At 37.4% G+C, this 81,423-nt stretch carries 78 protein-coding genes and 2 tRNA genes; 41 read left to right on the top strand and 39 right to left on the bottom strand.

The features are described 5' to 3' along the window. Positions 1 to 533: 533 nt before the first annotated feature. From cyoE to tsaB, 15 genes are all read left to right on the top strand, one after another. Positions 534 to 1,427, top strand: coding sequence for a heme o synthase (gene cyoE / locus VLZ86_RS01700; RefSeq protein WP_325448075.1), 894 nt, complete (start codon positions 534 to 536; stop codon positions 1,425 to 1,427). 1 nt (position 1,428) lies between these two features. Beyond that, a complete protein-coding gene (locus tag VLZ86_RS01695) occupies positions 1,429 to 2,010 on the top strand; it encodes a cytochrome c oxidase subunit 3 (RefSeq protein ID WP_325448073.1) in 582 nt (193 codons plus the stop codon). A gap of 145 nt (positions 2,011 to 2,155) precedes the next feature. Continuing rightward, the gene (locus VLZ86_RS01690; protein ID WP_325448071.1) at positions 2,156 to 3,133 is read left to right on the top strand and encodes a cytochrome c oxidase subunit 3; all 978 of its coding nucleotides are present in this window, start codon (positions 2,156 to 2,158) and stop codon (positions 3,131 to 3,133) included. A gap of 22 nt (positions 3,134 to 3,155) precedes the next feature. Next, complete coding sequence (locus VLZ86_RS01685; protein WP_325448067.1) at positions 3,156 to 3,551, top strand: cytochrome C oxidase subunit IV family protein; 396 nt, start codon at positions 3,156 to 3,158, stop codon at positions 3,549 to 3,551. A 161-nt stretch (positions 3,552 to 3,712) separates the two neighbouring features. Then, positions 3,713 to 4,426, top strand: a complete 714-nt coding sequence (locus tag VLZ86_RS01680; RefSeq protein WP_325448066.1) for a hypothetical protein — start codon at positions 3,713 to 3,715, stop codon at positions 4,424 to 4,426. Next, complete coding sequence (locus tag VLZ86_RS01675) at positions 4,410 to 5,168, top strand: SCO family protein (RefSeq protein ID WP_325448065.1); 759 nt, start codon at positions 4,410 to 4,412, stop codon at positions 5,166 to 5,168. Before VLZ86_RS01680 ends, VLZ86_RS01675 begins: the two co-directional genes overlap by 17 nt. Further along, positions 5,168 to 5,713, top strand: a complete 546-nt coding sequence (locus VLZ86_RS01670; protein ID WP_325448064.1) for a DUF420 domain-containing protein — start codon at positions 5,168 to 5,170, stop codon at positions 5,711 to 5,713. Before VLZ86_RS01675 ends, VLZ86_RS01670 begins: the two co-directional genes overlap by 1 nt. Position 5,714: 1 nt before the next feature. Further along, entirely contained in the window at positions 5,715 to 5,936 is a 222-nt protein-coding gene (locus VLZ86_RS01665; RefSeq protein ID WP_325448062.1) for a hypothetical protein, read from the top strand. A gap of 130 nt (positions 5,937 to 6,066) precedes the next feature. Then, entirely contained in the window at positions 6,067 to 6,768 is a 702-nt protein-coding gene (locus tag VLZ86_RS01660) for an ABC transporter ATP-binding protein (RefSeq protein ID WP_325448060.1), read from the top strand. Further along, the gene (locus tag VLZ86_RS01655; protein WP_129015940.1) at positions 6,761 to 8,005 is read left to right on the top strand and encodes an ABC transporter permease; all 1,245 of its coding nucleotides are present in this window, start codon (positions 6,761 to 6,763) and stop codon (positions 8,003 to 8,005) included. Before VLZ86_RS01660 ends, VLZ86_RS01655 begins: the two co-directional genes overlap by 8 nt. 1 nt (position 8,006) lies before the next feature. Then, entirely contained in the window at positions 8,007 to 9,266 is a 1,260-nt protein-coding gene (locus VLZ86_RS01650) for an ABC transporter permease (protein ID WP_325448056.1), read from the top strand. A gap of 199 nt (positions 9,267 to 9,465) precedes the next feature. After that, positions 9,466 to 10,629, top strand: a complete 1,164-nt coding sequence (locus tag VLZ86_RS01645; RefSeq protein WP_325448054.1) for an efflux RND transporter periplasmic adaptor subunit — start codon at positions 9,466 to 9,468, stop codon at positions 10,627 to 10,629. Positions 10,630 to 10,679: 50 nt separating this feature from the next. Then, entirely contained in the window at positions 10,680 to 12,122 is a 1,443-nt protein-coding gene (locus VLZ86_RS01640) for a TolC family protein (protein WP_325448052.1), read from the top strand. A 49-nt stretch (positions 12,123 to 12,171) separates the two neighbouring features. After that, on the top strand, positions 12,172 to 13,473 hold the full coding sequence (locus VLZ86_RS01635; RefSeq protein ID WP_325448050.1) for an efflux RND transporter periplasmic adaptor subunit: 1,302 nt from the start codon (positions 12,172 to 12,174) through the stop codon (positions 13,471 to 13,473). Positions 13,474 to 13,491: 18 nt separating this feature from the next. After that, the gene (gene tsaB / locus VLZ86_RS01630; protein ID WP_325448048.1) at positions 13,492 to 14,169 is read left to right on the top strand and encodes a tRNA (adenosine(37)-N6)-threonylcarbamoyltransferase complex dimerization subunit type 1 TsaB; all 678 of its coding nucleotides are present in this window, start codon (positions 13,492 to 13,494) and stop codon (positions 14,167 to 14,169) included. On the opposite strand, the gene VLZ86_RS01625 is transcribed toward tsaB, so the two are convergent. Next, the gene (locus tag VLZ86_RS01625) at positions 14,166 to 14,978 is read right to left on the bottom strand and encodes a mechanosensitive ion channel family protein (RefSeq protein WP_325448046.1); all 813 of its coding nucleotides are present in this window, start codon (positions 14,976 to 14,978) and stop codon (positions 14,166 to 14,168) included. The genes tsaB and VLZ86_RS01625 overlap by 4 nt on opposite strands. 72 nt (positions 14,979 to 15,050) lie before the next feature. Continuing rightward, complete coding sequence (locus tag VLZ86_RS01620; protein WP_325448077.1) at positions 15,051 to 15,197, bottom strand: DUF1304 family protein; 147 nt, start codon at positions 15,195 to 15,197, stop codon at positions 15,051 to 15,053. Between VLZ86_RS01620 and VLZ86_RS01615 the strand changes: the two genes are divergently transcribed. After that, a complete protein-coding gene (locus tag VLZ86_RS01615; protein WP_325448079.1) occupies positions 15,136 to 15,339 on the top strand; it encodes a hypothetical protein in 204 nt (67 codons plus the stop codon). The two genes, VLZ86_RS01620 and VLZ86_RS01615, sit on opposite strands and share 62 nt — an antisense overlap. A gap of 91 nt (positions 15,340 to 15,430) precedes the next feature. On the opposite strand, the gene VLZ86_RS01610 is transcribed toward VLZ86_RS01615, so the two are convergent. Further along, the gene (locus VLZ86_RS01610) at positions 15,431 to 15,631 is read right to left on the bottom strand and encodes a dodecin family protein (RefSeq protein ID WP_325448044.1); all 201 of its coding nucleotides are present in this window, start codon (positions 15,629 to 15,631) and stop codon (positions 15,431 to 15,433) included. Positions 15,632 to 15,693: 62 nt separating this feature from the next. Next, entirely contained in the window at positions 15,694 to 16,596 is a 903-nt protein-coding gene (locus tag VLZ86_RS01605; protein ID WP_325448042.1) for a NifU family protein, read from the bottom strand. Between the two features lie 380 nt (positions 16,597 to 16,976). Here VLZ86_RS01605 and VLZ86_RS01600 point away from each other — a divergent pair, with 380 nt between their 5' ends. Further along, the gene (locus tag VLZ86_RS01600) at positions 16,977 to 17,987 is read left to right on the top strand and encodes a type IX secretion system membrane protein PorP/SprF (RefSeq protein ID WP_325448040.1); all 1,011 of its coding nucleotides are present in this window, start codon (positions 16,977 to 16,979) and stop codon (positions 17,985 to 17,987) included. 369 nt (positions 17,988 to 18,356) lie between these two features. Next, positions 18,357 to 18,875, top strand: a complete 519-nt coding sequence (locus VLZ86_RS01595; RefSeq protein WP_325448038.1) for a gamma carbonic anhydrase family protein — start codon at positions 18,357 to 18,359, stop codon at positions 18,873 to 18,875. A 134-nt stretch (positions 18,876 to 19,009) separates the two neighbouring features. Here the strand turns inward: VLZ86_RS01595 and murI are convergent, their stop codons facing one another. The 8 genes from murI to VLZ86_RS01555 form a co-directional block, all read right to left on the bottom strand. Continuing rightward, positions 19,010 to 19,789 carry a glutamate racemase gene (gene murI, locus VLZ86_RS01590; RefSeq protein ID WP_325448036.1) on the bottom strand — a complete coding sequence of 260 codons (780 nt, stop codon included), beginning with the start codon at positions 19,787 to 19,789 and terminating at the stop codon, positions 19,010 to 19,012. Between the two features lie 72 nt (positions 19,790 to 19,861). Next, complete coding sequence (locus VLZ86_RS01585) at positions 19,862 to 20,371, bottom strand: OmpH family outer membrane protein (protein ID WP_325448034.1); 510 nt, start codon at positions 20,369 to 20,371, stop codon at positions 19,862 to 19,864. A gap of 46 nt (positions 20,372 to 20,417) precedes the next feature. Continuing rightward, positions 20,418 to 21,434, bottom strand: a complete 1,017-nt coding sequence (locus VLZ86_RS01580; protein WP_325448032.1) for an OmpH family outer membrane protein — start codon at positions 21,432 to 21,434, stop codon at positions 20,418 to 20,420. A gap of 171 nt (positions 21,435 to 21,605) precedes the next feature. Continuing rightward, entirely contained in the window at positions 21,606 to 24,149 is a 2,544-nt protein-coding gene (locus VLZ86_RS01575; RefSeq protein WP_325448030.1) for a BamA/OMP85 family outer membrane protein, read from the bottom strand. Between the two features lie 10 nt (positions 24,150 to 24,159). Continuing rightward, on the bottom strand, positions 24,160 to 24,900 hold the full coding sequence (locus tag VLZ86_RS01570; protein WP_325448028.1) for an isoprenyl transferase: 741 nt from the start codon (positions 24,898 to 24,900) through the stop codon (positions 24,160 to 24,162). Continuing rightward, on the bottom strand, positions 24,901 to 25,590 hold the full coding sequence (locus VLZ86_RS01565) for a DUF6089 family protein (RefSeq protein ID WP_325448026.1): 690 nt from the start codon (positions 25,588 to 25,590) through the stop codon (positions 24,901 to 24,903). A gap of 99 nt (positions 25,591 to 25,689) precedes the next feature. Beyond that, positions 25,690 to 26,571, bottom strand: coding sequence for an NAD kinase (locus VLZ86_RS01560; protein WP_325448024.1), 882 nt, complete (start codon positions 26,569 to 26,571; stop codon positions 25,690 to 25,692). A 4-nt stretch (positions 26,572 to 26,575) separates the two neighbouring features. Beyond that, entirely contained in the window at positions 26,576 to 27,232 is a 657-nt protein-coding gene (locus VLZ86_RS01555; RefSeq protein WP_325448022.1) for a CBS domain-containing protein, read from the bottom strand. Positions 27,233 to 27,319: 87 nt separating this feature from the next. On the opposite strand from VLZ86_RS01555, the gene VLZ86_RS01550 reads away from it, so the two are divergent. The 6 genes from VLZ86_RS01550 (at position 27,320) to clpX (ending at position 32,944) form a co-directional block, all read left to right on the top strand. Further along, a complete protein-coding gene (locus tag VLZ86_RS01550; protein ID WP_325448020.1) occupies positions 27,320 to 28,033 on the top strand; it encodes a pyridoxine 5'-phosphate synthase in 714 nt (237 codons plus the stop codon). Positions 28,034 to 28,150: 117 nt separating this feature from the next. Continuing rightward, the gene (locus tag VLZ86_RS01545; protein WP_325448018.1) at positions 28,151 to 28,918 is read left to right on the top strand and encodes an alpha/beta fold hydrolase; all 768 of its coding nucleotides are present in this window, start codon (positions 28,151 to 28,153) and stop codon (positions 28,916 to 28,918) included. Between the two features lie 36 nt (positions 28,919 to 28,954). Next, complete coding sequence (locus VLZ86_RS01540) at positions 28,955 to 29,302, top strand: phage holin family protein (protein WP_325448016.1); 348 nt, start codon at positions 28,955 to 28,957, stop codon at positions 29,300 to 29,302. A gap of 207 nt (positions 29,303 to 29,509) precedes the next feature. Further along, positions 29,510 to 30,832 (top strand): trigger factor, encoded by a 1,323-nt coding sequence (gene tig, locus VLZ86_RS01535; RefSeq protein ID WP_325448014.1) that lies wholly within the window; start codon positions 29,510 to 29,512, stop codon positions 30,830 to 30,832. A gap of 131 nt (positions 30,833 to 30,963) precedes the next feature. Continuing rightward, on the top strand, positions 30,964 to 31,647 hold the full coding sequence (locus tag VLZ86_RS01530; RefSeq protein WP_325448012.1) for an ATP-dependent Clp protease proteolytic subunit: 684 nt from the start codon (positions 30,964 to 30,966) through the stop codon (positions 31,645 to 31,647). Between the two features lie 64 nt (positions 31,648 to 31,711). Beyond that, positions 31,712 to 32,944: an ATP-dependent Clp protease ATP-binding subunit ClpX gene (clpX, locus tag VLZ86_RS01525; RefSeq protein WP_129015968.1), complete on the top strand. Its 1,233-nt coding sequence runs from the start codon at positions 31,712 to 31,714 to the stop codon at positions 32,942 to 32,944. A gap of 297 nt (positions 32,945 to 33,241) precedes the next feature. On the opposite strand, the gene VLZ86_RS01520 is transcribed toward clpX, so the two are convergent. After that, positions 33,242 to 34,756 (bottom strand): GH3 auxin-responsive promoter family protein, encoded by a 1,515-nt coding sequence (locus tag VLZ86_RS01520; protein ID WP_325448008.1) that lies wholly within the window; start codon positions 34,754 to 34,756, stop codon positions 33,242 to 33,244. 73 nt (positions 34,757 to 34,829) lie between these two features. Between VLZ86_RS01520 and VLZ86_RS01515 the strand changes: the two genes are divergently transcribed. Together VLZ86_RS01515 and VLZ86_RS01510 are read left to right on the top strand one after the other, a co-directional pair. Beyond that, positions 34,830 to 35,624, top strand: coding sequence for a DUF2797 domain-containing protein (locus VLZ86_RS01515; RefSeq protein WP_325448006.1), 795 nt, complete (start codon positions 34,830 to 34,832; stop codon positions 35,622 to 35,624). 216 nt (positions 35,625 to 35,840) lie between these two features. Continuing rightward, the gene (locus VLZ86_RS01510; RefSeq protein ID WP_325448004.1) at positions 35,841 to 36,077 is read left to right on the top strand and encodes a hypothetical protein; all 237 of its coding nucleotides are present in this window, start codon (positions 35,841 to 35,843) and stop codon (positions 36,075 to 36,077) included. 34 nt (positions 36,078 to 36,111) lie between these two features. Here VLZ86_RS01510 and rpsU read toward each other — a convergent pair whose 3' ends face one another. The 3 genes from rpsU to VLZ86_RS01495 form a co-directional block, all read right to left on the bottom strand. Beyond that, positions 36,112 to 36,306, bottom strand: a complete 195-nt coding sequence (gene rpsU / locus VLZ86_RS01505; protein WP_129015972.1) for a 30S ribosomal protein S21 — start codon at positions 36,304 to 36,306, stop codon at positions 36,112 to 36,114. Between the two features lie 33 nt (positions 36,307 to 36,339). Next, a complete protein-coding gene (locus tag VLZ86_RS01500; RefSeq protein WP_325447999.1) occupies positions 36,340 to 37,203 on the bottom strand; it encodes an RNA polymerase sigma factor RpoD/SigA in 864 nt (287 codons plus the stop codon). 178 nt (positions 37,204 to 37,381) lie between these two features. Beyond that, positions 37,382 to 40,039: an AsmA-like C-terminal region-containing protein gene (locus tag VLZ86_RS01495; RefSeq protein ID WP_325447997.1), complete on the bottom strand. Its 2,658-nt coding sequence runs from the start codon at positions 40,037 to 40,039 to the stop codon at positions 37,382 to 37,384. A gap of 287 nt (positions 40,040 to 40,326) precedes the next feature. Between VLZ86_RS01495 and folK the strand changes: the two genes are divergently transcribed. Then, positions 40,327 to 41,478, top strand: a complete 1,152-nt coding sequence (folK, locus tag VLZ86_RS01490) for a 2-amino-4-hydroxy-6-hydroxymethyldihydropteridine diphosphokinase (RefSeq protein ID WP_325447995.1) — start codon at positions 40,327 to 40,329, stop codon at positions 41,476 to 41,478. A gap of 58 nt (positions 41,479 to 41,536) precedes the next feature. On the opposite strand, the gene VLZ86_RS01485 is transcribed toward folK, so the two are convergent. Next, the gene (locus tag VLZ86_RS01485; protein WP_325447993.1) at positions 41,537 to 41,875 is read right to left on the bottom strand and encodes a hypothetical protein; all 339 of its coding nucleotides are present in this window, start codon (positions 41,873 to 41,875) and stop codon (positions 41,537 to 41,539) included. A 35-nt stretch (positions 41,876 to 41,910) separates the two neighbouring features. Beyond that, complete coding sequence (locus VLZ86_RS01480; protein ID WP_325447991.1) at positions 41,911 to 42,441, bottom strand: RNA methyltransferase; 531 nt, start codon at positions 42,439 to 42,441, stop codon at positions 41,911 to 41,913. Between the two features lie 584 nt (positions 42,442 to 43,025). Between VLZ86_RS01480 and mutS the strand changes: the two genes are divergently transcribed. From mutS to VLZ86_RS01465, 3 genes are all read left to right on the top strand, one after another. Then, on the top strand, positions 43,026 to 45,638 hold the full coding sequence (gene mutS / locus VLZ86_RS01475; protein ID WP_325447989.1) for a DNA mismatch repair protein MutS: 2,613 nt from the start codon (positions 43,026 to 43,028) through the stop codon (positions 45,636 to 45,638). A gap of 111 nt (positions 45,639 to 45,749) precedes the next feature. Beyond that, positions 45,750 to 45,822: transfer RNA gene (locus tag VLZ86_RS01470), tRNA-Gly, on the top strand. Between the two features lie 76 nt (positions 45,823 to 45,898). Next, positions 45,899 to 45,982: transfer RNA gene (locus tag VLZ86_RS01465), tRNA-Leu, on the top strand. A gap of 532 nt (positions 45,983 to 46,514) precedes the next feature. Here VLZ86_RS01465 and VLZ86_RS01460 read toward each other — a convergent pair. The 8 genes from VLZ86_RS01460 to VLZ86_RS01425 form a co-directional block, all read right to left on the bottom strand. Continuing rightward, positions 46,515 to 47,720: a hypothetical protein gene (locus VLZ86_RS01460; RefSeq protein ID WP_325447987.1), complete on the bottom strand. Its 1,206-nt coding sequence runs from the start codon at positions 47,718 to 47,720 to the stop codon at positions 46,515 to 46,517. A gap of 100 nt (positions 47,721 to 47,820) precedes the next feature. Beyond that, positions 47,821 to 48,231, bottom strand: a complete 411-nt coding sequence (locus VLZ86_RS01455) for a hypothetical protein (protein WP_325447985.1) — start codon at positions 48,229 to 48,231, stop codon at positions 47,821 to 47,823. A gap of 2 nt (positions 48,232 to 48,233) precedes the next feature. Continuing rightward, the gene (locus tag VLZ86_RS01450) at positions 48,234 to 48,512 is read right to left on the bottom strand and encodes a helix-turn-helix domain-containing protein (RefSeq protein ID WP_325447983.1); all 279 of its coding nucleotides are present in this window, start codon (positions 48,510 to 48,512) and stop codon (positions 48,234 to 48,236) included. Positions 48,513 to 48,589: 77 nt separating this feature from the next. Next, the gene (locus VLZ86_RS01445; RefSeq protein WP_325447981.1) at positions 48,590 to 49,219 is read right to left on the bottom strand and encodes an RteC domain-containing protein; all 630 of its coding nucleotides are present in this window, start codon (positions 49,217 to 49,219) and stop codon (positions 48,590 to 48,592) included. Positions 49,220 to 49,246: 27 nt separating this feature from the next. Further along, complete coding sequence (locus VLZ86_RS01440; protein ID WP_325447979.1) at positions 49,247 to 49,729, bottom strand: hypothetical protein; 483 nt, start codon at positions 49,727 to 49,729, stop codon at positions 49,247 to 49,249. A 72-nt stretch (positions 49,730 to 49,801) separates the two neighbouring features. Next, positions 49,802 to 51,184: a tyrosine-type recombinase/integrase gene (locus VLZ86_RS01435; protein WP_325447977.1), complete on the bottom strand. Its 1,383-nt coding sequence runs from the start codon at positions 51,182 to 51,184 to the stop codon at positions 49,802 to 49,804. A gap of 341 nt (positions 51,185 to 51,525) precedes the next feature. Next, positions 51,526 to 51,774 carry a hypothetical protein gene (locus tag VLZ86_RS01430; RefSeq protein ID WP_325447975.1) on the bottom strand — a complete coding sequence of 83 codons (249 nt, stop codon included), beginning with the start codon at positions 51,772 to 51,774 and terminating at the stop codon, positions 51,526 to 51,528. Positions 51,775 to 51,849: 75 nt separating this feature from the next. Next, positions 51,850 to 53,085: a 3-deoxy-D-manno-octulosonic acid transferase gene (locus VLZ86_RS01425; RefSeq protein WP_325447973.1), complete on the bottom strand. Its 1,236-nt coding sequence runs from the start codon at positions 53,083 to 53,085 to the stop codon at positions 51,850 to 51,852. Between the two features lie 212 nt (positions 53,086 to 53,297). On the opposite strand from VLZ86_RS01425, the gene VLZ86_RS01420 reads away from it, so the two are divergent. The 4 genes from VLZ86_RS01420 to VLZ86_RS16275 all read left to right on the top strand — a co-directional run bounded on the left by VLZ86_RS01420 (position 53,298) and on the right by VLZ86_RS16275 (position 57,204). Then, positions 53,298 to 54,437, top strand: a complete 1,140-nt coding sequence (locus VLZ86_RS01420; RefSeq protein WP_325447971.1) for a DegT/DnrJ/EryC1/StrS family aminotransferase — start codon at positions 53,298 to 53,300, stop codon at positions 54,435 to 54,437. After that, the gene (galE, locus tag VLZ86_RS01415; RefSeq protein ID WP_325447969.1) at positions 54,438 to 55,460 is read left to right on the top strand and encodes a UDP-glucose 4-epimerase GalE; all 1,023 of its coding nucleotides are present in this window, start codon (positions 54,438 to 54,440) and stop codon (positions 55,458 to 55,460) included. A 10-nt stretch (positions 55,461 to 55,470) separates the two neighbouring features. Beyond that, positions 55,471 to 56,748, top strand: coding sequence for a metal-dependent hydrolase family protein (locus VLZ86_RS01410; RefSeq protein WP_325447967.1), 1,278 nt, complete (start codon positions 55,471 to 55,473; stop codon positions 56,746 to 56,748). A 264-nt stretch (positions 56,749 to 57,012) separates the two neighbouring features. Further along, on the top strand, positions 57,013 to 57,204 hold the full coding sequence (locus tag VLZ86_RS16275; protein WP_414652533.1) for a hypothetical protein: 192 nt from the start codon (positions 57,013 to 57,015) through the stop codon (positions 57,202 to 57,204). Positions 57,205 to 57,250: 46 nt separating this feature from the next. Here the strand turns inward: VLZ86_RS16275 and lspA are convergent, their stop codons facing one another. From lspA to VLZ86_RS01380, 6 genes are all read right to left on the bottom strand, one after another. Continuing rightward, positions 57,251 to 57,751, bottom strand: a complete 501-nt coding sequence (gene lspA, locus VLZ86_RS01405) for a signal peptidase II (protein ID WP_325447965.1) — start codon at positions 57,749 to 57,751, stop codon at positions 57,251 to 57,253. 3 nt (positions 57,752 to 57,754) lie between these two features. After that, positions 57,755 to 58,648 carry an ACP S-malonyltransferase gene (gene fabD / locus VLZ86_RS01400; RefSeq protein WP_325447963.1) on the bottom strand — a complete coding sequence of 298 codons (894 nt, stop codon included), beginning with the start codon at positions 58,646 to 58,648 and terminating at the stop codon, positions 57,755 to 57,757. A gap of 134 nt (positions 58,649 to 58,782) precedes the next feature. Beyond that, the gene (locus VLZ86_RS01395; protein WP_325447961.1) at positions 58,783 to 59,343 is read right to left on the bottom strand and encodes a sugar O-acetyltransferase; all 561 of its coding nucleotides are present in this window, start codon (positions 59,341 to 59,343) and stop codon (positions 58,783 to 58,785) included. A 107-nt stretch (positions 59,344 to 59,450) separates the two neighbouring features. Then, on the bottom strand, positions 59,451 to 61,010 hold the full coding sequence (locus tag VLZ86_RS01390; RefSeq protein WP_325447959.1) for an NAD(P)/FAD-dependent oxidoreductase: 1,560 nt from the start codon (positions 61,008 to 61,010) through the stop codon (positions 59,451 to 59,453). Between the two features lie 65 nt (positions 61,011 to 61,075). Continuing rightward, entirely contained in the window at positions 61,076 to 62,350 is a 1,275-nt protein-coding gene (locus VLZ86_RS01385; RefSeq protein WP_325447957.1) for a chloride channel protein, read from the bottom strand. 10 nt (positions 62,351 to 62,360) lie between these two features. After that, a complete protein-coding gene (locus tag VLZ86_RS01380; protein WP_325447955.1) occupies positions 62,361 to 63,275 on the bottom strand; it encodes a dihydrofolate reductase in 915 nt (304 codons plus the stop codon). Between the two features lie 295 nt (positions 63,276 to 63,570). Between VLZ86_RS01380 and VLZ86_RS01375 the strand changes: the two genes are divergently transcribed. Continuing rightward, positions 63,571 to 63,867, top strand: a complete 297-nt coding sequence (locus VLZ86_RS01375) for an isoamylase early set domain-containing protein (RefSeq protein WP_325447953.1) — start codon at positions 63,571 to 63,573, stop codon at positions 63,865 to 63,867. An 85-nt stretch (positions 63,868 to 63,952) separates the two neighbouring features. Here the strand turns inward: VLZ86_RS01375 and VLZ86_RS01370 are convergent, their stop codons facing one another. The 5 genes from VLZ86_RS01370 to VLZ86_RS01350 all read right to left on the bottom strand — a co-directional run bounded on the left by VLZ86_RS01370 (position 63,953) and on the right by VLZ86_RS01350 (position 69,268). Then, on the bottom strand, positions 63,953 to 64,777 hold the full coding sequence (locus VLZ86_RS01370) for a thymidylate synthase (RefSeq protein WP_325447951.1): 825 nt from the start codon (positions 64,775 to 64,777) through the stop codon (positions 63,953 to 63,955). Between the two features lie 140 nt (positions 64,778 to 64,917). Further along, positions 64,918 to 66,624 (bottom strand): nucleoside transporter C-terminal domain-containing protein, encoded by a 1,707-nt coding sequence (locus VLZ86_RS01365; protein ID WP_325447949.1) that lies wholly within the window; start codon positions 66,622 to 66,624, stop codon positions 64,918 to 64,920. A 12-nt stretch (positions 66,625 to 66,636) separates the two neighbouring features. Then, complete coding sequence (locus VLZ86_RS01360) at positions 66,637 to 67,245, bottom strand: bifunctional nuclease family protein (protein WP_325447947.1); 609 nt, start codon at positions 67,243 to 67,245, stop codon at positions 66,637 to 66,639. Between the two features lie 197 nt (positions 67,246 to 67,442). Then, positions 67,443 to 68,405: an electron transfer flavoprotein subunit alpha/FixB family protein gene (locus tag VLZ86_RS01355; protein ID WP_325447945.1), complete on the bottom strand. Its 963-nt coding sequence runs from the start codon at positions 68,403 to 68,405 to the stop codon at positions 67,443 to 67,445. A gap of 116 nt (positions 68,406 to 68,521) precedes the next feature. Next, entirely contained in the window at positions 68,522 to 69,268 is a 747-nt protein-coding gene (locus VLZ86_RS01350; RefSeq protein ID WP_325447943.1) for an electron transfer flavoprotein subunit beta/FixA family protein, read from the bottom strand. A 615-nt stretch (positions 69,269 to 69,883) separates the two neighbouring features. Here VLZ86_RS01350 and VLZ86_RS01345 point away from each other — a divergent pair. Both VLZ86_RS01345 and VLZ86_RS01340 read left to right on the top strand, forming a co-directional pair. Next, on the top strand, positions 69,884 to 70,861 hold the full coding sequence (locus VLZ86_RS01345; protein ID WP_325447941.1) for a pyruvate dehydrogenase complex E1 component subunit beta: 978 nt from the start codon (positions 69,884 to 69,886) through the stop codon (positions 70,859 to 70,861). Between the two features lie 75 nt (positions 70,862 to 70,936). Beyond that, complete coding sequence (locus VLZ86_RS01340; RefSeq protein ID WP_325447939.1) at positions 70,937 to 73,435, top strand: DUF5686 and carboxypeptidase-like regulatory domain-containing protein; 2,499 nt, start codon at positions 70,937 to 70,939, stop codon at positions 73,433 to 73,435. Positions 73,436 to 73,461: 26 nt separating this feature from the next. Here the strand turns inward: VLZ86_RS01340 and VLZ86_RS01335 are convergent, their stop codons facing one another. Further along, positions 73,462 to 73,950 (bottom strand): hypothetical protein, encoded by a 489-nt coding sequence (locus VLZ86_RS01335; protein ID WP_325447937.1) that lies wholly within the window; start codon positions 73,948 to 73,950, stop codon positions 73,462 to 73,464. A gap of 261 nt (positions 73,951 to 74,211) precedes the next feature. Continuing rightward, positions 74,212 to 75,435, bottom strand: a complete 1,224-nt coding sequence (locus VLZ86_RS01330) for an outer membrane beta-barrel protein (RefSeq protein ID WP_325447935.1) — start codon at positions 75,433 to 75,435, stop codon at positions 74,212 to 74,214. Between the two features lie 333 nt (positions 75,436 to 75,768). On the opposite strand from VLZ86_RS01330, the gene VLZ86_RS01325 reads away from it, so the two are divergent. The 4 genes from VLZ86_RS01325 (at position 75,769) to VLZ86_RS01310 (ending at position 81,216) form a co-directional block, all read left to right on the top strand. After that, the gene (locus VLZ86_RS01325; protein ID WP_325447933.1) at positions 75,769 to 76,296 is read left to right on the top strand and encodes an inorganic diphosphatase; all 528 of its coding nucleotides are present in this window, start codon (positions 75,769 to 75,771) and stop codon (positions 76,294 to 76,296) included. A 115-nt stretch (positions 76,297 to 76,411) separates the two neighbouring features. Then, positions 76,412 to 78,847 carry a sodium-translocating pyrophosphatase gene (locus VLZ86_RS01320; RefSeq protein ID WP_325447931.1) on the top strand — a complete coding sequence of 812 codons (2,436 nt, stop codon included), beginning with the start codon at positions 76,412 to 76,414 and terminating at the stop codon, positions 78,845 to 78,847. Positions 78,848 to 78,923: 76 nt separating this feature from the next. Next, positions 78,924 to 80,189 (top strand): MgtC/SapB family protein, encoded by a 1,266-nt coding sequence (locus tag VLZ86_RS01315; protein ID WP_325447929.1) that lies wholly within the window; start codon positions 78,924 to 78,926, stop codon positions 80,187 to 80,189. A gap of 1 nt (position 80,190) precedes the next feature. After that, complete coding sequence (locus VLZ86_RS01310; RefSeq protein ID WP_325447927.1) at positions 80,191 to 81,216, top strand: App1 family protein; 1,026 nt, start codon at positions 80,191 to 80,193, stop codon at positions 81,214 to 81,216. Positions 81,217 to 81,423: the final 207 nt, after the last annotated feature.

Raw genomic sequence — 81,423 nt, 5'->3', positions numbered from 1 at the left:
TTTACAAACATTAGTTTCAGGAACTTCAATCCCGAAGCCAATACAGAAACAACTTTTAAGAATAGTACCACTTGGTTCAATCTTGGGGTCAAAACTGATTTGTTCAATTGGTATTTCGATAATTAGCCCAAGTTCCTGCGCAGGCAGGAATCTCCTGTACACAGGCTCAACCTTCTCCTTAAATACTTGTTTTATAATAGTATAATAATCCTGATTTAATCCAATTAATCCGAGCTTTGTTCATCAAATACGTCACTAAAAATAAAATTTCTACAAAGCAAGAATCTCAATTGCACTATAAAATTTCCCTAATTTAGTGACCATAAATTTAGATTCTACTGATACCAAAAACTAGTCATGGCATGCGCATCCTAGTCCATTAAATTTCAATATTCTGAAGTCAAAAAATTTGCTTTACGTTTCAAAAATCGAAAAAGGATATTGAAATTTAATTATTCACTAATTGAATTGCTCAAAACCAATTTTCAAAGTATCTTTGCACTCGCATTTAAAAGCGACAAATACAACACCGATTGGCGACAACAAATTCTTCTTTACCAAGGGTCTCAGTTATTTCTGATTTTAAGGAAATAACGAAAATGAGATTATCATTGAGTGTTGTATTTTCAGCAATAGCTGGGTATTTGCTTGGCGCCACAACCATTGAGGTGAGTACCTTGATACTATTGGCGTTTGGAGGGTATTTTATGGTTGGTGCTTCTAACATCTATAATCAAATTATTGAGCGTGATTTGGATGCACTCATGAGCCGCACCAAGGACAGACCCATTCCTGCAGGACGCATATCCGTCAACTCCGCCCTTACATTGGCCATCATCTTTACGGTTCTTGGGATTGCCACACTTTATATAATTAATCCGCGTACTGCCATGTACGGAGCTATATCTATATTTTTATACACTAGTGTTTATACGCCATTAAAAACCAAAACTCCATTATCTGTATTCGCAGGTGCTATTCCCGGCGCTATTCCATTTATGTTGGGTTGGGTTGCCGCAAGAAATGCTTTCGGAATTGAACCGGGAACATTATTTGCCATACAGTTCTTTTGGCAGTTCCCTCATTTTTGGGCCATCGGGTGGTTCTTGTTTGACGATTATAAAAAAGGCGGATTTTTCATGCTTCCAACAGGAAAACGTGATAAAGGTACGGCCACGCAAACGGTCATGTATACCATTTGGACCGTTTTAATATCTGTCATTCCTGTGTTTGGCTTCACTGGAGATTTGAAATTATCTATTGTTGCAGCTATATTGGTCTTTGCAATAGGTTTAGGAATGATCTATTTCGCGTTACAATTATACGCGAAAAGAACAGAGCTGGCGGCAAAACACCTCATCTTGGCGAGTGTGATATATATTACCCTATTACAGATTATTTACGTTGCAGATAAATTTATAAGATAATATGGATTTTACAGAAGGAACCTTTGAGGAGAAAAATAACAGAGCGAAAAAGATGATGCTTTGGTTTGGCATCGTTTCGCTCATCATGTCATTTGCGGGATGGACCAGTGCCTTTGTTGTAAGCAGCACAAGAAAGGATTGGCTTAAGGATTTTCAATTGCCAAATGCATTCATAATCAGCACGGTTATGGTCGTGTTGAGTAGTGTGACATTTATATTGGCGCAAAGAGCTCTCAAAAATCACCAAAGACAAATGACGTCCGTTTGGCTTTTGGCGACCTTGGTATTGGGAATCGCTTTCATTACAAATCAGTTTTTAGGTTTTCAGCAGATCATCAATATGGGCTATAATTTTACTGGACCTACCAGTAATGTGACCATGTCCTATATCTATTTAATTGCGATGGTGCATATCGTTCACGTAATTGTAGGGCTTGTTTGCATTTTGGTCGTAATTTATAATCATTTTAAACAGAAGTATACTGCTACGGATATGCTAGGTTTTGAACTGGCAGGAACATTTTGGCATTTTATTGATATTCTGTGGGTCTATCTCTTTTTATTTTTATATTTTGTAGGCTAATTGATGGTAAATTTTAATACGATTTATTATCCATCTACAACAAACATTAATTATAGTGTTTCAAAATTCAATAAGGATGTTTCTTTAGATGAATAAATTGATTATTTTTGTGCAACTTTTTAAACTAAAAAACTAATCACTACATATGGATTCGACTGTCGTGAACACTAGTGCCGAAAACAAGCGTTGGGGCGGAGGTATAGAACCTTTAAAAGCGAGTTACGGTAAAATGATGATGTGGTTTTTCCTCACTTCAGATTCATTAACTTTTACTGGGTTCTTAGCAGCCTACGGCTTCTCAAGATTTAAATTTGCCGATTCTTGGCCAATAGCAGACGACGTATTTACCCATGTACCTTTTATTCACGGTAACTATCCGATGATTTTCGTGGCTTTCATGACTTTTATTTTGATCATGTCTTCTGTTACAATGGTATTGGCGGTGGATGCCGGTCATCGCATGGACAAAGCCAAGGTTAGTTTATATATGTTCTTGACGGTTTTGGGAGGTTTTGTCTTCTTAAGCTCCCAAGCGTACGAATGGACCACTTTTATTAAAGGTGGTTACGGCGCTGTTGGAACTCACGGTGGTAATATCATCCATTTTGTGGATGCTGAGGGTGAGCGTGTGGCGTTAAAAGATTTCGCTATTGCCCAAGCTTCTGATCGAACCCAACATACAAGAAAAGATGGTCTTTGGTTTACAGGGGAAAAGGCCCTTCCAAGTTTTACGATTGATGAAGTTGTGGCTGGATTTGAAGCCAATCCTGGGGTGTTTGTAAGAACGACATATACAGGCGAGGACGGTCATAAAACGGTTTTATCCCGTAGTGAATCACTCAAAGAATTAAAAACTAAAGGAAAGAATGTTGTAGAAGGTGCCAACTTGGTTCAAAACGAATACGGTCCACCCTTATTTGCAAACTATTTTTTCTTTATCACAGGTTTCCACGGATTTCACGTGTCGATAGGTGTGATGTTAAATATTATTATTTTCTTTAACGTTCTTATAGGAACTTACGAGCGAAGAGGCAGTTACGAAATGGTCGAAAAAGTCGGTTTATATTGGCATTTCGTTGACTTGGTTTGGGTATTCGTATTTACATTCTTCTACCTAGTATAATTTTAGATAATTTATTTTGAACATGGAATCACACGCACAAGCAGAACCACATAAACTCGCAATATTTAGAGGGTATTTAAAGTTTAAATCCAATAAACAAAAAATTTGGGGTGTATTGATCTTTTTGGCTCTAGTTACAGCTGTTGAAGTTCTTTTGGGGATATACAAACCGGAAATGTTTATGGGTCAGGTTTTGGGCATGAAGGCTCTTAACTGGATCTTTATTATTTTGACCATAGTAAAAGCGTATTATATTACTTGGGATTTTATGCACATGAGAGATGAAACCGCAAGTCTAAGACGTATGGTTGTGTGGACAGCAGTCTTTCTAATTTCTTATTTAATCTTTATCCTTTTACAAGAAGGAGACTACATTGAGTCTGTCTTTTCTTCAGGATTTGTAAAGACTGATTTTTAAAGTCTTCCTTTCTAGTATAAGAGGAGGATTTAAGTGTTAAACATACATAAAAAGGCGGTTATATGAACCGTCTTTTTTATTTTTGCACTTGTGTAATTCAGCGTGTATTTATTGAGTAAATATGCATAATTGAAGAGTCTTAATCATGCAAATCATTTTAAATGAATAAAAAACTTGTTAAACGCTATTCAGTTCTAATTGTACTGTTTTTCCTTCCAGTAGCGTTTCTTTTGATGCTTTATCCAGCAAAACACAATTATATCGCGCTTGATGTTGTAAAGGAAAACGTTCTTGATATTGCTTCAAACACCGATTTAGAACTTCAAGACCACATTACCGTATTGGCTTTTTTTGGAAAAACCCCAATGGCGAGGGCCACAGCTGCATCTAATTTAAAGGAACTCATCTATAATAAGTTCAAGGGATTTAAAAGATTTCAGATTGTAACCATCATGTCTCCTGAAGCAAAATCAGATCTTCCTGCACTTAAGAAAGAAATTGAATCTCATGAAGATCTAAAATACTGGCATTTCGTTTTTTTAGAGGAAGATGAAATACAAAAGATTTATGGAAGTCTAAAATCGGAATTTCCATTGGATGAAGACCTTTCAACTTCTCGAGTATTTATTGTTGATGCAGACCTTAACCAACGCGGACGTTTGGACGATAGAACGGATAAGGAAAGAGAGAAGAGCGCTATTGTTTATGATTTGACCTCCTACGACTGTGTGGAAGTTGCGATAATAAAAAATAAAATGAGTGAAGATATACGCGTGTTGTTTACAGAATATAGAGAAAAGCGCAAGGGGAATTTTGACTCCTCAACACGACGTGCTAACGATTTAAAAGGTATTAATAATGAGCAAGAAGACTAGTTATTCTTATGTAGGAGTGTCGTTTATCATTCTTTTATTTGGAATTTACTTTGTTCCAAAAATAATTGATCGGATCAGCAATAAAGATGTTGTAAGAGATGAAAGTAGAAGTGAGGACATTAATCTGAATCCAAAAAAAAGACCAGGAAACCTATCCGATTTACAATTTATTGAAATTAATGGGGTTAAAAAAAAGGTCCCTGAATTCAGTTTTATAGATCAAAATGGAAACACTGTTTCCAATAGAGATTATGAAGGAAAGGTATATGTCCTTGAATTCTTTTTTACAACCTGTCCCAGCATTTGCCCAAAAATGAACGCCAATATGGTGGAAATCCAAAATGCATTTCAAAATGAAAAGAATTTCGGCATTGCATCGTTTTCCATAACACCACATATTGATACGCCAGAAGTTTTGAAAACCTACGCAGATAGCAATGGCATTACTAGCCCTAATTGGCATTTGATGACTGGTGATGTGGATGAAATCTATAAATTGGCCAATGAAGGTTTCTACCTGTATACCGCGAAAGATGAAAGTGCAGAAGGTGGATTTGAGCATTCAGGTAATTTTGCGCTTATTGATAAAAATGGTTTTATAAGATCAAGATCTGACGCTCAAGGAAGCCCAATAATCTATTATAACGGTATCATTTCAGAAGAAGAAAAGGTGGATGAGGTAGGTATGGAGCAGCAGATTACTTGGTTAAAACAAGATATTGCAAAGTTGTTAAAGGAATAATGGAAACGATAAATAGAGCGGCAGAAAAGAAATATAATAAGTGGATTGTCATTCTTTCCATTGCCATCCCATTGATAGTAGGGGCACTATTTGGCGTCAACTTGAGAGACTTAGGTTTTGAGGTGGAACCACTAACGTTCCTGCCACCTATTTATGCGACGATTAATGGATTGACCGCCTTACTATTACTGGTTGCCTTTTGGGCCATTAAAAACAAGAACATTACGCTACATAAAACTTTGATGACTACAGCAATTGGATGTTCAATTGTATTTTTATTAATGTATATAGCGTATCATATGACCAGTGATTCTACCTCATATGGAGGTGAGGGTGTGTTGAGATATGTTTATTTTGCAGTGCTAATTTCACACATTTTATTATCAATCGTAATCATTCCATTTGTCTTGATCACCTATGTACGTGCCATCACCAATAATATTGAACGCCATAAAAAGATAGCACGCATTACATTTCCATTATGGCTATATGTTGCAATTTCTGGAGTGATTGTTTATATTATGATTTCACCTTATTATGTCTAAAATGAAAGTTCGAGTCTTTTTTATATTGTTTTCACTGTTTACCTTTTTCTCAACAAACGCCCAGTGTGCCATGTGCCGTGCGGTTTTGGAAAGTGAAGATGGGCAATCTACTGCAAAGGGTGTCAATGATGGGATCGTGTATTTAATGGTCATCCCTTATGTCTTAGTCGCCGGAATGGGTGTCGTTATGTACACAAAATTTTATAAAAAGAAAAACGTATAAAAAGTACTGTTTCTGTAACAATTGATCTCCTTTTGAGTCTTATTAGTACATATTCAAGATAAGTCTTAACAATTCGTTAATATACTTCATGCCTTGTTTTATGTAACATTGCATAACCAACCGTCTTAATATGATACAAATAAAAGATTTACATAAATCCTATCACATGGGCGCAAATTCACTTCATGTGTTAAAAGGGATCAATTTTGACGTCAAAGAAGGCGAATTAGTTTCCATAATGGGATCTTCAGGGTCAGGTAAATCGACGTTGTTAAATATTTTGGGCATGTTGGACGAAGCTGATGAAGGATCATATACGCTTGATAACGTCCCGATTAAGAATCTTAATGAAAAAATCGCAGCAAACTACAGAAACAAATTTTTAGGTTTCATCTTTCAATCTTTCAATCTCATTAATTATAAGTCGGCTTTAGACAATGTTGCGTTGCCGTTATATTACCAAGGTGTCAACCGTAAAGAACGGGTAGAAAAAGCAATGCATTATCTCGATAAAGTAGGATTGGCGCCATGGTCTCACCATTTGCCCAACGAGCTTTCCGGTGGACAAAAACAACGGGTGGCAATTGCGAGAGCTTTGGCAAGTGATCCAAAAGTATTGCTAGCGGATGAGCCTACTGGTGCTCTAGATACCAAAACCTCCCATGAAGTCATGGAACTTATCCAAGGCATTAATGATGACGGAAAAACCATTTTGATAGTCACACATGAACCTGACATTGCCAATATGACCAAGCGTATTGTCAATTTAAAGGACGGTGTGATCATTGATGATAATTTCGTGGAACAAGTAAGGGCTAATCAGTATGTTTAATATTGAACGTTGGCAGGAAATTTTTGAAAGTTTAAGTAAAAATAAGCTCCGCACCTTCCTAACTGGACTATCTGTTGCGTCTGGTATTTTTATTTTAGTCATTCTTCTCGGTTTTAGTTCTGGAATCCAAAATGGCGTCACCTCCCAATTTGAACGTGATGCTGCCAATAGTATTTCGGTGTGGACAGGGGTCACCACCAAAGAATATAAAGGATTAAATCCCGGACGCCGCATTCAGCTAAAAAATCAAGACTTCACTGCCATTGTTAATAAATACGATGATCACTTAGAATACAAATCGCCATTTTATACCATTTGGGGTGGTTTGGTCAATTATAAAAATGAATCTGGCAATTATAGAATTCAAGGCGTTTTGCCAGACAACCAATTTATTGAAAACGCCGATATTAGCCAAGGACGTTTTTTGAATCACTCAGATGTCATGGGTGCCAAAAAGGTGGCGGTCATCGGAAATAAAGTGAGCCAAGATTTGTTTAAGGGTGAAGATCCAATTAACAAGGATATTTCGCTTTATGGAATAAATTTTAAGGTGATTGGTGTCTTTTACGATCCAGGAGGAGAACGGGACGAAAGTAAAGTAATGATGCCCATTACTACGGCGCAAAAAGCATTTAACGGTGGAAATGACATCAGGAACATGACCTACACCGTAAAGATGTCCGATAATTTTGACGACGCCGTGAAGCTTTCCGAACAAATTTCTTTGGGTATTGAAAATGACCTAAAGCAAACACACATTATTGCTCCGGATGATATTAGTGCAATTAATGTGAATAACACGCTGGAAGAAGCAAGAAAAATCTACTCTTTGGTGGATACCATTAAAGCGGTGTTTTGGTTTGTAGGTATTGGTACCATCATTGCCGGAGTAGTTGGAGTGGGGAATATTATGCTCATTATTGTCAAGGAACGGACCAAGGAAATCGGCATTCGTAAAGCTTTGGGCGCAGTTCCCATGTCTATTGTAGTGATGATTCTACAAGAATCCATTTTTGTAACCATGTTCTCTGGACTCTTTGGACTTATTGCGGGGCTTGGACTACTCGAAATTGTCGGACCGCTTATAGAAAGTGACTTTATAAAATATCCACAAGTTGATTTTAATACTGCATTGACCACTGTTTTTGTGTTGGTGTTTGCAGGAGCCATTGCCGGATTTATCCCAGCGTACCGCGCGGCAAAAATTAAACCTATTGTAGCACTAAGAGACGAATAATATGTTTAGCAGAGACCGTTGGGACGAAATATTGGAAGCTTTAAATGCGAATAAGTTCAGAACTTTTTTGACTGCGTTTGGTGTGTTTTGGGGCATCACCATCTTGGTGCTCTTATTGGCCTTGACCAACGGACTCAAAAATGGGGTGACCGCAGATTTTGGCAATTTTGCTACCAATTCCATGTTTATATGGACTCAACAAACCTCAAAACCTTATAAGGGCTTGCCTAAAGGACGGCGTTTCAATTTTAAATTGGATGATGTTGCTAGTTTGAAAAACGATTTTCCACAACTCAAATATGTATCTCCCCGCAATCAATTAGGAGGCTATAGTGGCGCCAATAATGTCATTAGAGGCACAAAAACCGGAGCTTTTCAAGTCAATGGCGATTATCCGGAATTTATAAAACAACAGCCCATGGATATCATTCAGGGCCGTTTTGTGAGCTATTCTGATATAAATGCCAAGAGAAAGGTATGCGTTATAGGAACAGGTGTGGTAAAAACGATGTATGATAAGGGAGAGGAAGTTTTAGGAACCTATATCAAGATCAACGGCGTCAATTTTATGGTGATAGGTACCTTTAAAGTGAGCAATAGCCAAGGCGATAAAGAGGAAGATGCCAATACTATTTTTTTGCCTTTTACGTCTTTCGGCCAGGCCTTTAATTTTGCCGATAATGTTGGATGGTTGGCCGTAACGGCGCATGATGGTACAAATATTACAACGCTTAAACCGCAAATACTGGAAAGTTTAAAGAACCGACGCAAAGTACATCCTGAAGATGAGCGTGCTATTGGTAATTTTGATCTTTCTGAAGCTTTTGGGCGAGTCAATGGCCTGTTTTCCATTTTGAGCTTTGTGGGTTATTTTGTGGGTGCGCTCGTGTTAATGTCTGGGATAATAGGAATAAGTAATATTATGCTCATCGTAGTAAAGGAGCGTACCAAAGAAATTGGGGTAAGGAGAGCTTTGGGAGCCTCACCATGGACGATCAAATCTCAAGTTTTGCAGGAAAGCTTAATTCTTACCATTTTATCAGGAATGGTAGGTATTTCTTTTGCTGCTGCGGTTATTTGGGGGCTTAATTATGCTTTGGACATGAACGGTCCGGTTGAAAATTTTGCAAATCCGAGTGTAAGTATGTCGGTTGTCTTTATTGCCCTTTTTATACTTGTAGTGTCTGGATTGCTGGCAGGATTGATTCCCGCTAATAGTGCCACTAAAATGAAACCGGTTGACGCATTAAGAATAGAATAAATCCTATAAAAATCACATCAAATGAACCACAGCTTAATTAATAGAGTTTTTATTCCAAGTAATCTTTGAGGTGTACCATTAGACCATTAAATAATAATAACTAATACCAAATGAACCACCTCTGCAATTATAAAGTATTTATGCCATATCATTTTTGAGGTGCACCATTTGACCATTAAATAATAATAACTAATACCAAATGAAAAGAACAACAACAGTCATTATTTTAGGAATTATCGTTGCAGTGTTTGCAATTGCCTTAATTTATTTGTGGAGAAAAAATCAGGAAGATCCTATATCCTACACCACGGAAATCCCGGTGATGAAAACTATTGTGGTAAAAACAGTCGCTACAGGAAATATTGTACCTAAAGATGAAGTGCTTATTAAATCGAATATTTCTGGGGTGATTGAAGAAGTATTTATAGAGGCGGGTGAGTATGTTAACGCAGGTGATTTGATTGCCCAAATTCGTGTGATTCCTAATGTATCCTCGTTAACGAGTGCTAAGAATAATATATCTTCAAACCAGACCGCATTGCAAACTGCTAAAATAAATTTACAGACCCAACAAACTAATTACGATCGCCAAAAGGCATTGTTTGACAAAGGTGTAATTTCAGCAAACGATTTTGAAGGTATTAAAAACACCTATCTGCAAACTAAACAAAGTGTGGAACAAGCGGAAATCAACTTGAATTCTTCACGTCAAAATTATGATATCGTCAAAACAGGTACTACAAGTGGATTGGGCAATATCGCACAGACCCAGGTGAGAGCAACAGTATCAGGGATGGTGTTGGATGTGCCAGTAAAAGAAGGAAATCAGGTCATTGAAGCCAATAATTTTAATGAAGGGACCTCAATTGCCTCCTTGGCGGATGTTAAAAAAATGATTTTTGAAGGTAAGGTTGATGAAAGCGAGGTGGGAAAAATTAAGGAAGGTCTGCCACTTGAAATTACCGTTGGTGCCATTGAAGACAAAAAATTTGATGCGGTATTGGATTATATTGCTCCTAAAGGTGTGGCTGAAAATGGGGCGATTCAATTTGAGATTAAAGGCACTTTAAAATCTATTGATTCGATCTTTATTAGAGCTGGGTTAAGTGCAAATGCGTCCATTATTTTAGAACGAGCGGAAAATGTTTTGGCTATTAACGAAGCTTTGGTGCAATTTGATTCTCAAACCCAAAAACCCTTTGTAGAGGTTATGGTAGGCGATCAAAAATTTGAACGTCGCGATCTTGAATTGGGTATTAGTGATGGCATCTTCGTTCAGGTCAAAAGCGGCATTAATAAATCGGATAAAATAAAGGTTTGGAATCAAGTTCAAGGCATTCCAGATTATGCTAAAAAGAAATAATCCATTTTAGGTGTAACACTTTAAATAATCGATAGACTTATATTTTAATTATGAAAAAATCAATTCTTATAGTTCTTGTCCTAATAGCAGTAACCTCTCAGGCACAAGTTAAAAAATGGACCCTCAAAGAATGTGTGGCCCATGCTTTAGAAAACAATATCTCCGTAAAACAAAGTCTATTGGATTTGGAGCTGACGGATATAGAAAACTTACAGGCTATTGGTAATTTTGTGCCACAGGTGAGTATGGGGGCAAACGTCTCAGAAAACACCGGATTAGGTTTTAATCCATTGACCAACAACGCACAGACTACCACGTTTTTATCGGCTTCAGGAAGGGTGAGCGTTGGTTATACGTTATTTGACGGACTTAGGAATTTTAAAGAGGTACAACGGGCCAAAATATCTAAAATGGCGGCTCAGTTCCGATTGACCAAGATGGAGGATGATATTTCATTGTTTGTGGCAAACAATTACCTGCAAGTGATTCTCAATAAGGCCAACCTTACGGTTTTAACCTCGCAAAACTCAATTACTAAAGATCAATTAAAAAGAACGCAAGAGTTGGTGGATGCAGGGGTTTTGCCAGAAGGTGACATTCTTGAAATTAGAGCCAATGATGCCAGTGAAAGACAGGCAATCGTCAATGCCGAAAATGCGGTGCAGGTATCTTTGATCAGTTTGGCGCAGCTTTTAATGATTAAGGATTATCAAAATTTTGATATCGAAGATGAGGGTTATGATATCGTTGATGAAGGCATCTCCGAGAAAAGCGTTTTTGATGTTATTGAAAGTGCAAAAGAAAATAGAGCTGAGATCAAAATTGCTGAGCAAAATGTCGCGCTTGCTGAAAAGGATGTACAAATTGCAAAAAGTGCTTATTACCCAACGCTACAAGCCTTTTTTGGATATGACACGAGATTCTCCAATTCGGCGTCATTTATTCAGGATATTGATCCAAACAATCCGGTAATTCTAAGAGAAATAGGAGTGGTGGAAGATACAGGACAATCGGTAATTGGTGAATTTCCCAACACCATCACCAGAAAAGTTGGCGCCGATCCATTTATTGATCAGCTGTCGCAAAATGATGGTATTTCTTATGGGTTCTCTTTAAACATCCCTATACTAAATGGTTTTTCTGTCAAAAGTAATGTGAAGAGAAATCAGATTAATCTAGAACGTAGTAAAAATCAATTGGAACAGGCACAATTAGATTTGGAATCTACCGTCTATCAGGCTTATGTGGATGCCAAAGGAGCCTTTAAATCATATGAAGCTGCACAATCGGCTCTGGAATCACAGGAATTGGCCTATAATTACGCTAAAGAGCGCTATGATGTTGGATTTACCAATGCTTTTGAGTTCAGTCAATCCAAAGTAAAATTTGATAATGCCCAAATTGAACTTAATCGCGCTAAATATGACTATATTTTCAAATTAAAAGTACTTGAGCTATATTTTGGAATTCCTGCGATGGAGTTGAAATTTTAATTATCGATGATTTATCAATACATAGAGCACAACCAGTAAACTAACCGTTATGAGCAAAAAAACAGTAATAATATTAATATCCGCAGTAGTACTCCTAATCTTGGTATTGATTGTAGGAAAAAATGCGGGTTGGTTTGGTAATTCCGGGAACTTTAAAGAGGTCGAGACTCAGAAAGTAACGCTAATGGATATTGTGGAGAAAGTTTCTGCAACAGGTAAAATTCAGCCAGAGATTGAAGTGAAAATTTCCAGTGAAGTATCTGGAGAAATCATAGATCTCCCTTTCAAGGAAGGTCAGCAGGTCAATAAAGGTGACTTGTTGGTAAGAGTCAATCCTGACCTCATTCAATCGGCAGTAAACAGAAGTCAGGCCACCTATCAGAATATAAAAGCGGGGTTAGAGCAAGCTGAAGCTTCCCTGAGAGAAGCTAAGCTAAGCTATGATCGGAACAAGCAACTTTTCGAAAAGGGTATTATCTCAAAATCAGAATGGGACAAGGCAGTTTCTGCCTATGAAATTGCGCAGGCCACACGCCAATCAGCATATTATAATGTTCAAAGTGCTAGCGCATCTGTAAGTGAGGCTCGAGATAATTTGAACAGGACCACCATTTATGCCCCTATGAGCGGTACCATTTCTAAATTGGATGTGGAATTGGGAGAACGTGTTGTGGGAACGCAACAAATGGCGGGTACAGAGATTTTAAGGGTGGCCAATTTAAACAATATGGAAGTTGAAATTGATGTCAATGAGAATGATATAGTTAAAGTCCAGGTTGGAGATTCCGCCATTGTTGAAGTAGATGCTTATTTGAGAAAGGAATTCAAAGGTGTTGTTACAGCAATTGCTAATTCTGCGGCTGGAACGCTTACGGCAGATCAAGTCACAAATTTTAAGGTAAAGGTTAGAATACTTGAAGAGTCTTATCAAGATTTAATGGAGGGCAAAGGTGAGAACTTTTCTCCGTTCAGACCTGGGATGACTGCTACCGTCGATATTATTACTAAACAGCGAAAAGGAGTGGTAAGTGTTCCAATAAGTGCCATTGTAATTAAAACAGATACCTCTTCCGTTAAACAACCCGTTGCCAAGGACGAGAGCGATAGTGAAGCTGCATTTCAAAGAGTTGGCAGTGAAGAAAAATTTGAATGTGTGTTTGTCAAAAGTAACGATGAGGCCAAATTAAGAGTTGTAAAAACAGGCATCCAAGATGATGCCAATATTGAAATATTATCGGGATTGCAGGCAGGCGACGTGATCATCACTGGCCCTTATAATGTGGTCTCCAAAACATTGAATCCTGGTGATAAGATAGAAGTGAAAGGTAAAGAAGGAACTGCAAAAAACTAGTGTTTAAAAAGAATTAAAGTGTCATATATACTAAATATTGAAACGGCCACCACCAATTGTTCTGTCTCTCTTTCCAAAGAAGGAGAGATTTTGGTTTTAAAGGAGGATTACAACTCTAATTTCTCCCATGCGGAATCCTTACATCTTTTTATTGATACGGTCTTTAAAGAGGCTAATTTGAAACCTCATGAGGTGGATGCCATAGCCGTCAGTAAAGGGCCTGGTTCTTATACAGGGTTGCGTATTGGAGTTTCAGCCGCCAAGGGACTCTGTTTTTCTTTGGACAAACCTTTAATTTCCGTTGATACTTTAGCAGCTTTGTCGCAGCAAGTAGATGTTGATTCTGGATGTATTGTGCCCATGCTTGATGCCCGAAGACTGGAAGTGTATGCAGCTGTTTACGATAAAGATCACAAACAGATGAGAACTATAGAAGCTCAAATCTTGAATGCGGATAGTTTTAAAGACTTTTTGGATATCGGTAAGGTCTATTTTATTGGAACCGGTGTTGAAAAAACCAAAGAAATCATTTCGCATCCCAACGCGGTCTTTATTGAAAATAAGCTTCCTTCTGCAAATGAAATGGGGAAATTGGCCTATGATAAATACAAAATAGGCGACATTGAGAATGTCGCCTATTTTGAACCTTTTTACTTAAAGGACTTTATCGGAACTAAAGCTAAAGCTAAAGATTAGTCCTCCTTACGGATATGTACTTGATGTGGATAAGGAATTTCAATTCCAGCAGCATCTAAGGCTTGTTTAGTGCTTTCCATAATATCATAATACGTACTCCAATAATCAGAGTTCTTAACCCATGGTCTAACGTTAAAATTCAACGAACTGTCAGCCATTGCGCTTAACCTAACCAGAGGTGCCGGGTCTTTCAATACCAAAGGGTGTGAGGTCAACTGTTCCATTAGGAGGTCTCTTGTCTGTTTAATATCAGAGTCATAGCCTACACCAAAAACGAAATCAATCCGACGTAGATCCATGGCGGAATAATTCACAATATTATCATTTGACAATTTTCCATTAGGAATAATAATTATCTTATTGTCAGGAGAGGTCAATTTAGTAGTGAATATCTGAATTTCTCTCACCGTTCCTGAGGTGCCTTGAGCTTCAATATAATCACCTACTTTAATAGGCTTGAATATCATAAGCAGTATCCCACCAGCAAAATTGGCCAGTGAGCCCTGTAAAGCTAATCCCACAGCTAAACCGGCAGACGCTAGAATAGCGGCAAAGGATGTAGTTTCGATGCCAACGGTGCCTAAAATGACAATAACAAGAACAATTTTAAGCGTCCATTGTAAGATGTTAAGTAGGAACTTTTGAAGGCTTATATCGTAGTTCCCTTTTGCCATTCCTTTTTCAACACCTTTCAAAAGTAATTTAATGACCCATGATCCAATGATCCATATTAAAATAGCCACTAAAACTTTTGGTCCAAAGTCAATGATAAGTTCATAACCTTTGTCAATCCAATGTTGCATTTCCATATAATCTCTAATGTTTTTTGTTAATACGCAAAGTTATAACTTCTCCTAGGATAACACAATGCAATAGAGGATTTATGAAAATATTAGAGAAACTAATGTAATCAGTGCAGGTATGGATTGAATATAAAATTTAATCTTTTTTGTAGAATTAGTGCCAATGATACCGGCAAAAGTAATGTGTATTAAAAAGAAGGATGTAAAAGCGGAAACGTTTAAAATGATTGATAGCAGAAGACCTGCAGCCAAAAAACCATTCTATAAACCTTGGTTGGCAACTAAAATTTTTGTGTCTTCGGCAAATCTCTTTGATTTTAACCCAAAACTTTTAATGTCTTTGAGTGTTTCTAAAATAAAGAAGTAAAAATGCTCGAGAGCAAGAGCGCTAATGAGAACTATAGGTGGGAGACTTATGGATTAAAAAATAGCGCTTTTTTTAAGCGCTAATTTTAATTTTATTGGACTTCAAAGGTTATCTTTAAATTGACTCTATACTGAGACAACTCATCGTTTTTAACGGTAATACTTTGGTCCTTTACATACACAGACTTAATGTTCTTAATAGTTTTAGAAGCGTGATTTACTCCATTTCTTGCAGCGTCTTCCCAACTTTTGTCGGAGCTTGCTAAAATTTCAATAACTTTTAATACTGACATATTTATAGTTTTTAAATTAATAATTTACTTGTATTCTTAAAGATAAGAAAAATAAATCAAATTTAACCATTTAATGCTTCTACGGTCAAGTCCTTATCCTTGAGCATTTCCTTAAGCATATTTTCAATACCATTTTTTAAGGTATAAGTAGAGGAAGGACACCCACTACATGCGCCTTGTAAAATAACGCTTACTTTTTTAGTTTTAGGATCATAAGATTGAAACTCAATATTCCCACCATCGCTAGCAACTGCAGGTTTCACGTATTCTTCAAGAATCGTAATGATTTCTTTTGAGATGTCGTCATAGTTTTCAAATTGGGCTTCAACTTGACTTTCGGTTTTCTTTAAGACTTTAGGAGCGTCTGCCAAAATTATGTCCTTACCGCTTTCAATATAATTTCTGATAAATTCTCTTAATTCTGTAGTGATTTCACTCCACTCGGCAACATCAGATTTAGTGACCGAAATGAAATTTTCATCAAAAAAGACACTTCTTACAAAAGGTAAATGGAATAATTCAGTAGCTAAAGGAGAATACTTGGCGTCTTCCCTAGAAACAAACTCATAAGAAGTGGCTACCAGTTTTTTGTTGGCAACAAATTTTAAAACCGCTGGATTTGGAGTGCTCTCAGCATAGATTGAGATAGGTTTTTGGTTTTGTACATTCTCTTCCGTTACAACTGGCTTTCCATCATTGATGTACTGTTCAATTTGTTGGGCAACTTCTTCTTGTACATCTTCCCATTCCACAATATCGTAACGTTCTAAAGCGATAAAATTGCCTGAGATATATACTTTTTTTATAAAGGGTAGGTAAAATAACTGTTGCGCCAAAGGAGAATTTTGGGCTTCGTCAATATTACTAAATTCGAAACTTTCATGGTTGGTTAAAAACTTATCAGCTTCAAATTTTATTATCGTAGGATTACTGGTTTTATGTATTGAAATAGTTGTCGTTTGCATAGGTTCAATTCTTTATGCAAAAATAAGGAATCTAAAGGGTAAACCCGGTTTTTTTGAGCACGATATTAGTCCATGGGATTTTGACGATATGAAAACCTTTAGACAATTGATTTTGAAGATTTAAGTCGCGTAGGAAGACCAACAGTGTGTTTGTTTACTTGCTGTGAAATTAATAGGTTTTATAAGGACTAGGGATCCTATTAAATTAAGGTATATGGGATATCAAACACAAAAATTTATATATTTGGCGAATAGAAAGCTGCTCAAGTAAACCGACACTTTTAGTCTGTGTTACCAAAAGTAGTATTGGCTTTTCGTCAACAAACTACGAAGATAAACACAAAATTAAAGCCGATTTTGACTTGAAAAGAACAATGAATATGAAGTTTAAAAAGTTTTGTTTACTAGCTTTTGCAGCATTAACAGCACAATTCAGTACAGCACAAGAAGGATTGCCCATATATTCTGATTATTTGACCGATAATTATTATTTGATTCACCCCTCCATGGCGGGTGTTGCCAATTGTGCCAAAATAAGATTAACCGCACGTAAACAATGGTTTGGCCAAGATAATGCTCCTGCATTGCAAACCATGAGTATCAATAGTCGTATTGGAGAATCACAATCTGCCATTGGAGCCATTGTTTATAATGATAAGAATGGCTACCATTCTCAAACGGGCGCTTATTTTACCTATGCACATCATTTAATGTTTTCACGAAATGAAATTGACCTGAATATGCTATCCTTCGGGTTGAGCGCAGGTGCCATTCAGTATAAATTAGATGAAACCACATTTTTAAATGAAGGTTTTGATCCTTTGATTTCAGGAATCGAACAAAGTGCCACCAATTTTAATATCGATTTTGGATTCTCTTATCATTTAATAAACTTTTATGCCCATGCCACGCTAAAAAACGTATTGAATAACGATGGCGTAAATTCTAATGCCAACGGCATTTTTAGATATGATAATTTAAGAACGCTGTTATTCAGTGCAGGAAACGTTTTTAAAAAATTCGGCAGTGAGTGGAGTTATGAACCCTCCATAATGTTTTTATATAGAGATGGTACAAAGGAATCTTCCATTGATGTTAACGCAAAGGTTTATAAAGATATGGATTTCGGAAAATTATGGGGAGGTATTTCCTATCGCCGAAGTTTGGACGGTGCCGAATTTTCAAATGGAGCTGGTGTAAGCAGCCAAAATCTGCAATATTTTACACCTTTTTTAGGTATGGATTATAAGAATTTTGTTTTTGCCTATACCTATTCTTATCAGGCAAATTCTGTTGTTTTTAATAATGGTGGTTTTCATCAGTTGACCTTGGGCTATAATTTTAATTGTAAAAAAGTGAGATATGATTGTGCCTGTCCAGCGGTTAATTAGGTAGGCAGTATTCAATATGCAGTCTCCAGTCTTATAAAAAGGAAGGGATCGAGCATTGGATGGTGTAGTGGGCAGAAATTTTGGTATTTTAAAAATCATAAGTATTATCTTAATTTTATGGAAGTTGAACTGGAATCTGAATTCGAATTCGAACACGAAAATTTAAACTTGAAATTTCCAACATGCCAACTATTAAAACAATAAATGGAAAAGAGCCTCAATTTTTGCGAAGGCAGGAATCTCATTTTAAAACTTCCATTTTTGGAGGATATTAAATTTTCACAGAAAAATACAATCATCAACAAATAACATTAACCCAAAAGGAATCTCAATTATATTTCTGGGATTCCCTTTCTAAAAGGATTTTTCATGCCCATTATAAAATCAGTAAACGGAAAACATCCTCAAATAGCGGACGACTGTTATATTGCAGAGAATGCCACCATTGTAGGCGAGGTCACCATTGGAACAGAATGTAGTGTGTGGTTCAATGCGGTCATCAGAGGCGATGTGCATTATATTAAGATCGGAAATAAGGTCAATATTCAGGATGGTGCGGTCATACATGCTACCTATCAAAAATCGCCTACGACGATTGGCAATAATGTGTCTATTGGCCATAATGCCATTGTGCATGGGTGTACCATTCACGATAATGTCTTGATTGGGATGGGGAGCATTGTTATGGACGATTGCGTTGTAGAAAGCAATAGTATTATTGCCGCAGGTGCTGTAGTCACGAAAAATACCCTAGTTGAATCTGGTAGTATTTACGCCGGTGTGCCTGCAAAAAAGGTTAAAGATATTAGTGCGGAATTGATCTCTGGTGAAATCCATCGGATTGCGGAAAACTATGTGACGTATTCGGGTTGGTTTAAGGATGAATAAAGAAAAGAGAACAAAGAATCAAGAATTAAGAATCAGGACGACTTCTGGCAAATAGAATAGTCAGTAATTATCAAAAATCAGCAGTCCGTCCGTAGGAAAAAGTACGTTCAGCCAAATCCTAAATCATTTAATTCCTAAAACTGCAAATGTTGAACGCTGTATTTACGCTCTAAAATCTCTGTTAAAACCTCAACAGTGCCGTTGGTATAAAATTTATTGTCACCGTGTGTGGATACGGTGTTCATAAGATCATGTTGTTCCAATACGGATTTTGTTTGACGCGCTACAGCTTGCCCTGAATCGATTATTTTAACGCGGCTGGGCAATAGGTCCAACAATAACGGGATGAGGTAAGGATAGTGCGTACAGCCTAAAACCAGATAGTCAATATTTGCATCTAGCATAGGCTTCAAATAGGTGAGGAGTAAGGTTTTCATTTCCTCACTATTGGTCTTCCCCTCCTCAATAAGTGACACAATTCCTTCGCCAACTTGTTCTATTACTTTTATACCATTACTATAGAGGTCTGTTGTTTTATGAAACAACTCACTGCTGAGCGTCCCTTTGGTTGCCAAAATTCCAATCGCTTTTGTTTGTGTACTTAAGGCGGCTGGTTTAATGGCTGGTTCAATACCTATAAACGGAAGGTTGTAGGAATCTCTTAAAGTGGTGATGGCATTGGTTGTTGCAGTATTACAAGCCACGACAATGAGCTTACAGTTTTTCTGAATTAGCAACTCTGTATTCTTAATGCTCAAATCAATGATTTCCTGTTGAGTTTTATTGCCATAGGGGGCGTTAAAACTATCTGCCAAATAAATAGTATGCTCGTTAGGAAGGAGGGCCTTAATCTCCTTAAAAATCGAAGTCCCACCAATACCTGAGTCAAAGATGCCAATTGGTTGCGTGCTCATAATACAAAAATAGGAAAGCCACTCATTAAAAGTGGCTTTCCATATAAAATTTTGTTACGATCTAAAATAGTTTTAGAATCCTAAATCTTTTTTGACATCTGCTGTAAGGTCTTTTCCTTCAGCCAAGATCACACCTGAACCTGGAGATGAATCCAATACGTACTGAAAACCTTGAGCTTTTGCAACTTTTTGGATAGATGCTTCAGCTTTGTCAGTAATTGGTTTTAACAAGTCAAATTCTTTCTTTTGAAGATCTTGTTGAGCTGTATTTTGGTATTCACGAATACTCTGTTGCATACCTTGTACTTCTTGAGATCTTTTAGCATTCTCTTCGTCAGTCTTACTTTCAACTTCAGCTTGGTACTGTTTCATTTTGTTTTGAAGTTCAGTTGCCATTGTTTGAATTTCAGTCTCATACGTTTTTTGCAGTTTCTCTAATTCTGCTTGAGCACTTTTCATTGCTGGCATTGCTTTAATAAGCTCTTGTGTGTTGATATGAGCAATTTTACTTTGAGCATTAGTGAAGCTAGTTGCTCCAATGAAAAGTAGTCCTGCAAATAAAAGGGTCTTAAAATGTTTCATTTTTAAAATAGTATTACGTGTTATAATTATTAATTGTTTTTATTTATTATTTTTCTGGAACGGAATCTTTAGATTTTTTCTGAGCATCACGTTCTTCTTTTGCTTTTCTGCGTTCTTCTAATATTTTATTTCTGCGTTCGTCAAGTTCTTTTTGTCGGGCCTCACGATCAGCAGCTTGTTGTTGTCTCTTTTCCTCGGCCATTTGTGCTGTCGTTTTTTTGGTGCTCTCCACAGCAGTTTTGCTTTTTTCTTCAGCCGTCACTGATGTACTGTCCTGAGGGTTGTTTTTATTTTCTCTTTCAGCCTTGGCTTTTGCTCTGTCTTCCAATATTTTTTGGCGTCTGGCTTCAACATCAGCTTTTATGGAATCTCGTGTTGCTTGCTGCTCCGCTCTTCTCGCTTCTACTGCTTTTACACGCTCACTCTGTTTTTCATCCAAAGCTTGTTCACGGGCATCCAACTCCTTATTGATAACGGGCACAACATCTTCTTCGGCTGCCGCTCTTCGTTCAGATTTAGTTTGTGCTTGCGTACGTTTTGAAGACCGGGTGATGCTTCTCAGCACTAATTCACTAAGGTCAAAACGCTCTGCGGCAAATAACATCACCACGTCAGCTGATCTGTCAAAAATAAAATCATATTCTCTACTTCCTGCAATTTCCTGCACTGCTGCGAAAATCTGATCTTGAATAGGCTGGATCAACTGTGTCTTTTGAATCATCAAATCGCCATTGGGACCGAAACGCTTTTGTTGATAGTCCAAAATTTCCTTTTCCTCAAAACTGATGTCTTCAAAACGCTCTTCATATAACTCCTTGGTTAAAAGCACGCGCTCATTGTTGAGCTGTGATTTTTTTTGCTCCAAGGCGGCTAAACGCTGTTCTACATCAGACTTCCATTGAAGAACCTTTGTGTCCAATTGTGCCGTGGCATCTTGGTATTCAGGCACATTTTGTAAAATATATTCAGTATCTATATACCCAATTCTCACGCCACGCTGTGCATTTGAAGTAAAGCTCAAAAGACTTAAGACTGTCACTAAAAAAAGAACTTTGTGTTTCATCTGTTAATATTTTATCATTTATTGGTCACGCTATAAATTCTAAAACGACAGATTAACTTAACGATTCTGTCTACTCAGCGTAATATTTTTCAAATTAACGAAATAAATTCTAAAAAATTTTAACGCTTGTACTAAATCGTCAAAGTATCATTAGAAAATACCGTGCCAAACTTAAAATTGCTGTCCAATAATAAAGTGGGTCTCCCACCCGTTTTTCTCAGAGAGACCTGGCAAAGGATCAAAACCATAACCAAAATCAATACCTAACAATCCGAATGCAGGCATGAAAATTCTCAAACCAACACCCGCGGAACGCTTGAGGTTAAATGGGTTATAGTCTTTAAAATTGTCAAATGAATTACCGCCTTCCATGAAACCTAAAGCGAAAATTTTTGCTTGCGCTCCCAAAGTAATTGGGTAACGAAGTTCCAATGAGAATTTATTGTAAATCGTGCCACCATCCTGTGAGGATAAGGATTGGTTTGGATACCCTCTCAGGGCAATAGATTCCCTACCATCTAATGAATAGTTTCCTAAACCATCACCTCCAACAAAGAAGCGCTCAAAAGGAATCACCCCTCTATCGTTATTATATGCCCCAAGGAAACCAAATTCCAATCCAGATTTTATAACTAATTTATCGTAAACCTTAGTGTACCAATCGCCTTTAAATTTAATTTTATAAAATTCCAAGCACTTGTAACGTTCTTGGTCAATTTCTCCCATTCGTGCGTAGTCATCAGGATCAGATGGGTTTAATGCTGCTCTTTCATCTTTTAGCGCAGTGTAATCCACATTGTTTAAAAGTGAAAATGGAGGCGATACTTTAGCGGTTACAGAAAAACTTGAACCTCCTGTCGGATAAATAGGGTCTGTATGGGTGTTGTTTCTACTTAATCCAACGGTATAAGCTAAGTTATTGGAGTAGCCATTACCAAAAGTAAAAAGACCTGTGTTGTAATTCTGTAAATCATAATGTTGGAAACTTACGGCTTGAGATAGGGTGAAATAGTCATCCGGCTGCGTCAAACGCTTGGCAAGACCAACAGTAACCCCTGTAATATTAAAACTCTTGCTTTTATCAGCATCCCTTGTTCTTGGGTTGTACAAGAATTGCATGGTATGCGACAAAGAAGTTGAGAATTGGATTGGCCGTTGCCCGCCCATCCATGGTTCAGTAAAAGAGAAACTGTAAGTTTGGTAAAAACGGCTCGCTTGTAAGCGCAGCGCTAAACTTTGTCCATCACCAGTTGGCACTGGTTTATACGCTTCACCTTTGAAAATATCTTTTATTGCAAAGTTGTTGAACGATAAACCTAGGGTTCCAATAAAACCGCCTCCACCGTAACCACCTTGTAATTCAATTTGGCTGGAACCTTTTTCCACTACGGAATACTCCATATCCAAAGTGCCTTCATTAGGATTGGCGTTCTTGAAATTCGGGCTTAATTGTTGTGCATCAAAGAAACCTAATTGACCAAGTTCTCTAACCGTTCTTACCACGGCAGTTTTGCTGTAAAGCTGTCCCGGGCGTGTTCTTAATTCTCTATAGATTACTCGGTCATTTGTTTTGTCGTTACCAACCACGGTCACATTGTTAAAATATGCTGGCTTTCCTTCAGAAATACGGATTTCCATATCAATAACATTCCCATCTGCGCTTACTTCAACCGGATTAATGGTGGAGAATAAATACCCGGCATCTTGGTAAAGGTTGGTAATGTTTTGTCCATCAGGCTTTGTGTCGTCTGCAATTCTTTTTTTAAGTTCTACTCCATTATAGGTATCTCCTTGTTTGATTCCTAACATGGCACTCAATTGTTGGTCAGTAAAAATGGTGTTTCCAACAAAAGCAATTTTTCCGAAAGTATATTTTTCTCCTTCTTCAATATGGATGGCAATGGACAAAGTGCCATCATGATTATTGATTATAGAATCAGAAGTTACACGCGCATCCCGGTAGCCATTTTCTTTGTACTTATCAATAACGCTTACCAAGTCTTCCTTATAATTTGCCTGTACGTATTTTGAACGTTTTAAAAAGCGTAAAAGTTTTTTTTGCTTGGTGTGTTTCATGGCTTTTCTAAGCTTTTTATCGCTCAGTTTTTCATTGCCAACAAACTCAATATCTTTAATTTTAACCTTATCGTTCTTTTCAATGTCCACCACCATATTGACCCGGCTTTTTTCTATAGAGTCTGTCACGGGTAATGTGGTTACTGTGACTTTGGTATTGTAGAAGCCTTCTTTACGATATTTGTTGGTAAGATAGTTTTTTGTGGTAGTAATCAGGTTTTCCGTGACTTTGACGCCTTTGTTCAGTTTGTTGTCTTTTATTAAGGCTTCCTTTTTTCCTTTTTTGACCCCCTTGATCTCTAGTTCATTAAGTTCTGGTAAGTCTTGAAGGCTAATTTCCAAATAGGCCTGATCTCCTTCTGTTTTGGTGAGATAGATGTCAATATTGCTAAAGAGGTTTGAACCCCATAATTTCTTAAGGGCTTCACTAATGCGCTCGCCCGGAATGGCGATGACTTCCCCTTTTCTCAAACCGGAATAGGTAACTATGGTAGCTTCACTAAAATTAGTGTCGCCTGTAACGACAATTTCTGCGATGGTAAATTTTTGTCCTGAATTAAATGGGCTTTCCTGTGCGGTTAAGGCCAAGGAAGATAAAAGAAAAAAGGCACTTATAAAAGTATTAAAAATTGTTTTCAAAAGCGTGTTGTTAGCTGAGTTGTTCACTTGTTTTTCCAAATCGTCGTTCTCTATTTTGATAGTCTATCAAAGCAGTATATAAATCATGCTTTTTAAAATCGGGCCATAAAATACTGGTGAAATATAATTCAGCATAAGCAATTTGCCATAACAAGAAATTACTGATTCTTTGTTCTCCGCTAGTCCTGATAAGCAGGTCTACATCTGGCAAATTTTGCGTGTAAAGATGCTTATTAATAATGGATTCGTCAATAGAATCACTTGAAATTATATTATTTTTAACTTTCACAGATATTTTTTTAACCATATTTATGAGTTCCTCCCTAGAGCCATAACTTAGTGCAAGGGTCAAGGTCATTCTGCTATTGTTTTTGGTTTTTTCAATGACTTCTTCCAACTCTTCCTTTGCTTTTTTTGGCAAATCATTCAGACAGCCTATCGCGTTGAGCTTAATGTCATTGTCTTGAAGTGTTTTGATTTCTTTCTTCAAGGATTTGACCAAAAGCTTCATCAATGTCTGAACTTCAATCTTCGGACGGTTCCAGTTTTCAGTTGAAAACGCATAAAGGGTCAAATGCTTGATGCCAATTTCTGCACTGGCTTCAACTACTTCCCGTACTGATTTTGTGCCGTTTTCATGGCCAATGACTCGCAGGAAGCCCTGTTGTTTTGCCCAACGACCATTGCCGTCCATAATTATGGCGAGATGGTTAGGTAGTTTGTCGGTATGTATCTGTTCTTTTAAATCCACTTAATAATCCGAATAACAAGGTTTTTGACCAAAGGTGTAAGTTAAGGTAATCCCTGAAAATACGTACCAGTCATTACTGTTTAAATTACCAAAACTCAAAGCTGCTCTTGATGGGGCATCCGGGACACTCCCGTCAATTTCATCAGAAAAAGTATATCTAACGCCAATTTCAGCACCTAATATGATGCCATCCACCATTGTTGTTGTTTTAAAACCCAATACCATAGGAATGCCATAGGCCCAGCTTTGTAGATTCTCTGAGGTTTGAATACCATTTTGAAAATAGTAATTATTATGTCTTGCTGTGGAAATACCAGTATATAAATAGGGTGTCATTTGATGATCAGTGCTATGAAGGTCAAAATCCAAAAAAGTGAACTCCATTCCTACAGAGAGTTCTAAAATAGAATTTTTAAAATCATAATTACGAGCGATTCGTCTAGGGTCACTAGATTTGCTGTCATTGCCTTCCAATTCCGTAAACAAAATGGATGCCCTGAATGAATGTCTTGGACTTCTATTCCATTTTAAGAGGAGTCCTACTGCGGGTTTGTTGGGAGCGATATATGTTGTGGAGCCCACATCACCAATAAAGTTGCTGCCGCCAAGGAATAAACCACCTTCGTAAATTTGAGCGTGTAAGTTCGGGACGAAACAAATACTAAAAATTATTAAAATGATATACCTCATAAAATTTTAAAAGTTTGCAAATATAATAAATAAGATTAGCCTTTAACAATTTGAACCAAATTGTATTACAGATAAACAGTATTTAAAAGATTTTATTGTTTAGTTGCGTTTATCCTCTCCCCAAAGCAGTTTTTTGCGTAAGGTGTCAATAAAGCTCTCGGTATGGAGTTCTACCATCTTTATTTTGAAGGCTGCCTTTTTTATAGTTACGATGGTAGTATTATGTAAAGTTGCAATTCTCGAGTCCAATGAAATTAAATAAAAATCTTCCCGTCCTTCAACCTTTAATTGGATCTCTGTGTCGTCAGGAATTACCAAGGGCCTAGCGCTCAAATTGTGCGGAGCTATAGGCGTTATGACAAAACTTTTTGCATCCGGAGAAATTACGGGACCCCCACAGCTTAGTGAATATCCTGTTGAACCCGTGGGGCTGGATACAATGAGGCCATCTGCCCAATAGGAGGTCAAATACTCTCCATTTAAATGCGTATTTACCGTAATCATGGAAGTGGTGTTTTTTCTGCTTACGGCTATTTCGTTGAGTGCAAAATTGAGTTGGATAAGGTCCTTGTTTTTAGGATTGGTTTCAATGCTTAACAAGCTGCGCTCGGATATTTTATAATCACCTTCATAAATGCTGTCAAGGGCACTTTCAATTTGGTTGTTTTGGATGGTGGCCAAAAAACCCAAACGGCCAGTATTGATGCCTATAATGGGAATGGCAAGGTCACTTACATATGTTATGGCCCTTAATATAGTACCATCGCCTCCAATGCTTATGAGTAATTCAAAGGAATTGTCAAGGGTTTGAAACGTTCCAAACTCCTTGTAATTTTTTTTAAAATCGAAATGTTTGTCAATAAGTCGATAAAACTGATCCTCGATAAAAACATTTGCTTTCTGTTCCAATAAATAATTAAAAAGAATCCCTAAACTTTCTTCCTTACTCTTATAATTCTGGCTATAAATGGCGATTTTCATAGAGCTACATATTAAGGTATTTGTTCAAATAATCAGAACGCTCCTTTAAATTTTCAATGTAAGTGTCTTCTTCATGGCCGGAAATAATATTATAACTATACCTTCTGAAAGTTTGAATCACCTCATTCAGGCCAGGGCTACCAATCTTAAGCGTGATTTGTATCAAATCACCTTCCATTTTAGAAATGAATGCTCCTAAAATTTTGGCATCATTGGATTCTATAATTTGGCTGATTTCGCTAAAGGAATAGTCTTGAATGCCTTTTTCAATAATCAATGTGCCTCCTGGTTCTGAGAAGAACGGCGTTTCACTGAACCGACCAATAACATCATTGAGCTCATAATAGCCTAAATAATTATTTTGTGCGTCCAATACCGGCATGATGTTGCAAGAATTATGGGCAAAGATTTCCAAGACGTCCAGCCAAGGCGTATCTAATCTTACAAAAAAGCCTTCTAAAGAATGGCTGCATTCCATAATCGTATCTTTGCCGTCAAAGCAATGCACGTCTGTCTCAGAGATACATCCTAAATAGACCTGGTTGTTTTCAATAGGAATGTGAGAATAGGTCAGCTCATTGAACATCAATTTGAGGTCACTTACCTTATCATTTATGTTTAGTGGCTTAATATCATTGATAATATATTCTCTTAATGGCATGTTCTTGATTTTGTTCCTGCAAAATAATTAAAAATAACAACAAAAAGCAGTATCTACTTTGTATTTTTGTCCATTAAAACAAAAGCTATGACAAAGTTGAGCGTGAATATTAATAAGATTGCCACCCTTAGAAATTCTAGAGGCGGTGATGTTCCAAATTTGGTTCAATTTGCAAGAGATGTTCAAAAGTTTGGTGCACAGGGCGTCACCATCCATCCGCGACCTGATGAAAGACATATTCGCTATCAAGATGTTTATGATTTAAAATCAGAAGTCTATACGGAATTTAACATTGAGGGCAACCCAATCCGTCAATTTATAGATATGGTGCTGGAAGTAAAACCGACACAAGTAACTTTAGTGCCTGATGCTGAAGATGCCATTACGTCAAATGCAGGATGGGATACTATTAAACATAAAGATTTTCTGGTAGATGTCATTAAAGAGTTTAAACAGAACGGGATTCGTACTTCAATCTTTGTGGATCCATCATTAAAGCAAGTTGAAGGCGCAAAGGCCACCGGAACGGATAGAATTGAGCTTTATACAGAAGCCTATGCTGATGCCTATAGTTTAGGGAATAAAATGGGAATCAAACCTTATATAGACTGTGCGGTTTTGGCAAACGCCTTGGGTCTGGGACTTAACGCAGGTCACGATTTATCTTTGGATAATATCAAATATTTCAAACAGAATATCCCTGATTTGCTGGAAGTCTCCATTGGACACGCCTTAATCTCAGAGAGTTTGTATTTGGGAATTGAAAATGTCATCAATATGTATTTGAGGCAGTTGAAGTAATGTTCGGTTGGGAGTATTTTGTCTGCAGTCTTCAGTCAACAGGCCGGAGTCCACAGGCTTCAGTCTACAGTCGTCCGTCACAAAAGCAACAATCGTTAATCGTTAATCCAAATAATCATGAAACTTCATTCAACTATTTTAGGCGAAGGCCAAGCATTTGTTTTTCTCCATGGGTTCTTGGGCATGAGCGACAATTGGAATACCCTGGGCACAAGATTTAGTGAGGCTGGGTATCAAGTCCATCTTCTTGATCAACGTAATCACGGACGTAGTTTTCATAGTGACGAATTTAACTATGAGGTGATGGTTGAAGATTTGAAGCGTTACTGTGAGGAGCACAAATTAAACGATATCGTGCTTTTGGGCCATTCCATGGGTGGAAAAACGGCCATGTTATTTGCAGTCGAATATCCTGAGATGGTTTCAAAATTGATCATTGTTGATATTTCACCCCGATATTACCCAACGCATCATGACGATATCCTAAATGGCTTGTCTGCCTTAGATTTTCAAACGCTTAAAAGCAGAGGAGATGCCGATAAGGAATTAAAACATTATGTATATGACCTTGGTACACGACAGTTTTTGCTCAAAAACTTATATTGGAAAGAAAAGGGAAGGCTTGCATTACGGATCAATTTGAAGGTTTTGAAAGAACAGGTCAATGAAGTGGGGGAACCTTTGCCAATGCATGCCAAATTTGAAAAAGAAACCTTGTTTTTGCGGGGTGATCGCTCAGAATATATTTCTTCGCAAGATGAAAGCTTGATCCAATCCCATTTTCCAAAAGCCAAAATTCGAACCATTTCAAATGCGGGCCATTGGTTACATGCTGAAAATCCAGACGATTTCTATGCAGAGGTCACGGATTTTTTAGACAGCTAATGGAACGTTTCTTATCATTGATAAAAACAAAATAACATGAATTTAATCATCAAATTACTAATCACTGCAGTTGCTGTGGTTATTCTAGCAAAAGTGCTTCCTGGCGTAGAAGTTGCCGGATTTACATCGGCAATTATCCTGGCCATTGTGCTGGCGATTCTTGACGCCATTATAAAACCAATCTTGGTTATATTGACCTTGCCAATTACAATTCTTACATTAGGGTTGTTTCTATTGGTAATCAACGCCTGCATCATTCTGTTGGCAGACAAGTTTATGGGTGGGTTTAACGTCAGTGGATTTTGGGTGGCGCTCCTATTTAGCCTGCTTTTATCGTTTTTGGAATCTGTACTTTATTCATTGTTAGACAAAGACAGAAAATAGTCTATAAATCAAGTGTTTAAAAACTTTGTTCAGATTTAAATAATTCGTACTTTTGCATCCCGATTTTCTGCTAGACAAAGAAGCGTTATACGGTGTTTTTTAGTAAAAAAAGGAGGTATAAGTTTGACTATTTCTTCTATTTAGTAGAACCTGGCAGAACTTAAATCAATAAAAAAATAATACGCCATTGGCATTATTAACTATAATATGAATATTACAAGAGAAAATATTGACGCATTAAATGCTGTTGTAAAAGTAGATATCGCTAAAGAAGACTATAGCGATAAGGTCGAAAAGATTCTTACAGATTACCGTAAATCGGCTAACATCCCTGGATTTAGAAAAGGACATGTGCCAATGACCATGGTCAAAAAGCAATATGGAAAAGCTGTTTTGGTTGACGAGGTCAATAAGCTTTTGCAAGATGCCCTTAAAAAGTACATGACTGAAGAGAAACTGGACGTATTGGGTAGCCCTTTGCCAAAGGCCCAAGATGATTTAGATTGGGATGCGGATTCTTTCACCTTTGAGTTTGAATTGGGTCTTGCACCACAATTTGAAGTAGAGCTTAAAGGCAAGAAGCCAATTACGCATTATAACATTGTTGCAGATGATAAAATGATTGATGGCCAAGTGGAGCATATCCGAAAGCAATATGGTAAATTGATCTCTCAGGAGGCCGTTACAAAAGACTCAGAAATTACTGGGGTTTTTGTAAATGAGGAAAAGGACATCAATAATAAGGCAACGTTCACTTTAGATAAAATAAAAAGCAAAACGGCCGAGAAAGCATTGATAGGTGCTAAAGTAGGCGATGTTGTCACTTTAAAGACCAAAGACTTGTTCAATGACGACCATGATTTAATGAGCTTTTTAAAAGTCGCCCATGATGATGCCCATGAATTGGATGTTGACGTTATCTTTACGATTGAAGAAGTGAACACTAGAGAATTGGCTGATTTAGATCAAGAGTTGTTTGATAAATTATTCGGTAAAGATGTGGTATCCTCGGTGACAGAATTGAAAGCTAAGATCAAGGAGGATTCAGAAAAACAATTTGGACAACAAGGCGATCAGAAGTTCCTGAACGACGTTACTGAATATTTGGTTGAGAACACCAAGTTTGATCTTCCTGCAGCCTTCCTTCAAAAATGGATGCAAACAGCGGGTGAAGATCCGTTAGACGCAGATGAGGCTAAAGAAGAATATGAAAATTCTGAAAAAAGCATGCGCTACCAATTAATCGAAGGGAAATTAATTGAAAAATATAAGCTACAAGTTACTTTTGATGACTTGAAGGATTTTACTAAAGAAATGATTAAAGTGCAAATGGCACAATTTGGTCAAATGGATCCTCAAGATAAAGAGTTGGAGGATATTGCAGCGCGTATTTTATCCAATAAGGATGAAGTAAGACGTTTATCAGAGCAATTGATGAGCCAAAAACTATTAGAACTTTACAAGAAAGAAGTGAACCTAAAAGTTAAGGAAATTTCTTATGACGATTTTGTAAAGGAGTTTTACAGCTAATAATTATAATTAAATCGTTATCTTTAGAGCGTAAAACTGTAAGGTTTTACGCTTTTTTTTGACAATGTTATGGTCATTCAATTTACCCAGTGATGCTGGGGTTTTACGAATTTAAGAACTAAATACTATTTATGAATTACGGAAAAGAATTTGAAAAATTCGCAATAAAAGATCAAGGTATCAGCAGTACCTATTATAATCAGATTATGAACAGTATGTATCCTGTTGGTTTGACGCCAAATATTATTGAGGAGCGTCAAATGAATGCAGTTGCAATGGACGTATTTTCAAGATTGATGATGGACCGGATTATTTTTATGGGAACAGCCATCAATGATCAAGTTGCGAATATTATACAAGCACAGTTATTGTTTTTGGAAAGTACTGATGCGGCTAAAGACATTCAAATATATATCAATTCTCCTGGTGGAAGTGTGTACGCGGGTCTTGGCATCTATGATACCATGCAGCTCATCAAACCAGATGTAGCGACAATATGTACGGGTATGGCAGCGTCAATGGGTGCGGTCTTGTTATGCGCTGGAGCAAAAGGGAAACGCAGTGGATTGACCCATTCTCGTGTCATGATCCACCAGCCTTTGGGAGGTGCTCAAGGACAAGCCAGTGATATTGAAATTACGGCGAGAGAAATTGTTACCTTGAAGGAGGAATTATATAAAATCATTGCAAATCACACAGGTCAAGATTATCAAAAAGTCTATGAAGATAGTGATAGGGATTATTGGATGAAAGCTGATAAGGCCAAAGAATATGGCATGATTGATGAGGTTTTATCGAGTTCAAAGAAACAATAATTACAAAGGTAATTTATACCAACTATAATTTGTAATTAGAAAAAAATGAGGAATTAAAAGAGTTATGGCAAAGGAAGATTTAGAATGTTCGTTTTGTGGTAGGAAAAAGCCAGAAACCAATTTGTTGATTGCAGGATTGGACGCGCACATATGTGACAGATGTATTGAGCAAGCCCATGGGATTGTTTTAGAAGAATCAAAGCAAAGCGGCAATGCGGAATTGTCGTCTGAATTGATGCTTAAAAAGCCGATGCAGATCAAGAAGTTTCTTGATGAATATATTATAGGTCAAGAATACACCAAAAAAGTAATGTCCGTAGCGGTTTACAACCATTACAAACGGTTGTTGCAACCGGCAAGTAAAGATGATATTGAAATTCAGAAGAGTAATATCATCATGGTTGGACAAACCGGAACCGGGAAAACTTTGATGGCAAAAACCATCGCAAAAATGCTTAATGTGCCTTTGGCCATAGTGGATGCTACGGTATTGACTGAAGCTGGTTATGTTGGTGAGGATGTTGAAAGTATCTTGACGCGTTTATTACAAGTTGCCGATTACAATCTTGAAAAGGCCGAAAAGGGAATTGTATTTATTGACGAAATCGATAAGATTGCCCGTAAGAGTGATAACCCTTCCATAACCAGGGATGTGTCTGGAGAAGGTGTACAACAAGCCTTGTTGAAGTTATTGGAAGGAACCACTGTAAACGTTCCACCAAAAGGAGGGCGCAAGCATCCTGATCAAAAATTCATTGAAGTCAACACAGAGCATATTTTGTTTATTGCTGGTGGTGCTTTTGATGGTATTGAGCGTATGATTTCAAAACGTCTTAATATGGCTGCTATTGGATACAAGGCCGCTTCTCAGGAAGATGTCATTGATACCGATAATTTATTGCAATATATCATTCCAAAGGATTTGAAAGATTTTGGACTCATTCCAGAAATCATCGGTCGTTTACCTGTTTTAAGTTATATGGATCCTTTAGATGCTGAAACTTTAAGAGCTATTTTGACCCAACCTAAAAACGCCATTATCAAGCAGTACAAAAAGTTGTTTGAAATGGATGATATCAAGTTTACCATAACGGATGGTGCTTTGGATTTTATAGTTACTAAGGCTATTGAATATAAATTGGGAGCGAGAGGTTTGAGATCTCTATGTGAAGAGATTTTAACTGATGCGATGTTTGAGTTGCCAAGTAGCAAAGAGAAAAAGCTTCATGTGACCAAAGAATACGCTGAGGACAAATTAGACAAAACTACATTGAAACGCTTGAAAGCAGTCTCATAAAGTTTTAAAGAATATAAAAAAACAAAACCACTCTTTTCAGGGTGGTTTTTATTTTTTTTGGATTTGATAATTAATATTGCAGGAACAATGCTTTGAATATATGTTCAATAGAAATCTATTGTTTATGCCCTTTGTAAGGCAGCGCTCATACACATTTTATAGTGTCTTTTAGTTTTGCTGTGATGTAAATATAATAGCATAATTGTAAGATAAAAATTACAGTACTGGATTTTAGATAAAGCTTACCTTATTCTCGTTATAAAAAGAAAAAATGTAATTTTTTCGGCTAAACTACAGTTACACATTCAGCTTTAGGAGCGCATCCATATAATGACGGGTGTTGGAAAGTCTTGGGACTTTATGTTGACCCCCTAATTTATCTTGTTGTTTTAACCAGTCATAAAATAATTGTTGCCGTGCAATATTTATCTTAGGACTATTGAGCGTGATATTGTTGTATCGTTTGGCTTCATAATCGGAGTTTAATGATTTTAAAGCATTGTCCAATAGTTCGTTAAAGTAGTTGATGTCTTGTGGAGGGGTTTTGAATTCAATGAGCCATTCATGCGCGCCTTTTTCTTTGCCATTCATAAAAATAGGTGCCGCGGTATAATCAACAATCTGCGATTTCGTTTTCTTGCACACTTTCTTTAAGGCGTCCTCAGCATTTTCAATGATTAACTCCTCACCAAACACATTGATATGATGTTTTGTCCTTCCGCTAACTTTTATACGATAGGGATCCAATGAGGTAAACCTTATGGTATCTCCAATCTTATAGCGCCAAAGACCCGCATTGGTAGTAATGACCACGGCGTAGTTTTTATTCGTTTCAACCTCCGCTAAGGGAATGATCCGTTGCTCTGGGGTGCCGTATCCATCCATAGGAATGAATTCATAAAAAATACCATAATCTAACATGAGCAGCAATTCACTGGAACTGTTTTGATCTTGGATTGCAAAAAATCCTTCCGAGGCATTGTAGATTTCGTAATAGCGAAAATCTTTTCTTGGTAAAATTGCTTTGTACTGATCTACATAAGGGAGAAAACTTACGCCGCCGTGAAAATAAACTTCCAAGTTGGGCCAAATATCAAAAATGCTTTGCTTGTTTGTGGTTTCTAAAACATTGTTTAGAAGGACTAGCATCCAAGATGGCACTCCGGCAAGGCTGGTCACATTTTCATTAATGGTTTCATTAACTATCGCCTGCATTTTATGTTCCCAATCATTCATTAAAGATACTTTACTGCTGGGGGTACTGCTAAATTCGGCCCAAAAAGGCATGTTGTCAATTAATATCGCCGATAAATCACCAAAAACCGTCCCGTTTTCCTTGTAAAGTTCTTTACTGCCTCCAAGCCTCAAGCTTTTACCGGTAAATAATTGTGAGTTTTCATTATTGTTGAGGTACATGCATAATAAATCCTTGCTTGCTGCATAGTGGCATTCTTCAAGAGATTCACTGCTAACAGGTATAAACTTGCTTTTTGCATTTGTGGTTCCGCTTGATTTTGCAAACCATTTAATAGGCGTGGGCCAGAAAATATTGTTTTCACCCATTCGGGATCTTTCAATATTGGCTTGGTTTTCTTCGTAAGTCGTAATAGGTACTCTTTGGGCAAAAGTTTGGTAATTTGTTATGTTCCCGAAGTCATAGAGCCGCCCAATTTCAGTGTCTTTTGCTGTCGTGAGCAAGTCCTGAAGCAATTCATTCTGTACTTCGTTGGGGTACTTTAGAAACAATTCAATTTGATGGAATCGCTTTTTCAAAAACCAGGAAGCAATTGAATTAACTAATGGGATTGGCATATTTATAGTATCTTTAAAGACTAAAAATAATACTTTTTTTAAATTAATACTTCTAAATAAAAATATTAAATAAATGACTTACCAAGGGGTCTTGACCAAAATGGAAACTGAGTTTTCTCATCCTATACAATACTATCTTATTTTCGAGAATGACTTCATCAATATGAATCAGTTATTGGATAAAATGATTTCAATTCAATTTATTGGTTACCAATGTCTCAACTGCTCACTTGACAAGCCAATTTATAGGCAAGGGTTTTGTAAAAGTTGTTTTTTTGATATCCCACAAGCTGCAGACTGGATTATGAAACCAGAATTAAGCACTGCGCATTTGGGTATAGAAGACCGTGATTTGGATTATGAAAAAAGGGTGCAGTTGATGCCTCATATCGTGTATTTGGCAAATTCTAGTAATATCAAAGTTGGTGTGACCAGGAAATCTCAGGTGCCAACGCGCTGGATTGATCAAGGTGCACATGAAGCCATTGAAATTGTTGAAGTTCCCAATAGATATTTGGCGGGCATTACGGAAGTTGCCCTCAAAGATTATGTCGCAGATAAAACCAATTGGCGTACCATGTTAAAGAATGAGATTGTTGATGAAGACTTGGTGGAATGGCGCGAACGCTTAAAGCAGTATATTCCTGCAGAAGCTTTAGAGTATTATATTCCCAATAACAAAGAAACGAATATGGAATTTCCTGTTCTGCAATACCCTGAGAAACCACAAAGTCTCAATTTACAAAAAACACCATACTATCAAGGTATTTTAAAAGGAATTAAAGGACAATACCTCATCTTTGAAGATCAGACGGTCTTTAATATCAGAGGGAGTGAAGGGCATGTCATTGCACTTTCAGTAGTGTAATATCTCCAATTAACACTACTTTATAACTCTAAATTTTCAGAAGCTTACGAAATTTTGTAATTTAAGGTCATGAAGGTCAATGCATAGAGTTGCCTGAAGAGCAATATTAATCACATTATTATCTGATTGTTAGACTTTACTGCACTTCCAGTTAGTACGTCAATGTTTGTACTATGCGTTATGGCTTTCTGTGTGTAATCCTTAAATACAGAACTCATGAAAATTTCAGTAATGTCCTATGTGGTAGTGGCCACATTTTTGTTAGTGACTTTGAGCATCATGGTAGCTATGGACATGCCTTTAAACTTGGTGTTCTATCTCACGTGTTTGGGTCAGGTTTTTGTAGTTGTAATGGCTTATAAAGTGTTGCAAGATAAATATGACACTGATAAGACTTTTGAAGATTTTTACGAAGACCATCCAATTGGAAAACAAAAAATCACGTTATTATAGTAATAACGTGATTTTTTATATCATTCTAAAAAGACTACATGTTTTCTTGATCTCTTAAATTTTGAATATAAGCTGCCTTTTGCATTTGTCTTCTCTTCCTGACAGACGGTTTAGTGAAATATTGATTTTCTCTTAAAGTCTGCATAACCTTCACATTTCTGTGTTTACGCTTATAACGCTTAATGGCGCGTTCGATATTTTCACCTTCTTTAATTTCAATTCTTAACATAAATAGTTTTTATAGTATATGGAGTATTCAGGACTATCCTAAATACGTTTTTAAAATTTTACTCTTTGACGTATGCTTCAACCGCTTAATGCCTTTTTCTCGAATTTGACGAACACGTTCTCTGGTTAAATCAAAGGTCTTGCCAATTTCATCTAAAGTCATTGGTGGTTGATTGCTCAATCCGAAATTCAATCGGATCACATCACTTTCTCTTTGTGATAATGTATTGAGCGCTCTGTCAATTTCCAAACTTAAAGATTCCGTCATTAAAAGACGATCCGGTCTTGGAGAATCACTAGAAGAAACAACATCATATAAACTAGATGTTTCTCCTTCTCTTAAAGGCGCATCCATGGATACATGACGTCCTGAAATTCTCATGGACTGTTTCACATCCTTAATGGTCAAATCCAATTCCTTGGCTATTTCTTCAGCACTTGGAGGGCGTTGGTGTGCTTGCTCCAAAAACGAATAGGCCTTATTGATCTTATTGATCGAACCAATTTTGTTCAAAGGTAATCTAACTATTCGAGATTGTTCTGCTAAAGCTTGAAGAATTGCTTGACGAATCCACCAAACTGCGTAAGAAATAAATTTAAAACCTCTGGTTTCATCAAAACGTTTCGCAGCTTTTACCAACCCAGCATTGCCTTCATTGATTAAATCGGGTAAGGTCAAGCCTTGATTTTGATATTGTTTAGCGACAGATACAACAAAACGAAGGTTAGCAGTGGTAAGCTTATCCAAAGCCTCCTGATCTCCTTCTCTAATACGTTGCGCCAATTCCACCTCTTCATCTGCTGTAATCAATGGCAGTTTACTAATATCCTGAAGATATTTATCAAGGGATTTGGATTCTCTGTTTGTAACCTGCTTTGTAATTTTTAATTGCCTCATGTAGTCTCTTTTGTTTTAATGAACGTTAACCCTACATTATAACTATTTAAACGACAAAAGCAAACAAACTCACAATACTTTAACATAATTCGATAATTTTTTTTAAATTGCAGGTTGTTTTGACCTTAAATCATGAAAATTTGTCAATTTTTTAAATAAATCGATAAATTTCTAATCTTTAATTCACGGTATCTTTTTTCTTCTTTTGGGTGTTAAAAATATCTTTGATGGTCTTTTTGATAGCCTCACTACCAATCTTAGTACTATCCTTTTTTATTGGAGGAGTTTGGGTAGTGGTAGAATCCTTTATGGTAGGTTCTGTTTCTGGCGTTTGATTGGTGTTCCCGCCCATGACACCTCCCAAAAGATCCTTTATTTTATCTGTGCCTTTTCCAATTAACTTTTGTTTTTCGATTTCAATCAGTTGTTTGGTCAAATTGGTAACCCCACTGGTCAAGTCTGTCGAGATTTTAGGATTGGTAAAAGACCCAGAAATGTTGGCGGTTACCGGAATGGTGATTTTATTAACCTCATTATCATTGATCTTTCCAATAAGGCGGTTGATATCACTTCCTAAATATTTTGCCGGAACATTAAAAACAGCATCGTAGGTCATGGTTTGATCAAAACCATGAGCTCCGGAAACATTAATACCAATATCCTGATAGGTTAAATCGAAGGGTTTGATATTGACTTTGCCGTTAGCAAATTCTAAATTGACCTTTAAATTGTTCAGGTCCAGTTTGCCAAAATCTATAAAACTTAGGGCGCCTTCCAATTTTGATAATAAAGGGCTCGCACTCTCATCAATGTCCGTTGTTAATAATTGTGAATTTGCGGTACCGGAGATGGTGTTCATATTTGGAGAAAATTCCTTGTCCAGAGTTCCTGATAATTTAATACTACTGTTTAGCTTTCCTTGGAGCACTTTCGCTATTGGCGCTAAGTTTTGTAATAATTCTAAATCATTGAAAGATTTTGCGATGTCAAAATCACTGGCATCCAGATTCAAATTAAAGGATGGCGTATCCGCTTTCGTGCTGACATTTCCGGAAAGAGATAGAATACCATCAAAAATACTTGAGCTCAAACTATTGATAGTGGCCTGTTGGTCTTTTATGGTCAAAACACCTTTTACATTTTTTAAATTGAGGTTGTCATAAATGACGGTATTGGCATTTGCAGTAACCGTACATTCCAAAAATTTAGGGATTTTTAGCCCTTCGGTTGTTGTGGCCGCCTTTTTAGAAGTCGCTGCTGTAGTGGTCTCCGTTTCTTCACTCATAAAATCATTCAACGCCAGAGTGTTTGAATTCAGGTTAAAATTACCCTTCAAGTTCACTTTCTTGCTCAGCATAAAACCGATTAAATTGTTAATCGTTCCTGTTGCCGAAAAATCACTTCGTCCCGTTTTTGCACTAAAATTATTTAAAGTTACCGTTGAAGGATTAAAGGTCATCTCAGCTTTTGAAATGTGCAGTGGCTGATTCATGGCATCTGATGTAAACACTAGGTCACTGATGGTCGCATTTCCAGAGGCCTTAATTCTGTCATAAGCACTGGTTTCAATGGCGTTCATATCAAAAGCCGTATTCAATTTGGCTTTTAGAATTCCGCTCAGCTCATTTTCAAGTTCTATCGGGTAAGCTTTGGTAAGGTTTGCCAAATTTAAGGTGCCATCCACATCAGCAGTGACTTGCATGTTGCCGGTTAAATTTTTAATCAATGCTGAAGATCTGAACACATCACTGTCAATTTTGAAATTCAAGGTATTGATCGCTACATAAGTGTCATCGGCGTTTCCAGTGTCGTTTTTGATTTCTGTATCAATTACAATATTTTCAACGCGTTTAGGTAAGTCAGGATATTTAAATGAGGCATTGTCAGATTTGATGCTAATATCCAATGTTGGAATGGTAGTTTCTGTTACTTTTCCTTTTATGATACCATGGATCTTGAAATTTCCAGTCGTTTCAACATTGTCCAAGTTTTTGGAATAGGCTTCTGGAATTACTGCTAGAAAATCTTTAAACGATGAACCCGTATTTGTGAATGACAAATCAATGTTTTGACCCTCCTCTATAAGCTGAACAAATCCATTAAATTCAATCGGCAATTGATTGATCAGGGCCTTGTTTTCTTTGAAGGTATATTTTTGAGCGTTGAGATCCATGTCTATCAACGCATCCAACTTGATATGGTTATTGTTCAAATAATTGGTGCTATCCATGGTCAAGCTTACCTTGGCTTCAGATTTTGTGTCCAGTTCAGAGACATCACCTGAGAAGGTACCTTTGCCTGTATGGTTCAATTCTGTCACATAAAATTGCATGTCGCCAGGAATATCAATATAAGTAAGCGCGCTGTTTTTAATGCTGTACTCCTTAATGTCAAAAGAAAAGTTAGATGCGGTTGTGTCCTGAGGGTTCTCGCTTACTTTTACAATATCATAATTAACATTTCCAAAAGCGTCCGTTTTCAGGGTCATTAATGCTTCATTGATATTGATGGAGTTGACAATAATGGCTTCATCGGACGATTTAAATAGCTCTTTTATGGACATCGTAAAATTTATATTTTTTGCGATCACGAAGGTTTCATCCTTAAAAGGTTCGAAATTCGTGATTACCAAATCGCTTACCTCAACATGGGCCTGTGGAAAACTTCGGAATAAACTCAAGTTCACATCACTAAACTCAACATTGGCGTTAAGGTTTTCATTGATAAAGTTTTTGACCATGCCCTTGATCTGCGATTGGAAAACAAAAGGTAATGCAATCAAAAGGACAATGATAATTAATAAGGTAATACCGGCGATTTTTAGAAATTTCTTCATTGAAAAATTTAGTTATTCCTTTCACAAAATAAAAGGGTATAGGTTAGTAAGTATATATACGCAAAGTTTATTGCAAAAGTCGAGCAAATGTTAAAGTTTAATAAAACTTTAGCAATTTTTTAAGAGGTAATTTATTTTTTTCATTAAGTCAAGATTAGTTTTTATAAATAGGGGAAATCTATATATAAAGATACCTCAACAAGAATGACAATCATCACTTTTAAAATAATTTTTTCACTGATAATTACGTACAAAATGATTTTGTTTTCTTTATTTTGGCATCAGATATGAATCAACCGCATAAAGTTTACATCGCACTTGGCAGCAATAAAGGCGACCGATTAAAGCATCTGCAAGACGCTATTGACCTTATTTTTAAGCGCATCGGTAAAATCAATATTATTTCAAGGGTTTACAATACGCCAGCTTTGGGATTTGAAGAAGGGGCGACTGCCGAATATTTTTATAATGCCTGTGTTTTTGTTGACACCCATTTTTCTGCCGAAGAAGTTATGGTCAAACTTTTAGACATTGAAACTGAGCTTGGGCGCACACGGCATTTGAGTGATATTTATGAATCCAGAACGATTGATTTGGACGTGATTTTTTATGATGACGGTAGCATCGCTTCGGAATTAATTACGACGCCACACCCTCAAATGCACAAACGCAAATTTGTACTGCAACCTTTATATGATATTGCCCCAAAAATGATGCATCCCAAACTGAGGACGTCGGTTTCGCAACTTTTAGAAACATGCGACGATCAAAGTGTCATTGAGCCCATTAATATATGGCTAAAGAACCCAATGAAGACCTATGGCTTTGGAGATTTTGATTATATTGCTATTGAAGGGAATATTGGTGCAGGAAAAACAAGTTTGGCAAATCAGATTTCCCATGATTTTAACGGAAAATTGATCTTGGAACGTTTTGCAGACAACCCATTTTTGCCCAAGTTTTATGAAGAGCCCCAGCGCTATGCCTTTACTTTGGAAATGTCGTTTCTGGCGGATCGCTACCAGCAAATCAGTGATGATTTATCGCAGTTGGATTTGTTCAAGGATTTTATGGTGAGCGATTATGACATTTATAAATCGTTGATTTTTTCTAAGATAACCTTACCGGAGGATGAATTTAGGCTCTACCGAAGGCTCTTTTATTTAATGTATAAAGACATCGCCAAACCCGATTTATATGTTTATTTATACCAAAATACAAGCCGCTTACAAGAGAACATTAGAAAACGCGGTCGTGATTATGAACAGAATATTCAAAACGATTATCTCGAAAAGATCAATACGGGGTATCTTGAATTTTTGAAAAATCAGACGGAACTCAACGTCAAGATCATTGATATTTCAGATCGGGATTTTGTTGAAAATCGAGCGGATTATTTATGGATTTTAGAGGAGATTTGTAAAAAAAAAGAAGCTTGAAGTGGGAAGCTTGGAGCACGAAGTAGAGAATGGTCATAAAATAATTTTATAATATATCTTAAACTGATAATTCCTTTTCAAGTTGCTCTTTCTTTTCAATTAAAGATTTCAATTGCTTTTTGTCTTGCCAACTCCATATATAATGACCCATGAAGCAAAAAACCGTATAGCCAAATGCGGTCATCACAACTAGAGCAAGATAACTATAGTCACTTACTTGGAGCGCCGATTTATTTCTGAATCCAGCAACTGAAGTATGGTAAGTTGGGGCCCAAAATGATATGAAAATCCCGAAACTGATAACCTTCCATAGATTCCTGACAAAATACCCTGCTTGGTTTTTTATATTTTCGATTTTATATTCAGTGGCAAGAAGTGCTTTTCTTTTGGAGTCCATTTTTGAAATAGCAGATTGTCAAATTTATATTAGCTTCATGCTTTCATCTTACAAAACACATCCCAAACCACAAGACCACAACTCACGGAGATATTCAACGAATGTTTCGTCCCAAATTGCGGAATTTCCAAAACCAGATCACTGGCACTTACTACGCTTTGAGCCACGCCTTTCACTTCATTGCCAAATACCAGGGCATATGTGGAATTTGGTTGAGGTGTAAAGTCGTTAAGCATTACCGATTGTTCTGCTTGTTCAATGGAAGCGACAATAACCTGATCAGCTTTGAGTTTTTGGATTACATCCAGGGTATTTTCAACATATTCCCAAGCCACAGTATCGGTGCTTCCCAAAGCTGTTTTATGGATGTCCTTGTGAGGTGGTTTTGCGGTAATGCCACACAGGTAAATCTTTTCCACTAAAAAAGCGTCTGAGGTCCTAAACACTGAACCTATATTATTTAAGCTTCTAATATTGTCTAGAACAATAATAATCGGTGTTTTTTCTGTGCTTTTAAATTCATCAACGCTCAATCGGTCGAGTTCGCTGTTTTTTAGTTTTCTCATTGAAAGTATATGTCCATTCCCGCGAAGGCGGGAATCTCTTAAATATTTATTATATAGTTAAAGGTTAAAGCCCTACAATTTGGTTGCAAGTACTTTAGTTTCTATAAATGTTTTAGCCACGAATACACGAATAATTATATGTTTTTTCATATGCTTTACCAGCTATTTCACGAAGCAGACTTTCAGTCTGCCAATATAAAACTATGTGCTTCCAATTCATAGTGGTTTATTTTACATCTCCACAATTCCGATAGTTATTGGGAGGGAATCTTATTGTTTTATAAACCTCTCAGGTTTTCAAAACCTGAGAGGTTTCAATAACACGCCAATTCAGCTGAATGTGCAAATCTCTTAAATTTCGTCATAAATCCCCGAATGTCATATAAATCTCTCATAATTCTCCGCGTCACACCTTAAACCTCTGCGCGATTCTTTGAAATAATTATTCGTGAATTTATTAAGGACTACCCCGTTCATTAAATGTAAATAACTTCTGCACTTGGCGTTTTCCAAACCCTCAAATAATAAGTACCTTAGCAGTCCTGATATTCAGGTCAAAAATACCACTAAAAAATACAAATCCATTGGCAAAAAAAGTAAAAAAGGAAACTCCGTTAATGAAACAATACAATGCTATAAAAGCAAAGTATCCTGATGCCTTATTGCTTTTTAGGGTGGGCGACTTTTACGAAACCTTTGGAGAGGATGCGGTGAAAGCGTCCAAAATATTGGATATTATTTTGACCAAACGCGGTGCTGGAAGTGATAGTGAAACAGAACTGGCAGGATTTCCACACCACTCCATAAACACCTATTTGCCAAAATTGGTCAAAGCCGGTTGTCGCGTGGCTATCTGCGATCAATTGGAAGATCCTAAACAAACAAAAACGATTGTCAAGCGTGGGGTGACAGAATTGGTAACGCCTGGAGTGGCTTTGAACGATGATATTTTACATTCCAAATCCAATAATTTCTTGGCAGCCGTCTGTTTTGGTAAAAACTTGATTGGTGTATCTTTTTTAGACGTGTCTACAGGTGAGTTTTTGATATCCCAAGGCAATGCGGAATATGTAGATAAATTACTTCAAAACTTTAGACCGAGCGAGGTTTTAATTTCCAAACCAAAACGCAATGAGTTTAGAGAAACTTTTGGTACTGATTTTCATACATTCTATATGGAAGATTGGGTATTTCAAGATGATTATGCCACGGAAACCCTGCTCAAGCATTTTCAAACCAAATCCTTGAAAGGTTTTGGGATTGAAGAATTATATGAAGGTATTGTTGCTTCCGGAGCTGTGTTGCACTATTTGAGTGAAACCCAACATCATAGGCTACAGCATATTACAAGCATCCAGCGCATTGCCAAAAATGATCACGTTTGGATGGATCGGTTCACCATTAGAAATCTGGAATTGTATCAATCTTACAATCAAAACGCAGTGACGTTGATTGATGTAATTGATCGCACAATTTCACCCATGGGCGGACGTTTGTTGAAACGTTGGTTGGCCTTGCCACTCATTGACCTGGATAAAATAAATCAGCGACATGAAGTGGTCCAGTATCTCTTGGACGATGCCGTAATTTTGAAAAAAATTCAGAATCAGATCAAATATATTAATGATATTGAGCGGTTGATTTCAAAGGTGGCGACCGTTAAAATTTCTCCTAGAGAAGTCGTACAATTAAAAAATGCCCTAGAAGCCATTGTACCCATAAAAGCACTCACGCAAAAAACCAATAATAAAGCCTTGCAGCATATTGGTGATAGTTTGGAGTTATGTGAAGAGTTGCGCCAACGTATCAAAGCCACATTAAATGAAGAAGCACCCGTAAACATTTTAAAAGGGAATACTATTTGTTCTGATTTTTCTCCGGAATTGAAAGAACTGAGGTCTTTGTCAACCTCTGGGAAGGACTACCTAGATGCGATGTTACGGCGTGAAAGTGAAATAACTGGCATCACTTCACTTAAAATAGCCTCCAATAATGTATATGGTTATTATATAGAAGTGCGCCACAGTCATCGCGATAAAGTACCCGAGCATTGGATCAGAAAACAAACCTTGGTAAATGCAGAGCGTTATATCACGGAAGAGTTAAAAGAATACGAAACAAAAATACTTGGTGCGGAGGAGCGTATTTTAGCTATTGAGCAACAACTATTTTCTGAATTGGTGCTTTGGGTCGGTCAATTTATTAAACCTGTACAAAAAAATTCAGCCTTAATTGCCCAATTGGATTGTTTATGCGGATTTTCCCAATTGGCTTTTGAAAATAAATACACACGTCCTGAAATCAATGAGACTTTTGCTTTAGATATCAAAAACGGAAGACACCCCGTTATTGAAAAGCAATTGCCACTCGGGGAACCTTATATTGCCAATGATGTTTATTTAGACAGGGAAAAGCAACAAATCATTATGATCACCGGCCCTAACATGTCTGGTAAGTCGGCTATTTTAAGGCAAACGGCCTTAATCGTGCTATTGGCGCAAATGGGAAGTTTCGTGCCGGCCGAGCATGCTATAATAGGATTGACCGATAAAATATTTACGAGGGTAGGAGCCAGTGATAATATCTCGATGGGGGAATCTACTTTTATGGTCGAGATGAATGAAACGGCTTCCATTTTAAATAATATCTCTGAGAGAAGTTTGGTCTTATTAGATGAAATTGGTCGTGGAACAAGTACGTATGACGGTATTTCCATTGCTTGGGCCATAAGTGAGTATTTGCACGAGCACCCCAGTAAGCCCAAAACCTTATTTGCGACTCATTACCACGAATTGAATGAGATGACCGAAACCTTCGTGCGCATCAAAAATTTCAACGTGTCCGTTAAAGAATTGAAAAAGAATGTGCTTTTCTTAAGAAAGTTGGTAGAAGGTGGTAGCCAGCACAGTTTTGGAATCCATGTGGCTAAAATGGCAGGAATGCCACAACAAGTCATTCATCGTGCGAATAAAATTTTGAAGCAATTAGAAAAGTCGCATAGTAGTGAAGAGTTGACCAATAAGGTGCGTACTCTTGAAAGCGACATGCAATTGAGCTTTTTTAATTTAGATGACCCTTTATTAGAGCAGATTAAGGAAGAAATTGTCAATATCGATATTGATGTTTTGACCCCAGTTGAAGCACTTATGAAATTGAATGAAATTAAGCGTATGTTGTTGAAAAAGAAACGCGCATAAAAAAAACGTCTTTTTTTGTTCAAAAGGCTTTGCAATTCTAAGAAATGTATTAAATTTGCCCTCGCAATCCGATAGAGGTCGGAAGTCGTTCTTTAATTTAATTGCACTAATGCGAAAATAGCTCAGTTGGTAGAGCGCCACCTTGCCAAGGTGGAGGTCGCGGGTTCGAATCCCGTTTTTCGCTCAATACCAAAAAAAGCTAAAGTATGGATTCCGCAGCTGCGGGACGTTGTTTAAAGCAATGAGTACTTTATGCATTTGCTCAAGTGGTGGAATCGGTAGACACGCCGGACTTAAAATCCTGTGTCCATTAGGACGTGCGGGTTCAAGTCCCGCCTTGAGTACTTAGGGAGACCTCAACATCTTATAAATTAGATAGTTGAGGTTTTTTGTTTCAATGAATTGTACGATTTTTGTACGATTGGTTTTCTAAAGGGTGTTTTTCCGTAATATTCCGTATAAAATTAATTCGAGTAATTCCGAGTATTTTAAACCTTACTAATCCTAACCATAAACATTTTAATCTCACTGTTAACTCACTGTTAACTCATTGTTTCAAACTCGCTAATTCTCACTATTTTTTAACCTCTGTAATTCTCTGGTATTAAACCGACCAATTCCGACCGTTTTAGATTACCCTTGTTGCTATCTTGTTGTTTTACCCTTGATACAACCTTGACTATAAAACCTTAGTGCAATTTGGCAACTACGCGCGCGGGCGCGGGTGCGGGCGTACTGTTTCGATTTTAGATTTTTGTTTGCCATGATTCCAGTATTCTTAACCTTAGGAATACTTAGGTTTTCTACTATTGGTTCGTCACATTGGCAATTAATTAGGCTCTATTCTCGCGCGTGCGCGTACTGGGTACGCAATTCTTAAAACAGTTCCATCTGCAAAGGGTTGTGTTTTCGTTTTCTGCTGGTCATGGTGTTGGAACTTTTGCACCTAATGTTATGTGCTATCTGTTTTATTTGCGTTGCATGATCTGCATTAATCCAAAGTTTGGATAGGTATTTATTTTTAACCTCTTTGTATATTTTCTTATCGGTTTTGTGGTAGTATCTCAATCCAGTATGTGACAATAAAATACTATCAACTTTCTGCATTGAAATGTTCAAATTAGTGACCTTACAGAAACGTCTGTTTTGATCCGTATTTGTTGAGGTGGAAACTACCGTTTTTAACCGTATATATAAAGGGTTAATTTGGGTAGTATTGGTATTTAGAATTTCACACTTCTTTTTAATCAAATCAGCAATCTTTTTTTTGATGTTGTCGGGTTGTTTTGCTGTTAATCGTTTTAGGTTGTTTCTATGGTATTTGAAGTTATTATAGTTGAGGTCTAACCAAAAATTAATATTGTCGTACTGGTCTTTGTATTTCGTTTTACTGATTATGGATTTATCACATATTAGAACGTTATCCCATTCTTTTAATAAATCAGTTTTGAAGTGGTGCAAGCCGTAATTTAGTAGATTGTTAAGGCTGTAAATTCCTTTACTGTGTAGATACCTCATCTTAGTATATTTTATTTCAAACCTTAGTATTTCTTTGTCAATAGTGAAACCTTTGTTTTTGTAGTGAGTGCGTTTATCGTAAATCTTTATTATATGGCGTTGGTGTTTGCTTTGAATGTAGTTGCCTTCGTCTTTGGTGTAGATCCATTTTAGGCGGTCGGTTTTATGAAGTAAGCATTGATTTAAGATTGTCTTTGTCTTGTAGGGTGGTTCTATGTTTACGCCTATCTCTAAGGTTCTTAAAACGCAGTTGCTTTGCAGTATATTGAAGCATTCTTTTAAATCATTCAAAACCTCATCGAGTTCATTAATTCCAAAATCATTAAAATTGTGTGCGCCATTATTCCAGTACTTATGCAAACTACCTTCTAATGTTAAACGCCTGGAGTTTGTTTTTTCCGTTGGTTCGTAAAGTCGAAATTCCAAACCTTTGTAATATGCTTTTTTAACGTTTTTAAGTTCTCCAGTCTTAGTGTTGACCTCCATCATAAAATCTAATAGCGGGTGCGTTTCGATATAGTCGAAGTCCGTATTGATTAGATTTAGTTTGATGAAGTCAATCACAAATAAAGGCATATATTTGTAATAGGTTTACGTTGCCGTATTCCTAACATTTGAACAATTAAAGGCGGTCTTTTATAGTCCGCCTTTTTTTGTCTTATAGTTATAGATTAGTATTTTGTAGAAATGCTTTAAAACGGCTCAAATCATCCTTATAGAAGTTTGGATAGTTTAAGTCTTTGAAATAGTAAACCGTTAAAGTCTGCCTTAGATCCGAAAACACAAATACTAATTTGGTTCTGCCTTTTTGCGTGTCGCCTTTATAAATGTTTTGTGATTCTGTTTTGAATAAACCAGTAAGGCGGGGTTTCTGCCATTTGTTATCGTTGCGGGTTTGTATCCAGTAAGTAGGCGAAGATTTCGCACATTCTCTATCTACACTTAAATTGAGTAGTTCCGTTAAATCGGTTATATCTAAGTTGCCGTTAGTAAGTTGGTAATGTGTAGTGCTTTTAAACTTACCTAAGTTCGTTGCATCGTATTTTAAAACGATTGGTTTGGTTGCCGTATTCATAATCATTTGTTTAGTTTGATTAATGAATTTTCGACCTCACTACGTTTGTAGTAAACACGCCCGCCTATTTGGTTCGCGGTCAATATTTCCTTCTTTGTCCAGTTGTGTACGGTTGACAAATCGACTGAAAGCATTTCGGCAACTTCTTGACGTGTCAAAAATTCCGTAGGCTCTTTAGGTGTGAAGTTCTTTTTTAAATCGCTTAATCGTTTAGAAACAACTTCGTCGATTAACTCGATTAGTGCGGTTGGCGTTGTGCCAATGAATTGAATTTGTTGCATTTGCTGAAAATTTATATTGTTAATATTTCAGCAAATATGAAGTGCTTTAAAGCGGTTCAAAGGTTACTAACGTATCACTAACGTTTGGTTTCTTTAGTCATGTAATCGTATAGACTCGATTTTAGTTTATCAATAAAAAGGGTTTCACTACCTGTATTACGTTTTTTAATATCTGTTATAAGCTTATCAGGATTATTGACTTCAATATTAAAAAATCTGGCAAAAGAGTTAATTATATCCTTTTGTTTGCCTTTTACATTTCCATTTTCAATAAGAGACTTTGTTAATTCAATAAGTTCGGTTGGTGATACATTGAATTTAATGTTTGTATTTAAAAAATCAACATGGTTTTGAGACTCATTATTTTTAGTCTTAATACTTAATGATTTTAAGTAATCTAAAATGTTTAGGAATGTATATTCAAGTCTCTTTCTTGGAGTGTTATACACTTCTAAATATTCTTTGTGCGTAATTTTGTCAATTACATCTTTCATAAAATTCTCACCAGTTAGGAGTGTTTCAATATGTTCGTGTCCGCTTGTTGACTTGAGATAGGTTACATTTTTTAAACAAATCTTATAATGATTTATGTTCTCAATAACAAACTGCATTTCGCTGCAATCATTAAACACTTCAATGTATTCTTTATAGTCTATTTGGTAATTTTCTTTAAAGTCTTTTAAACTATAATGAGTTTTGATATTCATTTGAACAATTTTTTTACGTTGCCTTATTTAGTTTTTCATTATCTCTATTGGTCCAATACGCCTAAATATATAATCATCTGTTTTTGTTTCAAATGACCATCTTTTTTTTGGATCTTGTTTAAGAAAATAATCTAAACCGTAAACTTGACAATCTTTGAACTCGTTTGATAGTAGGAAACCATTGTGCAAAGTCGTGTTTCTAATGTCTGTATAAACTGGTTTGATTAAGTCGTTAAATGATTGGTTTGATATTCCTACCCTACCAGTAAGACAATTTGGATAGGCTTCTAAAAGTTTTAGATTGTGTTTTCTTGAATAGCCAAAACCGACCTCATCAAACGACCCATCCCATGAAATGATATAAATTGTATGCACCTCCGATGGTATGTATTCATTGGTTTGGTTACATAAGAATGAGCATCCTTCAAGTTGAGGTGTTCCCATGTCAAAAAAACTTTTTAACTCTATGTAAGATCCTTTATTGTGAACTAAAAACGTTGTTACTTTCATAGTTAATTGAGTGTTTTAATTTGATGAGGTTTAAACGATTGTTAATCGGTTGTTATTTGTTTATAGAGTGCTTTAGTTTTGATTTGATGCAGTTTTAATCACTGTTAAGGTTGTTTCTTTTTTGTCCTTTAGTGCCTGGAGTGTATAGAAGTCTGCTATTTGTTGGGCGAAGTCTAAACTATCTTTGCCAATGTAGTTTAATAGCATCTTTTCGCTACTGTGGGCGGTTATCTGCATGATTAGGGTAGTAGGTAGTATTCCGTATAAGTTGGTAGCAAATGAACGTCTGCAAACGTGTGAAGATATTAATTCCCATTTTTCATAAACGCCATCAATTTTGCGTTTCTTTTTGTTTCCCTCGCCTTTTTTGGTTACTGTGATTAACCCGCCATTAACGAGTTCGTTAATTTCTGATAATCTGCAAACCTCTTTGATATGTTCATTAAATTTCTGAATTGATATTTTGTAAGGTAGTCCCGTTTTAATGATTTCTTTGGTTGTTTCCAGTACTGGAATAGTAACATTTTTACCAGTCTTTTGTTGTTTTAGTTCAATAACCTCTAAGCCGTTACGATTAATAAAATTGGTTTCATTCAGTTTTAGCAAGTCGCCACCTCTTTGACCTAAGTTGCACCCTAACAATAACCATTTGCGGGCGTTTTGGTGCGCTTCGTTTAGTAGGTTGGTTTCTGCTATCTTTTTAAGTTCATCGGGTGTTAGATAAAGTATATTATCGTTTTGCGGTTTGGTGCTATCAATTTTTTTATACTGTGGATTTGTTTCAATTCCATAAATATCAGCATCATTGCAAACGGTTTTTAAATCTGCAATCTTTTTGAGTGCATAACTCTTTTGATATTGTTTTGTATTAAGTAGATGTTTCAAAAAATCCTTTGCAAATCCTTTGTTTACGTCCTTGACTTTTAAGGCTTTGTTTCCTTGGTATTCAGTAATCATGTTTTTAAGTGACTTATAACTATTAACCCTACTTAGAGAAATGCCTATGCCACCTTTGGCGTTTTTGCGGGTTGGTGCTTCATCAATAATACTTTGAATTGCATCGGTTAATAAGTCGCTTTTTTGGTTTTCAGTTACTGGATTGTAAAAAAGATCCATTTGAGTATCTAACCAGTCTTTGTCTATGTTGGCTTCGTTGGTTTGGTTAAAAGCATCCAGTATAAAGTTTTCGATTTTTAATAAATCTGCTTTTACCTCAACTTGTTTGTTTTTAGTTTCAGCATCCTTGGAATTGCTATTGTGTTTTTTCCAGTATGGTTTATCAATACGGTATTTCGTTTTAGTACTGTAAACAAAATCGGTATAGGGTAGTTCTAAGTATTCGTTTTTTTCTTTGTCAAAAACTTTAGAGGGTTTGTTATTATCTCTAAATAATAATCGAAGTGTAAGAGGTGCGACGTTCTTAGATGAACGTAAAAGAAAGTTAACCGTTGCCATTTTAGTAAGAAATTTTAAACATTTGAACACTCAAATATAAACATTAAAATCTAATTTGTACGGCTTGTACGATTTTTGTACGGTGGATTTGCAGTTGCTTCAATTTCGTTGCATTTCGTTCAATACGCGTGTAGGTCAATAAATGCGGACAAAGTATGGAGTTTGTTAATGATTCCCGTATTTTTTATAAGGTTTTATAAGGTCTGAAATAGTGGGTTTCAAGTCCCGCCTTGAGTACTAAGCCTTGATAATCAATAGATTATCAGGGTTTTTGTTTTTTATATAGGAATCAAAAAAAGACCCACCAAATTGATGGGCCTTTTATATAACCTAACTCAAAATTAGTTATCGTCGCCAACAACTTCTTTGGCAGCGCTATCCACAGCTTTGCCTGCTTCTTTAACTTCCTTTGCTGCATTATCAATCGCTCTTCCAGCTTTTTCAAGGGCGCCATCTGCTTTTTCAGGAGCTTTGTCAACTTCCTTTTCAATAATGATGACTGAATCCTCTTTTTTATCTGTATCTCTACAAGATGTCAATGATAAGCCTAGCGCGAGCACCATGGCAGAACTAAATAGTAATTTTTTCATTAAGATTGTTTTAGTGTTTATTATTAATTCAAAGTTATAAAATTCGTTAACAACCTCATCGTACAACGTTGCTAGCTAATTACAAAGATAGCTCATAATTTGGATCACTGCGCCTTTGTTATTTTTAATAAAGGCGCTATTCAAATGGCCAAGGGCTTTTCTTTCTTCAGCATTTTTAATTAATCGATCCAATGTATCCTGTAGTTCTTCCTTGTTTTTTATGCTGAGGACACCGCCATTTTTTATCATTTGAAAGGCTTCCGGGAATTTCTTGTAATTCTTTCCAATGATTATCGGGACGCCAAATACCGCAGGTTCCAAGATGTTATGAAGACCGGTCTGACCCATTCCTCCTCCAACATAAGCGATATCTGCATAACTGTAGATCTTGCTCAAAATCCCGATGGTATCGACAATGAAAACTTCAAATTCTGCAAGATTGTGATCGTCTTTTTTTGAAAACAGTACGGTTTTCTTGTTAAGCTGCTTCGCAAAATGATCAATTTGATTGCCCTTTATATTATGGGGTGCGATTATGAATTTCACATCCTTTGATGTCCTACGATTGATATACGAGATAAATAAAGCTTCATCCTCAGGCCAGGAACTTCCTATAACCACACAGGGCTTTCCGTCTCTGAAATCTTCAATAAATGAGAGTTTATTATTCTGTTGGAGTTGATCGGAGACCCGGTCATAACGGGTGTCTCCAGCAATGGTGACATTGTTGAAATGAGCTGAATTCAGTAAATACTGCGAGCTTTTATCCTGTACGAAAATATGTTCGAACGTGCTTAAGGCATCCCGCATCATTTTGCCATAAAACTGAAAATAGGATTGTTCTTTTCTGAAAACGGCAGAAATCAAAATGGCTCTTAAATTTCGTTTTTTTAATTCGCTGAGGTAATTTGGCCAAATCTCATATTTCACAAAGATGGTCAGTTCCGGATTGACCAGTTCTAGAAAACGCTTTGAATTGTTTTTAGTGTCCATTGGAAGGTAAACAACCACATCTGCAACGTCAGTGTTTTTGCGGATTTCATAACCTGAAGGAGAGAAGAATGTCAATACTATTTTATGCTGAGGGTTTTCCGCTCTCAGTTCTTTGAAAATAGGAAGCCCTTGCTCATATTCACCAAGGGAGGCGCAATGAAACCAAAAGGTTTGATCCTGACTTGCTAGGTGTTCTTCTAAAATCTTATAAGTTTTTGAACGGCCATCAACACCTAATTTTAATTTTTTATTAAAAAAAGCGAGAATTTTGAGCGAAAATTCTGCGATAAAAAGTGCTATGTTATAGAGTGCCTTCAAGAAGAATTATTTCTGCTAAAATACATTTCTTTCCATTAAATTACTTTAAAACTACTCGGGAATTTTTGCTACTTTACTTATATATCATGCCTGTTTCATCATTAAAAATGAAATTAAACCTTTAGGAATGATTGGTATAAGCTGCGCAATTTCGTAATTTCGTAACCTCATAAATGCTTAGGATTTTAACTATCAATTCTACATATAACTAGATGAAAAAAATACAAATGGTTGATCTTAAAGGTCAATATCAGAAAATTAAGGATGCGGTTGATGCGTCTATTACAGAGGTTCTTGACACTACGGCTTATATTAATGGACCGCAAGTACATCTGTTCCAGAAAAATTTAGAAAACTATCTTGATGTCAAGCACGTCATTCCTTGTGCCAATGGTACAGACGCCTTGCAAATAGCCATGATGGGACTTGATTTAAAGCCGGGAGACGAGGTTATTACTGCCGATTTTACATTTGCCGCCACTGTTGAGGTTATTGCTTTATTGCAGTTGACGCCAGTTTTGGTGGATGTGGATCCAAAAACCTTTAATATTGATGTTGAAGCCATAAAGAAAGCCATCACACCAAATACTAAAGCGATTGTTCCGGTGCATTTATTTGGACAATGCGCCAATATGGAAGCAATCATGGAAATTGCGGAAGAACACAATTTATATGTTATTGAAGATAATGCCCAGGCAATCGGAGCAACTTATACATATAGTGATGGTAGAAAAACGAAAATTGGTACGATAGGCCACGTGGCATCCACGTCATTTTTTCCTTCTAAAAACTTAGGATGTTACGGTGATGGCGGTGCCATTTTCACCAATGACGATGATTTGGCACATAAACTAAGAGGAATCGTAAATCACGGAATGTATGAGCGTTATCATCATGATGTGGTGGGCGTAAATTCGCGATTGGATTCTATTCAAGCGGCGGTTTTAAACACCAAACTGGACCATTTAAATAGTTACAATGCTGCCCGATTGAAAGCTGCCAATGCTTACGATAAAGCTTTTGAAGGCCATGAGAATATTGTAGTTCCTTTTAGGGAAGGTGCTCCAGATAATCACGTGTTCCACCAATATACATTGAAAGTTAAGGACACCAATCGTGATGCTTTGGTCAAACATTTAAATGACAACGGTATTCCTTGCGGTGTTTATTACCCAATTCCACTGCATCTCCAAAAAGCGTATAAAGATTCAAGATATAAGGAGGAAGATTTTGTCGTCACGAATCAGTTGGTAAAGGAAGTCATTTCTTTGCCTATGCATACTGAATTGGATGCTGAACAAATTGAATTCATAACATCTACAGTTATTAATTTTGTAAATTCAAATTCATAAATGAAAAAGGTTTTAGTAACAGGTGGTTTAGGTTTTATCGGTTCACATACGGTTGTTGAATTGCAACAAAAGGGTTTTGAAGTGGTCATTATTGATGATCTTTCTAACTCTTCAATTGATGTTTTGGCCGGAATTACTGCGATTACCGGGAAAGCGCCAGCTTTTGAAAAGTTAGATTTAAAGGAGAAATCCAAAGTGGAAGCATTTTTTGGCAAACATCAGGATATTGTTGGCGTCATTCATTTTGCAGCAAGTAAGGCTGTAGGTGAGAGTGTTGAAAAACCCTTGCTCTATTATGAAAACAACATCAACACCTTGGTGTATGTTCTTAAATCACTTCTGCATTTACCAACACAAAATTTTATTTTCAGTTCCTCTTGTACGGTTTATGGACAGGCTGACGAAATGCCAATTACCGAATCGGCTCCCATAAAAATGGCAGAGTCGCCTTATGGGAATACCAAACAAATTGGAGAGGAAATTATTAAGGACACGTGCAAGGTCAATTCCACTTTAAATGCCATTGCCCTTCGTTATTTTAATCCGATAGGCGCCCATAGCAGTATCAAAATAGGCGAATTACCAATTGGAGTACCACAAAACTTGGTACCTTTTATCACTCAAACCGCTGCAGGTCTGCGCAAGGAACTTTCCGTTTTTGGAGATGATTATCCAACGCCAGATGGCACCTGTATCAGAGATTATATTCACGTAGTCGATTTGGCAAAGGCGCATGTGGTAGCTTTGGAAAGATTAGTTGGCAAAAATAACGCTACCAATTATGAGATTTTCAATTTGGGAACCGGAAAAGGCAGTTCTGTTTTGGAAGTCATACAATCTTTTGAAAAAGCCTCAGGTCAGAAACTAAATTATAAGATTGCTCCAAGACGTGAAGGTGATGTCATTCAGGCTTATGCCGATACGACAAAAGCTAACACCGAATTGGGATGGAAAGCAGAAACCAATTTGGACGATGCCTTGTTATCCGCTTGGAAATGGGAAAAACATCTCAGAAACATATAAACTCACAACCATGAAAAAAGCTTTTCTCTTCTGTAGTCTTTTAATCAGCACGCTATTAATTGGCCAAAACACGTATTTGCATTGCGGAAAATTGATTGATACCAAGGAAGGCAAAGTGCTGACCAATAAAACGATTGTTGTTTCTGGAAAGAAGATCGTGGCTATTGAAGATGGTTTTTCGACGCCTAAATCGACTGATGATGTCGTCATTGATTTAAAGTCACAAACGGTGATGCCTGGACTGATTGATATGCACGTTCATATTGAGAGTGAAACCAATCCAGCAGCCTATCTTCAAAAGTATACCCTTAATGAGGCGGATATTGCCTTTAATGGGCAGCACTTTGCGAATGTCACTTTGATGTCCGGTTTTACAACGGTTAGAGATTTGGGTGGTTCAGGTGTAAATGTAGCCCTGCGCAATGCGGTCAATGCGGGAAAGGTTGATGGCCCAAGAATTTTTACTTCTGAAAAGTCTTTGGCAACTACCGGAGGGCATGCTGATCCAACCAATGGTACCAAAAAGGAGCTCATGGGTGATCCAGGACCAAAGGAAGGTGTGGTGAATAGTGTTGAAGATGCGAGAAAAGCAGTACGCCAGCGCTATAAAAATGGGGCTGATTGGATTAAAATTACGGCTACAGGTGGGGTTTTGAGTGTCGCAAAAAGCGGACAGAATCCCCAATTTACTGTAGAAGAAATAAAAGCTATTTCTGATGCCGCAAAAGACTATGGTATGAACGTTGCTGCCCATGCACATGGGGATGAAGGGATGCAACGCGCTATCCTTGGCGGAGTAAAGACCATTGAACACGGTACGTTTATGAGTGATGAAACCATGGAGCTCATGAAAAAGCATGATGTGTATTTAGTGCCGACGATTATTGCCGGAAAAACAGTGACTGAAAACGCAAAAATTCCTAATTACTACCCTGAAGTGATCGTTGTAAAAGCTTTGGATATTGGTCCAAGAATGCAAGATATGTTTGCGAGAGCTTATAAAAAAGGTGTTGGAATTGGGTTTGGGACTGACGCAGGTGTATTTGCCCATGGTGAAAATGCTAAAGAGTTTGGTTATATGGTGGAAGCGGGAATGCCGGCAATTAAAGCCATCCAAAGTGCCACAGTCACCAACGCCATGCTGTTAAAAATGGAAAATGAAATAGGTCAGTTAAAAACCGGTTTCTTAGCAGATATTGTCGCTACAAATGAGGATCCCATAGAGCATATTGATACTATGAACCACATAGTATTTGTGATGAAAGAAGGCAAAATATACAAACAATAGCCCTTTTTGCCATTAAACATGTCATAACCATAGGTGGATCCAGCTGGTGATATGGCAATTAAATCGCTTAATAGTTATTGGTGTCATAATTAACATCTTGATAAACATGGTTTTAACAGGAATGGTTTGGATATTTCCATATCAATTCGTTTCTTTGTAGTTAATGATCATTGAATAAATGATGAAATGAGCCTAACAAAATTCTATTTAATAGAATTTTAAATGGCGAATGGATTTGACCGTTAAAAACAAAAGAAAAAATAAATGAAACTGTTTAGTATTAAAAGAGAGACAAAAGCTGAAGGAAGATTTACACCAAAAATGGGTGCTCTAGTAACGAGAGTTACTTATATTAAAAAGCAATTTTTAAGTATTCCATACAAAACACTTCATAAATATAGAGAAACGTATTATGGAGAAGTCAAGGATTGTAAAGATTGTAACCTCGCTAATTAAATAAAGATTATAAAATGATATAAGCCTCATGAAAATGAGGCTTTTTTTATGCGTTTGCTTTTTCTAATTTCTTCTGTTTAAAACTTGCAATAATCAGGAGGATCATTCCAAAACTTACCGACATATCCGCGACGTTGAAGATGCCAGTCCGGAACACACCACCCAAATCGATATGAAAAAAATCGGTTACTGATCCGTACATAAATCGATCGAAAACGTTGGCAATCCCACCACCTACAATGCAACAAAATGCAATTAGGCTTAATCTATCCAAGGTTTTGTTGGTGATTATATAATACATGACGCCAGCCAATACAATGATGGGCACGATCAATAATAAGATCCATTTTAAAGTTGGGCTCAGCTCACTTCCCATACCTAAAAATGCGCCTGAGTTTTCAACTTTGGTCATGATAAAGGTATCGCCTATGAGTTCAATCACTTCATTTTGTGCAATTTTGGCCCTAACTATGAATTTTGAAATTTGATCTATAGCAATATTGGCAACAATCAATAAGATGATGTTTACGGTTCTTGATAATTTCATCTATTATAATTTAGGAGTAAAAGTTGCAGCCGCGGTTTGTGCCTCTCTGTTGATTTTTTTGACCAAGCCTTGCAATACATTTCCTGGTCCGACTTCGGTGAATAGAAGTGCGCCATCTGCAATCATTTGCTGTACAGATTGTGTCCAACGTACTGGGGCGGTCAATTGTGAAATTAAATTGGCTTTAATCTCATTTTCATTGATTACAGCATTTGCCGTAACATTTTGATAAATTGGGCAATTAGGTTTACTGAACGGCGTATTTTCTATTGCTGACGCTAATTCCTCACGTGCAGGTTCCATTAAGGGGGAATGGAATGCGCCACCAACAGGCAATACCAACGCACGTTTTGCGCCGGCTGCTTTCATGGCTTCACAGGCGCGGTTAACCGCATCTACTTCACCAGAAATTACCAGTTGACCAGGACAGTTATAGTTTGCTGCCACAACGATACCTTCTGTTTTAGCACATATCTCTTCAACAATGGCATCTTCCAAACCTAAAACAGCTGCCATCGTACTTGGTGTCAGTTCGCACGCTTTTTGCATTGCCATAGCACGTTGTGAGACTAATTTCAATCCGTCCTCAAAAGATAAAGCACCATTGGCAACCAATGCTGAGAATTCTCCCAAAGAGTGTCCTGCAACCATATCAGGTTTGAAATGATCACCTAAGGTTTTTGCTAAAATCACTGAGTGTAAAAAAACAGCAGGTTGGGTTACTTTGGTTTCTTTAAGATCTTCCGCAGAGCCTTCAAACATGATGTCGGTGATATGGAAGCCTAAAATAGAGTTAGCTTTTTCGAAAAGTTCTTGGGCTAAAGCTGAGTTTTCATAAAGGTCCAATCCCATTCCTGTAAACTGGGCTCCTTGACCTGGAAATATGTATGCGTTCATTTTTATGTCAATTTTAAGATGTGCAAAAATAGGAATTATTTTTTTGAGGTAATCATCCTTCAAGACTATGCGAAAAATCGCCCTATAAGTAGAGGTCTTTTTACGAGTTACCTCAATGGAGAGGCTGAAAAACCCTAATTATTGTCAATTTTTTTAATAATCTTAGCTGGATTACCACCAACCATCACATCATCAGGAAAACTTTTAGTTACGACAGACCCTGCTGCAACAACCACATTATTGCCGATAGTGACCCCCGGACAAATTGTAGCATTTCCACCTATCCAAACATTATTGCCTATGATAATTGGTTTTGCATATTCCAAACCGCTGTTGCGTGCTTTAAATTCTAAAGGATGGGTTGCGGTATAAACTTGAACATTAGGCCCAAACATGGTATTATCACCAATTTTGACCTTGCTGACATCCAAAATGCAACAGTTGTAGTTCATATAAACATTGGCGCCCAATTGAATGTTGTAGCCATAATCGCAATAGAACGGAGGTTCAATGTATAAATTTTGAGGTTTGCTTTTTAGAAGATCTTCAAGTAACTTTTTTCTGGTTTCCTTTTCGTCGGGATGTGATGTGTTGTATACTCGAAATGTAATTCTTGCGTGTCTTCGTTCTTCAACTAATTGTATGTCCGAAGGAGAGTACAGTTGTCCCGCAATCATTTTTTCTTTTTCTGTCATTTTCGTGTTGCTTCTAATAATCTTAAAAACCCTTCACCTTGGAATTATTCATTGTTTACAACATGACGTTTAAAATTCAAAATTCCAAGTTTCAATTCTGAACAACGTTAATCAAAAATCCCACAAGCAGCTTCCGCACAACGTTCGCCATCCATCGCAGCAGAAACAATGCCGCCAGCATAACCGCCGCCTTCGCCACAAGGGAATAGATTGGAAATTTGTGGATGTTCTAAACGTTCGTTTCTTGGAATGCTCACCGGAGATGAGGTGCGAGATTCCACCCCTACCACATTAGCTTCTTCCGTATAATAACCTTTCATTTTTTCACCAAAAATTTTAAACCCGTTGCGTAGACTACCACCAATAAGTTTTGGCAATAAAGAATGTAATGGCGCCGATTTCAGTCCAGGTTGATAGGAACTCGGGTTGAGGTCTGCAGAAAGTTTGCCTTCCACAAAATCTGTGAGACGTTGTGCTGGGGCTGTTTGGGTCCTGCCACCTGCGGTATAAGCTAACTGTTCTAGATCCTTTTGATATTCCAACGCTTTAAAAACTCCAAAATGTTCGTATTTATATAAATCCTTGTGGACATTAATTTCAACTACGATACCTGAATTTGCAAATTGGTTGTTTCGTTTGGAGGGTGACATTCCATTTAAGACCACTTCACCATTTGCCGTGGCCGAAGGTACAATAAACCCGCCGGGACACATACAAAATGAATATACACCTCTACCGTTTACTTGCTCTACAATACTGTAAGATGCTGCCGGTAATAGGGCATCACGGTCACCACTGCAACTATATTGAATGGAATCAATGATGTGCTGTGGATGTTCCACACGAACGCCCATCGCAAAGGACTTGGCTTCGAGGGCGATATTCTTCTCATGAAGCAGATAATAAATATCCCTTGCAGAATGTCCAGTAGCAAGGATTACCTTATCAACGTCCATCGCATCACCATTTTGAAGTACAAGGGTCTTGATTGTATTATCTTTTATAACAAAATCGGTGACTTTGGTGTCAAAGTGCACTTCGCCACCATGATTGATGATGGTTTCACGAACATTTTGAACCACTTTGGGCAGTTTGTTAGTGCCAATGTGCGGATGGGCATCTACTAAAATCTGATCCGTGGCGCCATGAAAGACGAGATTCTCAAAAACACGACGGACATCACCGCGTTTTAAACTTCTGGTGTATAATTTACCATCGCTGTAGGTGCCGGCACCGCCTTCTCCAAAACAATAGTTGGAATCTTCATTTACAAAATGATCCTGGTTGATGGCTTTCAGATCCCGACGTCTGTCTTGGACGTTTTTTCCGCGTTCCAGAACAATGGGTTTAAAGCCCAATTCTACACAACGCAATGCAGCGTACATTCCGGCAGGTCCAAAACCAATAATATGTATGGGTTTTGCATTGGATACATCGCGATAGTCAAAACTATAATCTGAAGTTTCAGGAACGGGTTCATTAATATAAACGGCGACTTTATAATTAAAAATAATCTGCTTCTTTCGGGCATCGATGGATTTGCGGAGTATTTTAATCCCCGAAATCTTAGCTTCTGAAATGCCAAGAACCTTGGCGCTTTTTCGTGTTAAAATATTAGGTTGCTTTTCCTCCAGGAGGCTTACACGAAGCTGAATGTCTTTTATCATGGCGCAAAATTAATTAAAAAGCACTTAGGATAGGTGAGAACGCAACGATATTCTTCGATCCCCACTTAGGCTTCTTTATTCTCCATTTGGGACGTAATGAACGGAATCCTTGGAGCTAAGAAATAGCCAGTTAAACTCGCAAACAGGATGGGAATAAAATAGGTGAAACCCGTTAATGTTGCCAATAGGATGGTAGTACTCATGGGTGTTCTAGTAACACACGCATTGATGGCGGCCATACAGCTCACAATAGTTAACGATAAACTAATAGATGGAATAAATTGATGAATGATCAAGCCTAAGGTAGCGCCGCAAAAGAACAGTGGAATAATAAAACCGCCTCGCCATCCAGAAGTCACCGTTATGGCAATGGCTATGATTTTGAAAATTAGAATGGCGATAAGCATTTTTAACGAAAAATCGCTAATCAAAAGAGTGTTCAGTTCGTAATGGCTGAAGTATCTCGTCAAGGGTAAATAATACGCGATAATGCCCAAAGAAATGCCGCCGATGAATGTTTTTATATAAATAGGAACTACTAATTTTGAAAACAGTTGCTTGAACATTTTGGTACAAAAAATGAATAACCATCCAAAACAAGTGGCGATAATTGCAAATAGTACGGCGTAAAGAAAATCAAATTTGGTCAACATTTCGTAAGAAGGCAAATGCCATAGCGCACCCACGCTCAGTTGCGTAATTAATGCGAATACCAAATAACTAAAACAACTGGCTACAAATGCCGGCATGATGGCCTTGTAATATTCGACCGCATGTTTATGGTGCAAAATTTCAAGGGCGAACAAACTGCCACCTAAAGGAGCGCCAAACATGGCCGTAAAACCTGATGCCATCCCAGCAATGCTCATAGATCTTAAATCTTCACCTTTTAGGCGGAATAACTTTCCAAACCAGGTGCCCGTTGAGCCGACCACCTGAACCAACGGCGCTTCAGGACCTAAACTGCCACCTGAAGCAATACAAAGTAAAGAAGATAAGATCATGGACGGATTGTTCTTGGGGTCAAGCTTTCCTTTGTTGAACCGGATATTGTTGACAATAAGATGGATTTCACCCGGGTCGCCAATAAAATGAATAATCAAACCTGCCAACAAACCGCAGATGGCCATGGTTGGAATCACGAGCCAACCCTCAAAATAACCCAATTGATGGGTGAAAAATTCAAGAACAAGCCAATATAATCCAGCTATGACACCCCCAAGGAGACCTAAAAAAGCCCAAAGTATAAATTTTCGGCTGAATAAAAACGGGTTGAACCGAATGGGCTGATCGAGAATATTGAGGTAGGTGACTAACTTTCTTCTTCTTTTAAGCTTCACTTTTTAGTTTTTATCGTCTTTGGTAAGTAATGAATGAAAAAGAATGCGGGTGGTTTTCATCTTTATCATTAAAGATGTTTTGAGTTTCTGTCCAAACGGAGGAATCAATTTTTGGAAAAAAAGTATCGCCATCAAAACGCTCATGAACTCTGGTCAATTCTATTTTATCGGCATAGGGCATGGCTTGTCGGTATATTTCGCCACCACCAATGATAAAGGGTTGAGAATCATTCTTAGCAGCATCTAAGGCATCTTCCAAACTATGAACTACATTGACACCAGGGGGAACTGAAAAATTCTGTTGGCGACTAATAACAATGTGTGTTCTGTTGGGAAGCGGTTTGCCAAAACTCTGAAACGTCTTTCGACCCATTATAATGCAGTGATTTGAGGTCAGGGTTTTAAAACGTTTTAAATCATCACTCAAATGCCAAATCAATTGGTTGTCCTTGCCAATGACATCGTTTTCTGCAGCGGCCGCGATGAGGGTTAAATTTTTATGAACTTTCGTTTTTTTTTCAACCACGGGAGTAGTCGGCGCCGTAGACTCCAAAGGATACTTTTTTTCAACCTCTGCCTGAAGTTTTGAAATCCGTTCTTTTTGTTTGGCGACCAATTTGGTCAGTTGGGCATCTTCCCATGCTTTGCCCATAAATTTATGGGTAATAAACACGTTGAAAAGATGAAAAACAAAAAGGAATAACCACGCCAAAATTGCAAATACGAACCAATCCAATCCCCATATTTTTTTATCTTCTCCTAGACCTAAGACGGTGTTTAAAAAAATTAAAAAAAGTGCACCTATTAAGAAGATCACGAAATGATAGTATAAACGTTTTTTTTGTTTAATTCTGCGTTGCGAAGCTTCAATAAGCTCCAATTGCTCTTTGTCAATTTTGTCTACAGGTCTTTTCTTGCCAAACATGATATTGAAATTTTTTGTAAAGTTAGTTTTTTTTGATGAAATGCTTAATTCAATCCAACGATCTTTAAAATTAGGTCTTAAAAAGACCGGTCAAAGGTCAAATGCCTTGAGAATCAGTATAAAAGAAAATTTGAAATATTGATAATACAATAACATATACTAAGATTCATTACTAAGTTGAAATAATATGAAACATATTCTTATGAAAATGATAAATCTTTGGTTGTGCGAGAGTTAAATGGGCAAAATTATTGATTTATACTTATATTTGCGCCAAAATTAATTAATTTAAATTATGGCTATTACAAAACAATACTTAAAAAGTAAACCTATTTGCAAAGTGACTTTTTCGGTACCTGCTGAAGAGGCTAAAAAAGTAAGTGTTCTTGGGACCTTTAATGATTGGAATGAGAAAAAAGCGTTGCAGCTTAAGAAATTGAAGAATGGAACATTTAAAGGCACTATAGATTTAGAAAAAGACAACTCTTATGAGTTCAAATATCTTGTGGATGGTACTTTTACAAACGAGGAGAACGCTGATGCTTACAAAACGAATGAGTTTGGAGGAGAAAATGGCGTATTGAATCTGTAACAGATTCACGAAGTAAACTAACAAAGGCGATTTCCAACTGGTAATCGCCTTTGTTAGTTTTGTACACCAAACTAAATTTTTTGGCTTAAACCGCCACAACCCCTTTAATATGTGGGTGAGGATTATAATTTTCTAAGGTGAAATCTTCAAATTTAAAGTCGAAGATGTTTGTAACCTCAGGATTTAAGATCATTTTTGGAAGAGGTCTGATGTCGCGTGACAATTGCAGCTCCAACTGGTCCATATGGTTGTTGTAAATGTGTGCGTCTCCAAAGGTATGGATAAATTCTCCTGCCTCATAGCCGCAAACCTGCGCCATCATCATGGTGAAAAGGGCATAGGAGCCAATATTAAAAGGAACCCCTAAAAAGATATCCGCACTCCGTTGATAAAGTTGACAGGATAGTTTCCCATCCGCAACATAAAATTGGAAAAAAGCATGGCATGGGGGAAGCGCCGCTTTGCCATTGGCAACATTCTCTGAAAATGATTTTGAAGTGTCAGGCAATACCGAAGGATTCCAAGCGGAAACCAACATGCGACGGCTATTGGGATTGTTTTTAAGCGTGTCTACAACGTCCTTTATTTGGTCAATCTCATCATTGTTCCAATTGCGCCATTGGTGTCCGTAAACGGGACCTAGATCGCCATTGCCATCCGCCCATTCGTTCCAGATTCTAACGCCGTTATTGTTGAGGTACTTAATGTTGGTGTCTCCTTTTAAAAACCAGAGCAACTCATAGATAATGGACTTTAAATGGAGTTTTTTGGTCGTAATCATGGGAAAGCCTTCACTAAGGTCAAAACGCATTTGATATCCAAATACACTTTTGGTCCCAGTTCCAGTACGGTCTCCTTTTTGGGTACCGTTTTCTATGACATGCTTTACGAGGTCGTGATATTGTTTCATGCTAATTTCCCACGAAAGTGGTAATCTTATTAATTAAACGTTCTTTTTTCTTAAAAGCCAAAATTAAAGAAAGTTAAGAACTTGGCGAAGCGATATGGGTGTTAAAATTATAAGTGGAAAAGTTAAGAGGCTTCAGTTCGTTACCCTATGATCATTCCCGCAATGGTAGCAGATAATAATGATGCAATAGTTCCACCGATGAGCGCCTTCATTCCAAATTCAGATAAGGTCTTGCGTTGTCCAGGGGCCAAAGATCCAATGCCGCCAATTTGGATGCCAATCGATGCAAAATTTGCAAATCCGCATAGCATATAAGTGGCCATAATAATCGATTTTTCAAACTTCAAATGGGTCACACTCGCCACATTTTTGAGTTCTGCCAATTGGATATAGCCCACAAATTCACTTGCCACCAGTTTAATGCCCAGCAATTGTCCCATAAGTGCCATGTCTTCTGTGGCAACACCAATGAGCCACATTAAAGGTGAGAAAATATACCCTAGAATAAATTCCAATGACAAAGCCACATAGGGCGTATTATTGGCTATTAATGTGTTTAAACCGGTCACATTTCCGAGCTTACCAAAACCATAGTTGATCATCGCAATAAACGCAATAAAAACCAACAGCATAGCACCTACATTAGCGGCTAATTTTAAACCTTCCGTAGTTCCATTGGCAATGGCATCTAAAATATTAGAACCAATATTTTCCTGTGAAACCTCAATTTCTGTATTGATCGGTTTTTGTTGTGGGTATAACATTTTTGAAATCACAATAGCGCCAGGAGCGGCCATAACAGAGGCGGTCAATAAATGCTTGGCATAAAACAGTTTGAGCGCTTCGTCTTCACCACCTAAAAATCCGATATATGCTGCCAATACACCGCCTGCAACGGTAGCCATTCCGCCAATCATGACCAAAAGAATTTCAGATTTGGTCATCTTTTCCAGATAAGCTTTGATCATTAAAGGCGCTTCTGTTTGGCCCAAAAAGATATTTCCGGCAACACTTAAACTTTCAGCACCAGAAATTTTTAAGAGCTTGGTCAATATCCAAGCCATCCCTGCCACCACTTTTTGAATGACTCCCAAATAAAATAAAACGGAGGTTAATGCGGAAAAGAAAATGATGGTTGGCAATACCTGAAACAAAAAGATAAACCCAAAGCTGCTGACGTCCATCATACCTCCAAGTAAAAATTCACTTCCTGCCTGGGTAAATTCCAAGACCTTCACAAACATCTTTCCAACTATTTCGAATGCTTTTTGAATAAATGGAACTTTTAAAACTCCAATGGCCAATAACAATTGTGCAGCAAGCCCAAAACCAATAGTTTTCCAGTTGATGGCTTTTCTGTTTTGACTCAAAATAAATGATAACAAGAGCAATACAAACATTCCTAACGCGCCGCGGAGTAAACTGGACATAGTAAAGCCTTGGCTGGGAGTAATGCTGCTGGTGGCCGCTTCCGTGACCAAGACGGTATCTTTCGGGGTGGAGAAAATATAACTGACCTCTTTGTCTTGAAGGACTAATGTTGAATCGGTTAATGTTTTGACTTTTAAACGCTTAATTACTTCAGAAGGATCGTCATAATATAAAACCAACAGTTTATTTTGGGTTATATAATTGCCTTTGGTGGCGCTGCTGTCCTTCGATTTTAAATAGAAGACAAAGTCGCCATTATTAAGGCTTAGGCCATCAGTCTCTGGATTGATATTGTAAAGATTGATGCCTTGATCATTTTGGACCGCTTCAATCTGCCATTTCTTTTCTATGCTTTGTGCTAATGTGGTGGTTACTCCAAAAAAAATAGCTATAAAAGCTAAAAAGAAATGTTTCATCTGATAGGTCGTTTAGCGTTTAGAAATCTCATCTCTTAACTTTGCCGCAAGCTCGTAATCTTCGCTTAAGACGGCTTGTTCCAATAAAGAATGAAGTTCTGCAAGAGTTTTGGTTTTTAAATCATCTTGAATAGTGGATTCTATTTCTTCAGCTACCAAATCGTCCAGAAGGATACTGTCTTGTTGTTCCTCATCTTTTTGAGGATTTACTTTGAGATAGATTCCAGCTTTGTCCAATATGTTTTTATAAGTAAAAATTGGCGCCTGAAAACGAAGTGCTAAGGCAATCGCGTCACTGGTTCGTGCGTCTATGATTTCCTCTATTTTATCGCGTTCGCAGATTAAACTGGAATAAAATACGCCATCTACCAATTTATGAATGATGACCTGTTTGACAACAATATCAAAACGATCAGCGAAATTTTTAAAAAGATCATGGGTTAATGGACGTGGAGGGCGAATTTCCTTTTCGAGAGCAATAGCAATAGATTGAGCCTCAAATGCTCCAATGACAATTGGGAGTTTGCGATCGCCATCTACTTCATTCAAAATAAGGGCATACGCACCATTTTGCGTTTGGCTATAGGAAATTCCCTTTATGTTCAATCGGACTAAACTCATATAAAATAAAAAACAAATAACTGCTTAAATTAGGACTTTACCAACTGTGATCATCATAATTTTTTGGGAAGTTCCCAGAGAAAAAAGTTTATGAAAATTTTTGCCACAAATACATGAACCCTTATTCAGGTTTTTAATCATGTATTTATGGCAACTATTTTATGTACCAGTCACGTTGCTGCTACAAGTTAAGAAATTTACGCGTTTTGAGCCTTAAATTCCTTTAATTTTTCTGTGAGTTTTGGAACCACTTCAAATGCATCGCCCACCACACCGTAATCTGCGGCCTTGAAAAATGGAGCTTCTGGATCGGAATTGATCACTACCTTTACTTTAGAGGCGTTGATACCTGCCAAGTGTTGGATAGCTCCAGAAATACCAATGGCAATATATAAGTTTGCTGCTACTGGTTTTCCGGTTTGGCCAACGTGTTCTCCATGAGGTCTCCACCCTAAATCGGAAACAGGTTTTGAACATGCTGTGGCTGCACCTAAAACCTTAGCTAAATCCTCAATCATTCCCCAATTTTCTGGACCTTTCAATCCGCGTCCTCCAGAAACCACAATTTCGGCATCGGCAATGGTTACGGTATTGGTGGCTTTGTCAACAGAGTCTACGTGAACCCCGTTTTCTGGAATGGATGGCGAAAAGTCTTCAGCAGTTGCACTCGCAGAATTTTCCTTTAATCCGAAGGCATTTTTCGAAACGCCAACAATTTTGACCTCAGTGTCAATCGTTGAAAAGACAAAAGCTTTATTGGTGAAAGCAGTGCGTTTAACTGTAAATGGTGATGCACTGGTTGGCGCTTCAACCACGTTAGAGGCGTATCCGGCATCTAACCCAACCGCCAATAAGGGCGCAAGATACTTGCTGTCCGCACTTGAACTGACCACCACTACTTTGGTGCCTTCTTGTTCCGCTGCTTGCTTGATAATGTTGGCATAAGTTTTTGCATTAAAAGCATCCAATTTAGAATCTTTTACCTTTAATACTTTATCAACTCCGTAGGTTCCCAATTCTGAAACATCATCGGCGTTAATTGTAATGGCAGTGACCGTGGTGCCCATTTGGTCGGCCACAGCTTTTGCGTAAGATGCCACTTCAAAAGCAACTTTCTTGAATTTTCCTTCTTCTGATTCTGTATATACTAAAACTGACATAATCTTTTATTTTTTTTATCATTCCCACAAAACTGGGAATCACATGATTAATTTATAAATTTTGATTGGTGAAACTCCTAAATTCCAATCTTGATTTGGAACTCACTCTTGGAGTTTTATATGACTTTTGCTTCGTTATGAAGTAAGTTAACCAATTCATCCAGATTATCAGGAGAAATCATTTTCACGGCACCTCTTGGTTCTGGTTTTTCAAATTTAACTGTTGCTGTTTCTTTGGTAGCGTCAACTGGCTCTAAAACCTTTAATGGCTTTTGACGTGCTTGCATAATCCCTCTCATGTTAGGAATTCTCAAATCACTCTCTTCCACTAATCCTTTTTGCCCCCCTATCACTAGAGGTAAAGTTGTGGATACAGTTTCTTTTCCGCCATCAATTTCTCTCATGGCTTTGGCGTTTGTACCATCTACTTCAAGACTGATGCAGTTGGTTACAAAGTTGGCACCAATCAATTCCGCTAACATTCCTGGAACCATGGACCCATTGTAATCAATAGACTCACGGCCGGCAATGACCAAATCATAACCTCTATCTTTGACGACATGTGCTAATTGTTTGGCTACCGCAAAACCATCGGTGGCAGCAGCGTTGACCCGAATGGCGCTATCCGCACCAATTGCTAAAGCTTTCCGTAACGTAGGTTCGGTTTCTGGACCGCCAACGTTAACTACGTCCACAGTAGCGCCCTGTTTTTCCTTAAACCACATGGCGCGGGTTAAACCAAATTCATCATTCGGATTGATGACAAATTGCACTCCATTAGTGTCAAGTTTGGTGTTGTCATCTGTAAAATTAATCTTAGAAGTCGTATCAGGTACGTGGCTAATACATACAAGTATTTTCATGTTATAAAATTTTATATATTAATAGTTTTGTGGAAGAATGCTGGAAACTACCACTAGAAACTGCTTTCAATTTGAATAGGATACGAAGTTAATTATTTTAGACGACATTTTTACTATGCGTGCATAATAAATTTTATTAAAATACCTTTTTTATTGATTTCCTTCTCAATGCGTGAAAAATTTCACGAAAATTTTTTAGATTACTTAAGGATGAGTACTTGCCAAGCTCATGACAACGATTAAATTTGATATTTATATCCTTTTGGTATGGGTAGGGAAGTGCGGTCAAAACTCCTTTTGAATGAACGTCCTTTATATGAAATTTTTAAATTATAATGTATTTCCATTATAGCCTTGGGTTTCTGCGTGACCATTCAAATTGTTCATCTCCATAATGGAATGTTTCAGTAAATTTTAACAGCAGTTAAAGGTTTGATTTACATCAATATCGAGAACTTTAAAGAGCTCCCATTTATTCACTTAAAAATGTTGTTATTTTATTATCAATAATTGTTACTTTTGCTACTCGATTTAAAACATTAACTAAAAAAGTTCTTCCCTTTGGGGCGACGGTGTAAAATGCACTGCTCACGCTGGAGTGAAGCGAAGATGTGAATGAAGACAATTCAATTTAGAGAAGCTATCTGTGAAGCCATGAGCGAAGAAATGCGTCGTGATGAGACCGTTTATTTGATGGGTGAGGAAGTTGCAGAATATAATGGTGCCTATAAAGCATCAAAAGGAATGTTGGACGAGTTTGGTGCCAAACGTGTGATTGATACGCCAATTGCAGAACTTGGTTTTGCAGGGATAGCTATTGGTTCTACAATGACTGGTTGCCGACCAATTGTGGAATATATGACCTTTAATTTCTGTTTGGTTGGGATTGATCAAATTATAAACAACGCTGCTAAAATTAGACAAATGTCCGGTGGACAATTTCCATGTCCTATTGTTTTTAGAGGACCAACGGCGTCTGCAGGTCAGTTGGGAGCAACGCACTCTCAAGCTTTTGAAAACTGGTTTGCAAATACCCCAGGATTGAAAGTAGTGGTACCCTCTACGCCTTACGATGCAAAAGGACTTTTGAAATCGGCAATTCGTGATGACGATCCAGTTATTTTTATGGAAAGTGAACAAATGTATGGCGACAAAGGAGAAGTGCCGGAAGGGGAATATACCATTCCGTTAGGGGTTGCAGAAGTGAAGCGTGAAGGTACCGATGTGACCATTGTTTCTTTTGGGAAAATTATAAAAGAAGCCTTCAAAGCTGCTGAAGAACTGGAAAAAGAAGGTATTTCGTGTGAAATCATTGATTTAAGAACCGTACGTCCTTTGGATAAGGAAACCATCTTAACGTCCGTAAAGAAAACAAACAGATTAGTGGTGTTGGAAGAGGCTTGGCCTTTCGGGAACATCTCTACAGAAATAACCTATATTGTCCAATCAGAAGCTTTTGATTATTTGGATGCTCCTGTTGTAAAAATAAACACAGCTGATACCCCAGCACCCTATTCTCCAAACCTTTTTAAAGAATGGTTGCCTAATAGTGATGAGGTGGTAAAAGCGGTTAAAAAAGTCATGTATAAATAAATCTGCTCCCGATAGCTATCGGGATGGCGTTATCCTAACTTCATTGACATTAGTGTTGATGAAGTTTTTTGTCTTATGAACCTAAATCTCCGCATCCTACTTTTTTTCCTCGGAATGTGTTCCGCCGTCTCCCAAACCAAAGTCAGTGGTTATGTGTTTGATGAGAACAATGTTTCTGTTGCTTACGCCAATGTGCTTTTTAAAGGATCCACAGAAGGCACCATTACCAATGAAGATGGCCGTTTTTATTTGGAATCTGGTAGCACCTACGGTACCCTTATCATCTCCTTTCTAGGTTATGAAACCTTAGAAATTCCGTTGACAAAGAAGGTCAATTACGATCTGAAATTCATCCTAAAGGAAGATGCAGGTCAATTGGACGAAGTCTTTATTGTTACCGGAAAACAATCCAAAAAAGAAAGTGAAAATCCTGCCATTGCCATCTTAAAGAAAATTTGGGAACGCAAACGCCAAAACGGATTGCGTCAATTTAAGCAATACGAATACGACAAGTACGAAAAAGTAGAGTTTGATATCAATACCATTGACAGTGCGTTGATCAAAAGCAAGTTGTTTAGGGGAATGGAGTTTGTCTTTGACCAAGTGGATACCAGTAGAGTGACCGGAAAGACCTACCTGCCCATTTTTATCAACGAAGCACGAAGCAAAGTGTATGGAGATAATTTGAAAAATAAGGAAAAGGAGGAATTAAAAGGGAATAAAAACTCAGGTTTTAGCAATAACCAGATCATTATTGATTTTGTGGACGACCTCTATTCTGACTTTGATATTTACGATAACTATCTCAAGTTTTTTGATAAAAGCTTTGTGAGTCCGTTGTCAAAGACGGGCATCAATACCTATAATTATGTGCTCCGAGATAGTTCATTCATCGATAATAAATGGTGTTATAATATCATTTATTATCCGAGACGAAAGAATGAACTGACCTTTAAAGGCGATTTTTGGGTCAATGATACCACCTTCGCCATCAAAGAAATCAACATGCAGGCCTCAAAAAGCGCGAATATTAACTGGGTGAAGGAAATTTATATCGAACAAGAATTTGAAGTTCTAAATGATTCGGTGTTCATGATCAAGCGCGATTACTTCATGTCGGATTTCGCCTTTAATAAAAAGGAAAAATCGCGAGGTATTTATGGAAAGCGCACCACGCTTTACGATAATTACGCCTTTGACATTCCTAAGGACGACAAGTTTTATACCAAGGAAGTGTACAGTTATAACGAAGATGTCTATAATCGGGATGATGAGTTTTGGACCGCCAACCGAATGGAAGCCCTAAGTCAGGATGAAAGGGGCGTCTATAAAATGCTGGACACGCTAAAAACTGTAAAAAAGTTTAAACGGTTATATGATATAGGAAGTATCTTAGGTTCGGGATATGTTGAGTTTACAGATATTAATTTTGATTATGGTCCCATTTTTTCCACGTTTGGCTTCAATGATGTTGAGGGCATTCGCGTCAGAACGGGCGGGAGAACTTATTTTGGTCCTAACGATTTATGGCGTTTGGAAGGTTTTTTGGCCTACGGATTTAAAGACGATAAATTCAAATATGGCGTTTCCGGAAAATGGCTGATTGACAAAAGAAATAGATTCATCATTTCCGTTGGACATAGACGTGATGTGGAACAAATAGGTGTTAACCTGACCTCATCCACAGATATCCTAGGCCGGAGTTTGGCCTCATCTGCATTGTTTGGAACAAGCACCAATGATAAATTGACCAACGTCAATCTAACTACCGTGGCCATTGAACTTGAGCCAGTAAGAAACCTCGAGTTTAGACTGAGCGGCACTTATAAAACCTTAGTTTCAGCCTCCGATACATTTAGCTTGGATTTTTACACTGACGAAACTCGAACTACTACAGAATCCGAGATTCATCAGTATGAAAATTCTTTTTCTGTCTCTTACTTTCCAGGACGTAAAATGACCGGGTTTGGTGTGGAGCGCCGAATCTCAAATGATGGATTTCCAAGTTTGTTTGCACAGGTCACGCGAGGTGATAAGTCGATTTTGAACAGCGATTTTGATTATACCAAAGTGCAGTTTTCTTATATTCAACCATGGCATATTGGTGCCTACGGAAGATTGACGACCACTATTGAAGCAGGTAAAACGTTTGGCGAAGTACCTCTGGGACTTTTAAATGTGGTGCCTGGTAACCAGTCGTATTTTTCTATTTACAATACCTTTTCGCAATTGGATTACTATGAGTTTGTTACTGATACTTACACCTCTTTACATTTAGAGCATAATTTCAACGGACGATTTTTCTCAAGAATTCCGTTCTTGCGCAAGTTAAACCTTCGAGAAATTGTTGGATTTAGAGGCGTATGGGGAGAGGTCTCACAAGCCAATAGAGATTTGAATGCCTCAGGATTAACCTATCTGGCGCCTACAGACAAAATTTATTATGAATATAGCGTTGGCGTAGGGAATATCTTCAAAGTGTTCCGCATTGACTTTAACTTTAGAGGCAACTATCTTGACACCCCTGAAGCTCGCGATTTTGGGATTACAGGCAGTTTTGGATTTAATTTTTAATTCATCTCCAAAACTATTTGTCTAAGTTAATTCGTGGTATAATACTTAACGGAAACTACTTCCATAGACTCTGGGGCACCTATATCTGGATTAAAAGGATATTCCTGATCATAGGTTAAAATACAACTCGAGTTGGCAGTTATATTATGACATGGCACTGAAGCCAAATTAGAATAATTGCCAACGTATTCCATATGGTCCCCAGCTGGTCGTATCGTTAAATAAGGGATGCCTTCCACACCATAATTGTTGGGGTTGTTGAGTTTGATCTCAAATTTCAGACGCGACGTCTTATTTTTGGTATCCGTAGTAAACGTGAAATATAACACCTCATAGGTGAAGTTTTTTAATTCAGGAGGTCCTATATCTTCAGGTGCAACGAAGTCACAGGGCACTTCTTCATTAACATAATAACGGTTAAGTGTATTTTTCTCAAGAGCGTAATGAGGCATTTCTAAGGTTTTAGTACAGTCATCATCCTTAGAATCACAGCTTGTACTGATAATAATAAACATTAATAGGATTAAAAAAGTTATTGTTTTCGTCATGAGATTTGGAGTTGGTAATATAATTTAAAACCGTGTGGTTGAGTCTCTAATGTAGAAAATAAATCCATCTGTCTTGGAATTTTTATCTGACTTTATAAAAATGTTTTATTCATAGAGAATATACCCCATGTCTATTAATTTTTGTTTAGAGTTTAGATGTTTTCAATTTTTCACGCAAATAAGATGGTTCCTTTAACATAAAAGAGATTTGGCGCCCGAAAAAATGTTTTAAAAAATTGTATACCCTAAAATAAATGAGGTTGTTTGAAGTTTCGAATCCCAAGCCATATAATTTTCTAATATTTCCCTTGAGGTGAGATATCTAATTTCAAGGCTATACCTGTCCTTGAATTTATAACCTACTCCAAAACCATAGTTATTTCCGCTTTTCCCGTTTAACGGGGTTAATTTTATACCATCTCCACGTTCAAATTCGATTGACACGTCTGATCTTACATTAAAAGTATAAGAAATATTCGCGAAAATTTTGGAATCATTATTCAAGAAAAAATAGTGTCTTAAACTAATTGGTAGTTCAATTGAACGGTAATCTACACTGACGAACAGTTCTTCGTTGAAAACTTTATTCAATTTTGACCTTCCTTTATCATCAAAACGCTGGTAGGTTGGTTCAATCGAAATAGACCATTTGTTTTTATTGAAGGGTAAAATGTATTCCAATTCTATCCCAAACCCAAATCCGGAGTTGGATCCAAAATCGGTGTCTTTAGCTCTTGATGCAGGATTTTCAATCAGTAAGGATGAATTATTGAAACGCGGTCTTAGTGTTATATGATAGATATTGGCTTTTGTTTTGTTTTGATAACTGACAAAATCTTCCTCGATACATTCATTGTAGTCTTCAAATAGCTTGATTAAGCTCCTATCATTGTATTCTAATGACTCCATCCTATTCATTTTAAATGAAGGACATTTTAGATTATTCCATAATTGCTGTTTGAATTCATTGTTCTGTCCTACTTTATTATCTGCTTTCAAGAAACTTTTAAAAACTAAAGGCTCTACCTCAAGGCTGTCTGTAGTGTAAAAATAACGTTTCAAATTGCCTGCTTCATACAAGTAGAGCGAAGCTTTTCCTTCAATGAGCACATTTAAAAACTTTTGTTCTTCATTATAAATGGGCGCTTTGTCATGGGTCAATTGGTTGGCGGTTTCAGGGGAGCGATCTATTTTAACCGTGTGCCTAACATATTTTGAGGTATTAATAAGGCCGAATTCTTTAACCGTATTGATGTTCGCTATTTCAGAAGGTCCATCGGGAGTTAGTTTGAATTCAAAATTATCTGGATTGTTTTTCCAATCCATATTCTTAATATAACAGTCAATCTTTTGGTTGAGATTATTGATGTAATACCCTTTTTCATAAGAAATTTGAGAATACCCATGAAGAGTTAAGCAGGTGATTAATAATACCAAAAAGGTTTTTTTCATTTTGATTATTGGTTAATTAGTTAATAGTAGCGCGTTTTAATCAGTAAAGGCAAATGTTAATTTTACGAAGGGCAAAGTAATACTTTCTTCCTATCCTTTTTAAAAAATAATTCGATTGATTCCAATTAATCTAGTTCGGTTTATTTTCCGTAGAATCATCAACTAAATCAGGTCAATTTCACTTTCTTTTGGAAACTTCAAAACACGTCATGGAATTAAGCCTTGTATATAGTTGCACATTACGCAGAGTTCCGTATCTTTGCACGCCTGAAAAATCGAAGAATAATTAACATAAGCCACTAACAAAAAGGCTATTAAAATAGAATAAACACCATGAGTGCTAAAGGAAAAAAAACATTTGATGTATTGATTGAAATACCTAAGGGAAGCCGTAACAAATTTGAATATGATTTTGAATTAAAGAAAATACGTTTTGACCGTTTGTTGTTTTCATCCATGATGTATCCGGCCGACTATGGTTTCATTCCAGAAACTTTAGCATTAGACGGCGATCCGTTGGACGTTTTGGTTTTAGGAACTGAACCAACATTTCCAATGTGTGTAATGGAAGTAAAACCTATTGGCGTTTTCCATATGGCCGATGAAATGGGAAATGACGAAAAAATTATATGTGTTCCGGTGTCAGATCCAATATGGAATACACTTAACGACTTGTCGGATGTTAATCCTCATCAAGTTAAGGAGATCGAACATTTCTTTCAAGTTTATAAGGATTTGGAAAAGAAAAAGGTTGATGTTGGTGGTTGGGGCACTGCAGAAAAAGCTTATGAAATCGTCAACAAATGTGTTGATCGTTATGAATCAAGTGTGCATAAAACCAATGGGAACTTCACTATTTAAGACAATTCCCTTTATATAAAAATTATGAACCTCTTATCTTATAAGGGGTTTTTTATTTCTCTTTGATTTTATTACATTAGCAACCGTTTAAAACAAACCAATCTAATATTATAATATGGAATCACTGATGATTTATATGCCAATTGCAATGGCAGCCTTAGGGTTAATTTACATGCTTATTAAGAAGTCGTGGGTCTTGAAACAAGACGCTGGAGATGGTAGAATGAAAGAGATTTCAGACTATATTTATGAAGGGTCGCTTGCGTTCTTAAATGCAGAATATCGTTTATTATCTATTTTTGTTGTCGTGGTGAGTATTTTGCTTGCCATTGTTTCTTTTGTAGTGCCAACAACCCATTGGTTAATTGTTGTTGCTTTTATTTTCGGAGCCGTATTTTCAGCTTTTGCGGGAAATATTGGGATGAAGATTGCCACCAAAACTAACGTGAGAACAACGCAGGCAGCACGTACCAGTTTGCCAAATGCCCTTAAGGTTTCTTTTGGTGGAGGTACAGTTATGGGGCTTGGAGTAGCTGGATTGGCGGTTTTGGGCTTGACATCATTTTTTATTTTCTTCTTTTATTACTTTATGGGTGCCGATTGGTCTTCTGAAATGATCATGGTCAACGGGAAATTAGAAAGTCAAGGTAATTTTGATATGATCATCGTATTGGAAACCTTAGCAGGATTTTCCTTAGGAGCGGAATGTATTGCATTGTTTGCCCGTGTTGGTGGTGGAATTTATACAAAAGCAGCTGATGTAGGTGCAGATTTGGTTGGTAAAGTAGAAGCAGGTATTCCTGAAGATGATCCACGTAATCCTGCAACTATTGCAGATAACGTTGGTGATAACGTGGGTGACGTAGCTGGTATGGGTGCTGATTTATTCGGATCATACGTGGCAACCGTGTTGGCGGCCATGGTTTTAGGAAATTATGTAATTAAAGATATGGGAGGTGCCATTAGCGATGCTTTTGGCGGGATTGGACCTATTTTATTGCCAATGTCCATTGCGGGTGTTGGTATTATCATTTCAGTCATTGGAACTATGTTGGTGAAAATTACAAGTAATGACGCCAAAGAATCCCAAGTTATGGGCGCATTAAACCTCGGAAACTGGGTGTCTATTGCGTTGGTTGCGATCTCATGTTACGTTTTGGTTATTTGGATGTTACCAGAAACCATGAAAATGAGCTTCTTTGGGGAAGGGCTTCAAGATATTTCTTCAATGCGTGTCTTTTATGCTACTCTGGTTGGATTGTTTGTAGGTGCCATGATTTCCTCAATTACCGAGTTCTATACCGGATTGGGGAAAAAGCCAGTAATAAAAATTGTCCAACAATCAAGTACTGGTGCAGGAACCAACATTATTGCAGGTTTGGCAACAGGAATGATTTCTACTTTTCCTTCAGTATTATTATTTGCAGGTGCTATTTGGGCTTCTTATGCATTGGCAGGATTCTACGGTGTGGCTTTGGCGGCTTCAGCGATGATGGCCACTACAGGAATGCAATTAGCTATTGATGCTTTTGGACCTATTGCTGATAACGCCGGTGGTATTGCCGAAATGAGTGAGCAAGATCCTATTGTAAGAGAGCGTACTGATATCTTGGATGCGGTAGGAAATACTACAGCAGCAACTGGAAAAGGTTTTGCTATTGCTTCTGCAGCATTGACGTCTTTGGCCTTATTTGCAGCATATGTCACCTTTACAGGAATTGACGGCATCAATATTTTTAAAGCCCCGGTTTTAGCTATGTTATTTGTTGGTGGAATGGTGCCAGTAGTGTTTTCTGCCTTGGCGATGAACGCTGTTGGGAAAGCGGCAATGCAAATGGTTGAGGAAGTCCGTCGTCAGTTTAGGGAAATTCCTGGAATTATGGAAGGCACAGCAAAACCAGAATATGATAAATGTGTAGCCATTTCAACTGAAGCATCCTTAAGAGAAATGATCCTTCCAGGCTTGTTGACCATTGGTTTTCCATTGCTCATTGCTTTTGTACCGATGATTTTTGGAATGAATAACTTAGCCATCGCGGAAATGCTAGGTGGCTATATGGCTGGAGTTACCGTGAGTGGTGTGCTTTGGGCTATTTTTCAGAACAATGCAGGAGGCGCTTGGGATAATGCTAAAAAATCTTTTGAAGCTGGTGTCCTGATCAATGGGGAAATGACCTTTAAAGGTTCTGAGGCGCATAAAGCCGCCGTTACCGGAGATACTGTTGGAGATCCATTTAAAGACACGTCAGGACCTTCTATGAACATTTTAATTAAGTTGACCTGTTTGATTGGATTGGTAATTGCACCAATTTTAGGCGGCCATACTATAGCGGCCACTGTTACCAGTACACAGTTTATTGAAACTACCAATGGCGTTACAGAGGCGATAGAAATAGAAATGGTGGCTGTAGATACTGATAATGCTAAAGCAATTGTCACAAAGACGTTTACTGAAAATGGCCAGGTTATGAAAGAGGAGAGTGTGTTGGAAGGTACTAGAGAAGAAGTGAATTCAGCTGTTGCTAAATTGCAGGCCGATCAGATAAAATAAAAATTTGTAATAAAATTCTTAAGAAAGGCTATATCTCCATGATGTAGCCTTTTCTTTTTTCATTAACTTAGTCTTTATGAATTATGAAGATCTCACCACATTAGGAATTGCTTTTGGTCTTGGACTATTGGTCGGGATGCAACGTGAGAAACATAATACGGATCAAATTGCTGGGGTTAGGACTTTTACGCTCATCTCTATTTTGGGGGTGGTGGCTGGCTTTTTAACCCGGTTATATGACAATCCATATATATTGCCACTTATTGGTCTGGCTATGGCTGCCATGCTCATTACAGCCAATATGATGAAACTTAAGACACAGGCCGATCCAACCTTAGGCCAAACTACGGAAATGGCTGCCCTATTAATGTTTGCCATTGGCGCCTATTTGGTGGTTGGAGATCGGGTGGTGGGCGTGATTATGGGTGCCGCCATTGCAATTCTGTTGTATGTTAAGGACCATCTTCATAAGTTTATAGGCGATTTGGAAGACAATGACATCTCGGCCATTATGATTTTAGCGGGAATCAGTTTGATCATCCTACCAATATTACCAGATAAAACCTTCGGTCCTTTTGAAGTATTAAATCTTCGCAATATTTGGCTTATGGTCACATTGATTGTTGGGATCAGCGTTATTGGATATTTCGTTTATAAGTTCATCGGGAAGAAATATGGAATTTTATCCAATGGCATTTTAGGGGGAATTATCAGCAGTACTGCCACAACCGTCAGTTACGCTAGATTTACCAAAAAAAGTAAAAACATTGATAAAGCTTCTGCATTCGTCATTTTTGCTGCGGCAACAGTGTCCTTGATCCGGGTAATGATAGAGATAGGAGCCGTCATCCCAAGTCTCTTATCTAAAGTCATATTGCCCATTGTCGCTTTATTTTTACTAATGATTGGCTTGTCCGTCGTTCTTTTTTATCTCACCAATAAAGAAAACACTTCTGACGACATGCCAAAACCTGAAAATCCAGCCCAAATAAAAAGTGCTTTGATGTTTGGCGGCATATATGCCATTATCCTTTTGGCGGTTGCATTTACTGAACAGAAATTAGGTAATGAAGGGTTGTATGTAGCTGCTTTTGTAGGTGGATTGGCAAATAAGGATGCCATTACGTTGTCGCTCTCGCAAAGTATTGGGAGCGGTCTGGATACTAATTTTGGTTGGCGTTTAATTGTAGTTGCTTCCTTGTCCAATTTTTTGTTCAAGATTGTACTTTGTGCTATATTGGGGACAAAGCAATTGACAAAATGGATGGCACTCTTTTTTGGAGCAGCTATTCTTGGAGGACTGGTAATACTATGGCTCTGGCCAGAAACCTGGCATTTTTAATATGAGATTATTTAAAAAGGACCCTTTGCAGGTCATCGTTTTTCAAAGTTATGGTACTGCATCGCATTTGTATGTGAGAGGTCGCGCGCTTGAGGATGAATCTATCGATTTGGAAGGTAAACACCCCATAAAACTTTTGATCAATGCGTATAAACGGTTTGAAACCGATGAGGTAACCAATGCCACCCTGTTATTGAAATTGCCCGACGGACAGATCTTTGAAACGGTAACCGATGATAAAGGCTACTTTCTTTTGGATGAAAAAGTTGATGGTCTGGACGCCTTGGCAAACGAAGAAGGTTGGCTTTCTTTTGAAGTGGCTTTTAAAGATTTTACAAACAAACGCATCATTCAATTGGAAAACCGATTTCCGGGAGAAATGTTGATTCCATGTATCGATCAGGGTTCTGCTACCAAAGCAGTTTCTTTTGGTGTGGCGAGCGATATTGATGATACCATTATACATACCGGTTTAGTATCGACGTTAAAATGGCGTGTTATTTACAATACGTTTCTCAAACGTGCTTCAAAACGATCGCCGTTGGAAGGTGCTGCCGAATTTTATCATCTTCTGCACAGGGGAAAAACGGGTGAGGAGGCAAATCCTATTTTCTATGTGAGCCATAGTCCTTGGAATATGTATCGTTACCTCGAATTTTTTCTTAAAAAGAATAATTTTCCAAAGGGACCCATTTTGCTTCGGGAATTTGGCAAATTTCTCAATCGAAAGAAAACCAAGGAAAAGCCTCAAAAACAACACGAAATCCTAAATATTCTGAAGACCTATCCAGAGCTAAAACTCATTTTGATTGGCGATAGTGGCGAACGTGATGCTGATATCTATTTAGAAATTGCAGAATTGCATCCAGACCGAATTTTAGCCATCTACTTGAGAAGTGTCAAGCACAAAAAGAAAATGTTAAGGGTAAAAGGCTTATATGAAAATTATAAAACCACCCCTGTGCTTTTGGTGGATAGCAGTAAACAAGCGATGGCCCATGCACGTGAAAATGGATTTGTTAGTTAAACTCTGATTTGAAAAGATGCGAAGCATCGTATTCAAATTAGATAGTTGAACTAATCCCGCTTTTTAGCGGGATCTTGATATTTGGAAAGACCTAACAGGTTTTCAAAACCTGTTAGGTCTGATTTCCAATCTACGATTTCAACCTCTTGAAATACTCATAAATCTCAAATTGCGATCGTATTTCTGGCTTCTTGCCCACTTTTGCAT

Source organism: Gelidibacter sp. (genome assembly GCF_035515035.1).
Classification (GTDB): domain Bacteria; phylum Bacteroidota; class Bacteroidia; order Flavobacteriales; family Flavobacteriaceae; genus Gelidibacter.
The sequence above is the reverse complement of the archived record's forward strand: the minus strand, read 5'-3'. Positions and strand labels throughout refer to the sequence as shown.

Excerpts from the sequence above, each read along its gene's own strand:
- VLZ86_RS01500 (WP_325447999.1), bottom strand. The coding sequence starts at position 37,203 with ATGAGGCAATTAAAAATTACAAAGCAGGTTACAAACAGAGAATCCAAA.
- VLZ86_RS01595 (WP_325448038.1), top strand. The coding sequence starts at position 18,357 with ATGCCCATTATAAAATCAGTAAACGGAAAACATCCTCAAATAGCGGAC.
- VLZ86_RS01650 (WP_325448056.1), top strand. The coding sequence starts at position 8,007 with ATGTTTAGCAGAGACCGTTGGGACGAAATATTGGAAGCTTTAAATGCG.
- rpsU (WP_129015972.1), bottom strand. The coding sequence starts at position 36,306 with ATGTTAAGAATTGAAATTAAAGAAGGTGAAAATATCGAACGCGCCATT.
- galE (WP_325447969.1), top strand. The coding sequence starts at position 54,438 with ATGAAAAAGGTTTTAGTAACAGGTGGTTTAGGTTTTATCGGTTCACAT.
- VLZ86_RS01375 (WP_325447953.1), top strand. The coding sequence starts at position 63,571 with ATGGCTATTACAAAACAATACTTAAAAAGTAAACCTATTTGCAAAGTG.
- VLZ86_RS01410 (WP_325447967.1), top strand. The coding sequence starts at position 55,471 with ATGAAAAAAGCTTTTCTCTTCTGTAGTCTTTTAATCAGCACGCTATTA.
- VLZ86_RS01310 (WP_325447927.1), top strand. The coding sequence starts at position 80,191 with ATGAGATTATTTAAAAAGGACCCTTTGCAGGTCATCGTTTTTCAAAGT.
- VLZ86_RS01345 (WP_325447941.1), top strand. The coding sequence starts at position 69,884 with ATGAAGACAATTCAATTTAGAGAAGCTATCTGTGAAGCCATGAGCGAA.
- VLZ86_RS01635 (WP_325448050.1), top strand. The coding sequence starts at position 12,172 with ATGAGCAAAAAAACAGTAATAATATTAATATCCGCAGTAGTACTCCTA.
- VLZ86_RS01560 (WP_325448024.1), bottom strand. The coding sequence starts at position 26,571 with ATGAAAATCGCCATTTATAGCCAGAATTATAAGAGTAAGGAAGAAAGT.
- VLZ86_RS01585 (WP_325448034.1), bottom strand. The coding sequence starts at position 20,371 with ATGAAACATTTTAAGACCCTTTTATTTGCAGGACTACTTTTCATTGGA.
- lspA (WP_325447965.1), bottom strand. The coding sequence starts at position 57,751 with ATGAAATTATCAAGAACCGTAAACATCATCTTATTGATTGTTGCCAAT.
- VLZ86_RS01690 (WP_325448071.1), top strand. The coding sequence starts at position 2,156 with ATGGATTCGACTGTCGTGAACACTAGTGCCGAAAACAAGCGTTGGGGC.
- VLZ86_RS01610 (WP_325448044.1), bottom strand. The coding sequence starts at position 15,631 with ATGTCAGTATTAAAAGTTATTGAAATTTTAGCAAGCTCCGACAAAAGT.
- VLZ86_RS01520 (WP_325448008.1), bottom strand. The coding sequence starts at position 34,756 with ATGCCAATCCCATTAGTTAATTCAATTGCTTCCTGGTTTTTGAAAAAG.
- VLZ86_RS01580 (WP_325448032.1), bottom strand. The coding sequence starts at position 21,434 with ATGAAACACAAAGTTCTTTTTTTAGTGACAGTCTTAAGTCTTTTGAGC.
- fabD (WP_325447963.1), bottom strand. The coding sequence starts at position 58,648 with ATGAACGCATACATATTTCCAGGTCAAGGAGCCCAGTTTACAGGAATG.
- VLZ86_RS01530 (WP_325448012.1), top strand. The coding sequence starts at position 30,964 with ATGAATTACGGAAAAGAATTTGAAAAATTCGCAATAAAAGATCAAGGT.
- VLZ86_RS01675 (WP_325448065.1), top strand. The coding sequence starts at position 4,410 with ATGAGCAAGAAGACTAGTTATTCTTATGTAGGAGTGTCGTTTATCATT.
- VLZ86_RS01495 (WP_325447997.1), bottom strand. The coding sequence starts at position 40,039 with ATGAAGAAATTTCTAAAAATCGCCGGTATTACCTTATTAATTATCATT.
- VLZ86_RS01360 (WP_325447947.1), bottom strand. The coding sequence starts at position 67,245 with ATGAGTTTAGTCCGATTGAACATAAAGGGAATTTCCTATAGCCAAACG.
- VLZ86_RS01370 (WP_325447951.1), bottom strand. The coding sequence starts at position 64,777 with ATGAAACAATATCACGACCTCGTAAAGCATGTCATAGAAAACGGTACC.
- VLZ86_RS01380 (WP_325447955.1), bottom strand. The coding sequence starts at position 63,275 with ATGTTTGGCAAGAAAAGACCTGTAGACAAAATTGACAAAGAGCAATTG.
- VLZ86_RS01390 (WP_325447959.1), bottom strand. The coding sequence starts at position 61,010 with ATGATAAAAGACATTCAGCTTCGTGTAAGCCTCCTGGAGGAAAAGCAA.
- murI (WP_325448036.1), bottom strand. The coding sequence starts at position 19,789 with ATGAGCACGCAACCAATTGGCATCTTTGACTCAGGTATTGGTGGGACT.
- VLZ86_RS01395 (WP_325447961.1), bottom strand. The coding sequence starts at position 59,343 with ATGACAGAAAAAGAAAAAATGATTGCGGGACAACTGTACTCTCCTTCG.
- VLZ86_RS01685 (WP_325448067.1), top strand. The coding sequence starts at position 3,156 with ATGGAATCACACGCACAAGCAGAACCACATAAACTCGCAATATTTAGA.
- VLZ86_RS01480 (WP_325447991.1), bottom strand. The coding sequence starts at position 42,441 with ATGAGAAAACTAAAAAACAGCGAACTCGACCGATTGAGCGTTGATGAA.
- VLZ86_RS01665 (WP_325448062.1), top strand. The coding sequence starts at position 5,715 with ATGAAAGTTCGAGTCTTTTTTATATTGTTTTCACTGTTTACCTTTTTC.
- VLZ86_RS01430 (WP_325447975.1), bottom strand. The coding sequence starts at position 51,774 with ATGAAAAAATTACTATTTAGTTCTGCCATGGTGCTCGCGCTAGGCTTA.
- VLZ86_RS01605 (WP_325448042.1), bottom strand. The coding sequence starts at position 16,596 with ATGCAAACGACAACTATTTCAATACATAAAACCAGTAATCCTACGATA.
- VLZ86_RS01320 (WP_325447931.1), top strand. The coding sequence starts at position 76,412 with ATGGAATCACTGATGATTTATATGCCAATTGCAATGGCAGCCTTAGGG.
- VLZ86_RS01645 (WP_325448054.1), top strand. The coding sequence starts at position 9,466 with ATGAAAAGAACAACAACAGTCATTATTTTAGGAATTATCGTTGCAGTG.
- VLZ86_RS01615 (WP_325448079.1), top strand. The coding sequence starts at position 15,136 with ATGATACCGGCAAAAGTAATGTGTATTAAAAAGAAGGATGTAAAAGCG.
- VLZ86_RS01510 (WP_325448004.1), top strand. The coding sequence starts at position 35,841 with ATGAAAATTTCAGTAATGTCCTATGTGGTAGTGGCCACATTTTTGTTA.
- VLZ86_RS01695 (WP_325448073.1), top strand. The coding sequence starts at position 1,429 with ATGGATTTTACAGAAGGAACCTTTGAGGAGAAAAATAACAGAGCGAAA.
- clpX (WP_129015968.1), top strand. The coding sequence starts at position 31,712 with ATGGCAAAGGAAGATTTAGAATGTTCGTTTTGTGGTAGGAAAAAGCCA.
- VLZ86_RS01680 (WP_325448066.1), top strand. The coding sequence starts at position 3,713 with ATGAATAAAAAACTTGTTAAACGCTATTCAGTTCTAATTGTACTGTTT.
- VLZ86_RS01540 (WP_325448016.1), top strand. The coding sequence starts at position 28,955 with ATGAATTTAATCATCAAATTACTAATCACTGCAGTTGCTGTGGTTATT.
- VLZ86_RS01450 (WP_325447983.1), bottom strand. The coding sequence starts at position 48,512 with ATGCAACAAATTCAATTCATTGGCACAACGCCAACCGCACTAATCGAG.
- VLZ86_RS01420 (WP_325447971.1), top strand. The coding sequence starts at position 53,298 with ATGAAAAAAATACAAATGGTTGATCTTAAAGGTCAATATCAGAAAATT.
- VLZ86_RS01340 (WP_325447939.1), top strand. The coding sequence starts at position 70,937 with ATGAACCTAAATCTCCGCATCCTACTTTTTTTCCTCGGAATGTGTTCC.
- VLZ86_RS01565 (WP_325448026.1), bottom strand. The coding sequence starts at position 25,590 with ATGAGGTATATCATTTTAATAATTTTTAGTATTTGTTTCGTCCCGAAC.
- VLZ86_RS01335 (WP_325447937.1), bottom strand. The coding sequence starts at position 73,950 with ATGTTTATTATTATCAGTACAAGCTGTGATTCTAAGGATGATGACTGT.
- tig (WP_325448014.1), top strand. The coding sequence starts at position 29,510 with ATGAATATTACAAGAGAAAATATTGACGCATTAAATGCTGTTGTAAAA.
- VLZ86_RS01600 (WP_325448040.1), top strand. The coding sequence starts at position 16,977 with ATGAAGTTTAAAAAGTTTTGTTTACTAGCTTTTGCAGCATTAACAGCA.
- VLZ86_RS01445 (WP_325447981.1), bottom strand. The coding sequence starts at position 49,219 with ATGAATATCAAAACTCATTATAGTTTAAAAGACTTTAAAGAAAATTAC.
- VLZ86_RS01655 (WP_129015940.1), top strand. The coding sequence starts at position 6,761 with ATGTTTAATATTGAACGTTGGCAGGAAATTTTTGAAAGTTTAAGTAAA.
- VLZ86_RS01660 (WP_325448060.1), top strand. The coding sequence starts at position 6,067 with ATGATACAAATAAAAGATTTACATAAATCCTATCACATGGGCGCAAAT.
- VLZ86_RS01545 (WP_325448018.1), top strand. The coding sequence starts at position 28,151 with ATGAAACTTCATTCAACTATTTTAGGCGAAGGCCAAGCATTTGTTTTT.
- VLZ86_RS16275 (WP_414652533.1), top strand. The coding sequence starts at position 57,013 with ATGAAACTGTTTAGTATTAAAAGAGAGACAAAAGCTGAAGGAAGATTT.
- VLZ86_RS01670 (WP_325448064.1), top strand. The coding sequence starts at position 5,168 with ATGGAAACGATAAATAGAGCGGCAGAAAAGAAATATAATAAGTGGATT.
- VLZ86_RS01640 (WP_325448052.1), top strand. The coding sequence starts at position 10,680 with ATGAAAAAATCAATTCTTATAGTTCTTGTCCTAATAGCAGTAACCTCT.
- VLZ86_RS01330 (WP_325447935.1), bottom strand. The coding sequence starts at position 75,435 with ATGAAAAAAACCTTTTTGGTATTATTAATCACCTGCTTAACTCTTCAT.
- VLZ86_RS01550 (WP_325448020.1), top strand. The coding sequence starts at position 27,320 with ATGACAAAGTTGAGCGTGAATATTAATAAGATTGCCACCCTTAGAAAT.
- VLZ86_RS01365 (WP_325447949.1), bottom strand. The coding sequence starts at position 66,624 with ATGAAACATTTCTTTTTAGCTTTTATAGCTATTTTTTTTGGAGTAACC.
- VLZ86_RS01440 (WP_325447979.1), bottom strand. The coding sequence starts at position 49,729 with ATGAAAGTAACAACGTTTTTAGTTCACAATAAAGGATCTTACATAGAG.
- VLZ86_RS01355 (WP_325447945.1), bottom strand. The coding sequence starts at position 68,405 with ATGTCAGTTTTAGTATATACAGAATCAGAAGAAGGAAAATTCAAGAAA.
- VLZ86_RS01485 (WP_325447993.1), bottom strand. The coding sequence starts at position 41,875 with ATGGACTCCAAAAGAAAAGCACTTCTTGCCACTGAATATAAAATCGAA.
- VLZ86_RS01515 (WP_325448006.1), top strand. The coding sequence starts at position 34,830 with ATGACTTACCAAGGGGTCTTGACCAAAATGGAAACTGAGTTTTCTCAT.
- VLZ86_RS01435 (WP_325447977.1), bottom strand. The coding sequence starts at position 51,184 with ATGGCAACGGTTAACTTTCTTTTACGTTCATCTAAGAACGTCGCACCT.
- VLZ86_RS01315 (WP_325447929.1), top strand. The coding sequence starts at position 78,924 with ATGAATTATGAAGATCTCACCACATTAGGAATTGCTTTTGGTCTTGGA.
- folK (WP_325447995.1), top strand. The coding sequence starts at position 40,327 with ATGAATCAACCGCATAAAGTTTACATCGCACTTGGCAGCAATAAAGGC.
- VLZ86_RS01555 (WP_325448022.1), bottom strand. The coding sequence starts at position 27,232 with ATGCCATTAAGAGAATATATTATCAATGATATTAAGCCACTAAACATA.
- VLZ86_RS01325 (WP_325447933.1), top strand. The coding sequence starts at position 75,769 with ATGAGTGCTAAAGGAAAAAAAACATTTGATGTATTGATTGAAATACCT.
- VLZ86_RS01625 (WP_325448046.1), bottom strand. The coding sequence starts at position 14,978 with ATGGAAATGCAACATTGGATTGACAAAGGTTATGAACTTATCATTGAC.
- VLZ86_RS01350 (WP_325447943.1), bottom strand. The coding sequence starts at position 69,268 with ATGAAAATACTTGTATGTATTAGCCACGTACCTGATACGACTTCTAAG.
- VLZ86_RS01455 (WP_325447985.1), bottom strand. The coding sequence starts at position 48,231 with ATGAATACGGCAACCAAACCAATCGTTTTAAAATACGATGCAACGAAC.